Raw genomic sequence first — 115343 nt, forward strand, 5'->3', positions numbered from 1 at the left:
GGACCTCCTCGAGCATCGTCGTCGCACGGTCCAGGTCGGCGTCGTAGGCCACCGGAATGTCGACGACACCGACCGCGAAGCCCTGGCTGAAGTTGCCGACGCGCAGCACCTCGCCGTTGCGCACGTACCAGACGGTGCCGTTGATGTCGCGCAACGTCGTGATCCGGAGGCCGACGGCTTCCACGGTGCCGATGGCCTCTCCGACGTCAACGACGTCGCCCACGCCGTACTGGTCCTCCAGCATCATGAAGATGCCGGACAGGAAGTCCCGTACGAGGTTCTGCGCACCGAAACCGACGGCGACACCGACGATGCCCGCCGACGCGAGGATCGGCGCGAGGTTGATCCCCAACTCGCCGAGAATGAGCACGACAGCGATCGTGTAGACGACGACGGTCGTGATCGACTTCAGCACCGAGCCGATGGTCTTGGCTCGTTGCCTGCGACGTTCGAGGATGCCGGGCCCGACGAGATCGGGGGCCTTCTCCTTGAGCGGCTTGAGCAGGGCCGGGGTCTTGGTCCTGTCCTTGCCGTCGTCCTCCGGCGTGCGGGTCATCCGGTCGATGAGCCTGCGGATGAACAGCCGCATGACGAACGCGACGATCGCGATGACGAGGATGGTGAACGGCTTGGCGATGAGCCAGTTCGCCGAACCGGCCAGCCATTCGTTACCGGTGAGCTGCCAGATCTGCTGGCACCAGGTGCCCGCCTCCTGAATGCAGGACGGGGGTTCGCTGAGCAACTGGTCCACGGGGAGAAACGTTTCCTTCCATAGCATGGGCGTGGCGAACATGATCATGAGGGGGGTGTGATGCCGCCCACTTCGGCGGTCCCGTCGGGGCGCGGGTAAGGCATGTTGACCACGTCGAACTCCACAGCCACGGTACTCCGAGTGGACACGTGCGTTAACACACGTGCGTTCCAGGGGCGATGTGTGGTCGACTAGGGCAGCACCGGTGGAGGTGGTCGCGTGCCAGACCGACAACCGAGCCCTCACGGCGCTCACCCCCGGCAGCCGGCCGGGACTGCGTCGGAGGTCATGCTGTGCGCGCCGGCGTCCGGCGCGAACCGCGGTGGAACGGCCCCGACGGGGCCGCATCCCACCGGCCCGCCGCGCGCGGGCAGGGTTCCCCGCACGCCGGGGGCATGGCGATCCCGTGAGGCGGGCTCTGGTTCGTCCGGTCCTGGCTGGGGCAAACGCCGGGTCCTGCTGCTGAACGCGACGTTCGAACCGCTGACGGCACTGCCGCTGCGCCGAGCGATCGTGCTCCTGGTCTGCGGCAAGGCCGAAGTCGTGCACGAAGATCCGTCGGGCCTCACGCTGCACGCCGCGACGATGACCGTGGACGTGCCGTCGGTGATCCGGTTGTCGAACTACGTGCGGGTACCGTATCGAGCACAGGTGCCGCTCACGCGTGCCGGTCTGATGCATCGCGACCGCTTCCGCTGCGCCTACTGCGGCGGCCGGGCCGAGACGATCGATCACGTCCAGCCGCGCAGTCGCGGCGGCGAGCACTCGTGGGAGAACTGCGTCGCCTGCTGCGCCAAGTGCAACCATCGCAAGGCGGACAAGCTGCTCTCGGAACTCGGCTGGACGATGCGAACCGTTCCGCGTGCGCCGTACGGGCCCCATTGGCGGCTGCTGGCGCACGCGAAGGAGACCGACCCGCAGTGGCGGCAGTATCTCGGAGCGCCGGCAGCCTAGAGCCTCGGCCGTCCCGGGCCTGCGGGGTGCAGGCAGGGGCACGCAGAAGCTCCGGCGGCGTCGAAGCCGGCCGCCGGAGCGATGTCTGCGACTTTCGTCGTGCACGTCGCCGAGGAGGGAACGCCGCGGCGACGTACCGGGTCGTAGGGATCAGACGGTGACGCGGGTACCCGCAGTGACGCGGGTGCCACGGGTCACGCGGGTGCCCATGGTGGCCGGGGTGTCCATGGTGACCCGGGTTCCGCGCGTGACGCGGGTACCCATCGTGACGCGGGTGCCGGAGGTGACGCAGGTTCCGCGGGTGACACGGGTGCCCATGGTGGCGGGGGTGCCGGAGGTGACCCGGGTTCCGCGGGTCACGCGGGTGCCCATGGTGGCGGGGGTGCCGGAGGTGACCCGGGTTCCGCGGGTCACGCGGGTGCCCATGGTGGCGGGGGTGTCCATGGTGACCCGGGTTCCGCGGGTCACGCGGGTGCCCATCGTGACGCGGGTGCCGGAGGTGACCCGGGTTCCGCGGGTCACGCGGGTGCCCATGGTGGCGGGGGTGTCCATGGTGACCCGAGTGCCGCGGGTCACCCGTGTACCGCGCGTGACGCGCGTGCCTGCTGTCACTCGGGTGCCACACGTGACGCGGGTACCGCGCGTGACCCGCGTTCCGAGCTCGGCGGGGCGGGCGACATCCGTCGACGTCGCGTTGTCGCTCGTCGCGGCGGGGCTCAGGACGTGAAGCATGTGGGCCTCCTGTGACAGGCGGAAATCAGTGGCGTTGGGAACGTCGGGGCGCAAGAACCCGTACGTGTGAAAAACGTACGAGGGCCGTTCACCTGTGACAAGCACGATGCGGTCGGTGAGTCCGGCTGTACGTCGAGTTGCAACCTTCTGCCAGCGGCTCTTCGGCTCAACGTGCCATTCCGTCTCCGGCAAGCGGCGGACGGTGGTCGAGATGCGGCGAGCGGCACGGATCAGCGCGGCGTGGCGGCACGGCAGGTGGTCACGTGTAGGGGCTCGTCGGATACCCTTCGCTCGTGAGCATCCTCGAGACGACCCTGGTCTTCGCGGTGATCCCGCTCGCCATCTGCGGCGTATTCGCCCTGGTCACCCTGCGTACGAAGTTCGCGGGCCGGCCACGGTATCGCCCGGGGCAGGAGTGGGACCACCCCGCGACATGGTGGAGTGCCAACCCGGTGAGTGCCGATACGTCCGGCAGCCCGTCGACGGACCGAGGAGGTGCCCGTGGCAACTGGTGAACTGGTCCACGACCATGAGTCCGACGTCGACCCCGCGGACCTGCCGTCCGGCGCCGTGGTGACGACGAGTGGGCGCATCTCCCGAGCCCAGGAGTACGTACCCGATACTCCGAACGGCCCATTCTCGACGCAGCAGCTGAGCCGGATCGACGAGGCACTCGCGCTGGCGACGCGCGACACCGGCATCGACTTCAGCATCTACCTCGGCCCGCTCGGGTCCGAGGACACCCGCGCCGCGGCGGAGCAGTTGCACGACCGGTTGGGTCAGCAGGGCGACGACGCCGTGCTGATCGCCGTGTCGCCGGGCGAGCGGATCGTCGAGGTCGTCACCGGCGCGAACACGACGCAGCGGGTCCCCGACCGCGCAGTGAAACTGGCCGTGATGAGCATGGTCGCCTCGTTCAAGGAAGGTGACCTGACGGGTGGTCTGGTCAGCGGCCTGCGCATGCTGGCCGACCAGGCGGGGAGCAACCTCGCACGCTGACGGCCGCGTTCCGGGCCGGCATGGCCCGCGCCCGACCGCGTGGCGTGATCGAAACCGGCGCCCCGGCACCGATGCGTTCGGTGCCGGGGCGCTTCGTCTTCCGGGCGCCCTGTCTTCCGGGCGCCCTGTCTTCCGGGCGCCCTGTCTTTCGGGCGTCCTGTCTTTCGGGGACCGGCCTCGGTGGTGCGTGCCCGGCTCGGCCGGGCACGCACCGTCCAGGACGGTCAGCTCTCGTCGAACTCCCGGGCCGCGAGCGCGCGCGCCACGCCTGCACGGCCTTCCGAGACCAGCCTGCGCAGTGCGGGCGCGTGGTCGCCTTCCAGCCACGCGTCGGCCGCCGCGATGCATTCGCGCGTGACCGACCACGACGGGTACAGGCCCACCACGGTCGGCTGGGCGGCCTCGCTGGAACGGCGTGCCCACACCTCGTCGATCGTGGCGAAGTAGGTGTCGACGTAGCCGTCGAGCAGGTGCTTCTGCCCGGGGTGGGAGAAGCCGGCGATGATCGCCTCGTTCACCGCGTTGGGCAGCTCGTCGTCGTGCACCGCGCGTTCCCACGCCTCCGCCTTGGCGTCGGCGGTCGGCCGCAGCGCGCGGGCACGTTCGGCGTGGCGGCGGCCCGTGGCGGTGTTGTCCCGTTCGTGTTCGCCCGCGATCTCCGCTTCGCCGGCCTTGCCGTGGGCGACGAGCGCGTGCAGCAGCCGCCAACGCAGGTCGGTGTCGACGACGAGGCCGTCCAGGGGTGCCGAGCCGTCGAGCCATCCCGCGAGCACCGACAGGGTCTGCTCGCCGAGCACCGCGGCGGCCAGTGCGTTGACGAACGCGAGCTGGTGGTCGGAACCGGCCTCGGCGGTGCGGGCCAACTCCAGCAGCCGTGCGGTGAACGCGGGCCAGCCCCGTTCGGCGGCCCAGCCCGGCTCGGCGTAGGAGTTGAGCGCCGTCTGGGCCTGCATCAGCAGCCGCTGGACGACGCCGACCTCGGTTTCCGCACCGATGCCGCGCTGCACGAGCGTGACGAAGTCGCGGGCTTTGAGCTCGGCCTCGCGGGTCATCTCCCACGCGGCCGACCAGCACAGGGTGCGGGGGAGCGGGTCGGTGATGTCGCCGATGCGGTCGATCAGCGTCACGAGCGAGTCGTTGTCGAGACGCATGGTGCAGTAGGTCAGGTCGTCGTCGTTGACCAGCACGAGCTTGCCGCGGTCGGCGCCGACGAGGTCGGGCACGTCGGTGCGCTCGCCGTCGATGTCGAGCTCGACGCGCCGGGTACGCACGAGCTTGCCGTCGACGTCGTCGTAGATGCCGACCGCCGCGCGGTGGGTCCGCAGTTCGCCCGCGCCCGGCTTGGCACCGCCCTGCAGGATCGCGAACGACGTGAACCGGCCTTCGGCGTCGGTGTCGAACGCGGGGCGCAGCGAGTTGAGGCCCGTCGTCTCGAGCCACTGGGCGCTCCACCACGACAGGTCGCGGCCGGATGCCTCCTCGAGCGCGGCGAGCAGGTCGGCCAGGGTCGCGTTGCCCCACGCGTGGCGGTCGAAGTACAGCTTCAGCCCGGACAGGAAGTTGTCCTGCCCGACGTAGGCGACGAGCTGTTTCAGGACGCTGGCGCCCTTGGCGTAGGTGATGCCGTCGAAGTTCACCTCGACCGCCTGCAGGTCGACCATGTCGGCGGCGATCGGATGCGTCGAGGGCAGCTGGTCCTGCCGGTACGCCCACGACTTCTCGATGTTGGCGAAACTCGTCCACGCGCCGGTGTACTCGGTCGCCTCGGCCTGGGCGAGGACGCTGGCGAACGTCGCGAACGACTCGTTCAGCCACAGGTCGTCCCACCAACGCATGGTGACCAGGTCGCCGAACCACATGTGCGCCATCTCGTGCAGCAGCGTCTCGGCGCGGCGTTCGTAGGAGTAGCGGGTGACGCGACTGCGGAAGACGTAGTCCTCGCGGAACGTGACGGCGCCGGCGTTCTCCATCGCCCCGGCGTTGAACTCGGGGACGAACAGCTGGTCGTACTTCGAGAACGGGTAGGTCACGCCGAAGTTCTCGTGGTAGAAGGCAAAGCCCTGCTTCGTCTCGGTGAAGAGCCGGTCGGCGTCCATGTACTCGGCCAGCGACGCCCGGCAGTAGATGCCGAGCGGGATGGTGCCGTGCTCGTCGCGGTACTCGTCGCGCCACTCGGCGTACGGGCCCGCCACCAGGGCGACCAGGTAGGTCGAGATGCGCTCGGACTCGGCGAACACGAGCCGCACCGCGCCCTCGGGCGTCTCGGACTCGGATTCGACCCGCGCGTTGGAGACGACCTTCCAGCCCTTCGGCGCGATGACGGTGAGCCGGTAGGTGGCCTTGAGGTCCGGCTGGTCGAAGCAGGCGAACATGCGCTTGGCGTCGGCCGTCTCGAACTGCGAGTACAGGTACACCGACTCGTCGACCGGGTCGACGAAGCGGTGCAGGCCCTCGCCGGTGTTCATGTACCGGCAGTCGGCCTCGATCGTCAGCTCGTTCGTCTCCGCGAGGTCCGGCAGGGTGAGGCCGTCGTCCTCGACGTACCCGTCGACCGGGAGCGGGGCGCCGTTGAGCGTCGCCGACCGCACGCCCTCGGCGACGATGTCCACCCAGGACTCCGCCCCGGGCCGCGCGGCCGCGAAGGTGATCGTGGTCCTGGAGTCGAACGTCTTCTCGCCGGGACGGCCCCGGCCGTCGGTGAGGTCGAGAAGGATGTCGTAGGACTGGACGTCGAGCAGGTCGGCGCGCTGCTGCGCGGCGTCCCGGGTCAGGTTGGGCGCGGGCACGGACACCTCGGTCATCGGTCGTGGGTGGACAACAGGACGTCCGCCGATCCAATCATGGCCGCCGCCGCGCGTGCACGGGGAATCGCCAGTGCGTGGGTGGTGGGCGAGCTCGGTGTGATCGCATGCGCACGCGCGTCGCCGTGGGAACAACCCGCGATGGCGCGGTGTTGGCCCGGATGGACCCACCAGGCCGACCGAGGAGCTACGTCCCATGACCGAGTCCCGCACCCGCGTCGACTTCTACTTCGATCCGATGTGCCCGTTCGCGTGGATCACCTCACGGTGGATCCTGGAGGTGGAGAAGCACCGGGACATCGACCTCAACTTCCGTGTGATGAGCCTGGCCGTGCTGAACTCCGGGCGCGACCTGGCCGACGAGTACGTCGAGCTGATGAAGAAGGCGTGGGGCCCGGTGCGGGTCGCCGTCGCGCTGGCCCAGCAGCAGGGGGAGCAGGTGCTGCGCGCCTACTACACGGCCTTCGGCACGCGCTACCACAACCAGGACAACAAGGACATCGACCTGGTGCTGAAGGAGGCGCTGGCCGAGGTGTCGGCGCCGCCGGAGCTGCTCGACGCGGCGACCTCGAGCGACTACGACGAGGCGCTGCTCAAGAGCCACCACGAGGGCATGGACCCGGTGGGCATGGACGTCGGTACGCCGACGCTGCACGTCGACGGTGTCGCGTTCTTCGGGCCGGTGCTCTCGTCCATCCCGCGCGGCGACGACGCGGTGAAGCTGTTCGACGGCGCCGTCGCGATGGCGAGCTACCCGGACTTCTACGAACTCAAGCGCACCCGCACCGGAGACCTCAACTTCGACTGAGCGCCCGTTGTGGCGCCCCCAAGGGCACGTTGGTTGCGTTGAGTGCAACCACAGTGCCCTTGGGGGCATTGCCAGGCGCAGTAGGGCTCACAGTGCGGCTGTTCGTGCGCTCAGTGTGAGTAGGCCAGGCTGGATCAGTCCGGCAGGGTCATTTCGGCCCCGTTGATGAGTGCCGAGACGAGGTTCGCGGCGCCGGTACGGAACGCCACGGCCAGCGCGTACCCGATCGCGGCGTCGGCGGGTTCGGTGTCGGCGCGGCTGACGAGCCACTGCACGAGGAAATCGCCGTGTTCGTCATCCATCGAGGGTTCGAAGATCTTCTTTCCCGCGCGGATCAGTTGACTTGTGGCGATGGAATTGGGCTTGAACCTGTACTTCGTCCCGGCGACGCTGACGTCGACTCGGTATGATCGTCTGGTCCATTTTCCTTTCCCCGGGCGAAGTTCCGCGGTGGACCCGTCGACCGTCATCGTCAGTTCGCCGGCCTCCCGGGAGCCGATGGGAACGAATCGGTTTACGGCCGCGTCCGGGGACCGGGTAATGATGACCGTGGGAACCTTGCCGCCGGAGACTTCGACCCTTCCGTCAGGGTCGCTGGTGCAAATGGTCAGTTCGTCGTAGAACGGGTCGTCTTCCGTGCGGGTGGCAGTAAGCGGCATTCGACCTCACCGTCTTGGTCGGCTTCCGAACCGATGCGCTGCGCATCGGCCGCGCGGCGTTTGCTCGACGACTGCAGGGGTGCGATCGGCGCGCAACGTCGCTGTACTGGCCCGCTCCGGGCGGGCTGCGATTCTTCGGCGTTGATCTGATGCATGCGGTCTTCGGCGATCGGATCGGCTGACGGCGAGCTGAACACCCCTCCGTCGATGCGGATGCGCATCGAGCACGCCGTCGACAGCACCCGAAAACAGCCACACCTAGGCTGAACGGGCTGAAACACGGGATTCCGTGCGCTCGACCGACGCTCGAAGGATCGGGGCGGCCTTCGTCCATGTTCGGTGTACGGGATGTTCGGGCGAGTACCGCCGAAGTATCTCGGATATGCGCTCGTCGTACGTGAGGCGTTCGCCGCCGGGTCCGGTCGTCAGATCGGCGGTGACAAGCGCATCCATCACCGGGCCGTCCTGGCACGGGAACTCTGCGAGCGCGTCGGACATGCCCCGCTCGGCAGCCTCGTAACGAGCCCCCGAGTCGTGCGCCACCAGGTTCACGATCTCGCCGGGCCACCCGTGGTCACGCAAGTAACGGGCACCGTCCACAGGGTGAAACCGCGTATCGCCGACCTTTGGCGCATAACCGATGTCGTGGAGCCAGGCAGCCGCCACCAACGTGTCGCGGCGATCACCGGGGACAGCGCGGCCAGCTCGCCTGCCCGGTTGGCGACGCCCTGCACGTGCTCCCAGCGTCGGCCGAGCGGACCGACCAGGGTTTCGGCCAGTGCACGAGCGGCGACCGCGAGCGTCATGACCTCACGATAGCGCCCGTTGTGGCGCCCCCAAGGGCACTTTGGTTGCGTTGAGTGCAACCACAGTGCCCTTGGGGGCATTCAACGCGACGAATCTTCCCCCGGGGGCCTGTTCACTCGTCGGTGAGTAGGCCGCTCGTGTCCTTCAGCTGTACGCCGGTGGCCTCGATGCGGCGGGCTCCGGCGATGAGCCGGGCCAGGGTGCGGGCCGCGTCGGCGTGGCCGAGTCCGTGCGGGCGGCGGATGTTCGACACGCAGTTGCGTGCCGAGTCCGCCGTTCCCGGAGCCGGAGCCCACGTCAGGTAGGCGCCCAGGCTGTCGTGTGCCGACAGCCCGGGGCGTTCCCCGATCACCACGAGACCCAGCCGGGCTCCCTGGGCGGCGCCGACGTGGTCGGCGAGCGCCACCCGAGCCTGCGTCGCGATGACCGGCGGCCCGACCGTCAGGGCGCCGGGCAGCTCCGGAAGCAGCGCCGCGAGGACGCCGGCAGCGTGCCGCGCCGTGGCCTCCGCGGACAGCCCGTCGGCGACGACGAGCGTGAGGTCCGCGGGAGCGAGCTCCGGCACGTCGGCAGGACGGCGTCCCAGGTCGGGACGACTCAGGTACGTCGCGCGGTCCGGCGCCGCCGACGGAACGTGGACCGGTTCGCCGAGTCCCAACGCCCGCAGTTCGCCACCGAGCCGGTCCACGTCGAGGCTGCCGTGCACCGCGTCGCGGGCCAGCGCGAGCGCCTCCGCGGATTCGAGGACGTGGCGGGTCCGCGCCGCGTCCCCGGCCCGGTCCAACCCGATGCGCGCGGGGGTGCGCTGCCGCAGGGGGTCCCAGAACGTGCTCATGCGCCCGCCTTCGCCGTCAGTTCCCGCAGGGGAGACTCGGCGGGGTCGACGGCGCGCACCCGGCCGGCGCCGTCGAGCATCCCCAGTCCCGCCAACCAGGTCTCGAACTCCGGCGCCGGTCGGGTGCCGGTGATCCGTCGCGTGGTCAGCACGTCGTGGAACGAGGTCGACTGGTAGCCGAGCATGACGTCGTCGGCACCCGGCACGGTGATCACGAACGTGCAGCCCGCGGCGGTCAGCAACAGCAGGAGCGTGTCCATGTCGTCCTGGTCGGCCTCGGCGTGGGTCGTGTAGCAGACGTCGACGCCCATCGGCAGTCCCAGCAGCTTGCCGCAGAAGTGGTCCTCGAGCCCGGCGCGCACGATCTGCTTGCCGTCGTACAGGTACTCCGGTCCGATGAAGCCGACGACGGTGTTGACGATGAGCGGATCGAACACCCGCGCCAGTCCGTAGGCGCGGGCCTCGAGCGTCTGCTGGTCGACAGGGCGCCCACCGGTGCCGCGGTGCCCGTCGGCGGACAGTGCGGCTCCCTGGCCGGTTTCGAAGTACAGGACGTTGTCGCCGACGGAACCGCGCCCGAGCCCGCGGGCGGCGTCGTTCGCCTCGGCCAGCATCGCCGGGGTGACGCCGAATCCGTCGTTGGCGCGCTGCGTGCCCGCGATGGACTGGAACGGCAGGTCGACCGGTGCGCCCTGCCCGATCAGGTCGATCGTCGTCGTCACGTGCGTCAGCACGCTCGACTGGACGGGGATCTCGTAGCGGGTGCGGATGTCGTCGAGCAGGTGAAGCAGGTCCCGGACGGTCCGCGGATTGTCCGAGGCCGGGTTCACCCCGATCACCGCGTCGCCCGCGCCGAGCAGCAGTCCGTCGAGCACCGCTCCGGCGACACCCGCGGGGTCGTCGGCGGGATGATTGGGTTGCAGCCGCGTCGCCAACCTGCCGGGCAGTCCGAGCGTGGTCCGGAACGCCGTGGTCACCGACGTGGCGGCGGCGACCGACACGAGATCCTGGTTCCGCATCAGCTTCGAGACGGCGGCGACCATCTCCGGGGTGAGCCCCGGTGCGAGGGCGGACAGCCGGGTGGCCGCGTCGGGTCCCGCCGCGGTGTCCAGCAGCCAGTCGCGCAGCTCGCCGACCGTGTGGTGGCGGACCGGTGCGAAGGCGTCGCCGTCGTGCGTGTCCCAGATCAGCCGGGTGATGTTGTCGTCCTCCGGCGGCACGACGGGGTCGGTGAGGAAGGTGGTCAACGGCACGTCGGCCAGCGCCCACCGCGCCGCGACGCGCTCGGCGTCGGACTCGGCGGCGCAGCCGGCCAGCCGGTCGCCGGAACGGTTGGGCGTGGCCTTGGCCAGCAGTTCGACCAGGCCGTCGAAGGTGTAGGTGCGATCGCGGAGCGTGTGCGAGTACCGCATGCGGCGAGGGTAGTCGTCCGCGGGTGGGTTGTCGGCCCCGAACGGGGGCCTGCACCAGCGGAACGTCGGGGGAGCGCAGGATGTCACCGCGGCGGTGGCTCGGCGAGTGTTGAGGCATGACGCCCACCTCGGCCGACAGGGCCTCCGCAACCGACACAGCCGCCCACGCCGAACCTGCGACGACGCGGCACGGCAGCGACTTCGCCGTGTTGTCCCGGCGGATCGCCGCTGCGGGGCTGTTCGCCCGGCGTCCCGGTTACTATGCCGCCCGCGCGGGCATCGTCGCCGCCCTGTACGGCGGCGGCCTCGCCGCGTTCGTCGCGCTCGGCGACACGTGGTGGCAGCTGCTCGTCGCCGCGTTCTTCGCGGTCGTGTTCGCCCAGGTCGCGCTGATCTCGCACGACCTGGCGCACCGGCAGGTGTTCCGCACCCGCAGGGCGGGCAAGATTGCCGGGCTCCTCGCGGGCAACCTCGGCATCGGCATGAGCTACGGCTGGTGGATGGACAAGCACACCCGGCATCACGCCAACCCGAACCACGAGGATCACGATCCGGACGTGGTGCCGGACATCCTGGTGTGGTCCCGCGAGCAGGCGCTGGCCAGCAGGGGGCTGCCGCGCATCATCGGACGCAGGCAGGCGCTGTTGTTCTTCCCGCTGCTCACCCTGGAGGGGTTCAACCTGCACCTTTCCAGCGTGCGCGCCGTGATCGGCCGCCGCGCGAACCGGCGCATCAAGAACCGACGGGTGGAGGCGTCCCTGCTCGCGCTCCACATCGCCGGGTACCTCGGTGCATTGCTGCTTGTCCTGTCACCGGGCAAGGCGATCGCGTTCGTCCTGGTGCACCAGGCGCTGTGGGGTGTCTACATGGGATCGGTGTTCGCCCCGGGCCACAAGGGCATGCCGACGTTGAAAGCGGGGGAGAGGCTCGACTTCCTCCGCAAGCAGGTGTTGACGACCCGCAACGTGCGCGGCGGCGTGCTGGTCGACAACGTCATGGGTGGCCTGAACTACCAGATCGAGCACCACCTGTTCCCGCACCTGCCGACGCCGCATCTGCGGAAGGCGCAGCCGATCGTGCGCCGGTACTGCGAGGAGATCGGCGTGCCGTATCACGAGACCGGACTCGTCGCGTCGTGGCGCGAGGCCCTCGGCCACCTCCACCACGTCGGCGAGCCACTGCGCAGCGGCGAGCCGACGCATCCAGCGGAACCGACGAATCCCAGGGAGGCGGCGAATACCGGGGAGCCGGCGAATCCGAAGCCCGGGGACACAGGGTGTCCCGGCGAGGCGGCCTGACACCGGGTGTCACGCCAGCGCCGCCCGGACGACCTCAGGGGGCAGGGGAGCGGCCTCGACGGCGTCGGCGACGGTGAGCGTGCCGGCCCGGACCGCTGCGCGCAGGTCCGCGAGGGCGCGCAGGTCGTCCCGGGCGCGGGCGACGAACGAGGCGTCGACGGGGTCGCCGTGGCCGGGTACGACGACACGTGGCCGATGGGCGAGCACGTGGTCGAGGGCGGCGGGCCATGCGGTGAGGTGCGTGTCGGGCCCGAAGGACTCCTCGGTGAACGATCCACCCGGTGCGTGCTCGACGAGGTCGCCCGCGAACACGACGTCACCGGCGACGGCGACCACGTCGTGGCCGGTGTGCCCGGGCCCTGGGTGGAACAGCTCGACGGTGCGGTCGCCGAGGTCCAGTCTCTCCGCACGATCGAAGGTTCGCGTCGGTGTGGCGATCGGCGTCTCCGCGAGGTCGCCTGCCAAGGCGTGCTCACCGTCGGCCAGGTATCGCTCTGTCCATTCCCGACGGTCTGCCTCCGCGTGTTCCGTCAGTGCGGACCGGCATGCCGTGTGTGACCATATCGGACAGTCCCCGAACGAGGCGGACAGTGCCGCGGCGCCGAAGGCGTGGTCGAAGTGAGCGTGGGTCAGCACGATCAGGGGCGGCGCCGACGTCACCTCACGTACCGCGGAGGCCAGCTCCTCGCCCTGGCCGCGCGAGCCACGGGTGTCGACGACCAGGCACCGCTCCGACCCGACGACGAGGCCCACGGTCAGGTCCAACTCGGCGTACCGGCGGGTGTACACGCCGGCGGCCTGCTCGATCCACTCAGGCACCGGTGAGCACTCCGTCGGCGCCGAGCCTCGGCACGCACGGCGATGCGCCGACCTCGACGGCGCGGTCGAGGAGCTCGCCGTCGCCGGGCGTGGTCAGCTCGCGGCCCGAGGCCGAACCGCGCACCGCAGCGGGCACGTCGGCCACGGCGAACGCCTGCGCCGCCACGACCGCTTCGGGGGAAATGTCGCCGTAGGACTGCAGCCCCGCGACGACGGCGCCCGCGCCGAGCTGGTCCTCGAGGCACGGCCGCAGCGGTCCGTCGGACCCCGCCGCGGCACCGACCTGCACGCCCCAGCGCTCGCCCGCGGCCACCACGCCGATCGGCCCGCCCGCCGCCAGCTCCGCCGCGAGCTTCGCCGCGCCGTCCGCGTTGCGCAGGCAGGCGGTGAGCACGTGCGCGCCGGTAGTACCGGCCTCGACCGTGAGCGTCGCGCCGTTCGGCGACCGCAGCGGCTCGGGACCGTCGTCGTCCGCATCCGGCAGCGGATCGGCCCACCGGACCGGTCGCACCGCGCCGCCCGCGGCGAGTGCCAGATCCACCCGGGTGGAGAACGACAGGACGTCGACGACCACCAGCACCGCGCAGGTGCCGCCCAGGGCCGCCAGCCCGGCCTCGCCCCAGTCGAACCGGACGTCGTGACCGTCCTGCGCCAGGACCGCCGGGGCCTGCGTGCCCGCGGGGGTCGTGTCGGTCGCCGCCTCCGCCGGAGTTGCCGTCGCATCCGTCATGGCTCACACCCTGCCGGGTGGCCCGAGGCCCTGTGCAGCGGGGATGGCACACTGCCGCTGTGCGTGTCTATCTGGGATCCGACCATGCCGGCCTCGAGTTGAAGAATCACCTCGTCGCCCATCTGGAGCAGCAGGGCCACGACGTCACCGACGTCGGCCCGCACGTCTACGACGCCGCCGACGACTACCCGCCGTTCTGCATCGAGACCGCGCGCCACGTCGTCGCGGACGTGGGAAGCCTCGGCATCGTCATCGGCGGTTCGGGCAACGGCGAGCAGATCGCCGCGAACAAGGTGCCGGGCTGCCGTGCGGGCCTGGCGTGGAGCGTGGAGACCGCCCAGCTCACGCGGCAGCACAACCACGCCCAGGTCATCGGCGTGGGTGCGCGCATGCACAGCACCGAGGAGGCCACCGGGATCGTCGAGGCGTTCCTGGCCACGTCGGTGGACGACGACCCGCGGCACACGCGCCGGGTGCAGCAGCTGACCGACTTCGAACGGACGGGTGACGCTCCCGCGCTGCCGGAGGCCTGATGCCCGAAGGGCACACCCTGCACCGGCTCGCCCGGCTGCATCAGCGGCGCTACGCGGGCGCTCCGGTGCGGGTGAGCAGCCCTCAGGGCCGGTTCGCCACCGAGGCGGCACGGCTCGACGGCGCCACGTTCGTGCGCGCCGACGCCCACGGCAAACATCTGTTCCACGACTACGGACCGCACGGCGTCGTCCACGTCCACCTCGGGCTGTACGGGGCGTTCACCGAGTCGCCGCTTCCCGAGACCGAGCCGGTCGGCCAGGTGCGGATGCGGCTGTCCGGCCGGACACATTGGACCGACCTGCGCGGCCCGACGCGGTGCGAACTGCTCACTGAACCCGAGGCGGACGCCGTCATCGCCCGGCTCGGACCCGACCCGCTGCGCCGTGACGCCCGGCCCGACCTCGCCTGGCACCGGATCGCGCGGTCGCGCACGTCGATCGCGGCGCTGCTGATGGACCAGAAGGTGCTGTCCGGGGTCGGCAACGTCTACCGCGCCGAGGTCCTGTTCCGCCACGGCATCCCCCCGATGCTCGCGGGCCGCGACCTCGACGAGACGGTGTGGAAGGCGATGTGGGACGACCTCGTCGCCCTCATGCGCGCGGGCGTGCGCAGCGGTCGGATCGACACGGTCGCCGACGAGCACCTTCCCGAGGTCACCGGCCGCGCGCCGCGGCAGGACCGGCACGGCGGCGAGGTGTACGTCTACCGGAGAGCCGGGCAGCCGTGCCTGGTCTGTGGCACGCCGGTCGCGCACACCGAACTGGCGGGCAGGCACCTTTACTGGTGCCCGACCTGCCAGCCCGCGTGACGGACCGGCCGCGGCCCGCGGAGTGACGAGCCGGGGCCGTCAGAAGCCGAAGTCGAACCCGCCCAGGTCGCCCATGTCGCCGCCGCCGAAGTCGCCGCCCATGTCACCACCGGCGTCGCCACCCATGTCGCCGCCACCGTCGCCGTCGCCTCCGGCATCACCACCGTCGCCGCCGTCGGCGCCCATGTCCCCGCCGTCGCCCGCGGCCTCCGCGGGCACGCCTGCCATGCCGGAGAACATCGCGCTGAACAGCATCATCGAGCCCAGGCCCCACGCACCGGCGACCAGCGCAGGCTTCCACCACGGCTCGCTGTACCAGCCCTGCGGCACCGGCCTGCCCGCGACACGGCCGCCCGGGTAGTAGTGCGGGGTGTCGGCGCCCGGCTGCGGCGAGGCCTCGTAGTGCTTGCCCTCGACGTCGACGGAACGGTGCTCGGTGACCTTGCCCGCGGCCTGCCGTTCCCGGTCCTCCGGCAGCGCCGGCCCCGGGTCGAGCCCCATCGCCTCCCGCGCGGCACGGACGTAGTAGAGGCCTTCGAGTGCGGTGTCCTTGACGAGTTTCGCCTGCTCCTCGGTCTGTGCCTGCTCCATCTGCGATCCGGCGGCGTTGTAGCGCTCGGACGCGTCGGCGATCGCCTGCTGCGAGGCCGTGTCGGTGCCGGTCAGGTTGAGCACCTGGCCGCCGAGACGTTCCAGCCACCGGCGGGCGTCGGCCTTCGCGTCCTCCAACCGGTTGCGCTTGGCCTGCTGCTGGGACCGCAACAGGTAGTACCCGCCACCGACGATGATCAGTACGAGGACGACGAGGACGAGTTCCATGGGGTACTCCCGGGGCGTACACGGTTCCGGTGGAGCCCACCGGGGACCGGACAGACTCCTTCGAACCGGACAACGCCCGCGGAGCCCCGGGAGTTCCCGGCATGATCATCGTCACCAGGCGCGGCCGGTGTAGTACGCGTTCGTCCAGATCCGCTGCTTGCGGACGACGTCGCCGCTCTCCGGAGCGGCCCAGACGTGGTTGCCGCCCGCGTAGATACCGACGTGGTAGACCGAGCCGCCCTCGTGGAAGAACACCAGGTCACCGGGCACCTTCGCGTGGTTGGCGACCGGCCGCACGGCCCGGTGCTGTGCGCCGGAGGTGCGCGGCAGCCGGATGCCGACCTGGCGATGCACGAACTGCGCGAACCCGGAGCAGTCGAAGCGCTGCGGCCCGGTGGCGCCGTAGGCGTACGGCTTGCCGGCGTGCGACGCCGCGACGTTCACGATCTGCCTGCCGGTCGGCTTCGCGGACTGCTCCGGTGGTGCCGGCTTCGGCGGTGGCGGTGGCGGCGGTGGGAGACGCACCTCGACCCGCTGCGACGGCGAGGTCGACGGGTCGAGGAACGTGCTGCCGTCGTAGGTCAGCCGCCACTCGGCGGTTCGCTGCGGGGTGCGTCGGAACGTGACGGTGCCGTCGTCGCCGGTGGTCGCGGTGTCGACGGCCTGCCAGCCGCCGTCGGCCGCGCGGCGTTCCAACGCGACCCGCTGGTCGCTCACCGGCCGGTCCCGCAGCCCGGTGAGGGTGCCCGTCAGGGCGACCTCGGTTCCTTTCTCGACGCTGTCCGGTGCGTCGTGCAGGGACTGCTCGCTGGGCACGACGGCCGCCGCGTTGCCCGCGAAGGCCACGAGGGCCGTGCCACCGACCAGCCCGATGACCGCTGTGCGCTTCCACGGTGTGGACACGCTGATCCTCCAGTAAGGAGCTCACACGTCCGGTCCCCCGACCTCGCCGAGGCCCTCGTGGCATCGGCACCGTGCTCGGCCGACGGGGTGACCCGCCAGCCGTGACGACCGTAAACACGCTCTCTGCGGCGGCCGCGACTCGAGGGCACCCACATCGGTGACACCGCGAACGTCGCCGGATCGTCGTCGCCCCTGGCGCCCAGAACTAGAACACGTTACTGTTTTGCGGCATGAGGTTCACACTGTCGGTGGCCCTGACCCCGCTGGATCAACTGACCGAACTGGCCGTCACGGCCGAGGAGTGCGGGTTCTCCTCGATCGCCCTTCCCGACTCGCTGTTCTATTCCGAGCAGGTGTCCGCGGACTATCCGTACACTCCGGACGGAAGTCGGTTCTGGGACGAGAACACCCCGTGGGTCGACCCGCTGATCGCGGCGGCGTCGATGGGGGCCGCCACGGACGAGATCACGTTCTACACGTCGGTGCTGAAGCTCGGCTCGCGCAACCCGGTGTTGTTGGCCCGTCAGGTGGGCTCGGTCGCCAACCTCACGGGCGACCGGTTCGGCCTCGGTCTCGGTGTCGGCTGGGCACCGGAGGAGTTCGAGTGGTGCGGGGTGCCGTACCGGCGGCGCGGCAAGCGCGTCGACGAGGCGATCGACGTGCTCCGGCTGATCCTCGGCGGCGGGATGGTCGAGTACCACGGCGAGTTCTACGACTTCGACAAGCTGTGCATGAGTCCCGCGCCGAAGCGGCACGTGCCGTTCTACATCGGCGGACACAGCGAACCGGCGCTGCGACGGGCCGCACGCGTCGGCGACGGCTGGTCGTCGGCGATGATGAAGCTCGACGACCTGCGCGACACGATCGCACGGCTGAACACGCTGCGGGCCGAGTACGGCCGCGCCGACGAGCCGTTCGAGTTCCAGGCCGTGTGCATCGACCGGTTCGGTCTCGACGGCTACCGCGAGCAGGCCGACGTCGGCGTCACCGACGTGATCACGGTGCCCTGGGTGTTCGACGGCCTCGGCTTCGACGCCCCGGTGGAGCAGAAGAAGGACTCGATCAAGAAGTTCGCCGCCGACGTCATCGAACGATTCTGAGGAGGTCCGGCGGATGAGCGTCACCGTGTGCTGGGACGTCGACGCGCAGCAGCCGCCCGCGCGGGTGGCGGCGTTGCGATCCATGGAGGCCGTCGCCGCGGGGGACAAGCAGGGCTGGCTGGACCTGTTCCATCCGACGGCGGTGATCGAGGACCCGGTCGGCCCCTCGGGGTTCGACGAGGAGGGCAAGGGGCACCACGGCGCCGACGGCATCTCGGCGTTCTGGGACCTCACGATCGCGCACGTGCAGCGGTTCCGGTTCGTCGTCCACGATTCGCACGCGGGTGGTGACGAGGTCGCGAACGTCGCCACGATCACCACGCTGTTCGAGGGTGGATACCGCGTCGACACCGACTGCGTGATCGTCTACAAGGCGGGTTCCGACGGGCGGCTCCTGTCGGTGCGTGCCTTCTGGGAGACCGAACGTGCGGCCGCCACGGCCCGCCAGGACGACGGCACGTCTCCGTGACGCCGGTGCTGTGAGCGGCGGCGTTGCGATGCCGGTGTTGCGGTTCCGGTGCTGTGACGCGTCCGGTCACGGGTGGACGGGTCGTGGCAGGGGTGATCTCCTTCCGAGGACGCCCGGTGTCGAGCTACCGGGCCGGGACGCGGAGGAACGTATGGAGATCGTCGTCGATGATCTGTCCGGTTCGCGGATCGCGGAGTTCCTGGCCGATCACCTGCGGCAGATGCGGGCCACGTCGCCGCCGGAGAGCAAGCATGCCCTCGACCTCGACGACCTGCGCACACCGGAGGTCACGTTCTGGTCGGTGCTGGACGGCGAGGCCGTGGTCGGCTGTGGGGCGATCAAGCGGCTCGACGTCGAGCACGGCGAACTCAAGTCGATGCGGACGTCGCCCGACCGCGGGCGGGGCGGCATCGCATCCGGTCTGCTGCAGCACATCCTCGCCGAGGCGCGGGGGATGGGGCTGTCGCGGCTCAGCCTGGAGACCGGTTCGGACGAGTTCTTCCTTCCGGCGCGGAAGCTGTACGAGAAGTTCGGCTTCACCTACTGCGAGCCGTTCGCCGACTACGTGCCCGACCCGAACAGCGTTTTCATGACGAGGACGCTCTGAGGCCGCGTCGTGGCCCGGCCCATCCCGCAACCCGTTACCGGCACACGAAAGGCCAGGCCCCTGGTGGGCTCCTGGCCTGGGGTTCTCGTGCTCGGAGCGGGCGACGGGAATCGAACCCGCACCACCAGTTTGGAAGACTGGGGCTCTACCATTGAGCTACGCCCGCATGCTGCCGGTGACCGGCTGCGTGGGCAGTCTACCGGTAGCGCTATGGTGAGTGCACACCACCCCGCGTGGTGGACGGGGCGTGGCGCAGCTTGGTAGCGCATTCGCTTTGGGAGCGAAGGGTCGCAGGTTCAAATCCTGTCGCCCCGACCGTCGGAAACCGCCTCTGACCTGCAGGGACACTGCGGGGCAGGGGCGGTTTCGTCGTGGCGGTGCCCGATCCGTTTCCCGCGGAGGGCTCGACGGCCCCGGCCGGGCGATGTCCCCGGCCGGCACCGCTGCACGCGGACACCGGCCGGAGCGCGGCCGGGTGGCCGTGCTCGGGTCAGGACTCGGCGATGCCGGCGATCTCCTCCACGAGGGTGTTCACCTCCGCTTCCGTGGTGTACGGAGCGATCCCGGCGCGGACGGCGCCCGCGTCGCCGAGGCCGAGTCGTCGCGAACACTCCAGCGCGTAGAACGTGCCCGCCGGTGCGTTCACCCCGCGCCGGGCCAGCCGGGCGTGGACCTCCGCCGGTGCGAGGCCGTCCACCGAGAACAGCACCGTCGGCGTGCGCCGCCGCGCCCGCGAACCGTGCAGCGTGACGCGGCCGGCCGCCTCCAGCCCGTCCTCGAGCCTCGCCATGAGTGCCTCCTCGTGCCGCGCCACGGCGTCGAACGCGGTCGCGAGCGCAGCACGTCGCGACTCCGCGTCCGGTGTGATACCGGCGAGGAAGTCGACCGCCGCGGTGGTGCCCGCCAGCAGTTCGTAGGGCAGCGTGCCGAGTTCGAACCGTTCCGGGACGGCGTTCGTGGACGGTGCGAGCTTGTCCGGCGCGAGCGTCTCGAGCAGTGCCGGCCGCGCGGCGACGAACCCGAGATGTGGGCCGAAGAACTTGTACGGCGAACACGCGTAGAAGTCCGCCCCCAGGGCGCCGACGTCGACGAGCGTGTGCGGCGTGAGATGCACGCCATCCACATAGGACAACGCGCCCACCTCGCGGGCAGCGGCCGTGATCGCGGGAACGTCCGGGCGGCTGCCGAGCAGGTTCGACGCCGCGGTTACGGCGACCACGCGGGTGCGTTCCGACAGCAGTCCCGTCACCGCGGCGACATCGAGTTCGCCCGTGGTGGCGTCGAAATCCGCCCACCGGACCGTGGCGCCGCGGGCCTCGGCCGCCTGCACCCACGGCCGGATGTTCGCGTCGTGATCGAGCGTCGTCACGACGACCTCGTCCCCGGGACCCCAGTCCTTTGCCAGCGTGCGGGCGAGGTCGTAGGTCAGTTGCGTCATGCTGCGCCCGAAGACGATCCCGTCGGGCGTGCCTCCGACGAGATCGGCCGCGGCACGTCGCGCGTCGAGCACGATCGCGTCGGCACGCCGTTCGGCGGCCGTGTTCTGCCCGCGGTTCGCCACGGCCGAGCAGAGCGTGTCCGCAACCGCCGAGGCGACCGACCGCGGCACCTGCGAGCCGCCGGGCCCGTCGAAGTGCGCGGCGCCCTCGGCGAGAGCGGGGAAGTGGGAGCGGAACCGGGTGACGTCGAAATCGGCCATGCCCCCGAGTATGGACCAGACCACGCGAGAGGCCGCCCGACGCGACGCGCCGGACGGCCTCTCGTGAGACGCGGGACGGACCCGTCAGTGCGCGGTCGCCTTCTCGGCACCGGCGCCGGTGAGGGAGCGAACCTCCATCTCCTTGTGCTTCTCCTCGAGGTGTTCCTTCGAGGTGAGCGTGCCGATGACGCCGAGCAGGAACGACAGCGGAATCGACACCAGGCCCGGGTTCGACAACGGGAACCAGGCGAAGTCCGCACCCGGGATCATCGCGCTGTCGCTGCCGGACACGGCAGGGGAGAACACGATGAGCACGAGCGTCGTCGTCAGACCGCCGTAGATCGACCACAGCGCGCCGCGGGTGTTGAACCGCTTCCAGAACAGCGAGTACAGGATCGTCGGCAGGTTCGCCGACGCCGCGACCGCGAACGCGAGCGCCACGAGGAACGCCACGTTCTGTTCCTTCGCGAGGATGCCGCCGATGATCGCGACCGCACCGATCACGCACGCGGTGATCCGGGCGACCTTCACCTCGGTGGTCTTGCTGTCGACGTTGCCCTTCTTGATCACGTTGGCGTAGACGTCGTGTGCGAACGACGCCGAGGCCGTGATCGTCAGGCCCGCCACGACCGCGAGGATCGTCGCGAACGCCACCGCCGCGATGAAGCCGAGCAACACCGGACCGCCCAGTTCGAGTGCCAGCAGCGGGGCCGCCGCGTTCTCGCCGCCCGGTGCGTTGTTGATCGTCTCGGTGCCCACCAGCGCCGCGGCGCCGTAGCCGAGCACGAGCGTGAACAGGTAGAACAGGCCGATCCACGAGATCGCCCACACCACGCTGCGCCGCGCCTCCTTGGACGTCGGCACCGTGTAGAAGCGCATCAGCACGTGGGGCAGACCCGCCGTACCGAGCACCAGCGCGATGCCGAGCGACAGGAAGTCGAGCTGCGTCGTGCTGCTCTCGCCGTACTTCTCACCCGGGTTGAGCAGCGCGTCGCCGCCACCCGCGGCCTGCGAGGCCGAGCCGAGCAGTTCCGACAGGTTCAGGCCGTACTTGCCGAGCACCCACACGGTCATCACGGCCGTACCGGCGATGAGCAGACCGGCCTTGATGATCTGCACCCACGTGGTGCCCTTCATGCCGCCGACCAGCACGTAGATGATCATCACGATGCCGACGACGGCGATGACGATGCTCTGGCCGAGGTCGCCCTCGACACCGAGCAGCAGCGACACCAGGCCGCCCGCACCGGCCATCTGCGCCAGCAGGTAGAAGAACGACACCGCCAGGGTCGACGTGGCGGCCGCCGCACGGACCGGACGCTGCCGCATCCGGAACGCCAGCACGTCGCCCATCGTGAACTTGCCCGTGTTGCGCAGCAGCTCCGCCACGAGCAACAGCGCCACGAGCCAGGCCACGAGGAAGCCGATCGAGTACAGGAAGCCGTCGTAGCCGTAGACGGCGATGGCGCCGGCGATGCCGAGGAACGACGCCGCCGACAGGTAGTCACCGGCGATCGCGGTGCCGTTCTGCGGCCCCGAGAACGACCGGCCCGCCGCGTAGTAGTCCGACGCCGTCTTCGTGTTCTTGGAGGCGCGGAACACGATCACCAGCGTGATGATCACGAAGAGGGCGAAGATGCCGATGTTGACCAGCGGGTTGCCGCCCTCGACGCTGCCCTGAGCGAGTGTGTTCACTTGGTGTCACCACCTTCGACCTCGTCCCGGACGCTCTCGGCGATCGGGTCCAGCTTGCGGTTCGCGTAGCGGACGTAGAGCCCGGTGATGACGAACGTCGACACGAACTGCAGCAGGCCGAGGATCAGGCCCAGGTTGATGTTTCCGACGACCTTGGTCGACATGAAGTCGTGGGCGTAGTCGGCCAGCAGGACGTAGGTCAGATACCAGACCAGGAACAGCGCGGTCATGGGGAAGACGAAGTTCCGCAGCCGTTTGCGCAGCCGCTGGAAATCCTCGCTCGCGTGGACTCGCGCCCACGTGTCCGCCTCAGGTGGCTGAGGCTCGGTGGAATTCACGGTGACCTCCTTGTCACGGTGCACGCCTCGAAAAGGCACGGGGAGTGTGCTGTGCGCGACACCGTAAGCACGGGGCGGATCCGGGTGAACCGGTCAGCGGCCCAAGCGGCGTGTGATGCGACGAACGGCCGACGAGCGGCGTGCCGGCCACGACGAGTGGCCCAGGTCACGCGCCGCGCCGTCGCTCTGGGTCCGGGACACGAACGGCGACAGGCGGTGCTCGTGGAGGTGCAGTCGCAGCATCGCGGCGGTCGCCCACGGGGCGGGCCTGCCGAGCCGCGACACGACCACCATGGTGACGAACGCGAGCGGCACCGTCCACGGTGCGGGCTGGGCGACGAGGATCGCCACCCAGCCGTGCAGGTCCGGCCCCGCGACGTTGAGCAGGAACGAGCCGATGGTGGACACGAGGCCGGCCGCGACGCCGCTGAGCGCACCGGCGGCCGTGAGCCTGCGCCACCAGATACCCAGCACCAGCAGTGGGCAGAACGTCGAGGCCGCGACCGTGAACCCCCAGGTGACGAGCGTGCCCGCGTCGAAGGTGGCCGCGGGGAGGGCGAGCAGGACGATCACCGCCGCCGCACCGACGACGGCGAGCCGCAGCTGTCTCAGCCCGCCGGGGACGAGGTCGTGGGAGATCGCGCCGGAGACCACGAGCAGCAACCCCAACGAGGTGGCGAGGAAAGCCGCGAAGGCGCCCGCGGTGAGGAGGCCGGTGAACACGGTGCCCGCCGTGCCGTCGTCGACCTGGGCGGGCAGCGCGACGACGGCGCTGTCGGTCGCGCCCGTCAGGTACAGGTGTGGCACGAGCACCCGGCCGAGCACACCGTAGATGCCGGGGAACAGGTAGAACACGCTCAACAGGGCGACGGTGAACGCGGCCGTGCGGCGTGCGGCACGGCCGTCGGGGCTCGTGTGGAAGCGCATGATCACGTGCGGCAGCCCCATCGTGCCGAGCATGGTCGCGATCAGCACGGCCCACGTGCCCAGAAGCGGATAGCCCTCGTCGTCGAAGTCGAGCAGGGGCCGTTCCCAGCCGTCGGCACCGGGCACGGCCTCCCCGCGGACCTCGGGTACCGGGGTGCCGTCGGCGAACGTGACGGTCGTTCCGGGCGGCACCTCCCAGGCGCCCGGCCGGAGCTCGCGCGGGCCGTCCTCGCGGTCGATCACCTCGGCCCCCGGTGGGACGTCGAGGGTCGCGCCGACCCGGAACGTGACCGTGGTGTCGTGGCTGAAGTGGGTGAACTCGCTGGGCTGCACCGCGTCGGTCCGCACCTCCGGGCCCGCCTGGATGAGCAGCCACATCGCGGGCACGATGAACAGCACGAGTTTGAACACGAACTGGAACGCCTGCACGTACGTCGCGGCCCGCATGCCGCCGAGCGCGAGCGTGGCGCTGACGACGCCGCCCGCGAGGACCACGCCGACCCAGTAGGGCGTCTCGGTGACGACGCTGAGCACGAGCCCGGCGGTACGGAACTGCGGCACGAGGTACAGCACGCCGATCACCAGCACGACCACCGCCGCCAGCCTGCGCAGCGCTGCTGAGCCGAGTCTGGCCTCGGCGAAGTCCGGCACGGTGAGCGCGCCGGACCGGCGCATCGGCGCCGCGACCAGCGCCAGCATCGCGATGTAGCCCGCGGTGAAACCGACCGGGTACCAGAGCGACCCGATGCCGTCCTTGACCACCAGGCCCGCGACGCCGAGGAACGAGGCGGCCGACAGGTACTCGCCGGAGACCGCCGCCGAGTTGAGCAGCGGCGACACGCGTCGGGACGCGACGAGGAAGTCCGACGTGGTGCGCATCGCCGCGACGCCGCGCAGACCGATGAGCATCGTCACCAGCACGACCGGCGCGACGGCGAGGGCGACGATCACGAGGCGCCCTCACCCGTCGAATTGCCGGAACCGCTGGTTCTGTCAAAGCTGCCGAAACTGGCGGTCTCGGCATTGTCGGCACCGCGGTCCGCGCCGCCGCCGACCCCCGTGTCCGCGTCGAGCAGCTCCCGTTCCGCCTGCTCGGCGCGTCGGAGCTGCCAGAACGCCACGGTGACCATCGCGGGGAACGGCACCAGCACGATCGCGGCCCACGACACGGGCACATCCGCCACCCGCACCTCGTCCAGCGCGGGCCACAGCCACAATACGAACGGCAGTCCGAAGACCAACGCCCCGAGTGCCGCGAGCGCGGACACGGCACGGCTGCGCCCCGACCGGTACAGCGCGATCGCGCGCGGCATCTCCGCCGGGTCGAGCGTCGTCGGACGCCACGGTCCGCGGTAACGCCTGCGGGCGTGTGCCAGACGGGTCTGCGGGCTGGTGACGGCGACACGGCGACCGGTCATGTCGGCCGTTCGAACTCGCCCTGTTGCGCCGCCTTGAGGAGCCGCTCCCGGAGCTGGCGCGCGTGCCGCCTGCTGACGGGCACGTCGCCGAGATCGGTGTGGGCCAGCACCCCGCCGACCGAATCGCTCCGCAGCTCCCGCACCGCCGACAGTGCGACGAGGAACCCACGATGGGTCCGGACGAACCCGGCGCCCTCCCAGTACTCCTCGAGCCGCGAGATCGGCATGCGCACCAGGTGCACACCCGACGGCGCGTGCAACCGGACGTAGTCGCCGTGCGCCTCGGCGAAGCGCACCTCGCTGCGCTGCACGTAGCGGGTCCTGCCCCCGACCTCGACCGGCAGTGCCGCCATCGCGTCCGGCACCGGTGCGTCCGCACCCGACCGCGGGTGCTGCTCGTCGGCACCCGCCATGCGCGCGACCCGGCCCAGTGCGTCGGCGAGACGCTCGGCGCGCACGGGTTTGAGCAGGTAGTCGACCGCGCCGATGCCGAACGCGGCGACGGCGTGCTCGTCGTAGGCGGTCACGAAGACGATCACGGGCGGCGTGGCGAGCTTGCGCAGCAGTTCACCCAACTCGAGTCCGTCCAGCCCCGGCATCGCGATGTCGAGGAACACCGCGTCGTACTCGCCTCCCCGGATGGACCGCAGCGCGTCGAGCGGATCCGCGGCCGCGGTCACCGAGGCGACCTCGGGTGCCTCCCGCAGCAGGCTGCAGAGGTCGTCGAGTGCCGCGGGCACGTCGTCGACGGCCAGCACCCGGAGCCCGGGCGCCGACGTCTGCAGTGGCTGAGGATCCTCCTGCACCGTCACGGCACGACCCCCGGCTGGAACCGCGGCACCCGCACCACGACGCGCGTGCCCTCGTTCTCCGCGGTCTCCACCACGAGCCCGAACCAGGGCCCGTACACGTTGCGCAGTCTCCGGTCCACGTTGGCCAGTCCCATGCCTCCGGTATCCCGTGTGTCGGCGGCGCCGCCCGCCGCCAGCAGGCGTTCCGCGTCGCGGGGGTCCATACCCGCGCCGTCGTCCTCGACGCTGATGACGCAGTCCGATCCTTCCGCCTCGCCGAGTACGTGGACGGTCCCACCCCCGGTGCGGCGTTCGATGCCGTGGCGTACGGCGTTCTCGACCAGCGGTTGCAGCACAAGATAGGGGATCGCCACGGCGAGGACCTCGGGTGCGACGCGAACCTGCACCTTCAACCGGTCGCCGAGTACCGCGCGCTGCAACGCCAGGTACGTCTCGATCGCGTGGAACTCGTCGGCCACGGTCGTGTACTCGCCGTGACCCGCCAGGCTGTAGCGGATGTAGTCGGCGAAGTCGAGCAGCAGTTCCCGGGACCGTGCGGGGTCGGGGCGCACCAGTCCCGCGACGACGGTCAGCGCGTTGTAGACGAAGTGCGGGGAGATCTCCGCCCGCAGCGCCCGCAGCTCGGCCTCGGCGGCCTCCTCCGCGGACGCCTCGAGCCTGCCGCGCTCCAGCGCGGCGACCAGGACCCCGCTGACCTCGCGCAGCGCCGACATCCTCGTCGTCCCCGCGACGACGAGCACCCCGGCCAGTTCGTCGTGGACCACGAGCGGCTCGGCGACGACCTCCGCCCGGCGCCGCCGGTGCTCGGTGTGCAGGACGTCGTCGACGATCGCCGCGACGTCGACGTCCCGGGGGAACGAACCCGCGACGGTGAGCTCGCCCGACAGGTCGGACAGGCCCACGCCGTCCGACGCCAACAGCCGGCGGATGCCGCGGACGGCGGAGCGGACGCGCGGCCCGCTGAGGCCGTCGACGAGGTCGTCGGCGATGTGCCGGGCCGTACGCAGGATCGCCGCCGGGTCGCGCAGCCTGCGCGGCCAGGCGAGCCCGCCCGCGGGCTCCTGCTGCGCGGGAACGGACATGCGAACTCCCGGTAGCGCCGACGACTGTGTCCTACGTGTGTTCTACCTGGTCCTACGTGTGCTCCACCTGCTGCGTCCTGGGGCGACCTGCGTCCTTGGGCGACCTGCGTCCCGCACGTGCTGGGCTTCGGCGTCCCGCGTCCTGGGCGGTTCACCGATGCGGACGACCGACAGTGTGAATCTAGCGGCCCGGCGTACCGAGCGTGAAGGCCCGTGCACCGGCCGCCCCGCCCGGGCCGGCCGCAGGGGTCGCAGGCCTGCCGCAGGGCGCTGTGCCCGTGCGCGGTGTCGACCGTGGCGGCGCGTCGGCGAAAACAGGTGAAAATCGATGCCGGTCGGGACTGTCCGTGACGGCCGCGCTGATCCATAATCGGAGGTGGTGATGCCGTATGGGCCTGCGTGACGAGGAACGGCGACAGCTCGCCGAGATCGAACGCCGCCTGGGCGAGGACGACCCGCGTCTGGACCGGCGTCTGGCCACCCTGCGGCCCGGGACGTCGCGAACGCTGTGGACGGTCGTCGGCCTGATCGGCCTCGTCGTCGGCGGTGGTGTCGTCATCGCACTGGGCGCGGGAGCCGGTGCGCCCGTCGTGGTGGCGATCGGGGTGATCGTGGCCGCCGGGGTGCCCACCGCCGTCATCTGGCGACGGTGGCTGCGCAAGCTCGGCAACGGCATCGGTGACGGATCCGACGACGCCGCCGGCACGCCGGGCAACCGCTCCGGCAACGGCAAGGGAGACTCGGGCCGACCCGGTGACGGCCCTGGCGCGGACTCCGGTCCGACCGACTGACCGTCCGGCCCGACGCGGCGTGCGCACGGTCCGTGAGGGGCGCCCCCGCCTCCGGCGGCCCGCTGACTTAGACTCGGACATCGGTTCCCCATCGTCACCTGCGGTGCCCGTGGGCGAGCCCGTGAACCATACGCACGCCGCCGCGCCCACGGGTACGGACCGCGCGTGCGACATGAGTCCGAAATACCGACCGATACCACTGTCCCGGCTAGGAGAAAACGTTGAAGAGCACCGTCGAGCAGCTGAGCCCGACGCGCGTGAAGATCAATGTCGAGGTGCCGTTCGACGAGCTCAAACCGAACTTCGACCGCGCCTACAGCAAGATCGCTCAGCAGGTCCGGATCCCCGGCTTCCGCCCCGGCAAGGCGCCGGCCCCCGTCCTCGAGAGCAGGATCGGCCGTGCCCCCGTGCTCGACGAGGTCGTCAACGAGGCCATCCCGGCCAAGTACATGGAGGCCGTGCAGACCGGTGACGTCCGCACGCTCGGTCAGCCCGAGTTCGAGGTCACCAAGCTCGAGGACAAGAACGTCCTGGAGTTCACCGCCGAGGTCGACGTCCGGCCCGAGATCACGATCCCGGACACCGGCGACCTCAGCGTGACGGTGTCCGACGTGGAGGTCACCGATGACGAGGTCGGTGAGGAGCTCGACAACCTGAGGGCCCGCTTCGGCACCCTGGCCGGCGTCGACCGGCCCGCCGCGAACGGTGACTTCACCTCGATCGACCTGTCCGCGACGGTCGACGGCCAGGAGGTCTCCGAGGCCTCGACGTCCGGCCTGTCGTACGAGATCGGCTCCGGTCAGCTCATCGACGGCATCGACGACGCGCTGATCGGCCTGTCCGAGGGCGAGTCGGCCACCTTCACCACGAAGCTCCTCGCGGGCGAGTACGCCGGCAAGGACGCCGAGGTCACGGTCACGCTCGGCAGCGTCAAGGAGCGTGAGCTGCCGGAGGCCGACGACGAGTTCGCGCAGCTGGCCAGCGAGTTCGACACGATCGACGAGCTGAAGGCCGATCTGCATGAGCGGCTCGCCCGGTCGAAGCGCATGCAGCAGGGTGTGGAGGCGCGCGACAAGGTGCTCGAGCAGCTCCTCGAGCGCGTCGACGTGCCGGTTCCGGAGAAGGTGCTGCAGGGCGAGATCGACAACGCCAAGCACGACGCGATTCACCCGTACGACCACGACGAGGAGGCCTACAAGAAGGCCCTCGAGGCTCAGGGCAGCGACCCCGAGGAGTGGGAGAACGAGGTTCGCACCGAGGCCGAGAAGTCGGTCCGCACGCAGTTGCTGCTCGACACGCTCGCCGACGAGAAGGACGTCCAGGTCGGCGACCAGGAGCTGAGCGAGCGGATCATCTACCAAGCCCAGCGCTTCGGCGTCAGCCCGGACGAGTACATCCAGCGCGCCCAGCAGTCGGGTCAGCTGGGCGCGATCTTCGCCGACGTCCGCCGGGGCAAGGCACTCGCCGCGGTCGTGCGCGGTGCGACGGTGACCGACGAGTCGGGTGAGGCGCTCGACCTGACCGAGCTGTTCGGTGAGGAGGAGGACGAGACTCCGGAGACCGTCGAGGGCGAGACGGTGGAGGCCGCATCCGAGGAGAACGAGGAGAACACCGAGGCGGCGTCGGAGGCTTCCGAGCAGTCCTCGGACAAGTGATTTCTCTTCATGCTCTGAGCGAACTCGGGCGGTGTCAGGACTTCTGCGCCGCCCGAGTTCGTTAGGGTCGGTTGCAAGATCTGAGACTTCGAAAAAAGGCAGGCAGACGTGACGCAGCACATGCCCGAGGGGCGCACCAGCACCGCGGGACTGAACCTGACCGACTCGGTGTACGAGCGGCTGCTCCAGGAACGCATCGTGGTGCTGGGCTCCGAGGTCAATGACGAGGTCGCCAACCGCATCACGGCGCAGCTGTTGCTGCTGTCGGCGGAGGACTCGCAGTCCGACATCCGCTTCTACATCAACTCGCCGGGTGGCTCGGTCACGGCCGGTTTCGCCATCTACGACACGATGCAGCTCATCGAGCCGGACGTGGCGACGTACGCGATGGGCATGGCGGCCTCCATGGGCCAGTTCCTCCTGTCGTCGGGTACGCCCGGCAAGCGCTACGCGCTGGAGCACGCGCGCATCCTGATGCACCAGCCGTCGGCGGGGGTCGGCGGTACGGCGTCGGACATCGCGATCCAGGCCGAGGTCTTCGGCAAGTGGAAGCAGGAGCTGGCGCGCATCACGGCCGACCAGACTGGCCAGACGGTCGACCAGATCCTGGCCGACGGTGACCGCGACCGCTGGTTCACCGCGCAGGAGGCCCTGGACTACGGCTTCGTCGACCAGGTGCTGACGCGTGAGAACCCCGCGCCGGGCTCGAACTCGAACTGACCGGGACCCGAGAAGGAGACCATCGATGAGCAACTTCCAGCTTCCTCAGTCCCGGTACGTGATGCCCTCCTACGTGGAGCGCACCAGCTACGGGATCAAGGAGTCGAACCCGTACAACAAGCTCTACGAAGAGCGCCAGATCATGCTGGGCGTGCAGGTGGACGACGCGTCGGCCAACGACGTGATGGCCCAGCTGCTCCACCTCGAGCACGAGGACCCGGACCGGGACATCATGATCTACATCAACTCGCCCGGTGGTTCGTTCACCGCGTTGATGGCGATCTACGACACGATGCAGTTCGTGCGTCCCGACATCGCCACGGTGTGCCTCGGCCAGGCCGCCTCGGCCGCGGCCGTGCTGCTGGCCGCGGGCACGAAGGGCAAGCGGTACGCGCTGCCGAACGCCCGCGTGCTGATCCACCAGCCCGCCACCGAGGGCACCTACGGCCAGGTGTCGGACCTGGAGATCCAGGCCGCCGAGATCCAGCGGATCCGCCGGCTCATGGAGTCCACGCTCGCCCAGCACACGGACAAGAGCGAGGAAGAGGTCCGCAGGGACGTCGAGCGTGACAAGATCCTGACGGCCGAGGACGCCAAGGAGTACGGGATCATCGACGAGGTGCTGCCGTACCGCAAGGGCGCAGGCTCGAACTGATCGACCGGCCGCCGGGCGGGAGCGTGTCGTCACCCGACAGGTTCCCGCCCGGCGGGCTATGGTGTCGGGAAGGCCGTCGACACGGGCGGCGGACTCCCATCGGTACCGCCCGGCGGGTACCGTCAAGAGACAGCGTCGAGAGACAGCGCGTGGCGCCTGTTCACAGTGTCCACCAGGCGGCACCGAGAACGAGTCAGGTGCACCTGACGCACCGGAGGGGACGAGGTCAGCGGCCATGGCACGCATCGGCGAGGGCGGAGACCTGCTCAAGTGCTCGTTCTGTGGGAAGAGCCAAAAACAGGTGAAGAAGCTCATCGCCGGACCAGGCGTCTACATCTGCGATGAGTGCATCGATCTCTGCAACGAGATCATCGAGGAGGAACTGGCCGAGGCCGGCGACGTCAAGCTCGACGAGCTGCCGAAGCCCACGGAGATCCACGACTTCCTCGAGCAGTACATCATCGGCCAGGACGAGGCGAAGCGCTCGCTGGCCGTCGCGGTGTACAACCACTACAAGCGCATCCAGTCGCAGGGTTCGGCGGGTCCGAAGGATTCGAAGGACGAGCCGGTCGAGCTCGCCAAGTCGAACATCCTGATGCTCGGCCCGACGGGCTGCGGCAAGACCTACCTCGCGCAGACGCTCGCGAAGATGCTCAACGTCCCGTTCGCGATCGCCGACGCCACGGCGCTCACCGAGGCGGGCTACGTCGGCGAGGACGTCGAGAACATTCTCCTGAAGTTGATCCAGGCCGCGGACTACGACGTCAAGCGTGCGGAGACGGGCATCATCTACATCGACGAGGTCGACAAGATCGCCCGCAAGTCGGAGAACCCGTCCATCACCCGGGATGTCTCGGGCGAGGGCGTGCAGCAGGCTCTGCTGAAGATCCTCGAGGGGACCACCGCCGCGGTGCCGCCGCAGGGTGGCCGTAAGCATCCGCACCAGGAGTTCATCCAGATCGACACGACGAACGTGCTGTTCATCGTGGCCGGTGCGTTCCAGGGCCTCGAGGCGATCGTCAACGAGCGGGTCGGCAAGCGCGGGCTCGGTTTCGGCGCGGAGATCCGCACGAAGCAGGAGATCGAGCAGAGCGACGTTTTCAGCGAGACGATGCCGGAAGACCTGATCAAGTTCGGGCTGATCCCCGAGTTCATCGGCCGGGTACCGGTCATGGCCAGCGTGACGAGCCTGGACAAGGCCGCGCTCGTGCAGATCCTCACGGAGCCGCGGAACGCGCTCACGAAGCAGTACACGAAGCTGTTCGAGCTGGACAACGTGGAGCTCGAGTTCACGGACACGGCGCTCGAGGCGATCGCGGACCAGGCGCTGCTGCGCGGCACCGGTGCGCGGGGACTGCGGGCGATCATGGAAGAGGTACTGCAGCCGGTCATGTACGACATCCCGAGCCGCGAGGACGTGGCGAAGGTCGTCATCACCGAGCAGACGGTCCGCGAGAACGTGAACCCGACGATCGTGTCGCGGCAGCCGTCTCGGCGCCGCGGTGGTGAGCGCGGGGAGAAGTCCGCCTGACCGGGCGGACGCCGCTGATGACGACGTCGCGGGACCTGCCGGTGTGGGAGGGGTCGACGTCGCAGCGGACGGCTGGGGACATGGTGAACGAATCCGACGACGTGGCGGCACGTCTGGTCGCGGCCCTGCGCCTGCGGCAGCCGCGGGTACAGCTGGTGATCGCGGGCTGCCTGGTCGTGTTCATGGTGGTGTGCGTGATCGCCACCATCACGAGGATGTCGTTGTGGCCGCTGCTGCCGCTGGTGTCGTTCGCCGGGGCGTCGGCCGCGGCCTGGCGGGTACGCACCGCCTCCGGAGACCGGCAGGCGTTCGCCTGGCTCCTGGTCGTGGGAGGTGGAGTGGCATTGGGCTTCTGGCTGCTCGGCATGATCAACCGGGTGTGGTGACGGGCCGGCGTACTCGTCGTTACGAGGTTTCGTGGACGCAGGTTGTGGCTAGCCTCTCCCGGTAGGGTGTGCCGACGCGAAGAGGACGTCACGCTGTGACAACGATGGGCGAGGTCGCCACCGGCGAGTTCTCGCACGAGGCTTTGCTCTACCGCGACGAGGCCGCCTACGTACAGGCGATCACGGCCTTCGCGGTGGACGGCGTCGCCAACGGCGAGCCCGTCGCGCTGGCGTTGCCGACCGACAAGCTCGCCACGGTGTCCCGCGAGCTCGGTGAGGCCGCCCGCGATGTGGAGCTCGTGGACATGAGTGCGGCCGGACGCAACCCCGGCGCGATCCTGAGTGGGGTGTTGCGCGGGTTCGCCGACAGTCACCGCGGCCGCGTGCGGGTGGTCGGCGAACCGATCTGGCCCGAGCGTTCCTCGGTCGAGTATGCCGCGGCGGTGGAGCACGAGGCGCTCATCAACGAGGCCTTCGCCGGAATGCCCGCGGTGATCCTCTGCCCCTACGACGCGACGCGGCTCGGCCGGGGCGTGCTGGACGACGCGGTGGCGACCCATCCGGACCTCGTCGACGAGACGGGGAGGCATCACAGCACCGCCTACGACCCGCACGCGGTGCTCGACGGCTGCAACCGGCCGCTGCCCGTGCCGTCCTCGGTGCCCGCGTTCCGGTTCGACCTGCACACTCTCGCCGAGGTACGGCGCTTCGCGATCGCGCACGCGGAATGCCTCGGTGCCCGGCGAGACAGGTTCGAGGACATCGCGCTCGTCGTCGGCGAACTGGCCGCGAACAGTGTGCAGCACGGCGGCGGCACCGGAACCCTGTGTGTGTGGCAGGAGGCCTCGACCGGTGCGGTCGTCTGCCAGGTCGACGACTCGGGCTGCCACACCGACCTGCTCGCGGGGCGGGTTCCGGTACCGCCGGACCGCATCGGTGGACGTGGCTTGTTGCTCGTGAACCGGCTTGCCGATCTCGTGCGCACCTATCGCGGCGCCGGCCACACCGCCACCCGGGTGTGGTTCGACAGGTAGTCGGTCAGGTCCGGGGCTCGGCGGGTACCGGCGTGTGCCTGCCGAGGAACGCGACGAGGCCGGGCATGGCGGAGGTGTAGAAGTCCCCGCTGTGGCCGCCGTCGCGGAACACCGCCACCTCCGGGTCGGTGCGCCGCACGAACCGCCGCGTCCCGACGACGAACGGGTCCGACGTGCCGCACCAGACTCCGAGCGACGTGCCGTCGAGTGTGTCCGGATGCCGCAGCGGGTCGAGCGCCGCCCATGCCTGCCGGTCGCGGAACGCTTCCCGCTCGCGCATCTCGTCCCAGTCGGTCAGCAGTGCCGGGGCGAGGACCCCGGTGGCGGCGAGCGGCGTGGCGCGTTCGCGTCGCCTGCGGGTGTAGACCAGCGCGCCGAAGCCGCCCATCGACGTCCCGGCGGCCGCGAACGGGTGTCCGGACACTCCGCCGAGTCCGCGGTCGGCCAGCCACACCGGCAGTTCCTCGAGCAGCATCGCCATCGGGTCGTCGCCGGGAGTGGATTCGTGCCAGTAGGCGTACGGGCCGCCGTCGACGGCCGCCAGGCCGAACGGTGGCACCCGGCCCGTCGCGACGGCCTGCGAGAGGTATCGGGCCATCCCGTTCGGCGATGCTCCACGTGCCGACCCGCCGCGCGCGTGGAGCATCGCCACCATCGGCAGCTCCTGCACGGGCCGCTCGGGCGGCAGGATCAGCACGAGGTCGACGTACTGCCCGCGGGCCCGCGAGAACAGCGACTCGGAACGGATGTCCGGGGCGGTCGTGGTGACCGACCGATGCGCCGCCGACGACCCCGTCAGCGCGGCGAGTCCCGCGGTGGCCAGGAGCGCGGCCCCGCCGACCACTGCGGACCGGCGATCAGTCCCCGGCAACCCGATCACCCCTGGTGTAGACGTTCATGCTGGCCCCCCGCAGGAACCCGACGAGTGTCATGCCCTGTTCGGCGGCCAGCTCCACGGCCAACGACGACGGTGCGGAGACGGCGGCCAGCATGGGAATACCCGCCATCGCCGCTTTCTGCACCAACTCGAACGAGGCGCGGCCGGAGACGAGCAGCCCACGGTCCGCCGCGGGGACGGCCCCGTCGAGCAGGGCCTTGCCCAGCACCTTGTCGACGGCGTTGTGCCTGCCGACGTCCTCACGCACGTCCAGCAGCGTCCCGTCGGCGGTGAACAGCGCCGCGGCGTGCAGCCCACCGGTGCTGGCGAACACCTTCTGCCGCTCCCGGAGCGCGTCGGGCAGCGTCGACAGGGTCTCGGCAGTGACGGGGAACGCGGCTTCGGCGGGGGAGAAGCGGGTGCTGAGCTTCACCGCGTCCAGCGCCGCCTTGCCGCACACGCCGCAGGACGACGTCGTGTAGAAGTTGCGTTCCACACCGGGGTCGGGCCCCGGTACGCCGGGGGCGAGCGCGACGTCCAGGACGTTGTAGGTGTTCCGGCCGTCGTCGTCCGTCCCGGCACAGTACCGGGCCGTCATGACGTCCTCGCGGCTGCCGACGACGCCTTCCGACAGCAGGAACCCGTGCGCGAGCTCGACGTCGTTCCCCGGTGTGCGCATCGTGACCGCGAGCGGGGTGCCCGCCACCCGCAACTCCAGGGGTTCCTCGGCGGCGAGGGCGTCCGGGCGGGTGCGTTCGCCGTTCGGCGTGAGCATGCGTACCGGCCTGCGTACCGTCACTCGGCCCATCAGTGCGTCCACTCCAGACGTGGTTCGGTGATTCGGGGGTGCGACGTCACGGGTAGTGGCCTACTGTGACGCGAGCACCGTGACTCCAGCGTAGGAGAGGTGAACGCATGGCCGTCGGTTTCCTCGCCCGTTCGCGGACCGTCGCGCCGCCGGACTGGAGCCGGTGGCTCGTCCCGCCCGCGGCCCTGGCCGTGCACCTGGCGATCGGGCAGGTCTACGCGTGGAGCGTGTTCAAGCCTCCGCTGGAGGGCTCCCTGGGGCTGAGCGGCACGCAGAGTGCCCTGCCGTTCCAGCTGGCCATCGTGATGCTCGGGCTCTCGGCGGCCTTCGGCGGGACGCTCGTCGAGCGCAACGGTCCCCGCTGGGCGATGTTCGTGTCCATGACGTGTTTCTCGTCGGGCTTCGTGATCTCGGCGCTCGGTGTGGCCACGGAACAGTTCTGGGTGGTCGTGCTCGGCTACGGTGTCGTCGGTGGTGTCGGCCTGGGTATCGGGTACATCTCGCCGGTGTCGACGCTGATCAAGTGGTTCCCCGACCGGCCGGGCATGGCCACCGGTATCGCGATCATGGGCTTCGGCGGCGGCGCGCTGATCGCCTCGCCGTGGTCGGCCCAGATGCTCGCGTGGTTCGGCACCGGCAGCGGCGGCATCGCGACGACGATGCTCGTGCACGGTGTCGTCTACTTCGGATTCATGGGTCTCGGGGTCGTGCTGGTGCGCGTACCCGCACCGGACTGGACCCCGCCGGGAACCCCGGTGCAGCAGGCCGGTGGCCGCACGGTCGCGGTGTCGGCCAACAACGCGCTGCGCACGCCCCAGTTCTGGCTGCTGTGGCTGGTGCTGTGCCTCAACGTGACGGCGGGTATCGGCATCCTCGAGAAGGCCTCGCCGATGATCACCGAGTTCTTCCGTCACACGGCGATGCCCGTGAGCGCCGCCGCGGCCGCCGGATTCGTCGGTGTGCTGTCGTTGACGAACATGCTCGGCCGGTTCGTGTGGTCGTCCACGTCGGACATTGTGGGCCGTAAGAACATCTACCGGCTGTACCTCGGCGTGGGTGCGCTGCTGTACCTGACGATCGCGCTGACGACGAACTCCTCGACGTTGCTGTTCGTGCTGTGCGCGGCACTCATCCTGTCGTTCTACGGCGGCGGGTTCGCCACCATCCCGGCCTACCTGAAGGACCTGTTCGGCACCTACGAGGTCGGCGCGATCCACGGCAGGCTGCTGACGGCGTGGTCGACGGCCGGGGTGCTGGGCCCGCTGATCGTCAACGCGATCGCCGACAGTCAGGAGGCGGCGGGCAAACAGGGACCGGACCTGTACTTCACGTCGTTGCTGATCATGATGGGTCTGCTGATCGTCGGGTTCGTCGCGAACGAGTTCGTCCGGCCCGTGCATCCACGATTCCACGAGCCCGGTACGGGTGACAGCGACGATTCCGAGGCCGGCGACCCCGCGAGGGACCGACGATGACCCGGACTGCAGAGGCGTGGGCCGACGCGGCGGAGAGGTGAACCGGATGGCAGAGGGTGCGAACGGAGCGACGGAGGGGGCCGGCGGGACGGCACGGCGTCGTCGAGGCCTGCTGGTCCTGGCGTGGCTGTGGGTCGGACTGCCGTTCGCCTACGGAGCGTTCGAACTGGCGCGGAAGATGGTGCAGCTCTTCGGCGGCTGATCGGCTGTGCTCGGCCGTCGGGACGAGTGCGGCGGCCGGGTGGTTTTACGTACGCGTTACTCCGGGAGTCTTGCGGCGGTCGTTAGCCGTGCGAAAGGGTGGGCGGCCGACCCCCGACAGGGGGACAGCTGCCGACCGGAGGTTCTCGTGGCCGTATCCCGATCCGTCCGCCGCGGACTCGCCGCCCTCGCCGTCCTCGTGACGGTGCCCGCGCTGACGACGCCCGCGGGGGCGCAGGAGCCGACGCCGCCGGGCGGGACCGGCGACGCGGCGTACCGCGACGCGGGCCTGCCGGGGCGGAGCGGGGACGTGTCCGCATCCGGACGGCTCGCGGCGGCGGGGGAGAACCGGCCGGTCGGGCAGCAGGCGGGCTACCCGCGGCAGACCGACCTGCGGGAGTTCCCGGAGAACCCCGACGACAAGGCGATCAAACTCGGACTGACGCCGTACCACGACATCGCGCCGCAGCTGAACGAGCTGCAGCAGCGCAGCGACCGTGTCTCGGCGGAGGTCGTCGGGCAGAGCACGCAGGGCCGGGACCTGTACCTGGTGACCCTCACCGCCCCGGAATCGCCCGCGGAGGCGGCACGACAGGCGCGCTGGCGCGAGCTGATCGAGGACGACCCGACGGCGGCGGCCGAGAACGAGCGGTTGGCGCGGGAGTACAAGGCGCCGGTGTGGATCAACGCCAACATCCACGGTGACGAATGGGAGGGCACCGACGGTGCGCTCGACGTCATCGACCGGCTCGCCACCAGTGACGACCCGGCCGACGCCGCGCTGCTCGAGTCCACCCGGATCTACCTGACCGTCACGAACAACCCCGACGGGCGCGTCGCCGGTACGCGCGCGAACGCCGCGGGTTTCGACGTCAACCGTGACCACCTCACCTCGACCCAGCCGGAGTCGCGGGCGGTGCGGGACGTGCTGATCGAGACGCAGCCGCTGGTGATGATCGACGAGCACGGCTACACGGGTACGACACTCATCGAGCCGGGGACGCCGCCGCACGGCAGGGACTACGAGTACGACCTCTACATCAAGCACGCCTACGAGAACGCCCTCGGCATGGAACGCGCCATCGGGAAGCTGGGCTACGACGAGACCGCGCGGGCGGACATCCCGTTCCGCGACTTCGAGCCGGGCGAGTGGGACGACTGGCCGCCGATCTTCACGCCGATGTACTCGATCTACCACGGCGCGGTGGGCCACACCGTCGAGGTGCCGCTCCGGGTGAACCGCGAGGAGTACGAGCAGCTGCCCGTGGAGGAGCTGCAACGACGGTCGCGCATCAACCGCGACGTGGCCGCCGCGACGATCACCTCGGCCGTCGAGTACGCCGAGGAACACCGCGGCGAGCTGCTCGCCGACCAGATCGAGACGTTCCGCCGCGGCTGGGCCGGTGAGCCGCAGCGCGACATCCCCGACGAATACGTCCCCGGGTTCGGCGAGGAGGACCGCTACTCCGTCGAGTTCCCGCGGGCCTACGTGATCCCGGCGGGCGACGGCCAGCGGTCGGCACCCGCCGCGGCCCGGCTCGTCGACCATCTCGTCGCGCACGACGTGCGGGTGTCGCGGGCGGAGCACACGTTCCACCTCGGCGGGGAGAAGTACCGGAAGGGCTCGTACGTCGTCGACATGCACCAGCCCAAGCGCGGCCTCGCCAACGCCATGTTGTCGGCGGGTCAGGACATCTCGGGGGACGTCCCGCGGATGTACGACATCTCGGGCTGGAGTCTCGGACTGCTGTGGGGCGCGACGGTCGACGTCGCCACCGACGAGGCGCCCGCGGTGCGCACGACGCCGGTCGCGGCGGCCGGGCCGACGGGGTCGCTCCCGCCGTCGCCGAACGCCGACCTGGCGCTGACCCTCACCGATGGTGCCGACGTGCAGGCCGCGACGTACCTGCTCGACCGCGGGGTCGAGGTGACGCGCGACGAGGACGGCACGCTCGTAGTCCCGGCGTCGGCGCGCAGCGAGGCGGCGACCGCGGCCGACCGGTTCGGCGTGACCTTCACCCGGGCGGGCAAGGACTCGTCCGGGACACCGGTGGCGGCTCCGGTGATCGCCGCCGCGGCGTCCGCCGACGAGCTCGCCGTGCTGCGTGGGCTCGGCTTCGACGTTCGCCCGGTGTCGACGGCGGTGCTCAACGACGGCTTCGACTTCGACGGGGTGAGCGCGCTGGTGGTCTCCACGGGGCTCGACCACGACGCGTTGACCGCGGACGCGAAGCGCAGGGTACGGGCGTTCCTCGACGAGGGCGGCGGTGTCGTGGCCCGCGGTGCGGGCGGTGCGGCGTTCAACGAGGCGGCCGGCCTGCTGCCGGTCACCGCGGTCGAAGGGCGGGGCGATGCCAACGGCGTCGTGTCCGTGACCGACGGTGAGGGCGACGTGCTCGACCGTGCGCCCGGGCATTCGTTCGTCTACGCGCCGCTGTGGTTCACCGGCCTCGGCGAGTCCGTGACCGCCGAGCAGCGCTACGCCAGGGACCCGCTCGTCTCGGGGCACTGGCGTGCGGGCGAGAACGCGGGTGGTCCCGCCGAGGCCGCGGGCGAGGCCTCCGTCGTCTCCGGCGTCACGGACGGCGGTACGCGGGCGGTGCTGTTCGGTACCGAGCCGATGTTCCGCGACCATCCGAAGGGGCTGTACGCCCAGGTCGCCGACGCGGTGTTCTGGGCGTCCTGACGGCGGGGTGCCTCGGGCCGCGGACGCCGCCGACGTGAGCGGGGCGCCTCGCGGCGAATCGGTGGTGAGCGCCTACCACCGGGGCTAGGCTGCGGGCATGCTCATCGCTGAGGACCTGCTGCTGTTGGCGTTCGACGACACGGAGGGCAAACCCGTCTCGGGGATCGAGAACCTCGACGAGGCCGTGGCCGGGGCGCTCCTGCTCGAGCTGACGCTGCTCGGCAAGGTGGACATCACCGGCGAGGCCGACGAGGGCAAGCCCGGTCGCATCGTGTTGCGCGACCCCACCCCGGTGGGTGATGCGGAACTGGACGGCGCACTGACGGCACTGGCCGACAAGGAGGGTGCCAAGCCGAAGGACGCCGTCGCCAGGCTCGCCCAGCACAACCCGGTCGACCGGCTGCTGTCCGGCCTCGCCGACCGCGGCGTGTTGCGGCGGGAGAGCAGGAAGGTGCTCAGACTGTTCCCCGTCACCCGCTGGCCTGCGGCCGACGGCCGGCACGAGGAGCAGCTCCGCGCCGAGTTGCACCGGGTGCTGGTGGAGGGCGGGGAGCCCGACGACCGCACCGCCGCGGTGATCGCACTGCTCGTCGCCACGAAATCGGTCGGGCATGCGTTCCCGACCGACGACGCCAAGGCGACGAGGAAACGGGCCGAGGAGGTCGCCGAGGGCAACTGGGGCAGCGACGCAGTGCGGAAGGCGATCGACGAGGTGACGGCGGCCGTGATGGTCGTGGTGATGGCGGCGGCCGTGGTCACCACCTCGTAGGCGGGCCGCGAGCGGGTACGCCGGTGACGAACCGGCGCGAGGGGGTTCGTAGACTTACCGGCTGTGACGGAGAACGCGAACCAGCAGCACACGGACCTTCCCACCGCATGGAACCCGGCCGACGAAGAGGCCGCCCTGTACCAGCGCTGGGTAGACGCGGGCTACTTCACGGCCGACGCGTCGTCGGACAAGCCGCCGTTCTCCATCGTACTGCCGCCGCCGAACGTCACCGGCACGCTGCACATGGGCCACGCCCTGAACCACACCCTCATGGACGCGATGAGCAGGCGCCGCCGCATGCAGGGCTACGAGGTGCTGTGGCTGCCGGGCATGGACCACGCGGGCATCGCCACGCAGAACGTCGTCGAGCGGGAACTCGCGAAGGAAGGCACGTCCCGCCACGACCTCGGCCGGGAGAAGTTCGTCGAGCGTGTCTGGGAGTGGAAGAACGAGTACGGGGGCAAGATCCTCGGCCAGATGAAGCGGCTCGGCGAGAGCATCGACTGGTCCCGCGAGCGCTTCACGATGGACGAGGGGCTCTCCCGCGCCGTGCAGACCATGTTCAAGCGCCTCTACGACGAGGGGCTGATCTACCAGGCCGAGCGCATCATCAACTGGTGCCCGCGGTGCATGACGGCGCTGTCGGACATCGAGGTCGACCACTCCGACGACGACGGCGAGCTCGTGTCGATCCGCTACGGCGAGGGTGACGCGTCGGTCGTCGTCGCCACGACGCGTGCGGAGACGATGCTCGGCGACACGGCCGTCGCGGTGCACCCCGACGACGAGCGGTACCGGCACCTCGTCGGCACCGAGGTCGAGCTGCCGCTCACCGGACGGCGTATCCCGATCGTGGCCGATGAGCACGTCGACCCCGAGTTCGGCACCGGCGCGGTGAAGGTGACCCCCGCGCACGACCCGAACGACTTCGAGATCGGCAGGCGGCACGACCTGCCCATGCCGTCGATCATGGACGAGCGGGCCGTGATCACCGCGTCGGGTCCGTTCGAGGGCATGGACCGGTTCGAGGCGCGTCCCGCGATCGTCGCGGCCTTGCGGGAGGACGGCCGGATCGTCGCGGAGAAGCGGCCGTACGTGCACGCCGTCGGGCACTGTTCGCGCTGCGACACGGTCGTCGAGCCGCGGCTGTCGCTGCAGTGGTGGGTCAAGGTCGGCCCGCTCGCCCAGGCCGCGGGGGACGCCGTGCGCGACGGCCGGGTGCAGATCCATCCGCCGGAGTTGGCGAAGCGCTACTTCGACTGGGTCGACAACATGCACGACTGGACGATCTCCCGCCAACTGTGGTGGGGGCACCGGATCCCGGTCTGGTACGGCCCGAACGGCGAGAAGGTCTGCGTCGGCCCGGACGAACAACCGCCGTCGGGCGAGGGGTGGCATCAGGACTCCGACGTCCTCGACACGTGGTTCTCGTCGGGCCTGTGGCCGTTCTCCACGATGGGCTGGCCGGACGACACCGCCGACCTGGCGAAGTTCTATCCGACGACGGTGCTGTCCACCGGCTACGACATCCTGTTCTTCTGGGTCGTGCGGATGATGATGTTCGGCCTGCACGGGATGGGGCACCGCGGCGCCGAGCAGTCCGTGCCGTTCCAGCACATCTACCTGCACGGGCTGATCCGCGACCAGCACGGCAAGAAGATGTCGAAGTCGAAGGGCAACGTGCTCGACCCGATCGACTGGATGGACAACTACGGCGCCGACGCCACGCGGTTCACGCTCGCCCGCGGTGCCAACCCGGGCACGGACCTGGCCCTGGCCGAGGACTGGGCGGCCGGGTCGCGCAACTTCTGCACCAAGCTGTGGAATGCGGCGCGGTTCGCGATCATGAACGGTGCGACCACCGCACGTCCGCTTCCCGCGGTCGAGGACATGACCGAGGCGGACCGGTGGATCCTGGGCCGCCTGTCCACCGTTCTGTCCGAAGTGGATGAACTACTCGAGGAGTTCCAGTTCGCCAAGGCCACGAACACGCTGTACCACTTCACGTGGGGCGAGCTGTGCGACTGGTACATCGAGCTGGCCAAGGTGCAGCTGTCCGGGGACAAGGCCGACGACACCCGCGCCGTCCTCGGGCACGCCCTGGACACGGTGCTGCGGCTGCTGCACCCGTTCGTCCCGTTCGTGACCGAACGGCTGTGGACGACGCTCACCGGCAGTGGGCGTGCCCCCACCAATGAGGGCGTAGCCGGTGGGGGAGCGTCGTTGGTGGTGGCCGACTGGCCGAAGGGCGAGTCGCTGCCCGTCGCCGACCCGGCTGCCGAGGGCCGCATCGACGACGTGCAGAAGCTCGTCACGGAGGTGCGCCGGTTCCGCTCCGATCAGGGCCTCAAGCCGGGGCAGAAGGTGGCGACCCGGCTGTCCGGCCCCGGTTTCGACGCGGTCGCGGCGCACGAGGAGGCCGTCCGTTCGCTGGCGAAGCTGACCGAGCCGGGCGACGACTTCACGGCCACGGCGTCGCTCGAGGTCGCGCTGGCCGACGGCACAGCGGTGGTCGAGGTCGACACCTCGGGCACGATCGACGTCGCGGCGGAGCGCAAGCGGCTCGAGAAGGACCTGGCGGCGGCGGAGAAGGAGCTCAAGCAGACCGAGGGCAAACTCGGCAACCAGGCGTTCCTCGACAAGGCGCCGGCCGACGTGGTCGACAAGATCCGCGTGCGACGTGACACGGCCGCAGGCGACATCGAACGCATCACCGCCCGGTTGGAATCACTCCCGGAATCCTGACCGCAGGTGCCGTTCCCGCCGTGGCCCGCGACTCCGCGTCGAGTGGAGGAGCGGGCCACGCCCGTGTCGGCGGCGAGGCGGCCCGGCGTGGTCGCCGCGTCAGCGTGTTGGTGCAGGTGCCGCGTCGAGGGTGCGGCGGAGCTGGGTGGCGACGCCGTACATCCCGGCGGCGTTCGGGTGATACGACATGGCGACCAGGGGATTGGTGTCCTTGCCCTGGATCCACGCCTGCAGGCCGGCGCACGCGTCGTGACCGTAGGACGCCGGATACATGTCCACAAAGGATGCACCGTGGTGCTCGGCCGCCGTGCGGAGCGCGTCGTTGAGCGACGATTCGATGTCGTCGGCCCAGGCGAGGTCTCCGTCGGCGAACGGCAGGACGTCCGGGCAGGTGACTCCCGTGCCGGGTGCGGGCGTGATGCGGGGATATCCGACGACAAGGACCGTGGCCTGCGGTGAACGGACCGCGATCTCGTCGAGCACCGCTCCGGCGCGCTGCCCGGTGCGGGCGACCGCTTCGGCGAGGGTGTCGGTGCCGTCGTCCGTGAAGTGATCCCGGCAGGGGCTGCCGGACGGATCCTCGGCGCGCAGCCCGGGACAGGTGCCGATGATGCTGCCGAAGACGTTCTCGTCGTTGCCGCCGATGCCGAGCGTGACGAGGTCCGTGCCGGGTCGTAGGGCGTCGAGCTGGGGCGGGTTGGTGCCGAGCGGGGTGCGTTGGGGCTCGGTCATGTGGTCGGTGGTCGCGCCGCCGCAGCTGACGTCGCGGAACGAGCCGATACGGAGCTGGGCGGCGAGCATCGTCGGGTAGTTCGCCGTGGAGCGGGCGCAGCCGAGCGGTGCGGTGGGCTTGGGCAGCGGGATCAGCGGTCCCGAGGTGTACGAGTCGCCGAGCGCGACGTAGCGGTCGAACCGCGGTGGTCCGGATGCCGCCGCCGACGGGGCGACCGCGAGCGCCGACGCGAGGCACAGCAGCAGTGCGCCGAACGTCGCCGCCAGTCGTCTCGTCCGGCGCGTGGCCGACGGGACGGGCGGTGCGGTGTGGCCGCGCCGCGGTGGTGTGTGGAACTCGGTGTGGTCGGTGTGGTCGGCCCGCGATGTCCGCATGCGTCCCCGATCGCCGTCGGACAGGTCTGTTATGTCCTATCCGTTCGCGAACGGCGGTGGCCAGACGGCGAACGTGTAGACGTGATCGCCCGACCCGAGGACGCGGCGATCACCACCTGTGATCGCCGGAGCGGGCAATGCTCCGTCACGCCTGGTCGGGGCCGTCACACTGCGTGGCCGTCGATCCCCATTCGGGTGTGGTGAGCCCGTGTCCGCCTGCGTAGGCGGCGACGTCCGGTTGCCGCCACCCCTCCAGTAGCGCGGAGTCGACGCGGTACACCTCGACGCCGATCGGGTGGCACACATCGATCGGGTCACGGGCGTTCGGACCCCACAGCGGTACGGACAGGTCACCGCCGGGACACGTCGAGAGCGCGCACAGCAGGTCCTGTTCGGCGAAGAACTCGAAGTGGTCGCCGGGACGGGCGGGGCAGGCCTTCATGACGTAACGGTCGTCGGCGGTCAACCTGGTGCACTGGAACACGTTGAGCACGTCGTGGACGTCGAACTCGGTCAGCCCGTACGGCGCGACGGCGCGGACGCGGTTCGAATGACAGTGGTAGTCGAAGTCCTCGCCGGTGAGCATGCGGTTGACGTACGGATCGCAGCGGGTGCCGAGCAGGTCGTGCACCCGGCCGCCGTCGGAGTCGGGCCCGCGGTCGCCGAGCGTGTCGGACGTGACGGTCAGTAGCGGCCGCAGGTAGGGCAGCATCGACCACAATCGGTCGAACGTCGAGACGTGCGCCCGTTGCAGCTGCCGGGGCCGTCACCGCGCGGTCGTCAGGGTATGGGTTCGGTGTCCGCCCGGCGTTCGTCGGCGGCCGCGTCGGCGCGGATGGCCCGGATCGACGCGGGTACCACCTCCCTGGCCCGCTCGGCCACGGTACGGATGCGGCCGGTGAGCCGCCCCGTGTTGAGCCACGACAGCACCACCGGAAGCGCGGGCACCTCGTCGGCGATCGGGCGGGCCACGGCCCGGCCACCGTCGTAGGTCACCGACCCGGCCGAGACCTGGTTGAGGATCGCGAACCCGTGGCCACGGGCGACCAACGCTCGTACCGCCTCGTAGTTCGTCGTGCGATAGCGGACGTCGGGTTGGATGCCGCTGTCGCGCAACAGCCGGATGAAGTAGTCGCGGCTGCCGGGCAGGTCCAGCAGCACCATCGGTTCGTTCGCGAGGTCACGCAGCGACACCCGGGGCTGCCGCGCCAGCCGGTGCGTGGGCGGCAACAGCACGTACGGCGGTGCGTCGGCCACGACCTCGTGGTCGATGTCCTCCGACAGCAGCAGGTCGTAACCGATCGCGAGATCCACCGAGCCGTCGCACAGTGCCGCTCCGACGCCGCTCGGCTCGGACTCCGTGACGACCACATCGAGATCCGGGTAGCGGCCGCGCAGGTCGGTCAACAGGGAGGGCAGGACGAACGGCATGAGCGTCACCATCATGGCGAGGCGCACGGTGCCGCGGACGGTGTCCCGGTCCCCCTGGGCGGCGGTGAGGACCTCGCCGAGGTGGTCGAGGACCGATCGCGCGTCCCGGAGGAAGTCGCGTCCGGCAGGGGTCAGGACGAGCCCCTTCGAATGCTTGCGAATGAACAACTGCGCGCCGAGTTGACGTTCCAGCGCGGCGACTGCCGACGAGACCGCCGACTGCGCGACGTGGAGGTGCAGCGATGCCTCCGTCATGCTCAGTCGGCTCGCGGCCTCGACGAAGTAGCGCAGCTGGGTGAAGGTCACCGAGTGCGCGGGTGCGGACCCAATGGTTCCACCGGAGTCGGGTACCGGTGTGAGGTCCGCGGAGGTCATGCCGGCTCCTGCGCCAGTTCGCCGGCACGTACCCGGCGGAGCAGGTCCGACACGGCGTCGACGATCGTGCCGGCCTCGGTGCGCAGCGCGGCGAGGTCGCTGTCGTACGCCGTGAGGTCGCCGAGTTTGTCCCCCAGGAAGTCCGCGGGCGCGGCGAGCCGCGCCGCCAGCCACGTCTCCGGGTCGGCCGACAGCTCCGAGTCGAAGACGCGATCACCGGGTTCGTTGTCGGCCATGTCCGGGTGATAGTGCACGCGGTCGCGGCTTCCGGGACCCGCGGCGACCGATTCCAGTATGTCGACGCGCCACACGGCCGTGTCGAGCACGATCCTGCTCGACGAATACACGGAACCGGTCTGCGGCTGCGGATCCAGGAGCCGCAGTTCGACGCGGACACCGCGCTCCGCGCCCTCCTGACCCGGGTAGGGGTCGGGGTCGACGAAGTGGATGTCCTCGGCGAGTACGGCGAGCTTGTCGAAGCAGAACGTGCGCATCATGGTGAACCTCCTGGGGGTGTGCGTGCCGGGTCTTCGGGAGGTGACGGTGCCTGGGACGTCCGACCTCGTGCCAGTAGCGCGACGAGGTCGAACACGACGGTGGCGGCGGTGAGCGAGGTGATCTCGGCGTGGTCGTAGGCGGGTGCGACCTCGACGACGTCGGCCCCGACGAGGTTCAGGCCGGTGAGCGACCGCAGCAGGGCGAGCAGTTCGCGGCTCTGTAACCCGCCGACCTCGGGTGTTCCTGTTCCGGGTGCGAACGCCGGGTCGAGCACGTCGATGTCGATCGACAGGTACACCGGCGCATCGCCGACGCGGTCGCGGATCTTCCGCGCGGCCGCCTCCACGCCGATGACGTCGAGTTCGGCAGCCCGGATGGTGCGGAACCCGAACGACTCGTCCGCGCGCAGGTCGGACATGTCGTAGATCGGCCCGCGAATGCCCGCGTGCAGGCACTTCTCCTCGAGCAGCAGGCCCTCCTCGAACGCCCGCCGGAACGGGGTGCCGTGGGTGTGCGGCGCACCGAAATAGGTGTCCCACGTGTCGAGATGGGCGTCGAAGTGCACCAGCGCCACGGGACCGTGCCTGCGGGCGACCGACCGCAGCAGCGGGAGCGCGACGGTGTGGTCTCCCCCGATCGTGACGAGCGCTCGCCCGTCACCGGAGACCGCGTCGGCGTGCCTGCCGATCTCGCCGAGTGCCGCGTCGATGGAGAACGGGTTCGCCGCTACGTCCCCGGCGTCGACGACCTGAGTGGTTCGAAAGGGGGCCACGTCCAGTTCGACGTGGTAGGCGGGCCGCAGATGCCGTGATGCCTGGCGGACCGCCATGGGCCCGAAACGCGCTCCGGGCCGGTACGACGTGCCGCCGTCGAACGGAACTCCCAGGACGGCGACGTCGTAGTCGGGTACCGCATCGATCGTGGGCAGGCGGGCGAACGTGGCCGCCCCGGCGAACCGCGGCACCTCGGTGCCGCTCACCGGCTGTACGGGATCGGTTGTCACGAGCGCACCTCCTCGGCCGCCGGACCGGTGTGGTCGACCTGCTGCAGGAAGCGCGCCACCCGCGGGGTGGCGCCCGTTCCGAGCACCTCGTCCGGCGGTCCCTGGGCGACGACACGGCCGTCCTCCATGAACACGACCCAGTCGGCCACGTCCCGGGCAAGGCGCATTTCGTGGGTCACGACGACCATCGTGCGGCCCTCGTCGGCCAGGTCGGCGATCGTGCCGAGCACCTCGCCCACGAGTTCCGGGTCGAGCGCCGAGGTGGGCTCGTCGAACAGCAGCACCTTAGGGTTCATCGCGATGGCCCGCGCGATCGCGACACGCTGCTGCTGCCCGCCCGACAGCTGGTGGGGGTACTTGTCGGCGTGCTCGCGCAGTCCGACCCGCTCGAGCAGGTCCAGCGCGCCGGCACGGTCGACGGCGTCGGGCAGCCGCAACGCCGTCGGTGCCAGGAGCACGTTCTCGACGGCGGTCCGGTGGGGGAACAGGTTGAACCGTTGGAACACCATCCCCACCTCGCGCCGTTGCCGCGACACCTCGGCGTCCGGCAGCTCACGCGGGGTGCCGTCGTCGTCGAGCTTGTAGCCCATGAGGGCGCCGTTGATCTCCACCCGGCCCGCATCGACGGACTCCAGGTGGTTGAGTGTCCGCAGCAGCGTCGTCTTGCCCGACCCCGACGGTCCGATGACGACCACGACCTCGCCTTCGTGCACGTCGAGATCCACATCGGACAGCACGGTGTTGTCGCCGAACGACTTGTCGACATCCTCGACCCGCACGACGGGGCTGCCGGTGTGCTCCCGGCGCGGCCGCGCCACGCGCACCGGGCGGTCGGTGCGGTCGGTGGCCGCGACGGCGGCGGTCTTCCGCCGCGTGACGTCGAGCCGATTCTCGATGAGCCTGCGCACGACGTCGAAGAAGCTCACGATGAGCACGTAGTAGAAGGCCACGATCAGCATCGTCTCGAGCACTTTGAAGTTGTCGGTGTACAGCCGCTGGCCGACGAGCAGGATTTCCGTCAGCGAGATGGTCGACACCAGCGAGGAGAGCTTGATGATCGTCGTCAGCTCGTTGCCCAGCGACGGGATCGCCACCCGGAACGCCTGCGGCAGCACGACGAGTCGCTGTGCGGTCAGGTACCGCAGCCCCAGCGCCTGCGCGGCCTCCCGCTGGTCGGGCCGCACCGACAGCAGTCCGCCCCGGTGGATCTCCGCCATGTAGGCGCCTTCGCTGAGCACCAGCGAGATCAGGCCGACGACGAAGGCCGAGCTGAGCACGTCGGCCAACCCGGGGAACATCTGCGGCAGGTTGTAGACGAACACCAACAGCACGAGGAGCGGAAGGCTGCGGAACAGCCAGACGTATCCCGCTGCGAGCCAGCGCACCGGTGCGACCCGGGACTCCTTCATGAAGGCGGCGACGATGCCGACGACGTTGCCGAGTAGCCACGACGACAGGCTCAGTGCCACGACGACGAGACACGCGGTCCAGAAGTCACCGAACGACAGCAGGCTCAGCGCGTAGTTCCAGTCGAAACTCATGCGGGCGCCTCAGCTGTTCTTCGACTCTTCGAGTACCTGGTCGTCGACCGGTTCGAGGTTGTAGGACTCGAGCAGCCGGTCATAGGTCCCGTCCTCCTTCATGTCCGCGATGGCCTGCTCGATGGACGAGCGCAGCTCGTCGTTGCCCTTGTTGACGGCCAGGCCCACCGCCGTCGGCCAGAGCAACTCGTCGTTGAGGAGTTTCAACTCACCGTCGGAGCTCTCGACGACCTCGGCGGCCACCGCGGCGTCGGTGACCGTGGCCTGGACCTGGCCCGCCTGCATCGCCGACGTGGCCTCGGGGTCGGTCGGGTACTCGCGGGCGTCGACGGTGCTCTCGCCCGCGTCCTCGCACAGCGCCGGGATCTTCTCCGCGGCGGCGTCGTGGTGCACGCTGCCGGTCAGGGCGCCCACCTTTTCTCCGCACAGGTCGGTGATCTCGCCGGCATCGGAATCGCCGGGGACGATGATCGACGAGCCGGTCTGGAAGTAGGGCACCATGTCCACCTGCTCGAGGCGCTCGGCGGAGAAGTAGAGCGCCGACGCCACCATGTCGTAGCGGTTCCCCTTGAGCCCCTGGATGATCTGCGCGAACCGCACGTCCTGGTAGTCCGGGGTCCTGTCCATCTTCTCGGCCATCGCATCCACGAACTCGACGTCGAATCCCGCAGGCTGGCCGTTCTCCCGCTTGTCGTACGGCGGGTAGGTCAGGTCGATGCCGACGGACAGTTCGTCACCCGAGCCCGCGTCGGATCCGCTGCAGGCGGCGGTGGCCAGGAGAAGTGCCCCTGCGGAGAGGGCGGCGAGTCTGCGGCCCCGGCGGGAGCCTCGGCGGGGAACGGGGGATGCGGGGGAGTGGGTCATCGCGGTTTCCCTTCGTGCGAGCCGACGTTCGACGTCGTCCGGGTGAGCGGAGCGGGGGAAGATGCGTCCGAGGTTATGCGCGCATCGAAGGCATGAATAAGCGTCGAACATCGATGGACTGCATCGCCCGAGCTGATGAAACACCGGCGAAATGTGCTGTGTGCGCCGTCGTATCGTGTGCGTGTCCCGACGGTGGTCCGACCGACGGTCGTGCGACGGCGGTGTTGCGCCGGTATTGCGGTGTCGAATTCATCTCATTCGGTGATGTCAACGATCGGAACTCCGTGTTTTACAGATTCGCGGCAGCCGCCGAATGCTGGTGGTCGTACCGGCCCGTCACGGCAACAGGCCGAGCCCACTTGCGAGGAGAACGTCAGCATGATCCGTACCGGTGAGGAGTACCGCGATTCCATTCGCGACGGCCGCGAGGTCTGGATGGGCAACGAGCGTGTGCGGGACGTGACGACGCATCCGGCGTTCAAGCCGATCGTCGACGTCCGTGCCCACATCTACGACATGGCCCACGACCCCGGGACGCGCGATGTGATGACCTACCGCGACCCCGCTGACGGCGAGACCAACTGCATCGCCAACCGGCTGCCGCGCACCCAGCAGGACTGGTGGGACAAACGTGCCGCGACCGACCTGGTGATGGACCATGCGCGTGGCGTCGTGACCCGGGTCGGCGACGAGACGATCGGCGAGATGTGGTCGCTCTACGACGGCCAGGACGTGCTCAACGAGGTGGATCCGCGGTTCGCCGAGAACATCCGCAATCATGTGCACCGGGCCGTGACCGCGGACCCGTTCCACGTGTCGGCCAACACGGATCCGAAGGGTGACCGTTCCCGCGCACCGCAGGATCAGGACCCCGACATGCTGTTGCACATCGTCCGGGAGACCGACAACGGCATCGTCGTGCGCGGAGCGAAGTACGAGACGGCGGCCGCGTACTCCAATCAGGCGTTCACGAAACCCACGATCGCCAACTGGGGAAACGACGAGATGTCCGACTACGCCGTCGGATTCATTCTCGACATGGGATCGCCGGGCCTGAAGTTCATCTGCCGCGACGGCTTCGCCGGCCGGGTACCGGAGGCCGACTATCCGCTGTCGAACCGGGTGGACGAGGTCGAGTCCATGGTGGTCTTCGACGACGTCGAGATCCCGTGGGAGAACGTGCTGTTCTACCGGCACACCCGCGCAGCGACGTACATCCGGTCCACATTGCACCGCTACAGCGCCTTCGCCTACGTACAGCGGACGTTGCGGTTCGCCGACCTGATGATCGGCGCCGCGTTGTGGAACGCCAAGCAGACCGGACTCGACAAACAGCAGGCGGTGCAGGAGAAGCTGGCGACACTGGCGACGTATCGCGAGACGATCAGCGCCCACCTCACGGCGTCGATCGTCGTGGCCGAGCCCAGCCCCGGCGGCCTGCTGATGCCGAACCAGTCCCTGCTCTACACGGGTCGGGTCGCCGCCCTCACCCCGTTGGCGGAGATGATGCACCTGGCGCGTGAGCTGTGCGGTGGGCAGATCTGCATCACGCCCGACGCTGCCGCGTTCGACAACCCGGCCACCGCGGGATGGCTCGACAAGTTCTACTCGATCAACGAGAACTGGGTCGCCGACGATCGACGCAAACTCCTCGCCATGGCACGCGATCTGCTCAACAGCGACTACGCCGGTCATCGGCTGACGTTCCAGTTGTTCGCCCAGGCGCCGCCGTTCGCGCATCTCGCGGCGGTCTACCACAACTTCGACTACGCGGGACCGCTCGACCTCGTCCGGGACGTGGCGGGCCTGTCGGACAAGGTCCTCGGGGAGAGGGGTGCGGCGGCATGAGCGAGCCACACTTCCGCCCCACGCACACTCGGATCCGGACGTTCAACACCGCCGACACGTATCCCGAGCAGAACCTCGACAACGACCTGTGCCAGGCCGTCGTCGCCGGTGGAGTGGTGTACCTGCGCGGGCAGGTCGGCCAGGATCTCGACACGCGGGCGAGCGTGGGTACCGGCGACGCGGTGGCCCAGACCCGCAAGGCCATGGCGAACATCGCGCAGTTGCTCGACGAGGCGGGTAGCAGCCTCCGCGACGTCGTCAAGATCGTCGTCTACCTGACCGACGTGCGCTATCGCGAGGACGTCTACCGCGAGATGGGGACGTGGCTGCGTGGTGTCCACCCGGTCTCGACCGGCCTGATCGTGGACGGGCTCGCGCGACCGGAGTGGGTCGTCGAGATCGACGCCACGGCCGTGGTCAGCGGGGAGGGCCGATGACCTTCTCGCTCGCCGCCCGCGATCCGGACACGGGCGCGTTCGGCATCGTCGTCAGTTCGTCGAGCCCGGCTGTAGCGGCCCGGTGCGCGCACGTGCGGGCCGGTGTCGGGGCGGTGACCTCGCAGAACGTCACCAACCCCGACCTGGGACGGGTGGGCCTGGAGGCACTGGCGTCCGGGGCAGGCCCCGCGGACGCCGTGTGCGCGATGGTTGCCGCCGACGGGTTCCCGGAATACCGCCAGCTGTCGGCAGTGTCGGTGTCGGGAGAGACCGCGGCACACTCCGGGGCGGAGACGCTCGGCACGCACACGTCGGTCACCGGCGACGCGGCGGTCGTGGCGGGCAACCTGCTCGCCACGGAGTCGGTGGCGCACGCGATGCTGGGTGGCTACACCGGCAGCCGGGCGGAGGCGTTCGAGGAACGCCTGCTGGACGGCTACGCCGCGGCTCTGGCCGCTGGCGGGGAGGAAGGCCCGGTGCGGTCGGTGGGACTCGTCGTGGCCGAGGACGTGCCGTGGGCGGTCACCGACCTGCGTGTGGACGACGCGGACGAGCCGTTCGGCGAGCTGCTCCGACTCTGGCAGCTGTGGGCTCCGCAGAAGGCCGCCTACCGGCTGCGCGGCCTCGACCCCCGGCGGGCGCCTTCCTACGGCGTGCCGGGAGACGCGTGATGACGCGAGAGCTCCGACCCACGGTGTCCGGCGCGGTCGCGGCCGTGGAGGACCGGCTGGTGGCGCTGTCCCACGACCTGCACGCCGCTCCGGAGGTCGCCTGGGAGGAGGTCCGTTCGAGCGCGCGCGTGGCCGGCGAACTGGCAGACGCCGGATTCGACGTACAGGAACGGTGGTGCGGCCTCGACACGGCCTTTCTCGCCACCGCGGGCGGCGGGCCGTTGCACGTCGCGTTGTGCGCAGAGTACGACGCGCTGCCGGGGCTCGGCCACGCGTGCGGGCACAACGTGATCGCCGCGATCTCGGTGGGTGCGGCACTCGCGCTGGCGCCGCTTGCCGACGATCTCGGCCTGACGGTGCACGTCGCGGGCACGCCCGCCGAGGAAGGTGGCGGCGGCAAGATCGAACTGCTGGACCGCGGCGGGTTCGACGGGATGCACCTCGCGGCGCTCGTGCATCCGGGTCCGGTCGACGTGGCCGAGGCCGAGCCGTACGCCGTGTCGCATTCCCGGGTCAGCTACGAGGGGCGCGCCGCCCATGCGGCCGCCTACCCGGAACGCGGCCTCAATGCGGCCGACGCGTTCACGGTGGCGCAGGTGGCGCTCGGGCTGCTGCGGCAACAGCTGCCCGCGAGCGTGCGGGTGCACGGGATCGTCACCGAGGCAGGGACCGCACCCAACGCGATCCCCGGGCACGCGGAGGGACGGTGGTACGTCCGCGCCTCGGACCTGGACGAGTTGGCGGAGGTGGAGCAGCGGGTGCGGCGGTGCTTCGAGGCCGGGGCGCTGGCCACAGGCTGTGACGTGTGGGTGGAACCGGAGAGCAAGCCGTACGCGAGTTTCCGCAACGACGCCGAGCTCACAGGGCTGTACGTGACCGCGGCGTCGGAGCTGGGCAGGACGTTCACCACGGGTCCCGATGCCCGCATGAACCGTGCCTCGACCGACCTCGGCAACGTCAGCCAGGTGGTCCCCTCGATCCACCCGTACATCGGCATCGACTCGCTGCCGGCGGTCAACCACCAGGCCGAGTTCGCCGAGGCGGCCGCGGCGCCCGCGGCGGACGTCGCCGTCGTGCAGGGTGGCCAGGCACTGGCACTCACCGTGGCTCGTGCGGCGGCCGACGACGCGATCCGCACCCGGCTCCTGACCGGGCGGTGACCCGGGGACACGGTGCCGCGGTGAGCCGACCAGGCCCGTGACGTCGCGCGACGGTGGCGTGCCTCCGGAACGGAGTGGTGGCGGGCCGTCGGAACGGAGGAGAGAGGACGATCAGGACGCGGAACGCGGCGTTCATCCGGCCGAGGCGGTTGCGCCGGGGAATACGCGTGCCGATCATCCGGTTGAATCATCATGAGGGGCACACGAACGCGTGGCGCGAACGAGATGCCCTACCCGTTGACCGGTGCGCCCCGGCAGCTGGGTGTCCCGTGGCACGCGCCGGTGGACGCCGCGATGCTCAGGCCTTCCTGACCGAGATCGCGAACGTCGATGCGGGCCCAACTACCAGACACGCATGGTGGCCAGGTTGCCGGAGGACCGGCTCACCGAGCTTCGTGACAGGCCGGCCGCGCTGCTCGAGGGGACGAGGAGACCGCCACAGAGGCCGCCGTCGATACCGCGATGCACCTGGCCGTGTACCCGAGCCGGTAAACGGGTCGGCGAATCGGGCGGAACGTGGGACGATGGACGGGAAGGCGCCGCGAGCGCGGCGACGACATCCGACATGGAGGCTTGTGAGTAACCGGAATCGCGGCGACGTGCTGACGTCGCAGGCGGACCTGTCCGCCGACACGCTGGACGAGGTGTTCGACGACGCACCGTCGACCGGCGAACTGGAGCTCGAGGACCGCGCCTCGCTGCGCAGGGTCGCCGGGCTCTCCACCGAACTGTCCGACATCACCGAGGTCGAGAACCGGCAGCTGCGGCTCGAGCGCGTCGTGCTCGTCGGCGTGTGGACCGAAGGTACGGCCGCCCAGTCCGAGGCCTCCCTCGAGGAACTCGCCAGGCTCGCCGAGACGGCCGGCTCCACGGTGCTCGAAGGACTCGTGCAACGGCGCAACCGCCCCGACCCGGCGACGTACGTGGGCTCGGGGAAGGTCCGCGAACTTGCCGACATCGTCGTCGCCACCGGTGCGGACACCGTCATCTGCGACGGTGAGCTCTCGCCCGGCCAGCTCCGCCAGCTCGAGGACAAGCTCAACGTCAAGGTCGTCGACCGCACGGCCCTGATCCTCGACATCTTCGCCCAGCACGCGCGGTCGAAGGAAGGAAAGGCCCAGGTCGAGCTGGCGCAGCTGCAGTACCTCATCCCGCGACTGCGCGGGTGGGGTGACACGTTGTCCCGGCAGGCCGGTGGTCGCGCCGGCAGCAACGGCGGCGTGGGCCTGCGCGGACCCGGTGAGACGAAGCTCGAGATCGACCGCAGGCGCATCAGCAAGCGCGTCGCCAAGTTGCGGCGCGAGATCTCGGCGATGGACACCATCCGCGAGACCAAACGCGGCCGCCGCATGGCGAACGACGTGCCGAGCGTGGCGATCGTCGGCTACACCAACGCCGGCAAGTCCAGCCTGCTCAACGCGGTGACCGACGCAGGCGTCCTGGTCGAGGACGCCCTGTTCGCCACGCTCGATCCCACGACCCGTCGTTCCGTCACACCCGACGGCAGGGCCTACACCCTGACCGACACCGTCGGGTTCGTCCGGCACCTGCCGCACCAACTCGTCGACGCGTTCCGTTCGACCCTCGACGAGGCCGCCGACGCCGACCTGCTGCTGCACGTCGTCGACGGCTCCGACCCCGCGCCCGAGGAACAGGTGCAGGCCGTGCGGACCGTGCTCGCCGAGATCGGCAGCAAACGGTCCGAGTCACTGCCGCAGGAGCTGATCGTCATCAACAAGGCGGACGCCGCCGACGCGGTGTCATTGGCGCGCCTGCGGCACCTGCTGCCCGACGCACACGTCGTGTCGGCCCGCACCCAGGAGGGCGTCGAGAAGCTGGTCGCCGCGATGGCGGACCGACTGCCGCGGCCCGAGACACTCGTCGACGTGCTCGTGCCGTACGCGCGGGGCGAACTCGTCGCCCGCGCGCACTCCGAAGGTGAGGTGCTGACCGAGGACCACACCGCCGACGGCACCCGCCTGTGCGCACGCGTGCACGCCGACCTGGCAGGCGCGCTCGAGCCCTACCGCACCGCGGCCGAGGGCGCCGCCGACCCGGCCTGACGGCGCCGCGCCCCGAACAGCAGTGCGCCGTCGTTCACCGAACCCTCGGCCGGAGCGCCGTCGGACGGGCCGTCGGGGAGCGGCGCGTCACCGGGTGGCCGGTCGAGGAGCACAGCCCCGCCGAACAGCGGAATCCCGGGCGGGCCGGCTCCGGCTGAGACACCGACGTCCGGGGCCCCGCCGCCGGGGACGGATCGGCGGGGCCGTGGTGGCCGCGTCGATCGTCGCCCTGAGCGGCGCCGTCGCGCCTGCCGTGGCCCGCGCCGCGCCGACCGCTGAAGCGCGGCAGCCCACCCCGCCTGCTCCGGAAACGGTGTGCCGCCTCGACGACCCCACGCTCGCCGAGGTCTCAGGACTCGTCGCCGACGACGACCGGTGGTACGCCGTCAACGACGGCGGGACGGACGTGCGCGTCCACGTGATCGACCGGAACTGCGCGGTCTCCGACGTGCTCACCGACCCGACCGACCCGTACGACGTCGAAGACCTGGCGCGGGCGGCCGACGGCACATTCTGGCTGGCAGACGTCGGCGACAACCGGGGCGAGCGGGACACCGTGGCGCTGCACGCACTGCGTCCCGGGCACGAGTCGACCCTGTACCGGCTGACCTACCCCGACGGGGCGCACGACGCGGAGGCCCTCGTCCTCGACCGGGACGGCACCCCGCACATCGTCACGAAGAGCATGACCGGCACGTCGGCCGTGTACCGGCCGGCCGCGCCGCTGCGGAGTCCGGGTCCGACACCGCTCGAGAAGGTCGGCACCGTGAGCGTCACACCCACCGCGACCCGGGGCGGCCCGGTCGGCGTCGCCGGATCCCTGCTCATCACCGGCGGCGCGACGAGTCGCGACGGCCGGGTCGTCGCACTGCGCACCTACACGGACGCGTACCTGTATCCCGCACCGGACGGCGACGTCGTCGCCGCGCTGAAGCGCGACCCGGTGCGGGTCCCCCTGCCCGGCGAACCGCAGGGGGAAGCGATCGCCTTTGCGCCCGACGGCGCACTCGTGTCCGCGAGCGAAGGTGTCGGCAACCCGATACGCGTCGTACCGGGAGCGGCCGCACTGGTCAGCGGCGGGTCGGGCGACAACGGTCCCGGAGACGGCGGTCCGGGCGACGGCGGTCCCGGAGAGGACGGGTCGAGTACGGCCGAGGACGGAACCGGCGCCGACTCGCACCACGGAGCGAACCCGTCCGGATCTGACGGCGCCGGCAGCCGGGACCGGGAGGCCACTGCCGGGGCCCAGCGGCAGGACGATGCCCCGGACCTTCCACTCGGGCCCGTAGGGGCGGGAATCGCCGCGGTCGTGCTGGTGGCAGCGTCGGTCGTGGCCGTCCGCCGCCGTCGGCGGTGAGCTCGGCCCCCGCTTCGGCCCGAGGACACGGAGTCCTGCTCCGGGCCGATCACCGGAGCCCGATGATGCGCACCGAGGATCCGCCGCCGATGTCCCGACGTCGAGGGCCCGAACCCGAGGACCCGGCACCGAGGACCCGAACCCGAGGACACCGGCCCGGTGACACGGTGCCGTCCACGGCTGGGTCCCGCCGCTGTCACAGCCGGCGCAGGACCGCGACCACCTTGCCGAGGATCTGCGCGTCGTCACCGGGGATCGGTTCGTACGCCTCGTTGTGCGGGAGCAGCCAGATGTGGCCGTCCTTGCGCTTGAACGTCTTGACGGTCGCCTCACCGTCGATCATGGCGGCGACGATCTCACCGTTCTCCGCGTCCTCCTGCTGGCGGACGACGACCCAGTCCCCGTCGGTGATGGCCGCATCGACCATCGAATCGCCGGTGACGCTGAGCAGGAACAGATTTCCTTCGCCGACCAGGTCCTTGGGGAGGGGGAAGACGTCCTCGACGGCCTGTTCGGCCAGCACCGGGCCACCGGCCGCGATGCGGCCCAGGATCGGCACGAACGCCGGGGTGGGCCTGTCCTCGGACGGGTTCAGCTTCGAGATCGACTCGGTCGTCAGCATGCCCACCGCGCGCGGCCGGTTCGGGTCTCGTCGCAGGTAGCCCTTGCGCTGCAGAGCTCCCAGCTGATGGTGCACCGACGAGGTCGACGTCAGGCCGACGGCCTCGCCGATCTCGCGGACGCTCGGCGGGTAGCCGTAGCGGTCCACCCACCAGCGGATGACGGCCAGGACGCGCTGCTGTCGCGGGGTGAGGCCTTCTTCGGTGACCTCCGGCAGGTCGTGGACAGTGCTGCCGGGACCACGCTTGCCGCCGGTCTCGTCGTGGGTCTTGCGTGCCACCGTGTCGCCTCCCAGTCGCGGGCAGCGGATACGGCTGCCCGGTGATCGCGGTGCCGCATGGCACCGCGTCTCGTCGTGTGCTGTGTCGTCGTGCGCTCTGTCGTGTCCGGCGAGCCGCGACAGGCCGTGATGGCCGAATGGCACGCCGTACATCTCCGACGCTAGCCTCCCCGACCGCGAATCTCAAACATCTGTTCGAGGGACACGCCGTGCGGCTCTCGATTTTGTCGGACCCGGGTGGTACACATCGTACAGGCGTTCGATCGATCGGATGTTCGAGGAGGTGGCCATGTCGATCGTACTGCAGCGGGAGCAGTCGCTGGAGGGTGGGCATGCGAGGTATAGCAGGTCGGGCCGGCGGGCCGGGCGGGACGGGTCCGCTGGGTCGGCCCGCGTTCCCTCGATGGGGGATCGCAGTCGGCGCGAAAGGAAGGACGCCGCTCCCGGGCGAGTCGGCGGCGCGCCCGGGGTGCGCGCCGAGTGCACGGTGGCGACGGCGACGGGCGGACGCGTTCGCGAGGGGCGAACGACCCGCTGGGTCCGGGTCGTACCCGCGGAGTCGCGCCGCCCGCCGACACGGAGTGGGCCGGTGCGGCCGCGCGCCCGGATCCCGGTGCGCGCGTGCTCGCGGGCACGGATCACAACACAGGGGTGGCTCCTGATCGCCGTGGCGGTGGGCGTGTTCTCCTTCGCGGTGACGGTCGGGTTGTTGGCCCATGCGCTCGCCGCGGCCGGTGGTTCCGGTGACGGCGCCGCGGTTCCGGCGGACACGGCGGTCGTGTCGGTCGGTGCGGGGGAGTCGTTGTGGGACGTCGCGGAGTCGGCGGCACCCGAGGCGGATCCGGCCGCCGTGGTGGCGCGCATCCGGGAACTCAACGATCTGGCGGAAGGTGCGGTGAGCGCGGGTGTCCCGTTGGTGGTTCCCGTCGGGTCGTGACCGTGTCGGCCGCCCCGGTCGGTCTTCCTGCGTTTTCCGGAGGCCTCGCCCGGGTCAGCTCCCCCGTGGCGGTGAGCTATGTCGGTGATCACTCCCCGGATGGCTGTGTCAACTTGCGCGGCGGGTGGGTGCACTCCTACAGTCAACCCCCACATCTAGTAGTTACACGGCTGTAGTTGGTCCACAAATTGGGGTAAACTCGAACAGGGTTATCCACAGCTCGTCGGCCTTCGCCCACCGGGTATCCACAGATTGATCACCAGGACGACCTGGTGATCGACAGTCCTCGCCGCATCGTCACGACCGAGCTCGTCATCGGTCTCAGCGGGATCGGCGGGGTGATCGAGAGTCGTCGGCGGTGCGTCGGAACGCATCGCCCTGCCGGTGTCACGGGACGTGGTCCGGCGATGGTCGCGGCGCACAGTGCGCCGGCGCCTGTGAAGGGGAGGTGGTTCGGTCATGCGATGCCCGTTCTGCAGGCATGCCGATTCCCGCGTCGTCGATTCTCGTGAGGTGGACGAGGGACAGGCGATCCGGCGACGGCGTTCGTGCTCGAAGTGCGGCCGCCGGTTCACGACCTCGGAGTCGATGGTGCTCGCCGTCGTCAAACGCTCCGGGGTGACGGAACAGTTCAGCAGGGACAAGGTCATCCGAGGCGTACACCGGGCCTGTCAGGGCCGTCCGGTCGACGACGACGCGCTGCAACAACTCGCGCAACGCGTCGAGGAGTCGATCAGGGCCGCGGGCGTGGCGGAGATCCCGAGTCACGAGGTCGGACTGGCGATCCTCGGGCCCCTGCGCGAACTCGACGCTGTGGCGTATCTGAGGTTCGCGAGCGTTTACCGCGCGTTCTCCTCCATCGAGGACTTCGAGAAGGAGATCACGGACCTTCGCCAGGCGATTGCGGATTCGGTCGACTGAGGACCTCGGTCGACAGTGGGAGTAGATGCGGACGACGCCACGGCGTCGCCGCTTGGTGCCAATCGCGGGAGTGGGAGTCATGACAGAAACGGTCGGAGCCGGCGCCGAGACCTCGAAGACGTCGAAGAAGCGGTCCGGCGGCGGCGGTGGCGCACGGAAGGGCCTGCGGGTCCAGCGTGTGTTCACGACCGAGGGGGTGCACCCGTACGACGAGGTCACATGGGAGAAGCGTGACGTCGTCATGACCAACTGGCGCGACGGGACGGTGAACTTCGAACAGCGCGGTGTCGAGTTTCCCGAGGCCTGGTCGATCAACGCCACGAACATCGTCACCAGCAAGTACTTCCGGGGTGCCGTCGGCAGCCCGGAGCGGGAGAGCAGCCTCAAGCAGCTGATCGACCGCGTCGTGAAGACCTACGTCGCGTCGGGTACCGAGCACGGCTACTTCGCCTCGCCCGCCGACGCGGAGGTCTTCGAACACGAACTCACCTGGATGCTGCTCCACCAGGTGTTCAGCTTCAACTCGCCGGTCTGGTTCAACGTCGGCACAACGTCGAAGCAGCAGGTCTCGGCGTGCTTCATCCTGTCGGTCGACGACACGATGGAGTCGATCCTCGACTGGTACAAGGAGGAAGGCCGCATCTTCAAGGGCGGCTCCGGTGCCGGTCTGAACCTGTCGCGGATCCGTTCCTCGAAGGAACTCCTCTCCTCCGGCGGCACGGCGTCCGGTCCGGTGTCGTTCATGCGCGGCGCCGACGCCTCGGCGGGCACGATCAAGTCCGGCGGTGCGACGCGTCGCGCGGCGAAGATGGTCGTGCTCGACGTCGACCACCCCGACGTCGAGGAGTTCATCGAGACCAAGGCCAAGGAGGAGCACAAGATCCGGGTGCTCCGCGACGGCGGTTTCGACATGGACCTGGGCGGCAGCGACATCGCGTCGGTGCAGTACCAGAACGCCAACAACTCGGTGCGCGTGTCCGACGAGTTCATGCGCGCGGTGGAGTCCGACGACACGTTCGGCCTGCGGGCCCGCACCACCGGCGAGGTCGTCGACCGGACGGACGCGAAGCCGCTGTTCCGCAAGATGGCGCAGGCCGCGTGGGAGTGCGCCGACCCCGGTCTGCAGTACGACGACACCATCAACGACTGGCACACGTGCCCCGAGTCCGGCCGGATCACCGCGTCCAACCCGTGCTCGGAGTACATGCACCTCGACAACTCGAGCTGCAACCTGGCGTCGCTGAACCTGCTGAAGTTCCTGTCCGACGACGGCTCGTTCGACGCTCCGTTGTTCGCGAAGGCGGTCGAGCTGGTCATCACCGCGATGGACATCTCGATCTGCTTCGCCGACTTCCCGACCGAGGCAATCGGCGACACCACCAGGAAGTTCCGCCAGCTGGGGATCGGCTACGCCAACCTGGGCGCGCTGCTCATGGCGACCGGCCACGCCTACGACTCCGACGGCGGCCGTGCACTCGCGGCGTCGATCACGTCGCTGATGACCGCGGTGTCGTACCGCCGCTCCGCCGAGATGGCCGGCGTCGTCGGGCCCTACGAGGGCTACGCGCGTAACGCCGAGGGGCACCAGCGGGTCATGCGCAAGCACGCCGCGGCGAACGAGCTCGTGCGGACGCTGCACAGCAACGACGCGAACGTGCGGGCGCTCGCCACGGACGAGTGGAAGCGCGGTATCGAGATCGGTGAGCGCTCCGGCTGGCGCAACGCGCAGGCCAGCGTGCTCGCGCCCACGGGCACGATCGGGTTCATGATGGACTGCGACACGACGGGCATCGAGCCGGACTTCTCGCTGGTGAAGTTCAAGAAGCTCGTCGGCGGCGGGTCGATGCAGATCGTCAACAACGCGGTGCCGCGCGCACTCCGTGCCCTGGGATACCAGGAGGAGCAGGTCGAGGCGATCGTCGACTACATCGCACAGCACGGCCACGTCATCGATGCGCCGGGCCTGCGGAGCGAGCACTACGAGGTGTTCGACTGCGCGGTCGGCGAGCGGTCCATCGCCCCGATGGGTCACGTGCGGATGATGGCTGCGGTGCAGCCGTTCATCTCGGGTGCGATCTCGAAGACCGTCAACATGCCGGAGTCGGCGACCGTCGACGAGGTGGCCGAGATCTACTTCGAAGGCTGGAAGCTCGGCCTGAAGGCACTAGCGATCTACCGTGACAACTGCAAGGTCGGCCAGCCGCTGTCCACGGGCAAGCAGGAGAAGGGCGAGGCCGAGCCGGAGAAGGTGGTCGAGTACCGCCCGGTGCGCAAGCGCCTGCCGAAGAAGCGGCCGAGTCAGACCGTGTCGTTCACCGTCGCCGGCGCCGAGGGCTACCTGACGGCGGGTTCCTACCCGGACGACGGGCTCGGCGAGATCTTCGTCAAGCTCGGCAAGCAGGGTTCGACGCTCGCCGGCGTGATGGACGCGTTCTCGATGTCGATCTCGGTGGGTCTGCAGTACGGCATCCCGCTCGAGTTCTACGTGCAGAAGTTCCAGAACCTGCGCTTCGAGCCCGCGGGCATGACCGACGACCCGGACGTGCGTATGGCGACGAGCGTGCTCGACTACCTGTTCCGCAGGCTCGCGCTCGACTACCTGCCGTACGACAAGCGTGCACAGCTCGGCATCTTCACCGCCGACGAGCGCGCGGCCCAGGTGGAAGCCGACTACAACGGCGGCGGCTCCTCCGAGGGCGAGGGTGTCGACCTGGAAACGCTGCGGAGCACCGTGGACTCCACTGGTACCCAGGTGGCCGAGCAGTCGGCCGACGACGGAAGCGAATCCGGGGACCAGGCGCACACGACCACCGAGCTGGTGGAACTGCAGCTCGGCAAGGCCGCGGACGCCCCGTTGTGTATGACCTGCGGGACGAAGATGCGCCCCGCCGGTTCGTGCTACGCCTGCGAAGGCTGTGGCGCCACGTCGGGCTGCAGCTGACCCGAAGGTTGTGACCGGCGTCCGGTGACCGTCCACACGGCCGGTTCGCACCGGTGGTGACGAGGACCGGTCATGACGAGGACCGGTGACGACGAGTGCCGGGAAGGACGAGGGCCGGGGATCACATCGATCCCCGGCCCTCGTCCGTGCGCGCCGGGACCCCCAGGTCTCCGCGTCACCCGACTGCGCAGTGTCCGAAATGGCGCGATGTGCGATATTTGCGCCTGTCCAGTTCACTGCGTAAGGAACTTTCGGCCGTAGGTGTCTACCTGTGGGTGCTTTTAGCGTGAACGCGGTCGTCGCAGCGGCGGGCCGACTCCGCGGAGTGGTCGTCCGGTGCACGACCGGAGCACGTCACTTCACCTGCTCGTAGGACAACCACCTATGGAAGGGACGGCATGACGACCTTGAGGACAGGAATGCTGACCGGCCTCGCCGTGTCGGCGCTGACACTGGGAATCGCGGCACCCGCGGCGGCGGACGAGGGCTACGACGCGCTGCTGCGGCCGGGCGGACACGTTCCGGCCGCCGAGGCTCCCGTGCAGATCGAGTGCGAGGTACCCGCGGAGGCCGACGACGACGTTCTCGTGATCATCGAGAACGTCCTCGACGACCAGAACGCCGGCGAGAAGGTGCGGCTGGCCACGTACGAGGCCGCGTGGGTCGAGTCGCACGCCAACGATCTCGACTGTGGCCACGCCTCGTCGATCGGTGTGTTCCAGCAGCGGCCCGACTACGGCTGGGTCAATGCCGGGGACCCGGAGCTCGCGACGTACGACTTCCTGCACGGCAACCCGTCGGACGGCACGGCGGGTGCGATCGAGATCGACGCGGCGAATCCCGACTTCACCGCGGGCCAGGTCGCCCAGTCCGTGCAGCGTTCGGCCTACCCCGACCGGTACGACGAGGCCGAACCCATCGCGCTCGAGCTGCAGGCCCGGGCGCAGGAGCTGGACCCGGACCCGGCGGACGCCTGACGCGGGACGCGGTGCGGTCGCCGACCGCACCGGGCGGACCGGTTGTCACCACCACGGTGAGGGGCCGGAGACCGACGATTCTCCGGCCCCTCGTCCGTCTCCGGTCCCTCGCGCGGCGGAACGGCTCGTCTCGCGCGACGAGCCGTCCCGCGCCCCGGTGTTACCCGCCGAGTCGCTCCCACAGGAACTCGTAGGCCAGCGCGGTCTTGAACGCCAGCTGGGCGTTGTCGGCCGCGCCGCCGTGGCCACCTTCGATGTTCTCGTAGTACCGCACGTTCTCGGGCGCATAACCGGATTCGAGCAGCCGTGCCACCATCTTGCGCGCGTGGCCGGGATGGACGCGGTCGTCGCGGGTCGACGTGAGCATCAGCAGTGGTGGGTAGGACTGTCCACTGCGGACGTTCTGGTACGGCGAGTAGGCCCCGATGTAGTCCCACTGCTCGGGGTCGTCGGGGTCGCCGTACTCGGCCATCCACGAAGCGCCCGCCAGCAACAGGTGGTAACGCCGCATGTCGAGCAGCGGCACCTGGCACACGATCGCGCCGAACAGCTCCGGGCAGCGCGTGAGCATGACCCCCATGAGGAGCCCGCCGTTGCTCCCGCCCTGGATGCCGAGCCGCTGCCGGGTGGCGATGCCGCGCTCGGTCAGATCCCGTGCCACAGCGGCGAAATCCTCGTAGACGCGGTGCCGGTGCTGCTTGATCGCCTGGTTGTGCCAGTCCGGGCCGTACTCGCCACCGCCGCGGATGTTGGCGAGTACGTACGTGCCGCCGCGCGCGAGCCAGCCCCGGCCGACGACACCGCTGTAGTACGGCGTCTGCGAGACCTCGAACCCGCCGTAACCGCCGAGCAACGTGGGTCCGGGCTCCGCCCCCTCGTGGCGCACCACGAAGTACGGGATTCTCGTGCCGTCGTCGGAGGTGGCGAAGAACTGCTCGGTCGTCAGCCCGGTGGCGTCGAACCGCGCCGGCGCCTGCTTGAGCGTCTCGTACTCCCCGCCGACGACGCCGTGGAGCAGTGACGACGGCTGGGTGAATCCGGTGACCTCCAGCAGGATCTCGTCGTCGGCGTCCGGCTCGGTGTCGACGAGGTCGACGCTGCCGACGTCCGGCAGGCCGGCGAGCGGCTCGTCGTGCCAGCCGTCCTCGGCAGGGGTGAGCACCCGCAACCGGGTCGTCACGTCGCTGAGGGTGCCGACGACGAGATGGCTGCGGGTCCAGGCGTAGTAGTCGAGGGAGGTGTGGGCGTCCGGGGTGAACAGGGCCGTCATGGTGGTGTCCCCGGCGAGGAAGTCGTCGAGGCGGGCCGCCAGGAGCGCACCCGCGGGGTGCTCGCCCCACGGACTGCGTGTGCGCACCAGCAGCCACTCCCGATGCAGCGAGGCCACGGCGTCGTCGGGGACGTCGACCCGCACGAGGCCGTCGCCGGTGCGCAGGTACAGCTCGCTGCGGTAGAACTCGATGCTCCGGCGGACCAGGTCGCGCTCCCAGCCCTCGGTCGGGTCGTGGAACCCCCGGACCGCGACGTCGTCGGGCTTGCCCTCGAAAACCGTCTCGGCGTCCTCGAGAGGGGTGCCGCGGCGCCAGCGTTTCACCACGCGCGGGTACCCCGACGTGGTGAGCGATCCTTCGCCGAAGTCCGTACCCACGTAGACGGTGTCGGCGTCGATCCAGCTGACGGAGCTCTTCGCCTCGGGCAGGTGGAAGCCGCCGGTGACGAACTCGCGGCGCTCCAGGTCGAACTCGCGCACGACCGCGGCGTCCGCCCCACCCCGTGACAGCTCCACGAGGCAGCGGTCCAGCGACGGCCGCAGCACCGTCGCGCCCTGCCACACCCAGTTCTCGTTCTCCGCCTCGGCCAGCGCGTCGACGTCGATGAGCACGTCCCAGTCGGGATCGGTCGTGCGGTACTCGTCGAGGGTCGTGCGGCGCCACAGTCCTCGCGGGTGCTGGGCGTCGCGCCAGAAGTTGTAGAGGAACTCGCCCCGGCGCACGACGTACGGGATGCGGTCGTCGGCGTCGAGCACCTCGCGCAGTTCCTGCTGCAGGGTCGCGAAGCGGGCACGGCCGGTGTACGCGGCGGTCGTCTCGTCGTTGCGGGCGCGCACCCAGTCGAGGGCGCGCCCACCGGTCACGTCCTCGAGCCAGAGGTACGGATCGTCGGGGGTCGTGGCGGGGTCGGGCACGTCGGTCATGAGCCCAGTCTGCCAGCAGAGGTGGAGCTCAACCGCCGCCGAGGGCGCGGGCCAGGGCGCGTGCGCCGGCCGTCACCGCGTCCCGTGCCGTGGCGAAATCGGTGTCGCCCGGCATGACGACGGGCAGTGCGACGACGAACCGGCCACCGTCGCCCACGACGCCGGTCGTGTTGAGCACCACGTCGTCACCGACCGGCATCCAGCCCTGTTTCACCGCCACGGTGCGGTCGCCGAACGCCGCGGGCAGCCCGAACCGCTGGTCGAAGCCGTCGGCGGCGGTCGCGTCGAAGTCGCCGAGGCTGCCGAGTACCGCGTCGCGCGCAGGCCGGGGCAGGTCGTGCTGCAGGTACGCGTAGGTGCGCACGATGTCACGGGGGCTCATGCGGGTGAGTTCCCACTCCTCGGCGTCGGTGGGCGGGGTCGTGGCGTCGAGGCCGACGAGTCGGGCGGTGCGCTCGACGATCGCGGCGCCGCCGAACTCCTCCCACAGCCTCGTCGCGGCACCGTCGTCGCTGGCCGACAGCATCGCCGTCAGGTCGGCTCCCGTGGTGCCGCCGGGCGGGCGCCAGTCGTGGGCCCGCAGGACGTCGACGGCGATCAGGAGTTTGACGACGGACGCCGTGTAGAAGGGCTCGTCGGCGCGTGCCCCGACGACCGTGGCCCCGGTCCGCCGGTCGTGGACGGCGAGTCCGGTCGTCGAACCCGGTACGACACGGTCGACCGCGTCGACGACCGCCGTGGCCGCCTGCTCGCGGTCACGCGGCGTGGCCGGAGGTTCGAGCGCGGTGCCGGTCCCGTGACGTCCGGGAGCGGCCGCGGTCACGTTGCCGCGGGTGTCTCCGGGGGTGGACCCGCCCGTGGCCCCGCCCGTCCCGACGGAGCCGGTGGTGAGCGTGATTCCCGCGGCCAGGACCGCCCCGGCGACGACACCCGCCGCGACGGCGCGATGTCCCATGTCTCCATCCGACCACGTCCCGGCGGGTTTCGCCGCGTTGCGAGCCCGGCGATGCGAGGCGACAGCGTTCCCGCCGTCGGTGATTCGCCGCCCGGGAGGCGAATCCGGGCGATCTTGACAGTCCGGGGCATCGGCGGAAAAGTCGGGCCGCTCGTGTGCGCGGCACCGAGTGCACCGTCCCTGTCCCCACGAACCGATCGAGGTGTTTCCGTGTCGAGAGCCAGGTGGAGATCCGCACGACTGTTCGCCCCGTTGCTGACGGCCGTCATCGCGTTGCCGTTGTCCGCCCCCGCAGCGGCCGCCGAGGCCGCGGGGCCCCCGCAACGTCCCGTGTTCACGGGAGGGGAGGCGCAGCCGGTGTTCGATCCCGACGACGTCGTACGGGAGAATCTGTGGGTCCGCGCGCCGGTCGACAGCGACCGCGACGGCGCCGACGACGAGGTGCACGTCCGCGTCGTGCGCCCGGCGGACACCGAGCAGGGGCTGCGCGTGCCGGTGGTCTACACCGCCAGCCCGTACTTCTCGGGTGGCAACGACGTGCAGAACCACGACGTCGACGTCGAGCTGTACGTACCGCGCGCGGAGATGACGTCCCGGTACGAGGACTACCTGCTGTCGCGGGGATTCGCCGTGGTGTACGCCGAATCGCTCGGGAGCGGCGCATCGACCGGCTGTCCGACGACGGGCGGCGAGAACGAGACGATCGGCGCGAAGTCGGTGGTGGACTGGCTCAACGGCCGTGCCCCGGCACGCACCGGTGGCGGCGATCCGGTGCGGGCGGACTGGACCACCGGCAGGACGGCGATGATGGGCGTGTCCTACAACGGGACTCTGCCGAACGCCGTCGCCGGCACCGGCGTCGAAGGGCTCGAGACGATCGTGCCGATCGCGGCGATCTCCGAGTGGTACGACTACTACCGTGAGAACGGTGCGGTCGTCGCGCCCGGTGGTTACCAGGGTGAGGACGCCGACGTGCTCGCCGAGTACGTCTACACCCGGCAGGACCGCGAGATCTGCCGTCCCGTGATCGACGAACTGGCCCGGGAGCAGGATCGCGTCACCGGTGACGACAGCGAGTTCTGGCAGCAACGGTCCTACCTGGACGACGCGGAGAACGTGAACGCCTCCGTGCTCGCGGTGCACGGTCTGTCCGACTGGAACGTGACGCTGAGCCAGACGGCCCGTTGGTACGAGGCGCTCGCCGAGCACGGCGTCGAGCGGAAGATCTGGCTGCACCAGTTCGCGCACACGGACCCCTACGGGGTGCGCAAGGAGGAGTGGCTGCGCACGCTGAACCGCTGGTTCTCCCACTATCTGTACGACGTCGACAACGGCGTCGAGACGGAACCGCGCGCGACGATCCAGCGCGAGGACGAGACGTGGCACGACGAGGCGGACTGGCCCGCGGCGGGGGCCGACGACGCGGAACTGCACCTGCGACCCGGTGGTGACGGCATCGGCGGGCTGTCGCCGGACGGTGCGGCGCGCGGCAGGCCGGTGACGGAGGAGCTGACCGACGACGCGTCGAAGACCGTGGAGCAGCTCGTCGACGCCGACACGTCGCCGCACCGGCTGCGGTACACCACCGAGGCCGTCACGGAGCCGGTGCGCCTGAGCGGAACCCCCTCGGTCGACCTGCGCATGCGGTTCGACCGGCCGGCGGCGAACGTGACCGGCGTACTCGTCGATCGCGCTCCCGACGGCACCTCGCACGTCGTCACGCGTGGTTGGGCCGATCCGCAGAACCGGCACGACCGCGCGTCGACCCGGCCGATCCGGCCGGGGCAGCCGTACCGGTTGTCGTTCGACCTGCAGCCGCAGGACTACGTGGTGGACGAGGGGCATCGACTCGAATTCGTCGTGCTCTCCAGCGATCGCGACTTCACGCTGCGGCCGAGGCCCGGGACCGGTGTCGCGGTGGATGTGAAGCACTCGTCGGTCACCGTGCCGATCGTCGGCGGCGACGGCGCGATGCGGTAGGCGGGCTCTCGGCCCGGCACGTCCGGGCTGTCCGCCGCTCCGCCCGGATGCCGGGCGAGGGGAGCGATGTCGGTGGCGGGCGCGGCAGGGTAGTGCCCGCCACCGACAGTTCCGCGCCTCCCGCCCGCGCCGACGGCGAGTTGTCCACGTCGGACGAGCGTGTCCACAGATGTCGCGCAGTGCCCCCGCAGGCGGGTTCTCGGCCGCATCGTGGAGGCATGACCACTTCATCGACGACACGTCCAGACCTCGGTACTCCGGTGGACCTGCGCAGAGCGGATCGGCTCATCGCATCCGTCCCTTATCTGCTCGGCTTCACGCCCGCGAATTCGCTCGTGATGCTCGTGCACGCACCCGACGGCCCGAAGACCCACACCATCGGCCACGTCATGCGCGTCGACCTTCCGGACGCGGGGTCGGTCCCGGAACTGGTGCCGCTGCTGCGCGCTCCACTGTCGGGTGCCGCCGCCGTGACGGTGGTACTCGTCGGTGGTGACCCGACCGGCGACGGACCCGCACACCGCGACGTGATGGCCGCGCTGGCCGCCGTCATGACCGACATCGGGGTGCCGATCAACCACGCCCTGTGGACCCCGGAGATCCGCCTCGGCGCCCGCTGGGGGTGCTACGGAGACGAGGCGTGCCGGGGCGAGTTGCCGGATCCGGCGGCCTCGACCATGGCGGCCGTGACCACCCACGCCGGGCAGCTGACCTATCCGAGCCGCGAGGCGATGGAGCGCGCGCTCGACCCGGACACCGACCAGGCGCTGGCCCGTCGCGCGGCGCTACTGGAACTGGCCGCCTCCCGTGACGAGGCGACGCCCGCCGACCGGGACGAGGAGATCGCACACGCCTGCGGGCTCGTGCGCGACACCGTGGCGAGGTTCCGGAGCGGTCGGAGCGCCGGAACCTCACCGGTACTGTCCGACCGCGAGATCGTGGAGTTGGCTCGTGCGCTGTCCCACCACGAGGTGCGAGACCTGGCGTTCGGTGCGTGCTGGCCGCCACGAACGGACCTCGCCGCGGCGGCCGAACAGCTGTGGACCGTACTGGTGCGCGGCGTTCCCGCCCCGGAACGTGCGGAACCGGCGTCGCTGCTCGCGTACACGGCCTACCTGCGTGGCGACGGCCCCTTGGCCGGTGTCGCCGTGGCGAAGGCGCTCGAGGCCCGACCGGGTCACACCCTGGGCAAGCTTCTCGACCAGGCGCTGGCGCATGCCGTGCCGCCCGAGACGATGGCCCGCCTCGCGCAGGATCGCACCGGCGCGTTCGCGGCCGTCGCCGACCGGGCCGAGAACGCCGCCCGCCGAACGGTCAGCGGCGAGTCGTGGGACGACCGTCCCGGGGGAGCCGGTCCTGGGTGAACCGCCACGCGTCGGTGACGATGCCGTGCAGGTCCGTGTGCACCGGCTTCCAGCCGAGCTCCGCACGAGCCTTCTCGGCCGAGGCCACCAGCACGGCCGGGTCGCCGTCGCGCCGCGGTGCCACGGCCGCCGGGATGTCGTGCCCGGTGACCTCGCGGCAGGTGTCGATCACTTCTCGGACGGAGAACCCGGTGCCGTTGCCCAGGTTGTAGATCTCGTGCCGGCCTTCGCGGGCGTGCTCGAGTGCGAGCAGGTGCGCGTCCGCCAGGTCGGTGACGTGGATGTAGTCGCGGACGGCGGTGCCGTCCGCGGTGGGGTAGTCCTCGCCGAAGATCTGCACCTGGTCGCGGTCACCGGTGGCGACCTGCAGCACGATCGGGATCAGGTGCGTCTCGGTGGCGTGCCGCTCACCGAACTGCCCGTGGGCACCGGCGACGTTGAAGTAGCGCAGGCTGGTCGCCGCGAGTCCGTGCGCGCGGGCGTAGCTGGTGATCGCGTAGTCGATGGCCAGTTTGGTGGCGCCGTAGGTGTTCGTCGGCCCGGTCGGAGCCGTCTCCGGGATGGGGCTGACGTCCGGCTCGCCGTAGGTGGCTGCCGTCGACGAGAACACCAGCCGCGGTGTGCCGTGGGTGCGCATCGCATCGAGCAACCGCAGGGAGGTGAGGACATTGCCCCGCCAGTAGAGACCCGGGTCCTGCATGGATTCGCCGACGAGTGACTTCGCCGCGAAGTGCAGCACGCCGTCGAAACCCTGGCTGAGCAGGGTCTGGGCGACGTCGGCCGCGTCGCCCTGGATGAAGCGGACCCCGTCCGGAACCGCGTCGGCATGGCCCGTGGACAGGTCGTCCACGACCGTGACGTCGTGCCCGGCCTCGACGAGTCGTGCGGCGCACACGCTGCCGACATAGCCGGCGCCGCCGGTGACGACCAGTTTCATCGGACTGCGGGTCGGGGCCGGGTCGGTGGGCATGTTCCGGGCCTTCCTGATCGGGGAGCGCTGTGGAGCTGTGACGCCGTGGAGCTGTGACGCCGTGGAGCTGTGACGCCGTGGAGCTGTGACGCCGTGGGGCGGGGACGCGATGGGGCGGGGACAGTGTGCCGCAGTCCTCGGGTGGCCCTGCGGCGAGGTGCTCACCGGTCGCGGCCCGCCCCGGCGGAGGGAACGGCGACGAACATGCGCGGCCTGCGGTACCCGGCGGCGTCGAACGCCGTGGTCACGGCGGACTCGACGGCGTGCCGGTCGTTCTCGCGGACCAACGCGATCGCCGAGCCGCCGAACCCGCCGCCCGTCATCCGGGAGCCGAGCGCGCCCGCGGTGCGGGCCGTGTCGACGGCGAGGTCGAGCTCGGGACACGAGATGCGGTAGTCGTCACGCATACTCACGTGCGAGGCGTCGAGCACGGGGCCGATGTCGGCGATCCGCCCGTCCCGCAGGTACCGGGACGCTTCGAGCACCCGCGCGTTCTCCGTGACGATGTGCCGCACGAGCGGGGCGAGGTCCGCAGGCAGCCGGTCGAGGGCGTCGGCCAGGGTGTCCGGAGTGACGTCGCGCAGGGCCGGCAGGCCCAGCAGGCGCGCGGCCTTCTCGGTGCCGTCGCGCCGGTCGCCGTACTCGGACCCGCCCAGCGAGTGCTTGACCTGCGTGTCGATCACCAACACCGACAGGCCCGCGCCCGTGGCGTTGAACGGCACCTGCTCGGTCTCGCCGGACCGGCAGTCGAGGAACAACACGTGGCCGTCGACGCAGCACATCGACGCGGTCTGGTCGAGCGAGCCGGTCGGGACGCCGACGAACTCGTTCTCGGCGCGCTGAGCCCAGCGTGCGATCTCGGCACGCCGGGACGCGTCCTGGTCGTGCTCGCCCGCGAGGCCGAGCAGCGCCATCGCCGTGGCGCACTCGATCGCGGCCGACGACGACAGGCCGGCACCGGTCGGTACGTCACCCGCGATCACGAGGTCGGCACCCTGGTCGACGCTCCATCCGCCCGCGTCGGTCGTGCCGGCCGCGCCGTCGTTACCCGTGCCGGCGCCGCGGGCACCGGCCTCGCGCAGCACCCAGGCCACGCCCGCCGGGTAACCGGACCACCCGTCCGGCGTACCGGGCTGCAGGTCGGCCACCGCCACGGGTGCCTCGGCATGGACCCGGCCGTCCGAGCCGACCGTGGCGAAGGTCAGCTTGCCGTCCTCACGGGGTGCGGCCGCGGCGGCGAGACGGTGGGGGAGCGCGAACGGCAGCACGAACCCGTCGTTGTAGTCGGTGTGCTCCCCGATGAGGTTCACCCGGCCGGGGGCCGACCACACGCCTGCCGGCGCACGACCGTGGACGGAACGGAACGCGTCGTCGGCGGTGTCGGCGGGGCTCGCCGTCGTCGCCTGATCCGGGGCCGTCACCGGGTCTGAGCCAGGACGGCGTGCAGCACGGTCGTGTTCACGGTGCCGGAGGCCGCGTCGTCGGACACCTCCACCGAGGTGCCCGCGTTCTTGCCGACGTGGACCGTCCGGCCCGGCACGATGCCGACCGCCTTGAGCTGCGCCATGAGCGTCTCGTCACTCTGCACGTGCTCGGCGATACGGCGGATCTCCACCTTGCCGCCGCCCGACCGTGCCACGTCGTCGAGCCGCACGAGGTCGGACTCGGCGGGCGGGGCCGGCTCACCGCCGTCACCGAGCTTGTCCAGGCCCGGGATCGGGTTGCCGTACGGCGAGGTGGTCGGCTGGTTCAACAGCGTGACGAGCTTGCGCTCCACGGCCTCGCTCATCACGTGCTCCCAGCGGCACGCCTCGCTGTGGACGTGTTCCCACTCCAGGCCGATGACGTCGACCAGCAGGCGCTCGGCCAGCCGGTGCTTGCGCATCACGGCGATGGCGAGCTCACGCCCGTGCTCCGTCAGCTGCAGGTGCCGGTCGTCCGCGACGACGACCAGGCCGTCGCGCTCCATGCGCGCCACCGTCTGGCTCACCGTCGGACCGCTCTGCTCCAGCCGCTCCGCGATCCTCGCGCGCAGCGGGGTGACACCTTCCTCTTCGAGCTCGAAGATGGTGCGCAAGTACATCTCTGTGGTGTCGATGAGATCGTTCACGCCTGTCCCCTTTGTTCGCCGAACTCATGGTAGTCCTCGCCCCCGACGCCGCGGTCGGCCGTCACGTGCCGTCGTCCGGCACCGGTGGTGTGGTAATCACCGACCGGCGAGGCGATGAACAGCCCGTTCGGAGTGGCGGACGCCCTCGCGTCCGCCTCACCGGACCCCGGCACCGCTCTCGAGGTAAGGAACGTCACCGATGCCCGAAACCATCCCCGAACCGCAGTCAGCTGCACAGCCCGCGCCGTTCGGTCCGGTGGTGACCACCGCTGACCTCGCGGACGCGCTCGCCGGACCGGTCGATCGGCGCCCGGTCGTGCTCGACGTGCGATGGCGGCTCCTGGGGCCACCCGGGGTGGAGTCGTACCGCGACGGCCACCTGCCCGGAGCCGTGTTCCTCGATGTCGACACCGACCTCGCGGGCGTTCCGGGATCCGCGGGCAGGCATCCGCTGCCGGAACCCGCCGACCTGCAGCGCGTGCTGCGCGGCGCCGGGGTGCGCGGCGACCGCCCGGTGGTCGCGTACGACGACGCCGATTCGTCCGTCGCGGCGCGTGCATGGTGGCTGTTGCGCTGGGCCGGTCACCAGCGGGTCGCGGTGCTGGACGGTGGGTTCGCCGCCTGGCGGGCCGAAGGCAGGCCCGTGACGGCCGAGATCCCCGACCCGCAGCAGGGCGACATCACCGTCGAGCCGGGCCACCTGCCCGTGCTCGACGCCGACGGGGCGGCGGCGCTGGCACGGGACGGCGTGCTGCTCGACGCGCGTGCCCGCGAGCGCTACACCGGCGACCACGAGCCGGTCGATCCGCGCGGCGGACACGTCCCGGGTGCCCGCAACGCCCCGTTCGCAGCGCACGTCGGGTCCGACGGGCGCTGGCGCTCCCCGGAACAGCTGCGGGAACACTTCGCTCGCGTCGGGGTCGACGTCGATGTCCCCGGGAGCGATGCCCCCGGGCGCGAAGCCGGTCAGGGGCCCGGCGGCGCCGGGGTCGGCGTGTACTGCGGTTCGGGTGTCACCGCCAGTTCCGTGGTGCTCGCCCTCGAACGCGCGGGCCGCGACACTCCGGCCGCGCTGTACGCCGGATCGTGGTCCCACTGGTCGGCGGACCCGGACCGGCCCGCCGCGACGGGTGACGACCCGGGGTGATCGTGACCAGTGGACTCGGCGCCGCGGGCAGTTAGGCTCTGGGCATGTCTCCCTCCGCCGTCGTCTGGGACCCCGCGCTGCTGGCCTACGACATGGGTGACCAGCATCCGTTCAACCCGGTGCGGCTGCACCTGACGATGCGGCTCGCGACGGCGCTCGGCGTGCTCGACGACGTGCCGTTGCTGTCGCCCGAGCCCGCAGGGGTCAAGGAGCTGTACCGCGCACATTCGGCGGAGTACCTCGAGGCGGTGCAGCAGGCGCCGATGGCGGGCTGGGACGTCGGCCACGGCCTCGGGACCGACGACAACCCGGTCTTCACCGACATGCACGACGCGGCTTCCCTCGTCGTCGGGTCGACCCTGCTGGGCGCCCGGTGCCTCGCCGAGGGCAGGGCGCGGCGGGCGGTGAGCATCGCGGGCGGTCACCACCACGCCATGCAGGACCGTGCCGCCGGGTTCTGCGTCTACAACGACTGTTCCGTCGCGATCTCGTGGCTGCTGGAGCAGGGCTACGACCGCATCGCGTACGTGGACACGGACGTGCACCACGGTGACGGGGTGCAGGCCACGTTCCTCGGTGATCCTCGCGTGCTGACGATCTCGTTGCACCAGCATCCGTTCACGCTGTTCCCGGGCACCGGCTATTCGGGTGAGATCGGGGCCGAGGAGGCGGCGGGGCGTGCCGTCAACGTGCCGCTGCCGCCGAACACCGGTGACGCGGGGTGGCTGCGCGCGTTCCACGCCGTGGTGCCGTCCCTGCTCGAGACGTTCCGCCCGCAGATCCTCGTCACGCAGTGCGGGGTCGATTCGCACGGCGAGGACCCGCTCGCGGACCTGTCGCTCACCGTCGACGGGCACAGGGCGATCTACCGCGAGTTGCGCCGGCTGGCCGACGCGTACGCCGAGGGCCGGTGGCTCGCCGTCGGCGGTGGGGGCTACCAGCTGTTGCGGGTGGTTCCCCGGTCGTGGACGCATCTGATCGCGACGGTGCTCGACCACGACGTCGCCCCGGGCACCCCGCTGCCTGCGGAGTGGACCGACATGGTCCGCGGTGTGGCGCCGTCGGCCGAGTTGCCGCCGACCATGTCCGACGGCGCCGACGTGGGGTTCTCCGCGTGGGGCGACGGCTTCGACGACGCCGTGGACGCGGCGATCCGCGACACCCGACGTGCCGTGTTCCCGTTGCACGGACTGGACCCGGACGATCCGAGGGACTGAACCGCCATGGCCGAGCAGCAGCATTCCTCCGGTACCGGCGAGAACCCGCGCCCGGACGGACCGGACGGACCGGGCGCGGAGGGCGCCACCGACACCGGAGCCACGGGCACCGGTGCCACCCACACCGGTGACAGCGGTGCTGCGGCGGCCGGGAACGGCGCCGCGGGAGAGGGCGGGGAACCGGAGCCTGACCCGTTCGACTACCCGCACGAGTGGGAGGCCGACGTCGTCCTGTCCGACGGCGGCACCGTGCACATGCGTCCCATCGTGCCGAGCGACGCCGATCGGGTCGTGGCGCTGCACAGCAGGCTCTCCGAGCGCACCCGGTACCTGCGCTACTTCGGTGCCTACCCGCGGATCCCGGCGCGGGACCTCAAGCGGTTCACGACCGTGGATCACCGCAGCCGGGTCGCGTTCATCGCGCTGCTCGGCGACGACGCCGTGGCGGTCGGGCGGTACGAGGGGCTCGACAGCGAGTCGGCCGAGGTGGCGTTCGTGGTCGACGACGCGCACCAGGGCCGGGGACTGGGTTCGATCCTGCTGGAACACCTCGCCGCCGCGGCGCGCGAGTCGGGGTTGCGGCGGTTCGTGGCGGAGGTCCTGGCCGAGAACTCGGCGATGGTGCGGGTGTTCCGCGACGCCGGGTACCAGGTCAGCCGCGCCTTCGAGGAAGGTGTCGTGCACCTCGAGTTCGACATCGATCCCACGGAGGACTCGCTCGAGGTGGCGCGCGCCCGGGAACAGGCCGCCGAGGCGCGCAGCGTGCACAACCTGTTGCATCCGCGGTCGGTGGCCGTGATCGGCGCGTCGACCGATCCGACGAAGATCGGGTACGCGGTCCTGACCAATCTGCTGGGCGCCGACTTCTCCGGGCCGGTCTTCCCCGTCAACGCCGAGCACGGGTCGGTGCGCGGGGTCCGGGCGTACAAGTCGGTGCTGGACATCCCGGACCCCGTGGACCTGGCGGTCGTCGCGGTGCCCGCCGACCAGGTCGAGGCGGTGCTCGACGGGGCGCTGGTGAAGGGCGTGAAGACGCTGGTCATCGTCTCCGCCGGGTTCGCGGAGGCGGGCCCGCACGGGTTGCACTCCGAGTTGCAGCTCGTGGGGGAGGCGCGGGCCCACGGGATGCGGGTCGTCGGGCCGAACGCGCTCGGCGTGCTCAACACCGACCGTCGGGTGCGGCTCAACGCGACGCTCGCGCCGCAGTTGCCGAAGCCCGGCCGTACCGGCTTCTTCTGTCAGTCGGGGTCGCTGGGCACGGCGATCCTCGCGGACGCCGAGTCGCGCGGGCTCGGGTTGTCGACGTTCGTCTCGGCGGGGAACCGCGCCGACGTCTCCGGCAACGACCTGCTGCAGTACTGGGAGACCGACCCGAACACCGACGTCGTGCTGCTGTATCTCGAGTCGTTCGGCAACCCGCGCAAGTTCGCCCGCCTCGCCCGGCGGCTGGCGCGGACGAAACCGATCGTGGCGGTGAAGTCGGGCAGGCACGCGGTGCGGCCGCAGCTCGCGGCGACGTCGACGGACATCGACGAGGCCAGCGTGCAGGCACTGTTCGAGCAGGCCGGTGTGGTGCGGGTGGATTCGCTGGCGCAACTGTTCGACACGGCGCTCGTGTTCGCCCACCAACCGCTGCCCGCCGGGGCGCGGGTGGGGATCGTGGGCAACTCGAGTGCGATCGGCCTGCTCGCGGCGGACACGGCGCGGGCGAACGGGCTCGAACTCGGCATCGAGCCGGTCGACATCGGGCCGCAGGCCTCGCCGGAGGAGTTCGCCGCAGCGGTCGGTGACGCGCTCGACTCCCCGCACGTCGACGCGCTGGTCGCCGTGTTCGCACCGCCCGTGGCGACCCCCGGCACCAGGTACGCGCGGGCACTGCGGGAGACGGTGCAGGCGCGGGACGCGGTCGACACACCGATCGTGTCGACGTTCCTCGCCGTCGAAGGGGTTCCCGCCGAACTGGCGACGCTCGGCGACCACGGCCAGCCGGTGGTCGGCTCGATCCCGAGTTATCCCAGTCCGGAACGTGCGGTGAACGCGCTCGCCAGGGTCATCCGGTATGCGGAGTGGCGTGCGCGGCCCCAGGGGTCCGTCGTGCGGCCCGACGGGGTGCACCCGGAGCGGGCGCAGGGACTCGTCCGTGAGGCGCTGCCCGCAGACGTGCGGCATGCGGTCGACGACGGGCATCCGGCGGGCGGCCATCCCGCGGGGCAACGTTCCGGCGACCGCGACGTCCGGCTGGCCGACGCGGACCTGGTGCGGCTGCTCGAGTGCTACGGCATCGACGTCGTGCCGTTCCGGGTGGTCTCGAGCGAGGACGAGGCCGCGGCCGTCGCCGTCGAGCTCGGTTATCCGGTGACACTGAAGGCCTACGACGACACGCTGCGGGGGAGACCGGACCTGGCGGGGGTGCGGCTGGACCTCGCCTCGGACCATGCGGTGCGCACGAGCTACCGCGACCTGAGTGACGCGTCGGGCATGGCGGAGATCTACGTGCAGCGGATGGCGCCGAAGGGGATCTCGTGTGTCATCGGACTGCAGGACGACCCGTCGTTCGGCACTCTCGTCTCGTTCGGACTGTCCGGTGTGGTCAGTACGCTGCTCGGGGATCGCGCGTACCGCGCGGTTCCGCTCACCGACGTGGACGCCGCGACGCTGGTCCGGGAACCGCGTACGGCGCCGTTGCTCACCGGGTACCGGGGCGACGAGCCCGCCGACCTCGATGCGCTGCAGGACCTCATGTTGCGGGTCGCGGCGCTGGGCGAGGACAACCCGGAGGTGCGGTCGCTGATGCTCGACCCGGTGCTCGCCTCCCCGGAGGGCGCGTTCGTCACCAACGCACGGATCGTGCTCGGTTCGCCGCCGTCCCGGCCCGACAGCGGACCACGGAGGCTGCGTCAGCTCAACGCGCCGGCGGGCTGAGCGCGGCCGGTCAGGGGCGGTCGATCGGCCGGTAGCCGCCGCCGTGGCGCTCCCACACCGGGTCGGTGCACGCCGTGCCGTCCGCGGCGAGGCGCCGCTTGATCACCTTGAACGTCGCCGTTCTCGGCAGGTCGGCCGTCACGCGCACGTACCGGGGACGCTGTTTCGGGCCGAGGTCGTCCTGTTCGTCGAGGAAGTCCGCGAACTCGCCGGGCTCGGGAGCGGCACCGGCGGTGGGCACGATCGCGGCCATGACGTCGTCGCCGACGTGGCCGGGCACGGCGTACACCGCCGCCTCGGCGACGGCGGGGTGGCGCAGGAGGATCCGCTCGATCGGTGCCGTCCCGAGGTTCTCGCCGTCGACGCGTACCCAGTCGGCCGTGCGTCCGGCGAAGTAGGCGAATCCGTCGGCGTCGGCGTAGGCCAGGTCGCCGGTGTGGTATCGGCCGTCGCGCAGCCGGTCGGCGTCCGCGTCGGGGTCGTTGTAGTAGCCCGCGAACCAGCCCGGCCCGGCCAGGTTGACGAGCTCGCCGACGGCGGCGTCGGCGTTGGTGAGCGCCCCGTCCGGGCCGAACTCGGCGGGTGGGCACGGCTCGCCGGTGCGGAGGTCGAGGATGCGTACCCCGTCGGTGAGTCTGCCCAGTGATCCCGCCGGGGTGTCGGGGGTTCTGGCGAAGCCGATGCCGCCCTCGGTCGACCCGTACGCATCGACCACGTGACAGCCGAAGCGTTCGGCGAACGCCGCGAGATCGGCCTCGGCGCCCTCGTTGCCGTAGGCGATGCGCAGCGGGTTGTCGGCGTCGTCGGGCCGCCACGGGGTGGCGAGCACGTACGACAGGGGAGTGCCGACGTAGTCGGTGTAGGTCGCCCCGAACCGTCGCACGTCGGGGAGGAAGCCGCTCGCGGAGAACCGTTCGCGCAGCGCGATCGCGGCGCCCGCGGCGAGTCCGACGGCCCAGCCTGCCATGATCGCGTTCGAGTGGAACATCGGCATCGGGACGTACACGGTGTCGGAGTGCGAGAGTCCGAATCGTTCGGCGAGCATGCGGCCAGGAAACGCGATCTTCCCGTGCGTGCAGCGGACCGGTTTCGGGTCGCCGCTCGTGCCGGAGGTGAAGATCAGCATCAGCAGGTCGTCGGCGGTCACGGGTGCCGGGTCGGCGGCGGCCGGGTCGTCGGGTGGTGCGGCGTGCCGGGCCACGAGGTCCGTCCACTCCGGACCGTCCAGGTCGAGCACGGGAACGCCGACGTCGTCGCCGAGCAGCGGCCGGTACGAGGACTGGGTGAGAACGACGCGGCAGTCCGACACCCGCACGTCCCGCACCAGCGCGGTGCCGCGGCGCGTCGGGTTCAGGCCGACGAGCACCGAGCCGGACAGGGCGCACCCGCCGAGCAGGAACGCGAACTCGGGGACGTTGTCGGCCAGGATGCCGACGTGCGGCGGGCCGTCTCCGGGAACGGTGCCGAGCGGGCCACCGCTCACCGGGTTGCCGCTCACGGGAGCACTGCTCGGAGAACCACTGCCTGAAGAACGCGTGCCTGAAGAACGAACGCTCAGCAGCTCCCGCAGGGCCGCGGCCCGTGCTGCGGACGCGGTGAGGACTTCGCTCCACGACCAGGTCCCGTCGTGGGTCTTCAGGCCCGGCTCCGTGCGGCCTGCCTGGGCCAGCAGCAGCTCGGTGACCGTCGGCGCCGCGGTCACGCGAGCAGCTCCCCGAGCCGGTGCAGCTGGGCCGTCGCACCGCCGACCACGAACTCGCCGCGTTTCGCCGCGACGAAGTACCGGTGCACGTCGTGGTCGACGTCGATGCCGACACCCCCGTGGATGTGCACGGTCGTGTGCGCCACGCGGTGACCGGCCTCGGCGGCCCAGTACTTCGCCGTGGCGATCGCGACATCGACGTCGGTGTCGTGGGTGTGGCCGTCGTCCGGTCGGTCGTCGCCCGTGCGCATCGGGGCCGCTCGGCCGGCCTGTGGCTCCTCCGCGGTGGTCGAGAGCCGCCACGCCGCCTGCCAGAGCGACAGGCGGACGGCGTCGACGTCGATGTAGCCGTCGGCCAGTCGGTGCCGCACGGCCTGGAACCCGCCGATCGGCGTGCCGAACTGGTGTCGTTCGCCCGCGTAGGCGGCCGTGAGTTCCAGCGCGCGCTCCACGACGCCGAGCTGCCGCGCGCACGCGCCGAGCGTGAGACGCCTGCGGAGGAACGGCACCGCGTCGGCGGGCAGGACCGCCCGCGGCCGGACCCCGGCGGCGCGGACGAACGCGGCGTCGGCGTGGTCGACCACCTGCTGCGGCGCGAGCTCCAGACCGGGATCGCCCGCGGCCACCAGCGCGAGGACGTCGCCGTCGGCCGTGGCCGCCTGGATCAGCAGTCCGTCGGCGAACGCGCCGTAGGGCACGGTCTGCGCCTCGCCGGTCAGCCCGCCGTCCGGGGCCAGTGCGAAGCCGGTGGGCGCTCCGTCGTCGGGCACGGCGGCGGTCAGCACCGCGGCGGCCCGCACCACGGGGACGAGCCAGTGTTCCAGCAGCTCGCCGTCGCCGTACTCGGCGAGCACCGCGGCCGCCGGGGAGATCGCGGGCAGGTACGGGACGGGCGCGGCGGCGCGGCCCAGTTCGTGCAGGATCGCGCACTGTTCCAGCACGCCGAACCCGCCGCCGCCGACGTTCGACGGCAGGGCGGCGTCGAGCACGCCCGCCGAGGCGAGTGCTCGCCACAGATCGCGATCGAAACCGCCGGTCCCGTGCGGCGCCGTCGGCGGGTGGTCGGCAGCGATCCGGCGGGTCAGTGCGGCGAGGTCGTGTTGCGCCTCGGTGTGGGTGAAGTCCATCGACGTCTCCTCGGTCGGCGGCACACGATGCGTGATGGTCCGATGTGGATGGTGCTCGGGCGGCGGTGTCGGTCAGCGGGTCACGGGCAGTCCGAGTGCGGTGGAACCGATGATGTCGCGCTGGATCTCGTTGGTGCCGCCGCCGAACGTGAGGATCAGCGCCGACCGGTGGGCCCGTTCGATGTGCCCCTGCAGGACCGCACCCGGTGAGCCCTCCCGGACCAGACCGCCCGCACCGAGGACCTCGAGCAGCAGGCGGTAGGCGTCCGTGGCGAACTCGGTCCCGAACACCTTCGTCGCCGAGGCGTCCGCGGGCGAGACCCCGCCGGTGTCGGCGGTGGAGGCGATCTTCCAGTTGCGGAGCTTGAGATAGTCGGCGTGGGCGTGCACTCGCGCCAGATGCGCGCGGACCCACGCCTGGTCGATGACGCGGCTGCCGTCGGCGCGCGTGCTCTCGCGTGCCCACGCCAGCACCTCGGCCAGCGCCGCCTGGAGCGGCGCCGCGGAGGTGAGCGCGACCCGTTCGTGGTTGAGCTGATTGGTGATCAGCGGCCACCCCGCGTTCTCCTCGGCGATCCGGGCGGAGACGGGCACCCGCACGTCCGAGTAGTAGGTCGCGCTCGTGCCCGGGCCCGCGACGGTGTGGACCTTCGTCCACGAGAACCCCTCCGCCGAGGTCGGCACCGTGAACACGCTGATGCCCTTGTGACGCTTGGCGTCCGGGTCGGTCCGCGCGGCGAGCCACACGTAGTCGGCGTACTCGATGAGGCTGGTCCACATCTTCTGGCCGTTGACGACGTACTCGTCACCGTCCCGGACCGCCCGCGTGCGCAACGCGGCCAGGTCGGTGCCCGCCTCGGGCTCGGAGTAGCCGATGGCGAAGTGGAGTCGCCCGCTCGCGATGCGCGGCAGGAAGTACTCCTTCTGCTCGGGCGTGCCGAACCGCATGATGGTCGGGCCGATGGTGTTGATCGTCAGGAACGGCACCGGCACACCCGCCCTCGCGGCCTCGTCGGTGAAGATCAGCTGGTCCAGCATCGACCGGGCCTGCCCGCCGTACTCCTCAGGCCAGCCGAGCGCCAGCCAGCCGTCCTCGCCGAGCGTGCGAACGATCTCCTTGTACGCGGCGCCGTCGCCGTACTCTCCCCCGTTCCCGTCTCCGACGTCGTTGCCGTCCTCGGCGGGGGAGGAGGCCCGGTGGCCCGCGGTACGCAGTCCGTCGCGTCGCTCCGGCGTCATCAGCGTGGCGAAGTACGCGCGCAGCTCCTCGCGGAGCCGCTCGTGCTCCGGTGCGTACGCGATCCGCATCCGATCCTCCCGTGGGCCGTTGGACGTAGTGAGGACCCGGCCGCCCCACCGGCCCGCGGGGTCGGGTCCTCGCCGACCCGGGCCCGGCCACAGCGCCGATCCCTGTCGGCCATGAGTGTAGAACAGGTTCTATTTGAGGGAACAGGTCCAGCCGGGGCTGTTCTGTGTCCTGTCTGTATTCTCGCCGCTCAACGGTTCGTAGTGACCTCGGCGCGTCGGATGCGAGCCGCGGGTATCGACCCTTGCGGAGAATGAGAACAAATTCTATTGTCGGGTCCCGATGTGAGCCGCGGTGAGCCAGCACACACTCCCGGCCGCGTCGCACACCGAGCACGCTTCAACGAGGAGGCAGTACGTGAGAGCGGCCGTTCTGCACGAGATCGGGACCGACAAGCTCGACCTGCGCGACGACGTCACGGTCGTCGGCCCGGGACCCGGCGAGGTGCGCGTACGTGTGCGTGCCTCGGGCATCTGCCACAGCGATCTGTCCGCGATGACCGGAACACTGCCCGCGATGGCGCCCGGCGTCGTCGGGCACGAAGGCGCGGGCGAGGTCGTGGCCGTCGGCGACGGCGTCGATCACCTGCAGCCCGGCGACCACGTCACGATGTCGTTCGTACCACCGTGCGGGCACTGCCCGGACTGCGTACGCGGCGAACCGAACCTGTGTGCCGTGCACGTCGTCGAGGCGTTCACCACCGCCCGGTTCCGCATCGGGGAGCAGCAGGTGTTCGGCTTCTCCGGTCTCGGCACGTTCGCCGAGGAACTCGTCGTTCCCGCGCCCGCCGCCGTGAAGGTCGATCCCGACGTGCCGTTCGAGACCGCCGCGCTGATCGCCTGCGGTGTGCTCACGGGGGTCGGCGCGGTGCTGAACACCGCGAAGGTCCAACCCGGCTCGACGGCGATCGTGTACGGCTGCGGCGGTGTCGGCATCTCGGTCATCCAGGGGTTGCGCATCGCGGGCGCCACCACGATCGTCGCCGTCGACCCGGTCACGGCGAAGCACGACGTCGCCACGCGGTTCGGTGCGACCCACGCGGTGACGCCGGACCGGGTGGAGGAGACCAAGCACGCGCGGACGGCCTCGCAGGGATTCGACCACGCCTTCGACGTCGTCGGCGCCCCCGCGACGATCCGCTCCGGCTGGGACCACGTGCGCCGTGGCGGGTCCGTGGTGGTGGTCGGCGCGGGCAAGGCCGATGCGATGGTCGAGTTCAGCGCGCAGGAGCTCTTCCTGCACGACAAGAAGATCCTCGGCTCGCTCTACGGCTCCGCGCACGTCGAACGGGACACGGCGGCGATGCTCCGGTTCTGGCGCGCGGGCATGCTCGACCTCGACGGCATGATCAGCCGCCGCATCGCCTTCGACGACCTCAACGCCGGACTCGACACGTTGCGGGCAGGCAGCGGCGACGTGATCCGCCAGGTGGTGACCTTCGGGTGAGTGCTCCGGCAGACCGGCAGGCCGGGGCGGTGCTCGACGGCCGGGTCGCGATCGTCACCGGCGCCGGTGCGGGGCTGGGCCGCGCCGAAGCGCTCGAACTCGCGGTGCAGGGGGCCGCCGTCGTCGTCAACGACGTCGCCGACGACGCGGCCCGCGCCACCGCGGCCGCCGTCGAGGAGGTCGGGGGCAAGGCGCTGGCCGTGGCCGGGGACGTCGGCGAGCGCGCCACGGCCGACGCACTGCTCGCCGCGGCGTCCGAGCATTTCGGCCGCCTCGACGTCGTGGTGAACAACGCGGGCCTGGTACGCGACAAGATGCTGTTCAACCTCACCGACGACGACTGGGACACCGTGGTCCGCGTGCACCTGCGCGGGCACTTCCTGCTGTGCCGGGGCGCGCTGCAGCACTGGCGTGGAGTGTCCAAAGCCGACGGCGGCCCGGCTTACGGCCGGATCGTCAACACCGCGTCGGAGGCGTTCCTGTCCGGTCCGGCCGGGCAGGCGAACTACGGCGCGGCGAAGGCGGGCATCGCGGCGCTGACCGTGTCGACCGCGCGGGCAGGTGCCCGGTACGGCGTGCGCGCCAACGCGATCTGCCCCCGGGCGCGCACCGCGATGACCGCCGAGACGTTCGGCGCCGAAGCCCCTGCCGGCAACGACCCGCTCTCGACCGATCACGTCGCCCCGCTGGTGGCCTACCTCGGCTCACCGGGTGCCGACCACATCAACGGCCAGGTGTTCGTCGTGCACGGCGGCCACGTGGCCCTGCTGAGGCCGCCGTCGATCGAACAGGACTTCGTCACCGCAGGCGAGGCCTGGACGGTCGGCGAACTCGCCGACCGTATCGGCGGCCACTTCGACGACCGCGACCCCGCACGCATGTTCTCCGCGACCGACGTGCTGGAACTGGGACAACCGGGACAGGAGACGCGCCCATGACGCTGACCATGCAACCGCACCGCGAGACGGTGGGACTCGAACCGGGCCTGCTCTACATCGACGGCGAATGGGGTGGGGCCACCGACGGCGCCACCTGGACGCACCGCCACCCCGCCACCGGCGAGGACATCGGCGAGCTCGCCGTCGCGTCGGCGTCCGATGTGGACGCCGCCGTCGCCGCGGCACGCAGGCGGTTCGACTCCGGCGAGTGGTCGAACACCCGCGCGCAGGAGCGGATCGCCGTGCTCCGCCGCTGTGGAGCGCTGCTGCGCGAGCACGCCGAGCAGCTGCGCGGGCTGCAGGCGCTGGACAACTCCGTCCCCGTCGGGTTCGGCGCGGGCGTCTACGCCGTGTCGGTGGAGGTCGCCGCGGACGTGTTCGACCACCACGCCGGCTGGGTCGACAAGCTCGGCGGCGAGACGCTCACGCCGTACCAGGGTGGCGACCACCTGGCGATGACGTTCCGCGAGCCGATCGGCGTGGTCGCGGCGATCCTGCCGTGGAACGCGCCGTTCCTGCTGTTCGCGCAGAAGGTGGCCCCCGCGCTCGCGACCGGCTGCACCGTGGTGCTCAAGCCGTCCGAGTACTGCACGTTCACGGTGCTGCGGATGGTGGAACTGCTGGAGGAGGCAGGCGTGCCCGCGGGCGTGCTCAACGTCGTCACCGGCCCCGGTGACCCGACCGGTGAACGCCTCATCACCCACCCTGACGTCGACAAGGTCAGCTTCACCGGATCACGCGGGGTGGGCAGCCGGATCGTCGAGGCGTCGGCGGCGACGATGAAGCGTGTCTCGCTCGAGCTCGGCGGGAAGAGCCCGGCGATCGTGTTCGACGATGCGGCGGACGTCGGCCTCGCGGCGGCGACGACGATCGGTGCCGTGACCCTCGGCCTGTCCGGTCAGGCGTGCGTCGCCAACACCCGTGCGCTGGTGCACCGCAGCGTCTACGACGAGTTCATCGCCGCGGCCGAGGGGATGGCGGGCATGGTCAGCTACGGTGACCCCTTCGACCCCGCCGTGATGTCGGCACCCCTGATCAACGGTAAGCAGCTCGACCGCGTCCTCGGCTACATCGAGCGGGGCAAGGCGGACGGCGCCCGGCTCGTGACCGGCGGGGAACGCCTCGACGGCGACTACGCGAACGGCAACTTCGTCGCACCGACGATCTTCGCCGACGTCGACAACGCGTCCACCCTCGCGCAGGAGGAGGTCTTCGGCCCTGTCCTGGCGGTGATCCCGTTCGACGACGAGGACGAGGCCGTCGCGATGGCCAACGACACCGAGTACGGTCTCGGCGCCAGCGTGTTCAGCGCGAACGCCCAGCGCACGTTCCGCATGGCACGCAAGGTGCGGGCGGGCACGGTGTGCGTCAACGGATTCCAGCTCGAACCGCACCTGCCGTTCGGCGGCTTCAAACAGTCCGGCCTGGGCCGGGAGGGCGGCAAGTCGTCGATCGAGTCGTTCACCGAGCTCAAGACCGTGCTCATGCCCCTCGGCGACGAGATGATGTGAGCGCGCCGATGACGACTCCCGACACTCTCAGCGGTGGTGTGCGACTCGCGGGCAAGGTCGCGCTGATCACGGGCGCGGCGGGCGGCCAGGGCGCGGCGTTCGCGCGCAGGCTGGTCGCCGAGGGCGCGCGCGTGCTGGTCACCGACGTCGAGGACGCCGGAGGCAAGGAGGTCGCGGCCGGGCTGTGCGCCGAACGCGACGGTGCGGCCGCCTACCAGCGGCTCGACGTGTCGTCCGAAGAGGACTGGGCCTCGGCGGTCGAGCGCGTCACCGAGGAGTTCGGCCCGCCGACCGTGCTGGTCAACAACGCGGGCCTGTTGCACTTCTCGGAGCTGGAACACACCACGCTGGCCGACTACGAGCGGATCCTGCGGGTGAACCAGATCGGTACGTTCCTCGGTATGCGCGCGGTCGTGGCACCCATGACGTCGGCGGGCGGTGGTTCGATCATCAACCTCTCGTCCGTCGAAGGGCTCGCAGGCATGCCCTACGTCGCGGCCTACACGGCCACGAAGTTCGCCATCCGCGGCATGACGAAGGTGGCGGCCCTGGAACTCGGCGGCAACGGCATTCGTGTCAACTCGGTGCACCCGGGCATGATCGACACTGCGATGATCCGCAGATTCACGGGCGAGGACACCGACCTGTCCCCGGTGGGCGGCAAGGTCGCCCTCGGCCGGGTCGGCAGACCCGAGGAGATCGCGGGTCTCGTCGCGTTCCTCGCCAGTGACGACAGCTCGTACAGCACCGGGGCCGAGTTCGTCGCCGACGGCGGTGCGACCGCGACCCACGCGCTGAAGGTGTGACGACCGGGCCGGACCGGCCGGCAGGCGAACGCAGGAGGTGTGATGACCGCACGAACGGGCCCCATCCCGGGCACCGCTGCGTTCGCCCAGGTCGGCCGGCTCACCACGCTGTCGTGGCAGGTGCTGGTCGCGACCCCGCGGCGGCCGTTCCAGTGGCGCGAGTGGATCCAGCAGTGCTGGTTCTTCGCCAGCGTCACGATCCTGCCGACCGCGCTGGTCGCGATCCCGTTCGGCGCGGTCATCGCGTTGCAGCTGGGATCGCTGACGCAGCAGATCGGCGCACAGTCGTTCACCGGTGCGGCCAGCGCGCTGGCGATCGTGCAACAGGCCAGCCCGCTGATCACGGCGCTGCTCGTCGCGGGTGCGGGCGGCAGCGCCGTGTGCGCCGACATCGGCGCCCGCAAGATCCGCGAGGAGATCGATGCGATGGAGGTGCTCGGGGTCGACCCGATCCAGCGCCTCATCGTGCCGCGGGTGCTCGCGGCGATCGTGGTGTCCGTCCTGCTCAACGGCCTGGTCAGCGTGGTCGGCGTGCTCGGCGGCTACTTCTTCAACGTCGTCATGCAGGGCGGCACCCCCGGCGCGTACCTGGCCAGCTTCAACGCGCTCGCGCAGTTGCCGGACCTGTGGATCAGCGAGATCAAAGCCGTGATCTACGGCTTCTTCGCGGGCGTGGTCGCCGCGTTCCGGGGACTCAACCCGGCCGGCGGGCCGAAGGGTGTCGGTGATGCGGTGAACCAGGCCGTCGTGATCACGTTCCTGTTGTTGTTCCTCATCAACGTGGTGCTGACCGCCGTGTACCTGCAGATCGTTCCGCCGAAGGCGTTGTGACGCCATGACAGCGACCCAGGATCGAGACGCCGCCTCGGAGCCCCGGCCGCCCCGGCGCGACCCGCGCGCCGACGACCGCGTGCTGGAGGCCATCGCGCGGCCGGGGGCCGTGTTCGAAGGCCTCGGCGAACAGCTGCTGTTCTACCTCAAGGTGCTCGCCTGGGTGCCGCGCACGGTCCGCCGCTACAGCAAGGAGACGCTGCGACTGCTCACCGAGGTGTGCTTCGGCAGCGGTGGGCTCGCCGTTATCGGCGGCACTCTCGGCGTGATGATCGGCATGACGCTGTTCACCGGCCTCATCGTCGGCATCCAGGGTTACGCGGCGCTCGAACAGCTCGGCACCGCGGCGCTGACGGGCTTCATCTCGGCCTACTTCAACACCCGCGAGGTGGCGCCGCTCGCCGCCGGACTGGCCCTGTCGTCCACGGTCGGCTGCGGTTTCACCGCCCAACTCGGCGCGATGCGGATCTCCGAGGAGATCGACGCGATGGAGGTCATGGGCATCCCGAGCCTGCCGTACCTCGTCACGACGCGGGTCATCGCCGGTGTCGTGGCCGTGATCCCGCTGTACGCCGTGGGACTGTTGTCGTCCTATCTGGCCTCCCGTCAGGTGACGATCTGGATGTACGGGCAGTCCGCGGGAACGTACGACCACTACTTCCACCTGTTCCTCCCGCCGGAGGACGTGCTGTGGTCGTTCCTCAAGGTGATCATCTTCAGCACCATCGTGATCATGTCGCACTGCTTCTACGGCTACTACGCCCGCGGCGGCCCCGCGGGCGTGGGCGTGGCCGTGGGCCGCGCCGTGCGGACGTCGATCGTGCTGGTCGCGGTGCTGGACTTCTTCCTCAGCCTCGCGATCTGGGGTGCGACGACAACGGTCAGGTTGTCCGGATGAGTACGCGCAGAGCGGTGGTCCGCAGGCTCGGGCTGCAGGTGCTCGGGCTGGTGTTCCTCGTCGTGGCGGCGCTGTTCGTCGCCACGACGATCGCGATCTACAACAAGGCGTTCTCCGACGCCGTCTCCGTGCGCCTCGAGACCTCCACCGCGGGCAACCAGCTGCGCAAGGGCGCCGACGTCAAGATCCGCGGGATGCGCGTCGGCGAGGTGCGGTCGGTCTCGACCGACGGTGAGAAGGCGATCCTCGACCTGGCCATCGAGCGTGACCGCATCGACGCCGTTCCCGCGGGCGTGTCTGCGCGGTTGCTGCCGAAGACACTGTTCGGCGAACGGTACGTGGCACTCCAGCCGCCCGAACGGTCCGAAGGCGACGGTGAGGTCACGCCGCTCGCGGCGGGCGACGTCATCACGCAGGACCGCAGCCGCTCCGCGGTCGAACTGGAGCAGGTGCTGTCCAACGTGCTTCCGCTGCTCCAGTCGGTGCAGCCGCAGAAGCTGGCCGGCACGCTCTCCTCGGTCTCCGACGCGCTCGAGGGCCGCGGCGAGCAGCTGGGGGACACGCTCGTGGGGCTGTCGGAGTACCTGAAGGACTTCAACGCGTCGTTGCCGGACCTGTCGCACGACATCACGGCGGCGGCCGACGTGGCCGACATCTACCGCGAGGCGGCTCCCGACTTCCTCGCCGCGATGCGGGATCTGACCACGACGACGCGCACGATCGTGGAGAAACGCGAGGGACTCGCCGGTGTGTACGAGAGCGTGTCCGGAGCGTCCGGTGACCTGGAACGCTTCCTCGCCGCCAACGAGCGCAACATCATCCGGCTCACCACGACGTCCCAGCCGACCCTCGACGTGCTCGCCGAGTACGCGCCGCAGTACCCGTGCATGTTCCGGCAGTTCGCCGAGGCGGTCCCGAACGCCAAGGCCGCGTTCGGCCACGGCGAGGACGAGATGAACCACGTCGTGATCCGGATGCTGGCCGACAATCGCGGCAAGTACGAGCCGGGCGTCGACGAACCGCGCTACGACGACAAGCGCGGCCCGCGGTGCTATCCGCAGATGGTCCCGCCGGAACGGTTCCCGCAGTACCCGCCGGAAGGGCCGCTCAAGGACGGGTCGACGCATCCGGCGCCGTCGAAGAATTCCGGCAGGTTGCCCGGTCCGGTGCTGGGCTACGACGTGCCGTTCCCCGCCGACGGTGACGACAAGGCCGCGCTGCAGGGGAACGGGAACGGGGCCTCGGGCGGAGGCGGGACGTCGCCGGGGCGGGTCTCCTCGCCCGCGAACTCGGCGGCCGAACACCGGCTGATCGGGGTGTTGCAGTCGCCGCACACCGGGATCGCACCGGACGAGTTCCCGGGCTGGGGCGGCGTGCTGCTCGGCCCGCTGTACCGCGGCGCGACCGTGGAGCTGCGATGAGGAGTATCACAGGCCCGCTGCTGAAGATCTCGGTGTTCGCCGCCGTGACGGTGCTGCTGACCGGAATCCTGGCCGCGACCGTCGCCAACACGAACTTCGGTGACACCTCGGGCTACACCGCACGATTCGTCGACGTGTCCGGACTGTCCGAGGGTGACGACGTCCGGATCGCGGGTGTGAAGGTCGGCCAGGTGACGGCGATCTCCCTCGGCGAGGGCGACCACGCCGAGGTCCGGTTCGACGTCGACGGCGAGCGCAGGCTCCCGGGGCTCGTGACGGCCACGGTGAAGTACCGCAACCTCATCGGCCAGCGGTACCTGGCCCTCGGCACCGATGTGCCCGAGCGCGGCCACCTCGAGCCGGGCGGGGTGATCCCGCCCGAACGGACGAGCCCCGCGCTCAACCTGACCGTGCTGTTCAACGGCTTCCAGCCGCTGTTCCGCGCGCTCGATCCGAAGGAGATCAACCAGCTCTCGTACGAGATCATCCGCGTGTTCCAGGGTGAGGGCGGCACGGTCCGCAGTCTGCTGTCGCACACCGCGTCGCTGACCTCGACCCTCGCGTCGAAGGACCGGATCATCGGCCGGACCATCGACAACCTCAACCGCGTGCTCGACACCGTCAACTCCCGCACACCCCAGGTGAAGAGCCTCGTCTCGACGACGCAGCAACTGGTGAGCGGGCTGGCGAAACAGCGGAAACCGATCGGCGAGGCCGTGTCCGGACTCGCCGAACTGACCACGGCGACCCGTGGGTTGCTCGAGGACGCGCGAGCGCCGCTGCGCAAGGACGTCGCGGCGCTGCGCGAGCTCGCCGGTGGGCTCGCCGGGTCGCGCGAGCTGATCGACGAGGTGCTGACGACGCTGCCGGGCCACCTCAACAAGTTCACGCGCGCGGTCAGCTACGGCAGCTGGTTCAACTACTTCCTGTGTGACCTGCGCGGGACGATCGGCATCAAGGCCCTCAACGTCGAGGTGCCGATCCTGCCGCTGCCCGCGACGCAGCAGCCGGAGAGGTGTCGGACAGAGTGAAACCGCTGAAGGAACGCAACCAGGCCGCGGTGGGAGTCGTGGCGCTCGTGCTGGTGTCCCTCGCGATCGTCACGGCCTACCGGGCCGACGAGATCCCGATCCTCAACGACCGGACGAGCTACGCCGCGCACTTCGCCGAGTCCGCGGGGCTGGCCGAGGGCAACGACGTGCAACTGGCGGGCGTGAAGGTCGGTGAGGTGGACGAGGTCGTGCTCGACGGCACGCACGTGCGCGCGACGTTCTCGCTCGACGGGGTCGACACCTCCAGGATCGGCGACCGGACGAGGGCGTCGATCGAGATCAAGACCCTGCTGGGGGAGAAGTACCTCGCGCTCCACCCCGAGGGCGAGCCGGCGCAGGACCCGGTCGAGCCGATCCCGGTGGACCGCACCGAGACGCCGTTCGAGCTGCAGGACGCGTTCGACCAGTTGTCCGGCACGGTCGACGACATCGACACCGACCGGCTCGCGAAGAGTTTCGACGTGGTGGCCGACACGTTCGCCGACACGCCGAAGCCGATGACCGAGGCGTTGCAGGGACTCTCGGCACTGTCGGAGACCGTGTCGTCGCGGGACGCGGAACTCGGCCGACTGTTGTCGAACACCAACAAGATCACCGGCACGTTGCGTAGCAGGAACCAGCAGCTGCGCAAGGTGATCGGCGACGGCAACTCGCTGCTGACGGAACTGCAGAACCGGCGGCAGGACATCAACCGGCTGCTGGTCGGGACCCGGCAGGTCTCGCAGCAGCTGTCCGGGGTCGTCGACGACAACCGCGAGCAACTGAAGCCGGCGCTGACAGAGCTGAGCAAGGTGACGACCGTGCTGCAGCGCAACCAGGACAACCTGGACCGGAGCCTGGAACTGCTCGCGCCGTTCACCCGGCTCGGCACCAACGTCACCGGCAACGGCCGGTGGTTCGACGGGTACATCTGCGGCCTGCTGCCGCCGACGATCAACACCGGCACCGGATACGAGTACAACTCGGAGGGCTGCGTCGGCGACATGGCCGCGCCGGACCAGGGCGTCGGAGGTGGCCGATGACGATGGACACCCGCGCGGGCCGGAGCGTCTACCGCTGGCTGGCGACGGCCTGCGTCGCCGCACTGCTGCTGACCGGAGGGGTCTGGTGGCTCCTCCGCGAAGAGGCGGGCATCCGGCTGACGGCCCACTTCGACCGTGCGGTCGGGCTGTACGCCGGGTCGACGGTGCGGGTGCTCGGCATCGAGGTCGGTGAGATCACGCGGGTGCAGCCGCAGGGCGAACGCGTCGCGGTGTCCATGCGGGTCGACAGCGGGGTGCGGGTGCCGCGCGACGCGGACGCGGTCGTCGTCGCGCCCAGTCTGGTCAGCGACCGTTACGTGCAGTTGACGCCGGTGTACGACGGCGGTCCGGTCCTGTCCTCCGGCACGGTCATCGCGCGCGAGCGCACCGCGACGCCGATGGAGATCGACGACCTGTACGCGAGCCTGGACGAGCTGGCGACCGCGCTGGGGCCCGACGGGGCCAACTCCGACGGGGCGTTGTCGCGGGTCCTCGACACGACCGCGGCCAACCTCGAGGGCAACGGCCGGAACCTGAACACCACGGTCACGAAACTGTCCGAACTGGCCACGACACTCGACGGTTCGTCCGAGGACCTGTTCGGCACGGTGCGGAACCTGCAGAAGTTCACCGAGCTGCTCGCGACGAGCGATGCGCAGCTGAACCGGTTCTATCAGCGGCTGGCCGAGGTGAGCGGGTTCCTGTCCGAGGACTCCGACGACGTCGGCAAGGCGCTGTCGTCACTGGGCGGGGCGCTGGGCAAGGTGAAGGGTTTCGTCGGGGAGAACCGCACGGCGCTCTCGGACAACATCGGCAAACTCGAAGGCATCACCCAGGTGCTGGTCGACCAGCGCGCCGCGGTGGCCGAGATCGCCGACGTCGCGCCGCTCGGGCTGTCGAACTTCATCAACTCCTACGACGCCGCGTCCGGGTCGATCGCGATCCGGTACAACTTCAACGAGGTCACCAATCCGCTGATGACGACGGCGTGCAAGCTGACGAAGTCGCTGGCCGACCACCGGCTGCCGGCCTCGCTCGACAAGCTCTGCGAGATCCTCGGCCCGGTCGTGGACGGGAAGGCCGACCTGCCGTCGGTCTCCCAGCTGCTGGCCTCGATCCAGAGCGGGGAACTGCCCCCGCTGCCGTTGCCGTCGATCATCGCACCGGGAGGCCGGTGATGACGACGACGGCGAGGGTGATGGAGCGGGCGCCCGCCGGTGGGCGCCCCGGACGGGTGCGCCGGATCGTGCACCTGATGTTGGTGTCCCTGTTGTTGCTGGTGGCGGGGTGCGGCGACGGCGGGTTCTCGGGCCTGTACGGCGCCCCGTTGCCCGGCGGTGCCGACCTCGGGGACCGGCCGTATCGGATCACGGTGCGGTTCCAGGACGTGCTCGACCTCGTGCCGCAGGCGGCGGTGAAGGTCAACGACGTCGCCGTCGGGCGGGTGGAACGGGTGCGGCTCGCCGACGACGGCACGACCGCGCTCGCGGACCTCGCTGTGAACGGGGACATCACGCTGCCCGCCAACGCGGAGGCTGAGCTGCGCCAGTCGAGCCTCCTCGGGGAGAAGTTCGTCGAGCTGCGGCCGCCCGGAGACGGGGGCGGCCGTGGAGCGCTCGACGACGGCGACGTGATCCCGCTCGACCGGACGAACCGCAACCCCCAGGTCGAAGAGGTGCTCGGTGCGCTGTCGCTGCTGCTCAACGGGGGCGGCGTGGAACAGCTCCGCGACATCGTCGGAGAGCTCAACAACACGTTGGCCGGCAACGAACCGGAACTCAAGGCGTTGCTCACCCGCGTGGACGAGTTGGCAACCACATTGGATGGACAGCGTGGTGAGATCGTGCGGGCGATCGAGGGCGTGCACCGGTTGTCCGGAACGCTGTCGAAGCAGCGGGGGCACCTGGCCACGGCGCTCGATCACCTGGAACCCGGGCTGAAGGTCGTCTCCGGTCAGCGCGAGCAGCTGGTCGGCATGCTGACGTCGCTGCGGAAACTCTCCGGCACCGGCACGCGGGTGGTCGACGCCAGCAAGCAGAGCCTTGTCGCGAACCTGAAGGCGTTGACTCCGACGCTGGAGAAGCTCGCGGAGGCCGGCGCCGACCTGCCGCAGGCGATGCAGCTGCTGCCCAGCTATCCGATCCCGGTGTTCGGCGAGTCGATCATGCACGGGGACTACGCGAACGTGAGCGTACGGCTGGATCTGCAGCTCGACGCGATTCTGGAGAACATTCTCAACGCGCGCAGGCCGCCGGTGCAGCTGCCGCACGACGACGGCACCGGCGCCGAGGGCGCGATTCCGTTCAACGACGGCACCGCCCCGCCACCGTTGCCGCTGCCCGGCGCCTCGCAGCAGCTGACCGCTCCGCAGGACGGTGGTGAGCAGGCACCTGTCGGCCACGGTCGTGGCGACGGCGGCGTCGGTGGCTTGGTCGGCGGACTGCTGGGAGGTGGCTGATGCGACTGGAACGCAAGAACCGGGTGCAGCTGGTGGTGTTCGGCCTCATCTCGCTGCTGGCCGTCGGCTACGCGGGGGGCACGTACGCCGGACTGGACCGGCTGTTCGGCAACCGCGGGTACGTCGTCCACGTGCAGCTCACCGAGTCGGGCGGCATCTTCGAGAACGCCGAGGTCGCCTACCGCGGGGTGACGGTCGGGCGGGTCGCCGCCCTCCGGCTCGACGGCGACGGCGTGACCGTCGACCTGGACATCGAGGAGGGCTCCCCGGACATCCCCGCCGACTCCGAGGCCGTCGTCGCCAACCGGTCGGCGGTCGGTGAGCAATATGTCGACTTGCGGCCCCGGTCCGGGGACGGGCCGTACCTCGAGCACGGTTCGACCATCGACAGCGAACGGACCGGAACCCCGGTCCCGCCCGGCCGGCTGTTGCAGAACCTGAACCGGCTCGTGTCCAGTGTGGATCCGAAGTCGCTCCGGACCGTCGTCGACGAGTTCGACACCGCGTTCACCGGGGTGGGCCCGGATCTGGGCCGGCTGCTGGACTCGGCGGGGTCACTGACGGCAGGGGCCCGCGAGCACCTGCCGCAGACGGCGACACTGCTGCGGCAGAGCCGGACGGTCCTCGACACCCAGCGGAGGAACTCGGCGCAACTGCGCTCGATCGCGGGTGGATTCCGCGACATCGCGGCGCAGCTGAAGAAGTCCGACTCCGACCTGAGGACCGTCGTCGACCAGGCCCCGGCTGCGAGCCGGGAGATCTCGGCACTGCTCGACGAGTCGGGGTCGAGCCTGTCGGTGCTCGTCGCGAACCTGCTGACGACCTCGCAGGTGCTGGAACCGCGGACCGACGCGCTCGAACACATGCTGGTGGCGCTGCCGATGGTGTCCGGCTTCTCGCGGTCGGTCGTGTCCAACGGTGAAGGGCATCTCGGCTTCGTGCCCACGTTCTTCGACCCGCACGGCTGCACCAAGGGGTACGAGGGCACCGAGCGCCGTCCCGCGAACGACACGCGGAACACTCCGCCCAACACCGAGGCCTACTGCGCCGAGCCGCCCGGCAGCCCGAGCAACGTGCGGGGTGCGCAGAACGCGCCGGTGGCGGGTGACCCGGTGCAGGTCCCGGGCGGCGAGCAGGACCCGTCGGGCGGCTCGGGCGAGGCGCCGGACCGCGACGCGGTGCGCGGCCAAGGACGCGAGAACGGCGAGGGCGGGTTGCCGGGGCTGCTCGACTTGTCGGCGGGAACCGGGGGCTCGGGGCGCGGCGCGGGCACGGAGCACGGCGGCAGCGCGGACGCCGGGTCGTCCGGCGGCGGACTGGGCGGCCTGTTGGGGGTGCCGGAATGAGGCCGGCTGCGCTGTTGCGCGACGTGGTCCGGGACCGTGCGGTGGCCGTGCTGGTCGCCGTCGCCGTGATCGCGGCGCTGGCGTGCGCGGGTCTGGGCTGGCGCTGGTGGGCCGTCGCCCACGGTGAGCCGGCGACCACCGCGGCGACCCGGGACGCCGCTGTGTCCCAGGGAACCCGTGCGCTCGACGTGCTCCACACGATCGACCACCGCACCGCCGCCGCGGACCTCGACGCGTGGGCCCGGGTCACGTCGGGGCCGCTGCGCAGCAGGCTGACCGGCGACCGGGAGCGGCACATCGAGCGTGCGCGGGCCGATGAGACGGTCGCCACCGCCACGGTGACCCGGACGGCACTGTCCGAACTGGACACCGGGAAGGGGACGGCGCGGCTGCTCGCCGTCGTGGACACCGACGTCGGCGACGAGCGCCGGCGCAGCACGCTGATCGCATCGCTGACACGGAAGGACGGCCGGTGGACCGTGTCGAACGTGCAGGCGGTGGGATCGTGACCCGGCCTGCCGCGTCCGGGGTGGACTCACAACCCGACGACGCGGTGGCCGGCGACGCGGTGGCCGACGAGGTGGAGCCCGACGACGATCCGGACACCGACGGCACCGACGGCACCGACGGCACCGACGGCACCGACGGCGCCGTGGGCGAGGACGCGACCGCGGCCCCGCGTCGCGGGCCGGCGAGTCGGAGGGCGACGGTGCCTGCGGTGCTGGCCGCGGTGTGCGTCGTGGCCGCGGCGAGCGCGGTCTGGCTGGGGGTGCAGGCAGGGCGAGCGGCGCCGGCCGACGTGGCACACGTCGACGGGGAGCGGACGCGGCAGGTGAGCGAGCAGGTCGGTCAGGCCGTCACGGCCGTGTTCTCGTACGACCGCGGCGATCTGGCGCGTACCGAGCGGGCTGCCGACCGGATGCTCACCGGAGCGGCGCGCCGGGAGTACGACGCCACGTTTGCCAGACTCCGCGAGCAGGCGGGCGGGTCCGGTGCGGTGCAGTCGACGACGGTGCGGTCGGTCGGCGTGCGCAGCCTGGAGGGTGACCGTGCGCAGCTGCTCGTGCTGGCCGATCGCCGGGTGCTCGACCGGGACATGCGCTCGCGCGGTTCGCACGTGGTGTGGATCGACGTCGTGGCGGTGCACGCCGACGGAGGCTGGCGGATCGCCGAGATGTCCCCGCTGTGAGTGCGCGAACGTGCGAGCCCGGTGGTGGTGTGCTGATCATGGAGGAGGCGGTTGCGCCGGGCCCAGGGGTGGCAGCGGCGGTGATCGGACCCGGTGGTGATCGGATGCGGAGGTGACCGGACCCGGTGGGAATCGGGCACGGACGGGAGTGGACGTTGCCAGAAACTGAAACACGTTCTAGTCTTGCTCGATGATCATGGCGATCGTCCGGCGGGTGAGGTGATCGGATGCGCATCGCGTTGTTGTCCTACCGGAGCAAGCCGCACTGCGGCGGGCAGGGCGTGTACGTGCGGCACCTCAGCCGTGGACTGGCCGAGCTCGGCCACGACGTCGAGGTGCTGTCCGGGCAGCCGTATCCGGAGCTCGACGACCCGGTCCGGCTCACGGAGGTGCCGAGCCTCGACCTGTACCGCGAGCCCGACCCGTTCCGCACCCCGCGGCTCGGCGAGTACCGCGATGCGATCGACCTGCTCGAGACCGGCGCCATGTGGACGGCCGGATTCCCGGAGCCGCTGACGTTCAGCCTCCGCGCCGCGCGGCTGTTGCGGCGACGAGCGGCCGAGTTCGACGTCGTGCACGACAACCAGTGCCTCGGCTACGGCCTGCTCGGCCTGCAGCGTGCGGGCGTGCCGCTGGCGGCCACGGTCCACCACCCCATCACCCGCGACCGGGTCGCCGACCTGGCTGCCGCGCCCTGGCGGCGCAGGCTCGCGGTGCGCCGCTGGTACGGGTTCGTGACGATGCAGGCCCGGGTCGCCCGGCGGCTGCCGCGGCTGATCACCGTGTCGCAGGCGTCGGCGGGCGACATCGCCGAGGACTTCCGCGTGAGCCCGGACCGCCTCACCACGATCCCGCTCGGCGTCGACACCGAGCTCTTCCGTCCCGCCCGGGAGCGGGCGCCGGGCCGCATCGTCGCGGTGGCCAGTGCCGACGTCCCGCTGAAAGGCGTCCGGCACCTGCTCGAGGCCGTGGCGAAACTGCGGGCCGAACGCGCCGTGGAACTGGTGCTGGTCAGCAAGCTCGCCGACGACGGGCCGACGAGGCGGCTCATCGACGAGCTGGCGATCGGTGACGTCGTGCGCGCGGTGCACGGGCTGGCCGACGGCGACCTGGCCGACCTCCTGGCGTCGGCGGAGGTGGCGTGCGTGCCGTCGCTGTACGAGGGCTTCTCGCTGCCGACGGTCGAAGCGATGGCGTGCGGCACACCCCTCGTGGTCAGCCGTGCGGGCGCGTTGCCGGAAGTGGTGGGCGACTGCGCGCGGCTCGTGCCACCCGGTGACACGGAGGCGCTGACGCGCGAGCTGGCGGCGGTGCTCGACGACCGGGAGGCGCGGGGCCGGCTCGGCGAGGCGGGCAGAGCTCGGGCCCTCGAACGGTACAGCTGGCGATCCGTCGCCGCGTCCACAGTGGACGTGTATCGCGAGGTGATCGACCGGACACGGCGAAAGGCGGGGTAGATGCTGACGGTGGATTTCGACCGTATCGGGGTCGGACCGGGTACGACGGTGATCGACGTCGGCTGCGGCGCGGGCAGGCACGCGTTCGAGGCGTACCGCCGGGGTGCGGATGTGGTGGCGTTCGACCAGGACAAGTCGGCGCTCGGCGACGTCGAGACGATGTTCGCCGCGATGTCGGCCGAAGGGCACGTGCCGGACGGTGCCGCGGCCACCACGGTGGCGGGCGACGCGCTGCGGCTGCCGTTCCCGGACGGCGCGTTCGACTGCGTGATCGCCTCGGAGATCCTGGAGCACGTCCCCGACGACGAGCGGGCCATCGCCGAGTTGGTCCGCGTGGCACGGCCCGGCGGGTCCGTCGTCGTCACCGTGCCGCGGTGGCTGCCGGAACGGGTGTGCTGGCTGCTCTCCGACGCCTACCACGAGGTCGAGGGCGGACATGTGCGCATCTATCGCGGCGCCGAGCTGCGCGGCAAGCTGCGCGGCGCCGGGTTGCGGCCCGTCGCCGGGGAGCACGCCCACGCGTTGCACGCACCGTACTGGTGGCTCAAATGCGCCGTCGGGCCCGACAACGACGACCATCCGCTGGTCAAGGCCTACCACCGGGTGCTGGTGTGGGACATGATGCGCGCCCCCTGGCCGACGCGCACCGCCGAGCGGCTGCTCGACCCCGTGCTGGGCAAGAGCCTCGCGGTCTACAGCGTCAAGGACGCCGGCGCCGTCGAGAACACGGGCGACGACGGCGGACAGGGCGCTGGGACCGGCGCCGCAGGCGGCGAGGGGGTGGCCGGTGACGCGGACTGACCCGCCCGAGGTGCCCGGGGTGCTGACGGCAGCCGACGTGGCCGCCACGGCACGGTCGATCGCAGCCGTGCAGGAGAGCTCCGGTGCCGTTCCGTGGTTCCCCGGCGGGCACACCGACCCGTGGGACCACGTCGAATCCGCCATGGCGTTGACGGCCGCCGGGCTCTGCGACGAGGCCGGGGCCGCCTACGACTGGTGCCGCCGCACGCAGCGTGCCGACGGTTCGTGGCCCGCGAAGGTCGTCGGCGGGCGCGTCGAGGACCCCACCGTCGACACCAACTTCTGTGCCTACGTGGCGGTCGGCGTGTGGCACCACCTGGCGTGCACCGGTGACGACGAGTTCGCGCGGCGCATGTGGCCCGTCGTGCGTGCCGCCGTCGACCTCGTACTCGACGCGCAGACCGAACGGGGCGAGGTCGCGTGGGCGCGCGGACGGGACGGCGCGTGGGCGGGCGAGGCGCTGCTGTCCGGCTGCGCGAGCATCCATCAGAGCCTGCGGTGCGCACTCGCGCTGGCCGACCACGTCGGACTGCCTCAGCCGGACTGGGAGGTGGCGCTCGGCCGCCTCGGGCACGCGCTGCGCAGCCATCCGGAGGCCTTCGCCGACAAGAGCCGCTACTCGATGGACTGGTACTACCCGGTGCTCGGGGGCGCGGTGCGCGGGCGCGCCGGGCTCGACCGGCTCCGCGGTCGGTGGCGGGACTTCGTCGTGGACGGGCTCGGCGCGCGGTGCGTCGACGACCGGCCGTGGGTCACCGGAGCGGAGACCTGCGAACTCGTGCTCGCCCTCGACACGCTCGGGGAGGTGGGTGCGGCCCGGGACCTGCTGGCGGCCGTGCAGCACCTGCGCGACCCGGACGGCTCGTACTGGACGGGCGACGTCTTCACCGACGGCAAACGCTGGCCGGAGGAACGGACCACGTGGACCGGCGCCGCGGTGGTCCTGGCCGCCGACGCGCTGTCCCGCACCACGCCGGCGTCGGCGATCTTCCGCGGCGAGGAGCTGCCCGTCGGCCTGGCGCCCGTGGGCGCGGGCTGTGGTTGCGACACCTACGTGACGGGGGTGCCCGGCTGACCGGCGACCCGCCGCAGCACCCGCAGCGATCCGGTGGCGGTGTGCTCGGCGAACTGCCCCGAGGCCAGCGCCCGGCGGAAGATGTGGAACGGCGGGCGGCCGCCGTCGCGCGGGTCGGGGAACACGTCGTGGATCGCCAGCAGCCCGCCCGGCCGTACCCACGGTGCCCAGCCGGAGAGGTCGGCGTCGGCCGCCTCCTCCGTGTGCCCGCCGTCGATGAACAGCAGGTCGACCGGGGTTCGCCACAGCGCCGCGACGTCGGGGGAGCGGCCGACCACGGCGACGACGTGGTCCTCGAGGCCGGCACCCGCGATGGTGCGGCGGAACGCGCCGAGCGTGTCGAGCCTGCCGGTGTGCGGATCGACGAGGCCGGGGTCGTGGTATTCCCAGCCCGGCTGGTGTTCCTCGGAGCCGCGGTGGTGGTCGACGGTCACGACCCGCGCGCTCGTCGCGCGCGCGGCGGCGCCCAGGAAGACGGTCGATTTGCCGCAGTAGCTGCCGATCTCCACGGCCACGGGCCCCTCGTCGGTGTCGGCGGGCCGGGTGCCCGCGGTCTCGTGCAGGGCGTCGTGGAGGGCGAGGCCCTCGGCGGTGGGCATGAAGCCGGGAGCGTCGATCGCGGCGGTCAGCAGCTCCGGTGGCATGGCCGTGGCGGCGGGCATGAGGGGACTGTAGGCGCGGGCCGTCTGCGACTCAACGCCGGTGGGCTCCCCGGGTGGAACACGATGCCGTCCGATCCCGGGGCAGCGGTATCGACCACAGCTCCCGGCTGTGGCCGAATAGTTGAAACATGTTTCAGAAGTCGGCATCATGTGGAGCACGATCTCCCCGCCGGAAGGAGTCTGCGATGCCGCACCGCGAATGGGACGCCGAAGCCGACGTCGTGATCGTCGGGTTCGGGGGTGCGGGGGCGTGCGCCGCCGTCGACGCCTGTGACCACGGTGCCGACGTGCTCGTCCTCGACCGGTTCCACGGCGGTGGTGCGACCGCCATCAGCGGCGGCGTCGTCTACGCCGGTGGGGGAACCCCGCACCAGCGGGCCGCGGGATTCGACGACACCACCGAGGCGATGCTCGAGTACCTCCGGCTCGAGACCGGCGGGGTCGTCGCCGACGAGACGCTGTCGCGGTTCTGCGCGCAGAGTCTCGACAACCTGCGCTGGCTCGAGCAGCACGGCGTCCCCTTCGAGGGCAGCATGGCGCCGCGCAAGACGTCGTATCCGACCAACGAGCACTACCTGTACTACTCCGGCAACGAGCTCGCCCCGCCCTTCTCCGACGCCGCGGCCCCCGCGCCGCGCGGACACCGCGCCACGGGCAAGGGCGTGTCGGGCAAGCCGCTGTTCGCGGCGCTGCGCCGTGCGGTGGCCCGCAGGCCGATCGCGGTGCGCACGCAGACCAGGGTCACCGGGCTCGTCACCGACGGCGACCGCGTCGTCGGCGTGGAGGCCACCGAGATCCGCAAGGCCCTCCCGCGCAGGCTGCACCGCGTGTTGTCGGCGGCGGGCCGCAAGCTGAACATCTACTACCGCCCGCTGGGCCGGATGCTCGAAGGGCCGATCGCCGACCTGGAACGCCGGTACGGCGAGGCGCGGCGGTTCCGCGCCCGACGCGGTGTCGTGCTCGCCGCGGGCGGATTCGTGTTCAACCGGCCGCTGCTGGCCGAACACGCGCCCGCCTACCGGCGCGGGTCCTCGCTCGGCACCATCGGGGACGACGGCAGCGGCATCGCGCTCGGCGAGTCGGTGGGCGGCCGCACCGACCGGATGCACCGGGTGTCGGCATGGCGGTTCTTCAACCCGCCGCTGGCGATGGTCGACGGGGTGCTCGTCAACAACCGCGGCGAGCGCATCTGCAACGAGACGTACTACGGCGCGCGCATCGGCGACCACGTCGCGCGGCAGCCCGACGCGGAGGCGTACCTGATCATCGACGCCCGCACCCGCGCGGAGGCACTCCGGCAGACCCCGTCGCAGACCCTGTGGTTCCAGCGGCTGCAGGCCGAGTACGTCCTGCGGCTGGGCAACGTCTCCGCGGGCGACCTGCCGGCACTGGCCCGCAAGCGTGGTATCGACCCGGACGGGTTGGTCCGCACGATCGCGGAGTACAACGCGGGCGCCGCCGCGGGCCGGGATCGGATGGGCAAGGACCCCGCGCACGTGCGGGCGCTGTCGGACGGCCCGTTCCACGCGATCGACTGCTCCATCCGAACCCAGCCCGCGTTCCCGATCCCGATGATCACGCTCGGCGGGCTGGCCGTCGACGAGGACACCGGAGCCGTCACCCGCGGTGACGGCTCGGCCGTGCCGGGGTTGTACGCCGCGGGCCGCAACGCCGTCGGCGTGTGCTCGGAGTCCTACGTCAGCGGTCTGTCCCTTGCGGACTGCGTGTTCTCCGGGCGGCGCGTCGCGGCCGCACTGACCGAGAAGCGATTTCAGGAGGAACAGGCATGAGGATCGTCGTCGACTGGGACCTGTGCGAATCCAACGGCATCTGTGAAGCCGTCGCCCCCGACGTGTTCGAACTGGACGAGGACGAGAACCTGATTCTCAAGGCGGACCCGGACGCCGAGAACCGCGGCCGCATCCTGCAGGCCGTGGAGTCGTGCCCGAAGGCCGCGCTGTCGCTGGACGAGTCCGAGTGACGGGCGGGCAGGAAGGCGCACCGGGTTCGCGCGACGGAACCGGAGCGGAGGAGTTCGACGTCGTCGTGGTCGGCAGCGGTGCGGCCGGGATGACCGCGGCGTTGCGGGCCGCGCACCTCGGCCTGTCCACGGTCGTCCTCGAGAAGGCCGCCGCGTTCGGTGGCTCCACGGCCCGTTCCGGCGGCGGCGTGTGGGTTCCCGGCAACGACGCGCTGCGGCGGGCCGGCGTGGCGGACACGCCGGAGGCCGCGCGGGAGTACCTGCACGCGATCGTGGGCGATGCGGCCGAACCGGAACGCATCGACGCCTACCTCGAACACGGCCCGGACGTGCTGTCGTTCGTGGAGCGGACCACGCCGCTGCGGCTCCGCTGGGTGCGCGGCTACTCCGACTACTACCCCGAGGCGCCCGGCGGCGTGGCGGCCGGGCGATCCGCCGAGCCGAAGCCCGTCGACGCCCGGCTGCTCGGGCAGGACCGCCACCGACTCGAACCGCCGTACAGCGCGCCGCCGCTCGGCGTGCCGCTCGGGCAGGCGGACTACCGGTGGCTGAGCCTGATCGCGCGTCACCCGCGAGGGGTGCTGACGTTGCTGAGCCTCGGCCTGCGCTGGCTGGGTGGGCTGCTGCTGGGCAAACGGCAGCTCGTCATGGGGCAGGCGGTCGCCGCGGCGCTGCAGGTCGGCGTCCGGCGCGCCGGCGTCGAGGTGCGGCTGAATACTCCACTGCGGCGCCTCGAGACCGACGGCGGCCGGGTCACCGGCGTCGTGGTGGAGCGGGACGGCGAGGAGGCGTTGGTGCGCGCCCGCCACGGCGTGGTGCTGGCCGCGGGCGGGTTCGAGCACAACGCCGCGATGCGGGAGCGCCACCAGCGCGCTCCGATCGGTACGGAGTGGACGGTCGGTGCGAAGGCCAACACCGGCGACGCCATCACCGCCGCGACGGAGGTGGGCGCCGCGGTCGACCTGATGGACGACGCCTGGTGGGGTCCGTCGATCCCGCTTCCGGGCGGACCGTGGTTCGCGCTGGCGGAACGGTCCCGGCCGGGCAGCATCATGGTCAACGAGCGCGGCGAACGGTTCGTCAACGAGTCGGCGCCCTACGTCGACGCCGTGCACGCGATGTACGGCGGTGACCAGGGTCGCGGCGACGGGCCGGGAGACAACATCCCGACCTGGCTCGTGTTCGACCAGCGGTACCGCAACCGGTACATGTTCACGGGGCTCGGACCCCGCCAGCCGCTGCCGGGTCGCTGGTACAAGCACGGCATCGTGGTGCAGGCGCCGTCGGTCGGCGAACTGGCCGAGAAGATGGGAGTACCGGCCGCCGCGCTCGAGTCCACAGTGGATCGCTTCAACGGGTACGCCAGGAAGGGCGAGGACGCCGAGTTCGGCCGCGGCCGCAGCCGCTACGACCACTACTACGGCGACCCGCGGAACCGGCCCAATCCGAGTCTCGGCGAGCTGGACCGGGCGCCGTTCTACGCCGTGAAGATGGTGCCGGGAGACCTCGGCACGAAGGGCGGCGTGCGCACGGACACCCGGGCGCGGGTGCTGCGCGAGGACGGCTCGGTGATCGACGGGCTCTACGCCGCGGGCAACACCAGTGCCGCGGTCATGGGCCGCACCTACGCCGGTCCCGGTGCGACGATCGGCCCGGCGATGGTCTTCGGATATCTGGCCGCCGAGGACCTCGCCGCGACCGGCACCGCCGCGACCGGCACCGTGTCCGGCACCGGCGTGGCGGACGACGCGCGCGGCGCCGGTGAAGCGCGCGGCGCCGGTGAATCGGGCGGACCGCGCGAGTCCGGCACTGTGGCCGAATCCGGCACGGCAGGCGTCGGTGGTTCGCACGACACGAGCGCCGAGGGCGCGGCGTAGCGGCTCCGGCCGAGCCGTCCGTCGCACCCTCGTGTCCGCCGGCTCCGGCCCTGCCGCGGCCGGAGCCGGCGACGGTCCCGAGCCGCCCGGCGACCGCTGAGTGGCGCGAGTGCGGACGTGGGTAACCTTCCCGCGTGTCTGTCAACAAGCACGAGCGCGATGTCGGCGAGCGCGATGTCACTGCGTCCGGTCGCGCCGGACCGCCGCGGCCCGCGTACACCGAGCCGGTTCCCGTGACGACGCTCGTGGCGCGCTCCGACTCCCGGCTCCTCGCCGACCCGACCGCACCGGAAGTGACGGTGACGGGAGCGACGCTGCGGGGGCAGGACGTCCGGCCCGGCGACCTGTTCGCCGCGCTGCCCGGTGCGCGCGTCCACGGCGCGGATTTCGCCGCTGACGCCATCGCCGCGGGCGCCGCCGCGATCCTCACCGACGAGGCCGGTGCCGAACGTCCCGCGATCGCCGAGACCGAGCTGCCCGTCCTCGTGCACACCGCGCCGCGCGCGGCCCTCGGCGAGATCGCCGCCTGGATCTACGGCGAACCGTCGCTGACGCTCAACGTCCTCGGCATCACGGGTACCTCGGGCAAGACCACCACCACGTACCTCGTCGAGGCGGGACTCCGCGCGGCAGGCCACACGACGGGCCTCATCGGCACGGTCGAGACCCGGGTCGCGGGCGAGCGGCTCGCCAGCGCGTTCACCACCCCGGAGGCGCCGGACCTGCAGGCGCTGTTCGCGCTGATGGTCGAACAGGGCGTGACGCACGTGCCGATGGAGGTCTCCAGCCACGCGTTGAGCCTCGGCCGGGTGAACGGCACCCGGTTCACCGTCGGCGCGTTCACCAACCTGTCGCAGGACCACCTCGACTTCCACCGCGACATGGACGAGTACTTCGCCGCGAAGGCCCTGCTGTTCGACGGCCGGTCGACGAGCGAGGTCGTGGTCGTCGACGCCGACTGGGGTCGCAGGCTCGTCACGCCGCAGACGATCACGGTCGGCTCCGGCCCGGACGTCGACGCCGCGTGGCGGGCGAGCGACATCGCCGTGACCGCGACGGGCGAGCAGGGCTTCACCCTCCATGCGCCGGACGGACGCACCGCCCGTGCGAGCATCCCGCTGCCGGGTGAGTTCAACGTCGCCAACGCGACCCTGGCCGCGGCGATCCTCGACACGGCGGGTGTACCGCTCGACACGATCGTCACCGGACTGTCGTCCGTCGAGGTGCCGGGCCGGATGGAGCGTGTCGCGCTGGGGCAGCCGTTCGCCGCCGTCGTCGACTACGCGCACAAGCCCGCGGCCGTCACGGAGGCGTTGCGGGCGCTGCGGGCGCGCACGCAGGGGCGCATCATCACGGTGCTCGGATGCGGCGGCGATCGCGACACCGCGAAGCGCCCCGTCATGGGCGAGGCGGCGGTACGCGGCAGTGAGCTCGTGATCGTCACCGACGACAATCCGCGCAGCGAGGACCCGGCGGCCATCCGGGCCGAGATGCTGCGGGGCGCCCGGGCCGTGCCCGCGGCCGACGCGGGTGAGATCCGCGAGATCGGCGACCGCAGGGAGGCCATCGTCGCGGCGGTCGCCGCGGCCGGCCCCGGCGACGTCGTGCTCGTGGCGGGCAAAGGACATGAGAGCGGGCAGAACATCGCGGGCGTGGTGCATCCCTTCGCCGACCGGGATGAACTCGCGGCCGCCATCCGCGACGGACTCGAGGTGAGCGTGTGATCGAGATGAGCATGGCCGAGATCGCCGAGGTGACCGGCGGCCGGCTGCACCGGGCCGACGGCACCGAGCGCGTGACGGCGTCGGTCGAATTCGACTCGCGCAAGCTCACCGACGGGGGACTGTTCGTGGCGCTGCCCGGTGAACGGGTCGACGGGCACGAGTTCGCGGCGAAGGCCGTCGCCGACGGTGCCGCGGGCGTGCTCGCGGGCCGCGAGGTGGACGCGCCGTCGGTCGTCGCACCGCCGGTCGAGGCGGCCCACGCGGGCGCGATGGCGCTGGCAGGCGACAGCGACGGGTCCGGTGCCGCGGTGCTCGCCGCGCTCGGCAGGCTCGCGCGGCACGTCGTCACCCGGCTGACCGAGGGCGGGACGACGGTCGTCGGTGTGACCGGTTCGTCCGGCAAGACCTCCACCAAGGACCTCATCGCCCAGCTGCTCGAACCGCTCGGCCCGACGATCGCCCCGCCCGGTTCGTTCAACAACGAGCTCGGCCACCCCTGGACCGCGCTGCGGTCGGACGCCTCGACGCGCAACCTCGTGCTGGAGCTGTCGGCGCGCGGGCCCGGACACATCGCCGAGCTGGCGCGGATCGCGCCCCCGACGATCGGTGCCGTGCTCAACGTGGGCACCGCCCACGTCGGCGAGTTCGGCTCCCGTGAGGGCATCGCGCAGACGAAGGGGGAGCTGGTCGAGGCGCTGCCGGCCGACGGTGTGGCCGTGCTCAACGCCGACGACCCACTGGTCGCCGCGATGGCTTCCCGCACCGCGGCGCGGGTCGTGTTCGTCGGCGAGAGCGCCGAGGCGACCGTCCGGGCCGAGGACGTCCGCCTCGACGACCAGGCGCGCGCCTCGTTCCGGCTCGTCGCCCCGCAGGGCACCGCCGACGTGACGCTGTCCCTGCACGGTGAGCACCACGTCGGCAACGCCCTCACCGCCGCGGCCATCGCCCTCGAACTGGGCACGCCCGTCGCCGAGGTGGCCGAGCGGCTCTCGGGTGCCGAGCGCCGGTCGTCGCGTCGCATGGAGGTCACCACCCGCGAGGACGGCGTCACGGTGCTCAACGACTCCTACAACGCCAACCCCGAGTCGATGAAGGCGGCGCTCAAGACCCTGGCGTCGATGGCCCGGTCCAGCGGCAGACGATCATGGGCGGTCCTGTCGGAGATGGGCGAACTGGGTACCGATAGCGTGTCCGCGCACGACGAGATCGGCAGGCTCGCGGTGCGCCTGAACATCAGCAGGCTCGTGGTGGTCGGAGACGCGGCCGCCCCGATGCACACCGGTGCCAGCCACGAAGGTTCTTGGGGAGAGGAGTCGGTTCTGGTTCCCGACACCGACGCGGCCGTCGCCCTGCTGCGCGACGAACTGCGTTCCGACGACGTGGTCCTGGTCAAGGCCTCCAAGGTCGCCGAGATGTGGCGAGTGGCCGACGCGCTGCTGGCCGGCACCGGGCTGGAGGGCACCCAGTGATCAGCATCCTGATCGCGGCCTCGGTGGGGCTGCTGATCTCCATCCTGTTCACCCCCTACCTCATCCGGGCGTTCTCGAAGCAGGGCTTCGGGCAGGAGATCCGGGAGGAGGGTCCGGAGGGACATCGGTCGAAACGCGGCACGCCCACGATGGGCGGCGTGGCGATCATCGTCGCGATGGTCGTCGCCTACTTCGTGGCGCACCTGGTCGACCTGATCCGCGATTCGTCGAACTCCGGGCCGACGGCGTCCGGTCTGCTCGTGCTCTTCCTGTCCGTCGGACTCGGCCTGGTCGGCTTCCTCGACGACTTCATCAAGATCCGCAAACAGCGCAACCTCGGCCTGAACAAGACGGCCAAGCTGGTCGGCCAGCTGCTCGTGGCGGTTGTGTTCGGCATCCTCGCGCTGCAGTTCGTCAACGACAACGGCCTGGCCCCTGCCTCGCAGCACCTGTCGTACGTGCGGGACCTGTCGCTGATTTTCTTCCCGGTCCCCGTGTTCATCCTGTTCTGTTACCTGCTGATCTCGGCGTGGTCGAACGCGGTGAACTTCACCGACGGGCTCGACGGCCTCGCAGGTGGCGCCGGGGCGATGGTGCTGGTCACGTACGTGGTGATCGCGTTCTGGCAGGCCCGGCTCAGCTGTGTCGAGACGCCGCAGGCCGCGTGCTACGACGTCCGGGACCCGCTCGACCTCGCCGTGGTGGCCGCGGCCGCAGCGGGCGGCTGCGTCGGCTTCCTGTGGTGGAACGCCGCACCCGCGAAGATCTTCATGGGCGACACCGGATCGCTCGCACTCGGTGGTCTCATCGCGGGCCTGTCGATGACGACGCGCACCGAGCTGCTCGCCATCGTCATCGGCGGGCTGTTCGTCGTCGAGATGGTGTCGGTCGTGCTGCAGATCGCCGTCTTCCGCACCACGCGCAAGCGGCTGTTCCGCATGGCACCGTTCCATCACCACTTCGAGCTCTCGGGCTGGGCCGAGACGACGGTGATCATCAGGTTCTGGCTGCTCGCGGCCGTGTGCTGCATGTTCGGTCTGGGCCTGTTCTACAGCGAACAGCTCGGGCTCGGCGGAGGCTGATCGGTGAGACTGGCGGGAACGAAGGTGCTGGTCGCCGGCGCCGGGGTGACCGGCCGGTCGGCGACCCAGGCATTGACCGAACTCGGCGCCGACGTGACCGTGACGGACGGGAACGCCCGGCGACTCGCCGAGCTCGACGGACTCGGTGCCGCGCTCGAACCCGGGCTCGACACGCCGCCGGACGGCACCGAACTGGTCGTGACCAGCCCCGGGTGGCGGCCGACCGCGCCGCTGCTGGTGGCCGCGGCCGAGGCCGGCATCGAGGTGATCGGTGACGTCGAGCTGGCCTGGCGACTCGGGCAGCAGCGTGAGCGCCCGCCCGTGTGGCTCGTCGTGACCGGCACCAACGGCAAGACCACCACCGTCGGCATGCTCGAATCGATGCTGCGCGCAGCCGGGGTGGACGCCGTGGCCTGCGGCAACGTCGGTTTCGCCGTGCTCGACGCCGTCCGGGCCGGTCATGACGTGCTCGCCGTCGAGCTGTCGAGCTTCCAGCTGCACTGGTCGTCGACACTCGCGCCGCGCGCGTCCGTCGTGCTCAACGTCGCCGAGGACCACCTCGACTGGCACGGTGGTCTCGACGCCTACGCCGCAGCGAAGGGCACCGTCCACGCCCGGTCGGCGACGGTGGTGCACAACGTGGGGGAGGCGTGGTCGCAGCGCCTCGCCGACGAGTACGCGCCCGACGGGGCGCGCCGTGTCGGGTTCCGCCTCGACACGCCGCGGCCCGGCGAGCTCGGCATCGTCGAGGACCTGCTGGTCGACCGGGCCTACGTCGGTGACCCCGTCCAGGGGGCCGAGGAACTCGCCACGCTCGCCGACGTCCGACCCCTCGGCCCCCACAACGTCGCCAACGCCCTCGCCGCCGCCGCGCTGGCGCGCGCCCACGGGGTGCCGTCCGCCGCCGTCGCCCAGGGCCTGCGCACCTTCACCCCCGGTGCGCACCGCGCCGTCGTCGCGGGTGAGGTCGAGGGCGTGCGCTACGTCAACGACTCGAAGGCCACCAACCCGCACGCCGCCACCGGCTCCCTGCTCGCTCAGGAGGGTGTCGTCTGGATCGCGGGCGGGCAGCTCAAGGGTGCGTCCGTCGAGGAGCTCGTCGACGGGGTCGCGGCGCGGTTGCGCGGTGCGGTCCTGCTCGGGGTCGACGCGGACGTGATCGGCGCCGCTCTCGCGCGACACGCGCCGGATGTTCCCGTCACACGCGTCGATCCGGGTGACCATGAGCCCATGACATCGGCGGTGAACGCGGCTCACGCGCTCGCGAAGGCGGGCGACACGGTCGTGCTGGCACCCGCCGCGGCGTCGCTGGACATGTTCCGCGACTACGCGGCGAGGGGCGACGCGTTCACGGCGGCCGTGGCCGCGCTGGGACGGGAACGCCTCGGTGACGGCGGTTGACGAGAGCCGGTCCGGTTCGTCCGGATCCGCCCGCCGCGGCGAAGGCCGGAACCGGAGGAAACGTACCGAACGTGGCTTCGCGGCGGTGCGCACCGCGCTGACCGCGTGGCTGTCGCGTCCGCTGGCCGACTTCCACCTGATCCTCGCCATCTGCGGGCTGCTCGTGGTGCTCGGCAGCGTGATGGTGCTGTCGGCGTCGTCGGTGTCGTCCTACGACCCGGGCAACGCGGGCAGCGTGTACGCGCTGTTCCAGCGGCACCTGGTGTTCGTGGCCATCGGCGCGGTCGTGTTCTGGCTGGGTGTGCGTATCCCGTTGCCACGGATCCGCACGCTCTCGCCCGCCGCGATGGTCGTCGCGCTGGGCCTGCTGGCGCTCGTGCTCACCCCGTTGGGCACCGAGCAGAACGGGTCGCAGGGCTGGTTCGTCGTCGGCCCGCTCTCACTGCAACCGGTGGAACTGGGCAAGATCGTGCTCGCCCTGTGGGGCGCGCACATCCTCGTGACCAAGTACCAGGTGCTGCACCAGTGGCGGCACCTGCTGGTTCCGGTCGTGCCCGGCGCGCTGCTGATGTGTGCCCTCGTCATGGCCCAGCCGGACCTCGGCGGCACGGTGCCGCTGGGCATCGTGCTCATCGCGTTGCTGTGGTTCGCGGGCGCACCGAAGCGGCTGTTCGGCATCGTGCTGGCCGCCGGCGTGGCGGGCGCCGTGGTGCTGGCACTGATCGCCGACTACCGGCTCGACCGCGTCATGACGTTCCTCAACCCCGGCGCGGACCCGCTCGGCAAGGGCATGCAGGCCAACCAGGCGCTGTACGCCCTGGCCGACGGCGGGCTGTTCGGCAAGGGGCTCGGGCAGGGTCAGTCGAAGTGGATGTACCTGCCGAACGTGCAGCACGACTTCATCTTCGCCCTCATCGGCGAGGAGCTCGGGTTCATCGGCTGCATCGTCGTGATCGGGCTGTTCGGCCTGCTGACCTTCGTCGGCCTGCGCATCGCGTTGCGTAACCTGGACCCGTGGATCCGGATCGTCGCCGGGACGCTGACGGTGTCGATCGTGTCGCAGGCGGCCATCAACATCGGCTACGTCGTCGGCCTGCTGCCCGTCACGGGTGTGACGCTGCCGATGATCTCCTACGGCGGAACGTCGCTGCTGGTGACGATGCTGCTGTTCGGCCTGCTCGCCAACTGCGCGCGGCACGAACCGGAGGCCGTGGCGGCGTTGCGCACCCAGGGTCCGGGTAAGTTCGGACGTCTGATGAGGTTGCCCGCGCCGGAGCCGTACCGGCCGCCCGCCACCCGGCGTGGCGGAACCCGGAGTGGTGGCCGTGGTCAGGGTGGTGGCCGTTCGTCGGGCGCCAAGGCGGGCAGACCCGCCACCCGCGGTGCCCGCTCGGCGTCGGCGCCCGACCGTCGGAGTGCAGCACCCCGCAGTGCGACGCCGGAGTACGGTCGCCGCACCCGGGGTGAGCCCGGACGCGGCGGGCCGCGCAGGGCGCAACCGGACCGCTCCACGGGAACCAGTCGATCGACACGGAGAGGACGCAGGTGAGCCAGCCTGACACCGGTGGGCAGAAGACGCCGGCACGCACCGCACCGACGGTCGTGGTCGCAGGGGGCGGCACGGCCGGGCACATCGAACCCGCGCTCGCGCTGGCCGACGCGGTCACCCGGCTCCGGCCCGACGCCACGGTCGTCGCGCTCGGCACCGAGCGCGGCCTGGAGACCACGCTGGTGCCGGATCGCGGCTACCGGCTCGAGCTGATCCCGCCGGTGCCGATGCCACGCAAACCCACGAAGGAGCTGCTGCGGCTCCCGCTGAAGGTCCGGGACGCGGTCACGCGCACGCGGGCGGTGTTCGACCGCGTCGGCGCGGACGTCGTCGTCGGCTTCGGGGGGTACGTCGCGTTGCCCGCCTACCTGGCCGCCCGTGGCCGGACGCCGATCGTGGTGCACGAGGCCAACAAGCACCCGGGGCTGGCCAACAAGGTCGGCGCCCGGTTCGCCGCGAAGGTCGCCGCCGCCGTCCCCGGCACTCCGCTGCCGGGCGCCGAGGTCGTCGGCATCCCGCTGCGGCACTCGATCACCTCGCTGGACCGGGCCGCGCTGCGTGCCGAGGCCCGTGCCCACTTCGGGCTGGACCCCGAGGCGCCGACCGTGCTCGCCTTCGGCGGGTCGCAGGGGGCCCGGTCGATCAACGAGGCCGTCTCCGGCGCCGCGCAGACGTTCGCCGAGGCGGGGGTGGGTGTGCTGCACGCCCACGGGCCCAAGAACTCCGTCGCGGTGCGCGAGTTCCCCGGCGCTCCGCCGTACGTGCCGGTGCCGTACCTCGAGCGGATGGACCTCGCCTACGCGGCGGCCGATCTGGTGCTGTGCCGTTCCGGCGCGATGACGGTCGCCGAGGTGTCCGCCGTCGGGCTGCCCGCGGTGTTCGTCCCGCTGCCGCACGGCAACGGCGAACAGGCGCTCAACGCCGAGCCCGCGGTGAACGCGGGAGCCGGGCTGCTGGTCGAGGACGAGGCACTCACGCCGCAGGCGATCGCCGAGCGGGTGGTCCCGCTGGTGACCGACTCGGAGCGGCTCGCGAAGATGAGCGCGGCCGCGGTCGGACTGGGTCACGGCGCGGCCGACGAAACACTGGCGCGGATGGTCTTGGAGGCCGGCGGACATGGCGATGGCAGCTGACACACCCGAGGAGCGCGGCGCGGCCGCCGTCGCGGCGCGGCCGCCCGAGCTCCTCCGGCGGGCGCACCTGATCGGTATCGGCGGTGCCGGCATGAGCGGTATCGCTCGGATCCTGCTGGCGCGCGGTGCCGAGGTCTCCGGCTCGGACGCGAAGGAGTCGCGTGCCTTCCTGACGTTGCGCGCGCAGGGGGCGCAGATCGCCGTCGGGCAGGCCGCCGAGAACCTCGACCTCGCCGGGGGCGAGCCGACGGCGGTGATCGTCTCGACGGCGATCCGGGACGACAACCCCGAGCTCGCGGAGGCACGGACCCGCGGCATCCCGGTGCTGCACCGTGCGGAGGCGCTCGCGGCGTTGATGGAGGGGCACCGGGTGGCCTGTATCGCGGGCACCCACGGCAAGACGTCGACGACGTCGATGCTCACGGTCGCGTTGCAGCACTGCAGGCTCGACCCGTCGTTCGCGATCGGCGGCGACCTCAACGAGTCCGGCGCCAACGCCCACCACGGCGAGGGCGGCGTGTTCGTCGCGGAGGCCGACGAGAGCGACGGCTCGTTCCTGAGCTACACACCCGACGTCGCGGTCGTGACGAACGTCGAACCCGATCACCTCGACCACCACGGCACCGTCGACGCCTACATCGCGGTGTTCACCGAGTTCCTCGGGAGGATCGCGCCCGGCGGTGCGCTCGTGGTGTGCTCCGACGACGAGGCCGCCGCCGAACTGGCGTGCCGGGCCGAGGCCGCGGGCGTACGTGTGCTGCGGTACGGGCGCTCGGCGACCGGCGAGCACGACGCCAGGGTCGTAGCCTACGAGCCCGCCGACGAGGGCGGCACGGTGCGGTTGGCGCTCGGTGGCGAGGAGCTCGAGGTGCGGGTGACCGTGCCGGGCGAGCACATGGCGTTCAACGCCGTCGCCGCGCTGCTGGCGGGTCTGGAACTGGGTGCCCCGGTCGACGGGATGCTCGCCGGACTCGCCGTGTTCGGAGGCGTGCGCAGGCGGTTCGAGTTCAAGGGTCGTGCCGCCGACGTGCGGGTGTAC

General features: G+C 71.0%; 103 protein-coding genes, 2 tRNA genes and 1 pseudogene (2 of these 106 cut by a window edge). 65 read left to right on the top strand and 41 right to left on the bottom strand.

From position 1 onward, the window contains the following. Window positions 1–751: the 5' portion of a mechanosensitive ion channel family protein gene (locus tag LY13_RS10290; RefSeq protein ID WP_253828110.1), read on the bottom strand. 242 nt of this gene lie to the left of the window's left edge; only the first 751 of its 993 coding nucleotides appear in the window; its start codon is at window positions 749–751; the stop codon falls past the left edge of the window. A gap of 219 nt (window positions 752–970) precedes the next feature. Between LY13_RS10290 and LY13_RS10295 the strand changes: the two genes are divergently transcribed. After that, window positions 971–1705, top strand: coding sequence for an HNH endonuclease (locus LY13_RS10295; protein ID WP_253828111.1), 735 nt, complete (start codon window positions 971–973; stop codon window positions 1703–1705). 150 nt (window positions 1706–1855) lie between these two features. Here the strand turns inward: LY13_RS10295 and LY13_RS10300 are convergent, their stop codons facing one another. After that, the gene (locus LY13_RS10300; protein ID WP_253828112.1) at window positions 1856–2281 is read right to left on the bottom strand and encodes a hypothetical protein; all 426 of its coding nucleotides are present in this window, start codon (window positions 2279–2281) and stop codon (window positions 1856–1858) included. A 449-nt stretch (window positions 2282–2730) separates the two neighbouring features. Between LY13_RS10300 and ctaJ the strand changes: the two genes are divergently transcribed. Further along, window positions 2731–2952, top strand: coding sequence for an aa3-type cytochrome oxidase subunit CtaJ (ctaJ, locus tag LY13_RS10305; RefSeq protein WP_253828113.1), 222 nt, complete (start codon window positions 2731–2733; stop codon window positions 2950–2952). Continuing rightward, entirely contained in the window at window positions 2939–3436 is a 498-nt protein-coding gene (locus LY13_RS10310) for a DUF5130 family protein (RefSeq protein WP_253828114.1), read from the top strand. Before ctaJ ends, LY13_RS10310 begins: the two co-directional genes overlap by 14 nt. Before the next feature lie 224 nt (window positions 3437–3660). Here the strand turns inward: LY13_RS10310 and pepN are convergent, their stop codons facing one another. Further along, on the bottom strand, window positions 3661–6222 hold the full coding sequence (gene pepN / locus LY13_RS10315; protein ID WP_253828245.1) for an aminopeptidase N: 2562 nt from the start codon (window positions 6220–6222) through the stop codon (window positions 3661–3663). 211 nt (window positions 6223–6433) lie between these two features. Here pepN and LY13_RS10320 point away from each other — a divergent pair, with 211 nt between their 5' ends. Next, the gene (locus LY13_RS10320; RefSeq protein ID WP_253828115.1) at window positions 6434–7045 is read left to right on the top strand and encodes a mycothiol-dependent nitroreductase Rv2466c family protein; all 612 of its coding nucleotides are present in this window, start codon (window positions 6434–6436) and stop codon (window positions 7043–7045) included. 134 nt (window positions 7046–7179) lie between these two features. On the opposite strand, the gene LY13_RS10325 is transcribed toward LY13_RS10320, so the two are convergent. The 6 genes from LY13_RS10325 to LY13_RS10345 all read right to left on the bottom strand — a co-directional run bounded on the left by LY13_RS10325 (window position 7180) and on the right by LY13_RS10345 (window position 10758). Continuing rightward, window positions 7180–7704, bottom strand: a complete 525-nt coding sequence (locus tag LY13_RS10325; protein WP_253828116.1) for a hypothetical protein — start codon at window positions 7702–7704, stop codon at window positions 7180–7182. After that, window positions 7653–7925 (bottom strand): hypothetical protein, encoded by a 273-nt coding sequence (locus LY13_RS10330; RefSeq protein ID WP_253828117.1) that lies wholly within the window; start codon window positions 7923–7925, stop codon window positions 7653–7655. Before LY13_RS10330 ends, LY13_RS10325 begins: the two co-directional genes overlap by 52 nt. 37 nt (window positions 7926–7962) lie before the next feature. Continuing rightward, window positions 7963–8370: an HD domain-containing protein gene (locus LY13_RS10335; RefSeq protein WP_308216296.1), complete on the bottom strand. Its 408-nt coding sequence runs from the start codon at window positions 8368–8370 to the stop codon at window positions 7963–7965. Next, window positions 8253–8510 (bottom strand): hypothetical protein, encoded by a 258-nt coding sequence (locus LY13_RS25940; RefSeq protein ID WP_308216306.1) that lies wholly within the window; start codon window positions 8508–8510, stop codon window positions 8253–8255. Before LY13_RS25940 ends, LY13_RS10335 begins: the two co-directional genes overlap by 118 nt. A gap of 113 nt (window positions 8511–8623) precedes the next feature. Then, entirely contained in the window at window positions 8624–9346 is a 723-nt protein-coding gene (eutC, locus tag LY13_RS10340) for an ethanolamine ammonia-lyase subunit EutC (RefSeq protein ID WP_253828118.1), read from the bottom strand. Then, window positions 9343–10758: an ethanolamine ammonia-lyase subunit EutB gene (locus LY13_RS10345; protein WP_253828119.1), complete on the bottom strand. Its 1416-nt coding sequence runs from the start codon at window positions 10756–10758 to the stop codon at window positions 9343–9345. Before LY13_RS10345 ends, eutC begins: the two co-directional genes overlap by 4 nt. Before the next feature lie 116 nt (window positions 10759–10874). Here LY13_RS10345 and LY13_RS10350 point away from each other — a divergent pair, with 116 nt between their 5' ends. Continuing rightward, window positions 10875–12056, top strand: a complete 1182-nt coding sequence (locus LY13_RS10350; protein WP_253828120.1) for a fatty acid desaturase family protein — start codon at window positions 10875–10877, stop codon at window positions 12054–12056. A 9-nt stretch (window positions 12057–12065) separates the two neighbouring features. On the opposite strand, the gene LY13_RS10355 is transcribed toward LY13_RS10350, so the two are convergent. Both LY13_RS10355 and LY13_RS10360 read right to left on the bottom strand, forming a co-directional pair. Next, entirely contained in the window at window positions 12066–12875 is an 810-nt protein-coding gene (locus tag LY13_RS10355; protein WP_253828121.1) for an MBL fold metallo-hydrolase, read from the bottom strand. After that, window positions 12868–13605 (bottom strand): 2-phosphosulfolactate phosphatase, encoded by a 738-nt coding sequence (locus tag LY13_RS10360; RefSeq protein WP_253828122.1) that lies wholly within the window; start codon window positions 13603–13605, stop codon window positions 12868–12870. Before LY13_RS10360 ends, LY13_RS10355 begins: the two co-directional genes overlap by 8 nt. A 59-nt stretch (window positions 13606–13664) precedes the next feature. Between LY13_RS10360 and LY13_RS10365 the strand changes: the two genes are divergently transcribed. Next, window positions 13665–14138 carry a ribose-5-phosphate isomerase gene (locus tag LY13_RS10365; RefSeq protein ID WP_253828123.1) on the top strand — a complete coding sequence of 158 codons (474 nt, stop codon included), beginning with the start codon at window positions 13665–13667 and terminating at the stop codon, window positions 14136–14138. Beyond that, window positions 14138–14947, top strand: coding sequence for an Fpg/Nei family DNA glycosylase (locus LY13_RS10370; protein WP_253828124.1), 810 nt, complete (start codon window positions 14138–14140; stop codon window positions 14945–14947). Before LY13_RS10365 ends, LY13_RS10370 begins: the two co-directional genes overlap by 1 nt. A 39-nt stretch (window positions 14948–14986) precedes the next feature. Here LY13_RS10370 and LY13_RS10375 read toward each other — a convergent pair whose 3' ends face one another. Together LY13_RS10375 and LY13_RS10380 are read right to left on the bottom strand one after the other, a co-directional pair. Next, complete coding sequence (locus tag LY13_RS10375; protein ID WP_253828125.1) at window positions 14987–15766, bottom strand: hypothetical protein; 780 nt, start codon at window positions 15764–15766, stop codon at window positions 14987–14989. 111 nt (window positions 15767–15877) lie between these two features. Continuing rightward, window positions 15878–16669, bottom strand: a complete 792-nt coding sequence (locus tag LY13_RS10380; protein ID WP_253828126.1) for a C40 family peptidase — start codon at window positions 16667–16669, stop codon at window positions 15878–15880. A gap of 230 nt (window positions 16670–16899) precedes the next feature. On the opposite strand from LY13_RS10380, the gene LY13_RS10385 reads away from it, so the two are divergent. The 3 genes from LY13_RS10385 to LY13_RS10395 all read left to right on the top strand — a co-directional run bounded on the left by LY13_RS10385 (window position 16900) and on the right by LY13_RS10395 (window position 18845). Continuing rightward, window positions 16900–17769 (top strand): TIGR03619 family F420-dependent LLM class oxidoreductase, encoded by an 870-nt coding sequence (locus tag LY13_RS10385; RefSeq protein ID WP_253828127.1) that lies wholly within the window; start codon window positions 16900–16902, stop codon window positions 17767–17769. A gap of 13 nt (window positions 17770–17782) precedes the next feature. Further along, the gene (locus LY13_RS10390) at window positions 17783–18238 is read left to right on the top strand and encodes a nuclear transport factor 2 family protein (protein ID WP_253828128.1); all 456 of its coding nucleotides are present in this window, start codon (window positions 17783–17785) and stop codon (window positions 18236–18238) included. A 151-nt stretch (window positions 18239–18389) separates the two neighbouring features. Next, on the top strand, window positions 18390–18845 hold the full coding sequence (locus tag LY13_RS10395) for a GNAT family N-acetyltransferase (protein ID WP_253828129.1): 456 nt from the start codon (window positions 18390–18392) through the stop codon (window positions 18843–18845). Between the two features lie 95 nt (window positions 18846–18940). On the opposite strand, the gene LY13_RS10400 is transcribed toward LY13_RS10395, so the two are convergent. Next, a tRNA-Gly gene (locus LY13_RS10400) sits at window positions 18941–19011 on the bottom strand. A gap of 75 nt (window positions 19012–19086) precedes the next feature. Here LY13_RS10400 and LY13_RS10405 point away from each other — a divergent pair. Next, window positions 19087–19160, top strand: a tRNA-Pro gene (locus LY13_RS10405). A gap of 175 nt (window positions 19161–19335) precedes the next feature. Here the strand turns inward: LY13_RS10405 and LY13_RS10410 are convergent. From LY13_RS10410 to LY13_RS10440, 7 genes are all read right to left on the bottom strand, one after another. Beyond that, window positions 19336–20544: a cysteine desulfurase-like protein gene (locus LY13_RS10410; RefSeq protein ID WP_253828130.1), complete on the bottom strand. Its 1209-nt coding sequence runs from the start codon at window positions 20542–20544 to the stop codon at window positions 19336–19338. A gap of 84 nt (window positions 20545–20628) precedes the next feature. Next, window positions 20629–22239: a monocarboxylic acid transporter gene (locus LY13_RS10415; protein WP_253828131.1), complete on the bottom strand. Its 1611-nt coding sequence runs from the start codon at window positions 22237–22239 to the stop codon at window positions 20629–20631. Further along, the gene (locus LY13_RS10420) at window positions 22236–22577 is read right to left on the bottom strand and encodes a DUF485 domain-containing protein (RefSeq protein WP_253828132.1); all 342 of its coding nucleotides are present in this window, start codon (window positions 22575–22577) and stop codon (window positions 22236–22238) included. The genes LY13_RS10415 and LY13_RS10420 overlap by 4 nt, the downstream gene beginning before the upstream one ends. Before the next feature lie 93 nt (window positions 22578–22670). After that, window positions 22671–24455, bottom strand: a complete 1785-nt coding sequence (locus tag LY13_RS10425) for a sodium/solute symporter (protein WP_253828133.1) — start codon at window positions 24453–24455, stop codon at window positions 22671–22673. Then, window positions 24452–24922: a hypothetical protein gene (locus LY13_RS10430; protein ID WP_253828134.1), complete on the bottom strand. Its 471-nt coding sequence runs from the start codon at window positions 24920–24922 to the stop codon at window positions 24452–24454. Before LY13_RS10430 ends, LY13_RS10425 begins: the two co-directional genes overlap by 4 nt. Then, window positions 24919–25734, bottom strand: a complete 816-nt coding sequence (locus LY13_RS10435) for a LytR/AlgR family response regulator transcription factor (RefSeq protein ID WP_253828135.1) — start codon at window positions 25732–25734, stop codon at window positions 24919–24921. Before LY13_RS10435 ends, LY13_RS10430 begins: the two co-directional genes overlap by 4 nt. After that, window positions 25731–26816 carry a sensor histidine kinase gene (locus tag LY13_RS10440; protein WP_253828136.1) on the bottom strand — a complete coding sequence of 362 codons (1086 nt, stop codon included), beginning with the start codon at window positions 26814–26816 and terminating at the stop codon, window positions 25731–25733. The genes LY13_RS10435 and LY13_RS10440 overlap by 4 nt, the downstream gene beginning before the upstream one ends. A 389-nt stretch (window positions 26817–27205) precedes the next feature. Here LY13_RS10440 and LY13_RS10445 point away from each other — a divergent pair, with 389 nt between their 5' ends. From LY13_RS10445 to LY13_RS10475, 7 genes are all read left to right on the top strand, one after another. After that, window positions 27206–27607: a DUF3040 domain-containing protein gene (locus tag LY13_RS10445; protein ID WP_253828137.1), complete on the top strand. Its 402-nt coding sequence runs from the start codon at window positions 27206–27208 to the stop codon at window positions 27605–27607. A 221-nt stretch (window positions 27608–27828) separates the two neighbouring features. After that, window positions 27829–29262, top strand: coding sequence for a trigger factor (gene tig, locus LY13_RS10450; RefSeq protein ID WP_253828138.1), 1434 nt, complete (start codon window positions 27829–27831; stop codon window positions 29260–29262). 108 nt (window positions 29263–29370) lie between these two features. Further along, on the top strand, window positions 29371–29982 hold the full coding sequence (locus tag LY13_RS10455) for a ClpP family protease (protein WP_308216297.1): 612 nt from the start codon (window positions 29371–29373) through the stop codon (window positions 29980–29982). A gap of 25 nt (window positions 29983–30007) precedes the next feature. Beyond that, window positions 30008–30637, top strand: coding sequence for an ATP-dependent Clp protease proteolytic subunit (locus LY13_RS10460; RefSeq protein WP_253828139.1), 630 nt, complete (start codon window positions 30008–30010; stop codon window positions 30635–30637). Between the two features lie 235 nt (window positions 30638–30872). Next, a complete protein-coding gene (gene clpX, locus LY13_RS10465; RefSeq protein WP_253828140.1) occupies window positions 30873–32168 on the top strand; it encodes an ATP-dependent Clp protease ATP-binding subunit ClpX in 1296 nt (431 codons plus the stop codon). 17 nt (window positions 32169–32185) lie between these two features. Next, window positions 32186–32554, top strand: a complete 369-nt coding sequence (locus LY13_RS10470) for a hypothetical protein (RefSeq protein ID WP_253828141.1) — start codon at window positions 32186–32188, stop codon at window positions 32552–32554. Between the two features lie 104 nt (window positions 32555–32658). Continuing rightward, window positions 32659–33588: an anti-sigma factor RsbA family regulatory protein gene (locus LY13_RS10475; protein WP_253828247.1), complete on the top strand. Its 930-nt coding sequence runs from the start codon at window positions 32659–32661 to the stop codon at window positions 33586–33588. A 4-nt stretch (window positions 33589–33592) separates the two neighbouring features. Here the strand turns inward: LY13_RS10475 and LY13_RS10480 are convergent, their stop codons facing one another. Then, entirely contained in the window at window positions 33593–34468 is an 876-nt protein-coding gene (locus tag LY13_RS10480) for an alpha/beta hydrolase (RefSeq protein WP_372493807.1), read from the bottom strand. After that, on the bottom strand, window positions 34446–35273 hold the full coding sequence (gene fdhD, locus LY13_RS10485) for a formate dehydrogenase accessory sulfurtransferase FdhD (protein ID WP_253828143.1): 828 nt from the start codon (window positions 35271–35273) through the stop codon (window positions 34446–34448). The genes LY13_RS10480 and fdhD overlap by 23 nt, the downstream gene beginning before the upstream one ends. Window positions 35274–35380: 107 nt before the next feature. Between fdhD and LY13_RS10490 the strand changes: the two genes are divergently transcribed. The 5 genes from LY13_RS10490 to LY13_RS10510 all read left to right on the top strand — a co-directional run bounded on the left by LY13_RS10490 (window position 35381) and on the right by LY13_RS10510 (window position 43149). Further along, on the top strand, window positions 35381–36748 hold the full coding sequence (locus LY13_RS10490; protein WP_253828144.1) for an OFA family MFS transporter: 1368 nt from the start codon (window positions 35381–35383) through the stop codon (window positions 36746–36748). A 46-nt stretch (window positions 36749–36794) separates the two neighbouring features. Then, window positions 36795–36950, top strand: a complete 156-nt coding sequence (locus LY13_RS10495; RefSeq protein ID WP_253828257.1) for an MFS transporter small subunit — start codon at window positions 36795–36797, stop codon at window positions 36948–36950. Window positions 36951–37097: 147 nt separating this feature from the next. Continuing rightward, the gene (locus LY13_RS10500) at window positions 37098–39635 is read left to right on the top strand and encodes a M14 family zinc carboxypeptidase (RefSeq protein ID WP_253828145.1); all 2538 of its coding nucleotides are present in this window, start codon (window positions 37098–37100) and stop codon (window positions 39633–39635) included. A gap of 97 nt (window positions 39636–39732) precedes the next feature. After that, a complete protein-coding gene (locus LY13_RS10505) occupies window positions 39733–40404 on the top strand; it encodes a GOLPH3/VPS74 family protein (protein ID WP_253828146.1) in 672 nt (223 codons plus the stop codon). Between the two features lie 63 nt (window positions 40405–40467). Beyond that, window positions 40468–43149, top strand: coding sequence for a valine--tRNA ligase (locus LY13_RS10510; protein WP_253828150.1), 2682 nt, complete (start codon window positions 40468–40470; stop codon window positions 43147–43149). 99 nt (window positions 43150–43248) lie between these two features. On the opposite strand, the gene LY13_RS10515 is transcribed toward LY13_RS10510, so the two are convergent. From LY13_RS10515 to LY13_RS10550, 8 genes and pseudogenes are all read right to left on the bottom strand, one after another. Next, on the bottom strand, window positions 43249–44256 hold the full coding sequence (locus tag LY13_RS10515; RefSeq protein WP_253828152.1) for an SGNH/GDSL hydrolase family protein: 1008 nt from the start codon (window positions 44254–44256) through the stop codon (window positions 43249–43251). 145 nt (window positions 44257–44401) lie between these two features. Further along, the gene (locus LY13_RS10520) at window positions 44402–45010 is read right to left on the bottom strand and encodes a DUF1989 domain-containing protein (RefSeq protein ID WP_301298784.1); all 609 of its coding nucleotides are present in this window, start codon (window positions 45008–45010) and stop codon (window positions 44402–44404) included. Between the two features lie 26 nt (window positions 45011–45036). Beyond that, complete coding sequence (locus LY13_RS10525) at window positions 45037–46062, bottom strand: LysR family transcriptional regulator (protein WP_253828155.1); 1026 nt, start codon at window positions 46060–46062, stop codon at window positions 45037–45039. Further along, window positions 46059–46559: a hypothetical protein gene (locus LY13_RS10530; protein ID WP_253828156.1), complete on the bottom strand. Its 501-nt coding sequence runs from the start codon at window positions 46557–46559 to the stop codon at window positions 46059–46061. Before LY13_RS10530 ends, LY13_RS10525 begins: the two co-directional genes overlap by 4 nt. Continuing rightward, on the bottom strand, window positions 46556–47563 hold the full coding sequence (gene speB, locus LY13_RS10535; protein WP_253828157.1) for an agmatinase: 1008 nt from the start codon (window positions 47561–47563) through the stop codon (window positions 46556–46558). Before speB ends, LY13_RS10530 begins: the two co-directional genes overlap by 4 nt. Beyond that, the gene (locus tag LY13_RS10540) at window positions 47560–48381 is read right to left on the bottom strand and encodes an amino acid ABC transporter ATP-binding protein (RefSeq protein WP_308216304.1); all 822 of its coding nucleotides are present in this window, start codon (window positions 48379–48381) and stop codon (window positions 47560–47562) included. The genes speB and LY13_RS10540 overlap by 4 nt, the downstream gene beginning before the upstream one ends. Window positions 48382–48453: 72 nt before the next feature. Next, window positions 48454–49104 (bottom strand): annotated as a pseudogene (locus tag LY13_RS10545) (amino acid ABC transporter permease); the annotation flags it as partial. A 9-nt stretch (window positions 49105–49113) separates the two neighbouring features. Beyond that, window positions 49114–49968, bottom strand: a complete 855-nt coding sequence (locus tag LY13_RS10550; protein WP_253828159.1) for an ABC transporter substrate-binding protein — start codon at window positions 49966–49968, stop codon at window positions 49114–49116. A 378-nt stretch (window positions 49969–50346) separates the two neighbouring features. On the opposite strand from LY13_RS10550, the gene LY13_RS10555 reads away from it, so the two are divergent. The 6 genes from LY13_RS10555 to LY13_RS10580 all read left to right on the top strand — a co-directional run bounded on the left by LY13_RS10555 (window position 50347) and on the right by LY13_RS10580 (window position 57504). Further along, the gene (locus tag LY13_RS10555; RefSeq protein WP_253828161.1) at window positions 50347–51816 is read left to right on the top strand and encodes a 4-hydroxyphenylacetate 3-hydroxylase family protein; all 1470 of its coding nucleotides are present in this window, start codon (window positions 50347–50349) and stop codon (window positions 51814–51816) included. Continuing rightward, on the top strand, window positions 51813–52253 hold the full coding sequence (locus LY13_RS10560; RefSeq protein WP_253828162.1) for a RidA family protein: 441 nt from the start codon (window positions 51813–51815) through the stop codon (window positions 52251–52253). Before LY13_RS10555 ends, LY13_RS10560 begins: the two co-directional genes overlap by 4 nt. Continuing rightward, complete coding sequence (locus LY13_RS10565; protein WP_253828163.1) at window positions 52250–52924, top strand: DUF1028 domain-containing protein; 675 nt, start codon at window positions 52250–52252, stop codon at window positions 52922–52924. Before LY13_RS10560 ends, LY13_RS10565 begins: the two co-directional genes overlap by 4 nt. Then, the gene (locus tag LY13_RS10570; protein WP_253828164.1) at window positions 52924–54084 is read left to right on the top strand and encodes an amidohydrolase; all 1161 of its coding nucleotides are present in this window, start codon (window positions 52924–52926) and stop codon (window positions 54082–54084) included. Before LY13_RS10565 ends, LY13_RS10570 begins: the two co-directional genes overlap by 1 nt. Before the next feature lie 620 nt (window positions 54085–54704). Beyond that, window positions 54705–56147, top strand: coding sequence for a GTPase HflX (gene hflX, locus LY13_RS10575; RefSeq protein WP_301298786.1), 1443 nt, complete (start codon window positions 54705–54707; stop codon window positions 56145–56147). A gap of 205 nt (window positions 56148–56352) precedes the next feature. After that, window positions 56353–57504 carry a hypothetical protein gene (locus LY13_RS10580; RefSeq protein WP_372493808.1) on the top strand — a complete coding sequence of 384 codons (1152 nt, stop codon included), beginning with the start codon at window positions 56353–56355 and terminating at the stop codon, window positions 57502–57504. Between the two features lie 196 nt (window positions 57505–57700). Here the strand turns inward: LY13_RS10580 and lexA are convergent, their stop codons facing one another. Beyond that, the gene (gene lexA / locus LY13_RS10585; protein ID WP_183657182.1) at window positions 57701–58405 is read right to left on the bottom strand and encodes a transcriptional repressor LexA; all 705 of its coding nucleotides are present in this window, start codon (window positions 58403–58405) and stop codon (window positions 57701–57703) included. A 589-nt stretch (window positions 58406–58994) separates the two neighbouring features. On the opposite strand from lexA, the gene LY13_RS10590 reads away from it, so the two are divergent. The 4 genes from LY13_RS10590 (at window position 58995) to LY13_RS10605 (ending at window position 64181) form a co-directional block, all read left to right on the top strand. Continuing rightward, entirely contained in the window at window positions 58995–59342 is a 348-nt protein-coding gene (locus LY13_RS10590; RefSeq protein WP_253828165.1) for a LysM peptidoglycan-binding domain-containing protein, read from the top strand. A 459-nt stretch (window positions 59343–59801) separates the two neighbouring features. Beyond that, window positions 59802–60263: a transcriptional regulator NrdR gene (gene nrdR / locus LY13_RS10595; protein ID WP_183657185.1), complete on the top strand. Its 462-nt coding sequence runs from the start codon at window positions 59802–59804 to the stop codon at window positions 60261–60263. Between the two features lie 79 nt (window positions 60264–60342). After that, window positions 60343–63204 carry a vitamin B12-dependent ribonucleotide reductase gene (locus LY13_RS10600; RefSeq protein WP_253828166.1) on the top strand — a complete coding sequence of 954 codons (2862 nt, stop codon included), beginning with the start codon at window positions 60343–60345 and terminating at the stop codon, window positions 63202–63204. A gap of 398 nt (window positions 63205–63602) precedes the next feature. Beyond that, entirely contained in the window at window positions 63603–64181 is a 579-nt protein-coding gene (locus LY13_RS10605; protein WP_253828168.1) for a hypothetical protein, read from the top strand. Window positions 64182–64341: 160 nt separating this feature from the next. Here LY13_RS10605 and LY13_RS10610 read toward each other — a convergent pair whose 3' ends face one another. Together LY13_RS10610 and LY13_RS10615 are read right to left on the bottom strand one after the other, a co-directional pair. Continuing rightward, complete coding sequence (locus tag LY13_RS10610; protein ID WP_253828169.1) at window positions 64342–66375, bottom strand: prolyl oligopeptidase family serine peptidase; 2034 nt, start codon at window positions 66373–66375, stop codon at window positions 64342–64344. A 28-nt stretch (window positions 66376–66403) separates the two neighbouring features. Further along, entirely contained in the window at window positions 66404–67330 is a 927-nt protein-coding gene (locus LY13_RS10615; protein WP_253828170.1) for a serine hydrolase, read from the bottom strand. A gap of 210 nt (window positions 67331–67540) precedes the next feature. On the opposite strand from LY13_RS10615, the gene LY13_RS10620 reads away from it, so the two are divergent. Then, window positions 67541–69310 (top strand): Xaa-Pro dipeptidyl-peptidase, encoded by a 1770-nt coding sequence (locus LY13_RS10620; RefSeq protein WP_253828171.1) that lies wholly within the window; start codon window positions 67541–67543, stop codon window positions 69308–69310. 218 nt (window positions 69311–69528) lie between these two features. After that, window positions 69529–70674 carry a DUF4192 domain-containing protein gene (locus LY13_RS10625; protein WP_253828172.1) on the top strand — a complete coding sequence of 382 codons (1146 nt, stop codon included), beginning with the start codon at window positions 69529–69531 and terminating at the stop codon, window positions 70672–70674. Here LY13_RS10625 and galE read toward each other — a convergent pair. The 3 genes from galE to LY13_RS10640 all read right to left on the bottom strand — a co-directional run bounded on the left by galE (window position 70625) and on the right by LY13_RS10640 (window position 73754). After that, window positions 70625–71644 carry a UDP-glucose 4-epimerase GalE gene (gene galE / locus LY13_RS10630; RefSeq protein WP_253828173.1) on the bottom strand — a complete coding sequence of 340 codons (1020 nt, stop codon included), beginning with the start codon at window positions 71642–71644 and terminating at the stop codon, window positions 70625–70627. The two genes, LY13_RS10625 and galE, sit on opposite strands and share 50 nt — an antisense overlap. 161 nt (window positions 71645–71805) lie before the next feature. After that, window positions 71806–73065, bottom strand: coding sequence for a galactokinase (gene galK / locus LY13_RS10635; protein ID WP_253828174.1), 1260 nt, complete (start codon window positions 73063–73065; stop codon window positions 71806–71808). Beyond that, window positions 73062–73754, bottom strand: a complete 693-nt coding sequence (locus LY13_RS10640; protein ID WP_253828176.1) for an iron-dependent transcriptional repressor DtxR — start codon at window positions 73752–73754, stop codon at window positions 73062–73064. Before LY13_RS10640 ends, galK begins: the two co-directional genes overlap by 4 nt. Before the next feature lie 199 nt (window positions 73755–73953). Between LY13_RS10640 and LY13_RS10645 the strand changes: the two genes are divergently transcribed. From LY13_RS10645 to LY13_RS10655, 3 genes are read left to right on the top strand one after another with little or no spacing between them, the layout of a single operon-like run. After that, the gene (locus LY13_RS10645) at window positions 73954–74901 is read left to right on the top strand and encodes a sulfurtransferase (protein WP_253828177.1); all 948 of its coding nucleotides are present in this window, start codon (window positions 73954–73956) and stop codon (window positions 74899–74901) included. A gap of 44 nt (window positions 74902–74945) precedes the next feature. Beyond that, on the top strand, window positions 74946–76118 hold the full coding sequence (locus tag LY13_RS10650; RefSeq protein WP_253828178.1) for an acetoin utilization protein AcuC: 1173 nt from the start codon (window positions 74946–74948) through the stop codon (window positions 76116–76118). A gap of 6 nt (window positions 76119–76124) precedes the next feature. Then, on the top strand, window positions 76125–79040 hold the full coding sequence (locus LY13_RS10655; RefSeq protein WP_253828179.1) for a bifunctional acetate--CoA ligase family protein/GNAT family N-acetyltransferase: 2916 nt from the start codon (window positions 76125–76127) through the stop codon (window positions 79038–79040). A 10-nt stretch (window positions 79041–79050) separates the two neighbouring features. Here the strand turns inward: LY13_RS10655 and LY13_RS10660 are convergent, their stop codons facing one another. The 3 genes from LY13_RS10660 to LY13_RS10670 all read right to left on the bottom strand — a co-directional run bounded on the left by LY13_RS10660 (window position 79051) and on the right by LY13_RS10670 (window position 83177). Further along, window positions 79051–80742, bottom strand: a complete 1692-nt coding sequence (locus LY13_RS10660; RefSeq protein ID WP_253828180.1) for an AMP-binding protein — start codon at window positions 80740–80742, stop codon at window positions 79051–79053. Then, window positions 80739–81869, bottom strand: a complete 1131-nt coding sequence (locus LY13_RS10665) for an acyl-CoA dehydrogenase family protein (RefSeq protein ID WP_253828181.1) — start codon at window positions 81867–81869, stop codon at window positions 80739–80741. Before LY13_RS10665 ends, LY13_RS10660 begins: the two co-directional genes overlap by 4 nt. A gap of 72 nt (window positions 81870–81941) precedes the next feature. After that, entirely contained in the window at window positions 81942–83177 is a 1236-nt protein-coding gene (locus tag LY13_RS10670) for an acyl-CoA dehydrogenase family protein (protein ID WP_253828182.1), read from the bottom strand. 355 nt (window positions 83178–83532) lie between these two features. On the opposite strand from LY13_RS10670, the gene LY13_RS10675 reads away from it, so the two are divergent. From LY13_RS10675 to LY13_RS10755, 17 genes are all read left to right on the top strand, one after another. Further along, complete coding sequence (locus LY13_RS10675) at window positions 83533–84621, top strand: Zn-dependent alcohol dehydrogenase (RefSeq protein WP_253828183.1); 1089 nt, start codon at window positions 83533–83535, stop codon at window positions 84619–84621. 29 nt (window positions 84622–84650) lie between these two features. After that, on the top strand, window positions 84651–85559 hold the full coding sequence (locus tag LY13_RS10680; RefSeq protein ID WP_253828251.1) for a 3-oxoacyl-ACP reductase: 909 nt from the start codon (window positions 84651–84653) through the stop codon (window positions 85557–85559). Then, a complete protein-coding gene (locus LY13_RS10685; RefSeq protein ID WP_253828184.1) occupies window positions 85556–87070 on the top strand; it encodes an aldehyde dehydrogenase family protein in 1515 nt (504 codons plus the stop codon). Before LY13_RS10680 ends, LY13_RS10685 begins: the two co-directional genes overlap by 4 nt. Window positions 87071–87078: 8 nt before the next feature. After that, window positions 87079–87876: a glucose 1-dehydrogenase gene (locus tag LY13_RS10690; RefSeq protein ID WP_253828185.1), complete on the top strand. Its 798-nt coding sequence runs from the start codon at window positions 87079–87081 to the stop codon at window positions 87874–87876. A gap of 42 nt (window positions 87877–87918) precedes the next feature. Next, complete coding sequence (locus tag LY13_RS10695; protein WP_253828186.1) at window positions 87919–88707, top strand: MlaE family ABC transporter permease; 789 nt, start codon at window positions 87919–87921, stop codon at window positions 88705–88707. A 4-nt stretch (window positions 88708–88711) separates the two neighbouring features. Then, complete coding sequence (locus LY13_RS10700; RefSeq protein WP_253828187.1) at window positions 88712–89605, top strand: MlaE family ABC transporter permease; 894 nt, start codon at window positions 88712–88714, stop codon at window positions 89603–89605. Next, the gene (locus LY13_RS10705) at window positions 89602–91026 is read left to right on the top strand and encodes an MCE family protein (RefSeq protein ID WP_253828188.1); all 1425 of its coding nucleotides are present in this window, start codon (window positions 89602–89604) and stop codon (window positions 91024–91026) included. Before LY13_RS10700 ends, LY13_RS10705 begins: the two co-directional genes overlap by 4 nt. After that, on the top strand, window positions 91023–92057 hold the full coding sequence (locus LY13_RS10710) for an MCE family protein (protein WP_253828189.1): 1035 nt from the start codon (window positions 91023–91025) through the stop codon (window positions 92055–92057). The genes LY13_RS10705 and LY13_RS10710 overlap by 4 nt, the downstream gene beginning before the upstream one ends. Beyond that, complete coding sequence (locus LY13_RS10715; RefSeq protein WP_253828190.1) at window positions 92054–93100, top strand: MCE family protein; 1047 nt, start codon at window positions 92054–92056, stop codon at window positions 93098–93100. Before LY13_RS10710 ends, LY13_RS10715 begins: the two co-directional genes overlap by 4 nt. After that, window positions 93097–94278: an MCE family protein gene (locus LY13_RS10720; protein WP_253828191.1), complete on the top strand. Its 1182-nt coding sequence runs from the start codon at window positions 93097–93099 to the stop codon at window positions 94276–94278. Before LY13_RS10715 ends, LY13_RS10720 begins: the two co-directional genes overlap by 4 nt. A 77-nt stretch (window positions 94279–94355) precedes the next feature. Then, window positions 94356–95558 (top strand): MCE family protein, encoded by a 1203-nt coding sequence (locus LY13_RS10725; RefSeq protein WP_372493809.1) that lies wholly within the window; start codon window positions 94356–94358, stop codon window positions 95556–95558. Further along, window positions 95558–96904: an MCE family protein gene (locus tag LY13_RS10730; RefSeq protein WP_253828193.1), complete on the top strand. Its 1347-nt coding sequence runs from the start codon at window positions 95558–95560 to the stop codon at window positions 96902–96904. The genes LY13_RS10725 and LY13_RS10730 overlap by 1 nt, the downstream gene beginning before the upstream one ends. Further along, entirely contained in the window at window positions 96901–97413 is a 513-nt protein-coding gene (locus tag LY13_RS10735; protein ID WP_253828194.1) for a hypothetical protein, read from the top strand. The genes LY13_RS10730 and LY13_RS10735 overlap by 4 nt, the downstream gene beginning before the upstream one ends. Beyond that, window positions 97410–98093: a hypothetical protein gene (locus LY13_RS10740; protein WP_253828195.1), complete on the top strand. Its 684-nt coding sequence runs from the start codon at window positions 97410–97412 to the stop codon at window positions 98091–98093. Before LY13_RS10735 ends, LY13_RS10740 begins: the two co-directional genes overlap by 4 nt. 227 nt (window positions 98094–98320) lie before the next feature. After that, window positions 98321–99550, top strand: a complete 1230-nt coding sequence (locus tag LY13_RS10745) for a glycosyltransferase family 4 protein (protein ID WP_253828196.1) — start codon at window positions 98321–98323, stop codon at window positions 99548–99550. Next, entirely contained in the window at window positions 99551–100351 is an 801-nt protein-coding gene (locus LY13_RS10750) for a class I SAM-dependent methyltransferase (protein ID WP_253828197.1), read from the top strand. After that, a complete protein-coding gene (locus tag LY13_RS10755) occupies window positions 100338–101426 on the top strand; it encodes a prenyltransferase (protein ID WP_253828198.1) in 1089 nt (362 codons plus the stop codon). Before LY13_RS10750 ends, LY13_RS10755 begins: the two co-directional genes overlap by 14 nt. Here the strand turns inward: LY13_RS10755 and LY13_RS10760 are convergent. After that, on the bottom strand, window positions 101402–102088 hold the full coding sequence (locus tag LY13_RS10760) for a class I SAM-dependent methyltransferase (protein ID WP_253828199.1): 687 nt from the start codon (window positions 102086–102088) through the stop codon (window positions 101402–101404). The two genes, LY13_RS10755 and LY13_RS10760, sit on opposite strands and share 25 nt — an antisense overlap. A 185-nt stretch (window positions 102089–102273) precedes the next feature. Here LY13_RS10760 and LY13_RS10765 point away from each other — a divergent pair, with 185 nt between their 5' ends. From LY13_RS10765 to murC, 10 genes are all read left to right on the top strand, one after another. Beyond that, window positions 102274–103878, top strand: coding sequence for an FAD-binding protein (locus LY13_RS10765; RefSeq protein WP_253828200.1), 1605 nt, complete (start codon window positions 102274–102276; stop codon window positions 103876–103878). After that, the gene (locus LY13_RS10770) at window positions 103875–104069 is read left to right on the top strand and encodes a ferredoxin (protein ID WP_183784025.1); all 195 of its coding nucleotides are present in this window, start codon (window positions 103875–103877) and stop codon (window positions 104067–104069) included. The genes LY13_RS10765 and LY13_RS10770 overlap by 4 nt, the downstream gene beginning before the upstream one ends. Before the next feature lie 89 nt (window positions 104070–104158). After that, window positions 104159–105946: a 3-oxosteroid 1-dehydrogenase gene (kstD, locus tag LY13_RS10775; RefSeq protein ID WP_253828252.1), complete on the top strand. Its 1788-nt coding sequence runs from the start codon at window positions 104159–104161 to the stop codon at window positions 105944–105946. Window positions 105947–106179: 233 nt separating this feature from the next. Continuing rightward, window positions 106180–107670 carry a UDP-N-acetylmuramoyl-L-alanyl-D-glutamate--2,6-diaminopimelate ligase gene (locus LY13_RS10780; protein ID WP_253828253.1) on the top strand — a complete coding sequence of 497 codons (1491 nt, stop codon included), beginning with the start codon at window positions 106180–106182 and terminating at the stop codon, window positions 107668–107670. Next, window positions 107667–109139, top strand: coding sequence for a UDP-N-acetylmuramoyl-tripeptide--D-alanyl-D-alanine ligase (locus tag LY13_RS10785; protein WP_253828201.1), 1473 nt, complete (start codon window positions 107667–107669; stop codon window positions 109137–109139). Before LY13_RS10780 ends, LY13_RS10785 begins: the two co-directional genes overlap by 4 nt. Continuing rightward, complete coding sequence (gene mraY, locus LY13_RS10790; RefSeq protein WP_253828202.1) at window positions 109136–110221, top strand: phospho-N-acetylmuramoyl-pentapeptide-transferase; 1086 nt, start codon at window positions 109136–109138, stop codon at window positions 110219–110221. Before LY13_RS10785 ends, mraY begins: the two co-directional genes overlap by 4 nt. Window positions 110222–110224: 3 nt before the next feature. Then, on the top strand, window positions 110225–111622 hold the full coding sequence (gene murD, locus LY13_RS10795) for a UDP-N-acetylmuramoyl-L-alanine--D-glutamate ligase (protein WP_253828203.1): 1398 nt from the start codon (window positions 110225–110227) through the stop codon (window positions 111620–111622). Further along, entirely contained in the window at window positions 111609–113171 is a 1563-nt protein-coding gene (gene ftsW / locus LY13_RS10800) for a putative lipid II flippase FtsW (RefSeq protein WP_253828204.1), read from the top strand. The genes murD and ftsW overlap by 14 nt, the downstream gene beginning before the upstream one ends. After that, complete coding sequence (gene murG / locus LY13_RS10805; protein WP_253828205.1) at window positions 113168–114304, top strand: undecaprenyldiphospho-muramoylpentapeptide beta-N-acetylglucosaminyltransferase; 1137 nt, start codon at window positions 113168–113170, stop codon at window positions 114302–114304. Before ftsW ends, murG begins: the two co-directional genes overlap by 4 nt. Continuing rightward, on the top strand, window positions 114294–115343 hold the 5' portion of the coding sequence (gene murC, locus LY13_RS10810) for a UDP-N-acetylmuramate--L-alanine ligase (RefSeq protein WP_253828206.1). The gene runs 399 nt beyond the window's last position; 1050 of the gene's 1449 nt are visible here — the first part of the coding sequence; it begins with the start codon at window positions 114294–114296; the stop codon falls past the right edge of the window. The genes murG and murC overlap by 11 nt, the downstream gene beginning before the upstream one ends.

It is taken from the genome of Prauserella aidingensis (genome assembly GCF_024171865.1).
In the GTDB taxonomy this organism is placed as follows: Bacteria; Actinomycetota; Actinomycetes; order Mycobacteriales; family Pseudonocardiaceae; genus Prauserella; species Prauserella aidingensis.

What these genes read in the sequence shown, in the direction of transcription:
- LY13_RS10320 (WP_253828115.1), top strand. Translation starts at nt 6,434, where the DNA reads ATGACCGAGTCCCGCACCCGCGTCGACTTCTACTTCGATCCGATGTGC.
- LY13_RS10325 (WP_253828116.1), bottom strand. Translation starts at nt 7,704, where the DNA reads ATGCCGCTTACTGCCACCCGCACGGAAGACGACCCGTTCTACGACGAA.
- LY13_RS10330 (WP_253828117.1), bottom strand. Translation starts at nt 7,925, where the DNA reads ATGCGCATCCGCATCGACGGAGGGGTGTTCAGCTCGCCGTCAGCCGAT.
- LY13_RS25940 (WP_308216306.1), bottom strand. Translation starts at nt 8,510, where the DNA reads ATGACGCTCGCGGTCGCCGCTCGTGCACTGGCCGAAACCCTGGTCGGT.
- eutC (WP_253828118.1), bottom strand. Translation starts at nt 9,346, where the DNA reads ATGAGCACGTTCTGGGACCCCCTGCGGCAGCGCACCCCCGCGCGCATC.
- LY13_RS10345 (WP_253828119.1), bottom strand. Translation starts at nt 10,758, where the DNA reads ATGCGGTACTCGCACACGCTCCGCGATCGCACCTACACCTTCGACGGC.
- LY13_RS10350 (WP_253828120.1), top strand. Translation starts at nt 10,875, where the DNA reads ATGACGCCCACCTCGGCCGACAGGGCCTCCGCAACCGACACAGCCGCC.
- LY13_RS10360 (WP_253828122.1), bottom strand. Translation starts at nt 13,605, where the DNA reads ATGACGGATGCGACGGCAACTCCGGCGGAGGCGGCGACCGACACGACC.
- LY13_RS10370 (WP_253828124.1), top strand. Translation starts at nt 14,138, where the DNA reads ATGCCCGAAGGGCACACCCTGCACCGGCTCGCCCGGCTGCATCAGCGG.
- LY13_RS10375 (WP_253828125.1), bottom strand. Translation starts at nt 15,766, where the DNA reads ATGGAACTCGTCCTCGTCGTCCTCGTACTGATCATCGTCGGTGGCGGG.
- LY13_RS10385 (WP_253828127.1), top strand. Translation starts at nt 16,900, where the DNA reads ATGAGGTTCACACTGTCGGTGGCCCTGACCCCGCTGGATCAACTGACC.
- LY13_RS10390 (WP_253828128.1), top strand. Translation starts at nt 17,783, where the DNA reads ATGAGCGTCACCGTGTGCTGGGACGTCGACGCGCAGCAGCCGCCCGCG.
- LY13_RS10395 (WP_253828129.1), top strand. Translation starts at nt 18,390, where the DNA reads ATGGAGATCGTCGTCGATGATCTGTCCGGTTCGCGGATCGCGGAGTTC.
- LY13_RS10410 (WP_253828130.1), bottom strand. Translation starts at nt 20,544, where the DNA reads ATGGCCGATTTCGACGTCACCCGGTTCCGCTCCCACTTCCCCGCTCTC.
- LY13_RS10430 (WP_253828134.1), bottom strand. Translation starts at nt 24,922, where the DNA reads ATGACCGGTCGCCGTGTCGCCGTCACCAGCCCGCAGACCCGTCTGGCA.
- LY13_RS10440 (WP_253828136.1), bottom strand. Translation starts at nt 26,816, where the DNA reads ATGTCCGTTCCCGCGCAGCAGGAGCCCGCGGGCGGGCTCGCCTGGCCG.
- LY13_RS10445 (WP_253828137.1), top strand. Translation starts at nt 27,206, where the DNA reads ATGGGCCTGCGTGACGAGGAACGGCGACAGCTCGCCGAGATCGAACGC.
- LY13_RS10460 (WP_253828139.1), top strand. Translation starts at nt 30,008, where the DNA reads ATGAGCAACTTCCAGCTTCCTCAGTCCCGGTACGTGATGCCCTCCTAC.
- clpX (WP_253828140.1), top strand. Translation starts at nt 30,873, where the DNA reads ATGGCACGCATCGGCGAGGGCGGAGACCTGCTCAAGTGCTCGTTCTGT.
- LY13_RS10470 (WP_253828141.1), top strand. Translation starts at nt 32,186, where the DNA reads ATGACGACGTCGCGGGACCTGCCGGTGTGGGAGGGGTCGACGTCGCAG.
- LY13_RS10475 (WP_253828247.1), top strand. Translation starts at nt 32,659, where the DNA reads ATGGGCGAGGTCGCCACCGGCGAGTTCTCGCACGAGGCTTTGCTCTAC.
- fdhD (WP_253828143.1), bottom strand. Translation starts at nt 35,273, where the DNA reads ATGGGCCGAGTGACGGTACGCAGGCCGGTACGCATGCTCACGCCGAAC.
- LY13_RS10490 (WP_253828144.1), top strand. Translation starts at nt 35,381, where the DNA reads ATGGCCGTCGGTTTCCTCGCCCGTTCGCGGACCGTCGCGCCGCCGGAC.
- LY13_RS10495 (WP_253828257.1), top strand. Translation starts at nt 36,795, where the DNA reads ATGGCAGAGGGTGCGAACGGAGCGACGGAGGGGGCCGGCGGGACGGCA.
- LY13_RS10505 (WP_253828146.1), top strand. Translation starts at nt 39,733, where the DNA reads ATGCTCATCGCTGAGGACCTGCTGCTGTTGGCGTTCGACGACACGGAG.
- LY13_RS10515 (WP_253828152.1), bottom strand. Translation starts at nt 44,256, where the DNA reads ATGCGGACATCGCGGGCCGACCACACCGACCACACCGAGTTCCACACA.
- LY13_RS10525 (WP_253828155.1), bottom strand. Translation starts at nt 46,062, where the DNA reads ATGACCTCCGCGGACCTCACACCGGTACCCGACTCCGGTGGAACCATT.
- LY13_RS10530 (WP_253828156.1), bottom strand. Translation starts at nt 46,559, where the DNA reads ATGATGCGCACGTTCTGCTTCGACAAGCTCGCCGTACTCGCCGAGGAC.
- LY13_RS10550 (WP_253828159.1), bottom strand. Translation starts at nt 49,968, where the DNA reads ATGACCCACTCCCCCGCATCCCCCGTTCCCCGCCGAGGCTCCCGCCGG.
- LY13_RS10555 (WP_253828161.1), top strand. Translation starts at nt 50,347, where the DNA reads ATGATCCGTACCGGTGAGGAGTACCGCGATTCCATTCGCGACGGCCGC.
- LY13_RS10560 (WP_253828162.1), top strand. Translation starts at nt 51,813, where the DNA reads ATGAGCGAGCCACACTTCCGCCCCACGCACACTCGGATCCGGACGTTC.
- LY13_RS10565 (WP_253828163.1), top strand. Translation starts at nt 52,250, where the DNA reads ATGACCTTCTCGCTCGCCGCCCGCGATCCGGACACGGGCGCGTTCGGC.
- LY13_RS10570 (WP_253828164.1), top strand. Translation starts at nt 52,924, where the DNA reads ATGACGCGAGAGCTCCGACCCACGGTGTCCGGCGCGGTCGCGGCCGTG.
- nrdR (WP_183657185.1), top strand. Translation starts at nt 59,802, where the DNA reads ATGCGATGCCCGTTCTGCAGGCATGCCGATTCCCGCGTCGTCGATTCT.
- LY13_RS10600 (WP_253828166.1), top strand. Translation starts at nt 60,343, where the DNA reads ATGACAGAAACGGTCGGAGCCGGCGCCGAGACCTCGAAGACGTCGAAG.
- LY13_RS10605 (WP_253828168.1), top strand. Translation starts at nt 63,603, where the DNA reads ATGACGACCTTGAGGACAGGAATGCTGACCGGCCTCGCCGTGTCGGCG.
- LY13_RS10610 (WP_253828169.1), bottom strand. Translation starts at nt 66,375, where the DNA reads ATGACCGACGTGCCCGACCCCGCCACGACCCCCGACGATCCGTACCTC.
- LY13_RS10615 (WP_253828170.1), bottom strand. Translation starts at nt 67,330, where the DNA reads ATGGGACATCGCGCCGTCGCGGCGGGTGTCGTCGCCGGGGCGGTCCTG.
- LY13_RS10625 (WP_253828172.1), top strand. Translation starts at nt 69,529, where the DNA reads ATGACCACTTCATCGACGACACGTCCAGACCTCGGTACTCCGGTGGAC.
- galE (WP_253828173.1), bottom strand. Translation starts at nt 71,644, where the DNA reads ATGCCCACCGACCCGGCCCCGACCCGCAGTCCGATGAAACTGGTCGTC.
- LY13_RS10645 (WP_253828177.1), top strand. Translation starts at nt 73,954, where the DNA reads ATGCCCGAAACCATCCCCGAACCGCAGTCAGCTGCACAGCCCGCGCCG.
- LY13_RS10650 (WP_253828178.1), top strand. Translation starts at nt 74,946, where the DNA reads ATGTCTCCCTCCGCCGTCGTCTGGGACCCCGCGCTGCTGGCCTACGAC.
- LY13_RS10655 (WP_253828179.1), top strand. Translation starts at nt 76,125, where the DNA reads ATGGCCGAGCAGCAGCATTCCTCCGGTACCGGCGAGAACCCGCGCCCG.
- LY13_RS10665 (WP_253828181.1), bottom strand. Translation starts at nt 81,869, where the DNA reads ATGGACTTCACCCACACCGAGGCGCAACACGACCTCGCCGCACTGACC.
- LY13_RS10670 (WP_253828182.1), bottom strand. Translation starts at nt 83,177, where the DNA reads ATGCGGATCGCGTACGCACCGGAGCACGAGCGGCTCCGCGAGGAGCTG.
- LY13_RS10685 (WP_253828184.1), top strand. Translation starts at nt 85,556, where the DNA reads ATGACGCTGACCATGCAACCGCACCGCGAGACGGTGGGACTCGAACCG.
- LY13_RS10690 (WP_253828185.1), top strand. Translation starts at nt 87,079, where the DNA reads ATGACGACTCCCGACACTCTCAGCGGTGGTGTGCGACTCGCGGGCAAG.
- LY13_RS10695 (WP_253828186.1), top strand. Translation starts at nt 87,919, where the DNA reads ATGACCGCACGAACGGGCCCCATCCCGGGCACCGCTGCGTTCGCCCAG.
- LY13_RS10700 (WP_253828187.1), top strand. Translation starts at nt 88,712, where the DNA reads ATGACAGCGACCCAGGATCGAGACGCCGCCTCGGAGCCCCGGCCGCCC.
- LY13_RS10705 (WP_253828188.1), top strand. Translation starts at nt 89,602, where the DNA reads ATGAGTACGCGCAGAGCGGTGGTCCGCAGGCTCGGGCTGCAGGTGCTC.
- LY13_RS10710 (WP_253828189.1), top strand. Translation starts at nt 91,023, where the DNA reads ATGAGGAGTATCACAGGCCCGCTGCTGAAGATCTCGGTGTTCGCCGCC.
- LY13_RS10720 (WP_253828191.1), top strand. Translation starts at nt 93,097, where the DNA reads ATGACGATGGACACCCGCGCGGGCCGGAGCGTCTACCGCTGGCTGGCG.
- LY13_RS10725 (WP_372493809.1), top strand. Translation starts at nt 94,356, where the DNA reads ATGTTGGTGTCCCTGTTGTTGCTGGTGGCGGGGTGCGGCGACGGCGGG.
- LY13_RS10730 (WP_253828193.1), top strand. Translation starts at nt 95,558, where the DNA reads ATGCGACTGGAACGCAAGAACCGGGTGCAGCTGGTGGTGTTCGGCCTC.
- LY13_RS10735 (WP_253828194.1), top strand. Translation starts at nt 96,901, where the DNA reads ATGAGGCCGGCTGCGCTGTTGCGCGACGTGGTCCGGGACCGTGCGGTG.
- LY13_RS10745 (WP_253828196.1), top strand. Translation starts at nt 98,321, where the DNA reads ATGCGCATCGCGTTGTTGTCCTACCGGAGCAAGCCGCACTGCGGCGGG.
- LY13_RS10750 (WP_253828197.1), top strand. Translation starts at nt 99,551, where the DNA reads ATGCTGACGGTGGATTTCGACCGTATCGGGGTCGGACCGGGTACGACG.
- LY13_RS10760 (WP_253828199.1), bottom strand. Translation starts at nt 102,088, where the DNA reads ATGCCCGCCGCCACGGCCATGCCACCGGAGCTGCTGACCGCCGCGATC.
- LY13_RS10765 (WP_253828200.1), top strand. Translation starts at nt 102,274, where the DNA reads ATGCCGCACCGCGAATGGGACGCCGAAGCCGACGTCGTGATCGTCGGG.
- LY13_RS10770 (WP_183784025.1), top strand. Translation starts at nt 103,875, where the DNA reads ATGAGGATCGTCGTCGACTGGGACCTGTGCGAATCCAACGGCATCTGT.
- kstD (WP_253828252.1), top strand. Translation starts at nt 104,159, where the DNA reads ATGACCGCGGCGTTGCGGGCCGCGCACCTCGGCCTGTCCACGGTCGTC.